Source organism: Sphingomonas sp. SUN039 (assembly GCF_024758725.1).
Classification (GTDB): Bacteria; Pseudomonadota; Alphaproteobacteria; order Sphingomonadales; family Sphingomonadaceae; genus Sphingomonas_O.
In genome coordinates this window covers 230001-345343 of record NZ_CP096972.1, presented here as the reverse complement: position 1 = coordinate 345343, position 115343 = coordinate 230001, and the positions used below count along the sequence as shown (strand labels likewise).

Genomic DNA, 115343 nt, shown 5'->3' with positions numbered 1-115343 from the left:
TGCCTTTTTATAGGTCGCCAGTTCAGCCCGGATGACGCGGCTGTCCTCGGCGGTCTCGGTCGGGTCGTAGCCGCCCGAGACATTGACCTCGATATCGGTGAACCCGCGCTTGTCGAGGTGCGCGCGCAGCTTCCGCGTCGCCTCCGCCCGCGTCTGGTTAGGGACGAGGCGGCAGTCGATTTTCGCGACAGCACGCGCGGGCAGCACGGTCTTGCCGCCCGGGCCGGTGTAGCCTGCGACAAGCCCTTCGATATTGACCGTCGGCTGCGACGCGAGGCGTTCGAGCGCTTGCTGGAACGGCAGATCGTCGATCCACACGGGCACGCCCATCGACGTCTTCATATCGGCCTCGTTCGACCGCTTCGCATTCTCCGCGATCAAGGCCTTTTCGCGCGCCGACAGGGGCCGGACATTCTCGAACCAGCCGTCGATGGCGGGCGTATTGCCGTCGGGCGTCACGAGCGTCTGCAACGCCTGTACCAGCCGCCACGACGGCGAATCGACCATCGCTTTATAGCTCGAATGCAGGTCTTTCGCGGGGCCGCGCTTCCACTTCGCCCCGCTCGCGATCAGTTCGAGTTCGATGATGCCCTTTGACCCCAGATTGACGTCGACGTTCCCTTGCTTGTCTTGCCAGGCGGCGGGGATGATGATGCCCTCGCACCGCTTCAGCGCAGCCAGCACGTCGGGCCGCGTCGCCGCATCGCTGAAATTGGGCGAGCCGATCTCCTCCTCCCCTTCCGCCAGCAGCACGAGGTTGACCGGCAGCTTTACCCCCGCCGCGCGGAACGCGTGCAGCGTCGCCAGGAACGTCGCCTCCGGCCCCTTCTGGTTGATCGCACCGCGCCCGACGATGGCTTTGCCCCAGCCGGGCTTGTCGACGATCCGCGCTTCCAAGGGGGGCGACGACCATTCGGCGGGGTCGAACTGCTTCACGTCGTACATGAAATAGATGCCCATCGTCCGCTTCGCGCCCGCATCGAGCGTCGCGAAAACCGCCGGATGCCCCTTGGTGGGCACGATCTCGGCCTTTTGAAATCCGGCGTCCTTGGCGAGCGCTGCCATATATTGCGCGCCCTTCAACATGTCGCGGTTCTCGGCGGCAATCGAGGGCAGCGATATCCATTCCTGGATGCGCTTGATCGCAGCGTCGTTGCCCGCGTCGACCGCTTTACGGAGCTTTGCCATATCGCCCGATTGCGCGAGCGTAAGCGAGGGCGCGGCGGCGAGCGACGCGCCGATGATGCCGTGGGTCAGAATGTCTCTACGGCTCGCATCGGTCATGACGGTCTCCCTGTTGCTCAAATCGATGCGGGTTCATCCCTCTTCGCATCGATCGCTGTCAACGCCGGGAACAGCCGTGCGCGAAACCGGTCCTTGGCTGGGATGAGGTCCACGATGGTGTAGCCGTCGAGCCGCGTCAGGAAGTCGCGCAAGGCAAGGTTGAGAGCCCCCTGCAAGCCGCACGCGCCAGCCGCCGGGCAGGTGTTGGTCGTGCGGTCGAAGCATTCGACGAATGTGCCCGTCGGCTCGAAGGCGCGGACGACTTCGCCCGCGTTGATGTCCTGCGCCTCGCGCGCGAGCAGCAACCCGCCGCCGCGCCCGCGCCGCGCCGTCACATAGCCGAGCGCCGCCAGCCGCTGCACGACCTTCATCAGGTGATGCCGCGAGATGCCATAGGCCGAGGCGATTTCGTCGACCGAGGCCTGCCGGTTTTCGGTGGCGAGAAACATGAGCGCGCGGAGCGCATAGTCGGTCTGGAGATTTAGCTGCATTAAAGTAGTATATTAGATGTTGCTTTGATCGGCAAGCGCGCTATAAGTGGCATATCAATTACCACTTAGCGAGTCGTTTCGATGTCCGAGACTGCCACTCACGCCGACCGTGCCCGCGCCGCCAAACGCGCCGAAGCCGATGCGCTCGGGATCGATGCCGGGTTCATCAACGCCCTCGTCGAGGGGTTTTATGCCCGCGTTCGTGCCGACGCCGTCCTTGCCCCGGTCTTTGCCAGCCGCGTCGATGACTGGACCCCACACCTCTTGCGGATGAAGCAATTCTGGGCCGCGGTCCTGCGTGGCGACGGGCAGTTCGAGGGCAGCCCGATGCGCCTCCACGCCGCGATCCCGCAGATCGAACGCCCGGAATTCCTCCGCTGGCTCGCCCTCTTCGACGAAACGCTCGGCGAGATCGAACGCGATCCCGCCGCCAGCACCCTCATTTCCGCCCGCGCCCGCATGATCGCCGACAGCCTGCTGACCGGCATCCGCATCCAGCGCGACAACCGCACCGACGTGTCTGCCATGAGGGGACTGAGCCATGTTTGAAGACCGTGCCGCAGCGTTCGATGTCGACCTGCCCGATTGCGTCGATGCAACCGCGCTTGCGATCCTCCACCCTGAACCGGCTGCGCCACGCCATGTGCAACCCGAAAGCGCCGACCTCAAAATGCCGCGCTGGATCTGGCGCACGATGCTCGGCTGTTACGGCGTGTTCTTTACCGGACTCCTGTTGGCGACGGGTCACGATCGCGGCGCGCTGTTCATGATCGCGATCAGCGTCGCCTATGCCGTCATGTATTTCGGCACGGCACGCATTCTGGTGCGGCAGAACCCAGCCGTAACGCCATCACCGTTCGCACGCGGCATCGGCCCGCTCCTGACCTGGACCGGGCCGATGGATACCACCACCGTCGCCGCACAGGTGCTGACCGTCCCTGCCTGCTTCGCGCTGTTCGGCGTCGCGCTGGTCGCAATCCGCGCATTCGCCTTCTGAGTTTGCGCACCCCAAACCGAAAGGAACTTATCATGACCGAGACACAGACCATGCTCCGCATCAACGGGATCGAAGCGATGGACGAAGCCGACCGCGCCGCAATCGGCGGGACCATCGGCCGCGCGCTGATGGCGTTTGCCAGCCGCAACGTCGCGCTGCTGCAGAGCGTCTATTCGGATGATGCCGACTGGGTGAACGCATTTGGCAGCGTCAAACGCGGCGGCGCTGAGATCGTTGAGTATCTCAGCGGCTTGTTCGCCGACAACAATTTCAACGACGGCGAGCCGGTCGCGCCGCCCGCACTAGCGCTGCGGCGGCTCGACCGCGACCATGCGGTGGTGTCGTGCCATTTGCAGGTGTCGGGCCAAGGTCTGGTCGGCGGTGGCAGCATCGCGCTACGCGACAATCGTTCGCTGCATGTCGTGTCACGTCAGGGCGACGGCGCGTGGCGGATCGTGTCGTCGATGTTCATGGATGCGCGGCAGGACGCGAGCTACGCCCGGCATAGTTGAGGCGCGGTGGTGGCGGGCGACGCGGCAAAGCCGCGTCGTCGGTCGTTAGTTTCGCAACGCCGTCCGGGCTTGGCGCATCGCGATTTAGCTTACACTAAATCGTCAGTGCGCCATCGCCTTGTTAATATCCTCGACCATCTTCTTCGCATCGGCCAGCAACATCATCGTCTGGTCCATGTAGAACACGTCGTTATCGACGCCCGCATAGCCCACACCGCCCATCGACCGCTTGATGAAGAACACCGATTTCGCCTTGTCGACGTCGAACACCGGCATGCCATAGATCGGCGACGATTTGTCGGTCTTTGCCGCCGGGTTCACGACGTCGTTCGCGCCGATGATGAACGCGACATCGGCCTGCGCGAATTCGCTGTTGATATCCTCCAGCTCGAACACCTCATCATAGGGGACGTTCGCTTCGGCAAGCAGCACGTTCATGTGCCCGGGCATGCGCCCTGCGACGGGATGGATCGCGTATTTGACGCTGACGCCTTCCTTCTTGAGCAAGTCGCCCATTTCGCGCAGCGCGTGCTGCGCCTGCGCGACCGCCATGCCGTAACCGGGCACGATGATGACGCTGTCGGCCTGCTTCATCATGTACGCCGCGTCCTCGGCACTGCCGCGCTTCCACGGGCGCTGTTCCTTGGCCTCGCCACCCGCACCGCCGCCGCTGTCGCCGCCGAAGCCGCCCGCGATGACGCTGATAAAGCTGCGGTTCATCGCCTTGCACATGATGTAGCTCAGGATCGCACCCGACGACCCGACCAGCGCGCCGGTGATGACCATCGCAGTGTTGTGCAAGGTGAAGCCCATCGCCGCCGCAGCCCAGCCCGAATAACTGTTGAGCATCGACACCACGACCGGCATGTCCGCCCCGCCGATGGGGATGATGAGCAGGAAACCGATCAGGAAGCTGAGCGCGACGATCGTCCAGAACACCCAGGGCGATTGATCGACAGTGAAATAGCCGACCAGTCCGAGGATCGCGGCGAGCGTCCCCAGATTGATGACATGGCGCCCCGGCAGCATGATCGGCTTGCCCGACATCTTGCCCGCGAGTTTCAGGAAGGCGATGACCGAACCGCTGAACGTGATCGCGCCGATGGCGACGCCGAGGCCCATTTCGATGCGGCTCTGGACGAGGATCGCGCCATCGGGGCCGGTGATGCCGAACGCCGCCGGATTGAGGAACGCCGCCGCCGCAACCAGCACCGCCGCCATGCCGACGAGCGAGTGGAACGCCGCCACGAGTTGCGGCATGTCGGTCATCTTGATGCGACGCGCCGTGACGATGCCGATGACTGCGCCGATAGCGATGGCGGCGAGGATTTGGCCCAGCGTAATGACATCCAGCAAAGGCGCTGGCTCGCATCCGTACTCCCCGGCGCGGGGCACACATTCTCCGGCGAGGTAAGGCACATGGGTGACCAGCGTCGTCACCACCGCAATCGCCATGCCGATCATACCATAGCGATTGCCCGCCTGGCTGGTCGACGGCGACGACAGCCCGCGTAGCGCGAGGATGAACAGGATGCCCGAGACCAGATAGGCGATCGAGACCCAAGCGGGGACCGCAACGTGTTCCACCCTAGCGGTCCTTCTTCTTGTACATCGCCAGCATCCGCGAGGTGACCGCGAACCCGCCGAAAATGTTGACGCTCGCCATCACCACCGCGAGCAACCCGAGCCATTTGCTCGACGCGCTCCCCGCCGCCGCCGCCGCGATCAGCGCGCCGACGATGATGACGCTCGAAATCGCATTGGTCACCGCCATCAACGGCGTGTGCAGCGCGGGTGTGACCGACCAGACGACATAATAGCCGACGAAACAGGCCATCACGAATATGGAAAGGATGCTGATGAAGTCCATTAGCGGCTCCTGCGCCCAAGCGCTTTGGCGAAATCGTCTATGAGATGACTCAGTCGAACAATATTCGACGAGGCATTTGCGCAGTCCGGCGGCGTAGTGACAACGATTGGGGGTGCGGCCCACAGGCTTTTTGCGGGCAATCGGCTCCAGTAAATGCTGTTCAGACGGGTTAGTCTCGCGCCTATGTCGCGTGTGCGCCGATCAAGATCCGGACGTCGACAGCCTTCAAGGCTGAATCCCGTGATGAAAGCATTCACATTATAGAACGCGTCATATGATGCTGGCTGTGCATCGACTGCCGGCGTCACAGCTGCAAGTAAGGCGACAATCGCTATCACCCCAACAACCGCTCGTTCACGACCTTGCCGCCCTGCGTCAGGCGGATCGCGTTGCCGATTTCTTCGTCGAGCACAGGCTTGCCCGCTTCCTTGTCCCAGAAGGCACTGAGGAAGTTGTAGAGGTTGCGACTGAACAGCGCGCTCGCGTCGGTCGCCAGCCGCGACGGCACGTTCTTGTGCCCGACGATCTTGACGCCGTGCACCTCGACGACCTGACCTGCCACCGCGCCCTCGACATTGCCGCCTGCCTCGACCGCGAGATCGACGATCACGCTGCCCGGCTTCATACTCGCGATCTGGGCATCCGAAATCAGGCGCGGCGCGGGCCGTCCGGGGATCAGCGCGGTGGTGATGACGATGTCCTGCTTGGCGATATGGCTCGACACGAGCGCCGCCTGTGCCGCCTTATACTCGTCCGACATTTCGGTGGCGTAACCGCCCGCACCTTCGCCTTCGATACCCTTCACGTCCTCGACGAAGATCGCCTTCGCACCGAGCGACTCGATCTGTTCCTTGGTCGCCGAGCGCACGTCGGTCGCCGAAACCTGCGCGCCCAGCCGCCGCGCGGTCGCAATCGCCTGTAGCCCCGCGACGCCGACGCCCATCACGAAGACGCGCGCGGCATTCACCGTGCCCGCCGCCGTCATCATCATCGGAAAGGCCTTACCGTATTCCGACGCGGCATCGAGCACTGCCTTGTAGCCGCTCAAATTCGACTGCGACGACAGGATGTCCATCGACTGCGCGCGGGTGATGCGCGGCATGAATTCCATCGCCAGCGCCTCGATGCCGAGCAGCGCATATTCGTCGACCCGTGCGCGCTCGCCGAAGGGATTGAGTCCCGCCGCCAGCCAGGCACCCTTTTTGACACCCTTGAGCGACGGCGGCGTCGGTCCCGCAACGCCGAGCAGGATGTCGGCGTCGTTCAGAACTTCTCCCCGCGACCCGACCGTCGCGCCCGCGTCTGCAAATGCGCCATCGGCGATGTTCGCGCCCGCGCCCGCGCCCGCCTCGACCGCCACCGTCGCGCCCAGCGCCACGAATTTCTTGACGGTTTCAGCGCTGGCAGCGACGCGGCGCTCGCCCTCGGCGGTTTCCTTGAGGACGCCGATTTTCATCAGGCGATGATTACCACAACGATGGCGGCGACGATGAACGAGACGATCGCGCCCCATTTGAACCAGCCGAGAAAGCCCTCGTACGAGGCGCGGTGGGCCGTGATGTCCATTGCCCCAGCTTCGCCGTTCGTCTCGCCGTGTCCGGCCATGTCCTACCCTCTTGATCGATGAATGCCCTCGCCCGTCCTTAGCCACGCGCCAAGGCGGGTCAAGGGTTTCACCCCAAGGTTCGGTCGGACCTTAAGCCCCCCTTTACTCCCGCGCGCTATGGGGATCGTTCAGGGCAAGAGTGGACAGCACGCAAACACGATGACGCCGAACGGGACCCGCATGTTGATGCTCGTCGATGCCGAGCCCGCGCAGGCGCGGCTGGTGTCGGCGCTTGCCGCGCGCGCGGGCTGGCGTACCATCGTCGCGCCCGAGGGCGAGGTTGCGATTGCGACGCTGGGCACCCGCGACGGCATGATGCTCGACGCGATCCTGATCGACGTGGGCGACGATATCGCCCCGATGATCGAGGAATTGCGCGCGCGCCGCCCCGCACTGCCCATCCTGATGCTGACCGCGAACAACAGCATCGATGTCGCGGTCACGGCGATGCGCGCAGGAGCTTCGGACTTCCTCGTCAAACCGATTGCACCCGAGCGTTTGCTCGCGGCACTCGAAGCCGCGATCCAGAACGGCACCGACGGCGGCGAATTGCGCCCGCTGACCGAAAAGATCGGCGCGGCCCTGGGCTTCGACGAGATCGTCGGCTCGGCGCCCAAATTCCGGGCCGCGCTCGCGATTGCGGCCAAGGCTGCGCGTGCGCGCGTGCCGATGCTGGTCGAGGGCGAAACCGGCGTCGGCAAGGCAGTGATTGCCGAGGCCATCCACGCGGCCTCTCCCCGCGCCAAACGCCCGCTGGTCGTCGTCAATTGCGGGTCGATGCCGGTCAACCAGATCGAGTCCGAACTTTTCGGCCATGAAAAAGGCGCGTTCGCGGGTGCGTTCACTAGCCAGATTGGCAAGCTGATCGACGCCGATGGTGGGACGCTGTTCCTCGACGAGGTCGGCGAGCTGCCGGTCGACGCCCAGGTCAAATTGCTCCGCGTCCTGCAATCGGGCGAAGTTATCGCGGCGGGCGCGCGCTACCCGCGCGAAGTCGATGTCCGCATTGTTGCCGCGACCAACCGCACTTTGCTCGACCGCGTCGCGGCCGGGCATTTCCGCGAAGACCTGTATTACCGGCTTGCGGCGGTCCAGCTAACGATTCCTCCCTTGCGCGAACGGCGCGGCGACGTCCCCGCGCTGGCCCGCCATTTGCTCAGCCGCATCGCGCGCCAGCCGGGTCTCCGTGATCTGGGCATTACCGACGAGGCGATGGCATTGCTCTCGGGCTATGTCTGGCCGGGCAATGTCCGCCAGCTCCACGACGTGCTGTTCCGCGCGGCGGTGCTTTGCGAGGGCGATGCGCTGACCGCCAGCGACTTCCCGCATATCGCCGCACAATCGCTCAGCACGCCGCAGCCCGGCGAACCCTCGGGCGCGGGCGTGGCGCTCTACCAGCCTGACGGCAATCTCCGCGCGCTCGATGCCATCGAGGCGGATGTGATCCGGCTGGCGATCGGGCACTACAGGGGGCGCATGACCGAAGTCGCACGGCGGCTGGGGATCGGGCGGTCCACGCTTTACCGCAAGCTGGCGGAACTGGGGATTCAGGACGCGGCGTAAAATCGCTCGTTCGGGCCTACAGAAGAGGCTTCGACAAGCTCAGCCAAGTCGGTTTGACGATCATTCTACACCCGACTTGGCTGAGCTTGTCGAAGCCCCTCCGTCACCCACTCAGCCCCTGATCGCGCATCCCCCGCCACACCCTTAGCGCCTGTACAGTTTCCGCCACATCGTGCACCCGCACGATCTGCGCGCCTTGTTCGGCAGCTTTAAGGGCGACGGCCAGACTCCCTGCCAGCCGCGCCTCGACCGGCGCTTCGCCTGCCAGCGCGCCGATGAAGCGTTTGCGGCTTGCCCCCACCAGCAGCGGACAGCCGAGGCCGTGAAACAGCGACAGGCCGTTGAGTAGCGCCAGGTTTTCCGCGACACCCTTTCCGAAGCCGATGCCGGGATCGACGATCAACCGGCTGCGCACGATACCGGCCGCTTCGAGCGCCAAGATGCGATCGGCCAGCCAGTCATAGGTTTCGATCAGCGGATCGCGGTACGCGCCCTCGTGCGTCTTGGTGTCGGGCCAGTGCATGATGACGACGGGACAGGTCGCCCCGGCCATCAGCGCCAGCGCCTGGGCGTCATGGCCCAGCGCCGACACGTCGTTCACCAGCGCCGCCCCTGCCGCCAACGCCGCGCTCATCACAGCGGCCTTGCGGGTGTCGATGCTGACCGCGACACCCGCGCGTGCCAGCCGCTCGATCACCGGCACGGTGCGCGCGATCTCGTCGCCTTCCCACACGTCCTTCGCGCCCGGTCGGGTCGACTCACCGCCGACGTCGACAAGGGCCGCCCCCGCCGCTGCCATCGCGACCCCTGCGCTTGCCGCCGCCTCGGCATCGCCCAGATGCTTGCCGCCATCTGAAAAGCTGTCGGGCGTCATGTTGAGAATCCCCATGACCTGGGGCTGGTCGAGACGGATCGTGCGCTCGCCAAGGACAAGCGGCGCACGCGGGCTGGTCAGGCGGGAAAGCGTTGCAGCGGCGGCTCCATCGCCCGCCACGACCGCGTCGATCTCGCCGACGGGCACCAGCCGCTTCGACACCCGCGCGCCGCCCTCGACCGTGATAGCTTCGAACGCCGAAAAGAACGACATCCCGCCCGCCAGCCGCATGAACTGGCCGTCGAATCCGACCGGTGAATCGATGAACGCGGTGGGCCGGAGGTAGAGAGCCATCGTCAGACCGTCTCGCGCGCGACGCGTTCGAACACGCCGCGCACTTCTGTAGCGCTGGCCGCCTGCACGGCACCTGCGCCGACCTGCGCCTCGCTCCACAGCCACGACCGCGCAGGGTCATCGCGCATCGCCCAGTCGGGGAACAGGCGCGCGGCGACCGCGCCCGAGCACAGCCGGTGAACCGCCAGATGCCGGTCGTCGCCGCTGATCCGCCCAAACGCCGCCTCGACCGCCGCCTCCGGCCCCTCAAGCAATTGCAGATAGATATCACGCCGCACGATCAGCGCCCCCGTGACACCGTCGCGCGGATTATTGCGGCGAGAGATCGACAGGATGCCATTGAGGATCCCGTCGTCGAAGCCGAACGGTTCGGACATGTAGATCAGCTGATGAATGGTCATGACATCCGATTAGGCGAGGACCAGCCGCGCCGATAGCCCGAATGCCGCTAAGCGCCGTCTACCAGCGCCCGGACGCGGAACTGGATGCGCTTCAGGTCGCGCACGGGCGCGCCTTTGCCCTCGTAGACCGATCCATATTCGATCGTGCCCAGCTCGCCCTCGGCGACCACAAGCATCGGCGACGATTTGCGGGCAACGCCGTTCGCCGCCGTAGTGACGATGTCGGAGCGGACCGCGATCTTGCCCGGTGCGGCCGGTGACGCCGTCAACGACATGTCGATCCGGCTGCCGTCCTTGCCATCGAATTTCATCCGCGCGGGTTCGCCCGCCGTGGTGACGAGACGCGGCGACGCGATCACTTCGCCACGGTCGCTGACGGTCATTTCGACGTTGTAGCGCGTTGGTGCCGCTTCGGGCCCCGATGACGTTGAGACGCCAAAGACCGCGAGGCCCAGAAACAGCGCAATGTTGGTGTTCAGCATTGTCGTTCTCCCGCTTAGGGTTCGGTACTCAACAAATAGGTCTGGCGCAGCGCGTCGATCGGCTTGATCTCGCCTGCGATTTCGGTGTGCCAGAAGGTCCAGCCATTGCACGACGGCGCGCCCTGTAATGCCGCGCCCAGCTTGTGGATCGTACCCGCGACCGTCCCGCACAGCAGCGACCCGTCGGCGCGCACCGTCGCGACCCAGCGCCGCCTGGTGTCGAACACCTCGCTCCCGGCGGCCAGCAATCCGGTTTCGACCAGCGTCCCGAACGCCACGCGCGTCGCCGCCGTCGGGGCCATCATCGTCGTCACCGCGCTCTCGTCGAGCGGCAGCGCCGCCGCGATCCGCTCGCGTGCTACATCGCAATACGTCGCGTCGCGCTCGATGCCGATGAACCGCCGTCCGAGCCGCTTGGCGACCGCGCCGGTCGTGCCAGTGCCGAAGAACGGGTCGAGCACCACGTCGCCCGGCTTGGTCGCGGCAAGCAGCACGCGATACAGCAGCGCCTCGGGCTTTTGCGTCGGGTGCGCTTTCGTCCCGTCGCGCTTGATGCGTTCGGGGCCGCCGCAGATCGGCAGGCTCCAGTCGCTGCGCATCTGCAATTCGTCGTTGAGCGTCTTCATCGCGCGATAGTTGAAGGTGTAGCGCGACTTTTCGCTCTTCGCCGCCCAGATCAGCGTTTCATGCGCGTTGGTGAAGCGCGTACCCTTGAAATTGGGCATCGGGTTGGCCTTGCGCCAGACGATATCGTTGAGGATCCAGTAGCCCTGATCCTGCACCTTCGCACCGACGCGGAAGATGTTGTGGTAGCTGCCGATCACCCACAGCGTGCCATCGGGCTTCAGGATGCGTCGCGCTTCGGCGAGCCAGGCAGCGGTGAAGGCATCGTAAGCGGCAAAGGTCTCGAACTTGTCCCAGTCGTTGTCGACCGCATCGACGCGGCCGCCCTCGGGCCGGAACAGGTCGCCGCCAAGCTGGAGATTATAGGGCGGATCGGCGAAGATCATGTCGACGCAGGCATCGGGCAGCGAGGCCATTGCCGCGATGCAGTCGTCCATCAGGATGCTGTCGAGCGGCAGCTCGGCGAGCGGTGCCGCAGCCTTCAGACGTGTCAGAACCCCCATCGATCACCCCCCGATTGGCGGCCATGAGTGAGTCCGCCCGAGTCCCGCGTCAAGCGCGAAGTTCACACAGAGTCTGAAGATCGACGTCTATCGCAAACGGAACGAAACGAGTCTGTGTCGATATGTAGCGACTCGCTTCACATCCGGACTCAACTAATGGGGGTGTGCCCATCAGGACTCAGCTGCAAAAAATATTTTGCGACGGGCGCGAAACTGCGGCGATGGAGCGGTGTCGGGCCATGTTCGGCGAGACCGCGCAGATGTTCGGGCGCGCCATAGCCCATGTTGGTGGCCCAGCCGTAATGCGGGTGCGCGACTGCCGCCGCGCGCATGATCCGGTCGCGGTGTTCCTTGGCGATGATGCTCGCTGCCGAGATGCACGGTTCGATCGCATCCCCGCCGACGATCGCGCGTGCCGTCCAGCGCCAGCCCGCGACGCGGCCCGCAGGCGTGAGGTTGCCATCCACCCGCACTTCGACAATGTCGTCGCAACAATTCAGCGCCGCGACCGCCCGTGTCATCGCCAGCATCGTCGCGCCGAAGATATTCAGCCGGTCGATCTCCTCCACGTCCGCGACACCCACGGCCCATCGACACCGCCGTTTGATCGCGGCTTCCAGTTCGGCCCGTCGTTTGACCGAAAGTTTCTTCGAATCATCGAGTCCCGCCGGACGCGGTTTGCACAGCACGACTGCCGCCGCGACCACCGGCCCCGCGAGCGGCCCTCGCCCTGCTTCATCGACGCCGACAATCATCTCACGCGCCAGGCGGATAAAGTCGGTTCTCGCCCGCTTTGTAGAGGATGATACGATTGCCGAAGGGGTCGCGCAGCGACGCTTCACGCCACAGCCAACTTTGATCGACAGGCTCGCTGTCGAAGTTAAAGCCCGCGCGCTTCAACTCTGCGACGCGGGCGTCGAGTCCGACGCACTCGAAATAGACCGTCGTCGGTCCGGGTGTCGCATCCGCCTCGACATGCAGCGACATCGTCGCCTCATTTGGTGCTTCAAAGCGGGCATAGCCATTATCCGGGCTATCGACGATCAGGCGTAATCCCAGCTTTTCGTAAAAGGCGACGGAAGCCGCATAGTCGCGCGCACCGACAGTAATCTGGTTGAGCGACATCAGGGGAATGGCATCCTCGTCGCGGAAATCGGTAACATTCTGGTGGCCAAGCGGTCCCGCGCCGCCTCCCAGCCCCGGCGCGGACAGGATAGCGAGGCGCACGAAGCGGATAGCGTGGCCGAAAGCCTCTTCAATCGACAGGCCCGCGCCCAGCCCGTAGGCGAGCGCACTGGCAAAGGTGCAGCCGGTACCGTGCGTGTCGTCGGTGTCGAAGCGCTTGGCTTCAAGTCGCGTGACCTCGCTGCCGTCAGGTGCGAGCAGCCGGTCGATAATCCACTTGCCGTCGGCGTGGCCGCCTTTTGCCACGACATGGCAGCCATGCCGTCCGATAGCTTCGGCCCCGCCCAGCGCCTCGGCCTCCGGAATATTAGGCGTCGTGACGGTGGCAAGCGCCATCAGTCGCCGGAACGCCATGATCGTCGCCGCATCGGCCAGCTTCGCCCCGCTGGTCGCGATCATGACCGGATCGAAGACGATGGGCAGATCGACATGTGCCAGCCGGTCGGCGACCGCATTGGCGGTCTCGGCGCTGCCGATCATCCCGATCTTGATTGCGTCAGCGCCGATATCGCTGAGCACGGCATCGATCTGCGCGATAACCATATCGGTCGGCACAGGGTGTACGGCCATAACGCCGAGCGTATTCTGCGCGGTGATCGCGGTAATGGCGGTCATCGCAAAACCGCCGAGCATCGTGACTGTCTTGATATCGGCCTGGATGCCCGCGCCGCCGCCGCTGTCCGACCCGGCGATAACAAGAATGCGGGGGGTCACCCCTTGAATTTCCGCACTGCCGATACCGGAAACTTGTCCAGCAGCGCCTTCGCCCGCGTCGGCCTGTCGAGCAATTCGCCGCCGCAATTCGGGCACCGCTCATCGAGCGCTTCGGCACAATCCGCGCAAAAGGTGCATTCGAACGAGCAAATGAATGCCCCACCTGCTGACGGCGGCAAATCGGTGCCGCAGCGTTCGCAATCGGGGCGCATCTCCAGCACTAGGCCGCGTCCTTCACCGTGTCGCAGATCATATCGACCAGCCGGTGCACCTGTGCCTCATCGTCCCCTTCGGCCATCACGCGGATGAGCGGTTCGGTGCCCGACGGACGGATGACCAGCCGTCCGCGCCCGACAAATTCGGCCTCGGCCTCGGCAATCGCGGCCTTTACGCGCGCGTCATCGAGCGGCTTGCCGCCCGAAAAGCGCACGTTTTTCAGTAACTGCGGCACTTTGTCGAACAGGTGGAGCAGTTCGCTGGCTGGCTTGCCTGTGGCGACCAGCTCGGCAAGGATTTGCAGCGCCGCAACAAGTCCGTCGCCGGTCGTGGCATAGTCCGACAGGATGATGTGCCCCGATTGCTCGCCGCCGACGTTGAACCCCTTGGTGCGCATCCGTTCAAGGACATAACGGTCGCCCACGCCCGTGCGTTCGAGCGTCAGCCCCTCGCTCGCCAGCCGCCGTTCGAGGCCGAGATTCGACATGACGGTGGCGACCAGCCCGCCCCCTGCCAGCATGCCGCTCCGCGCCCAGCTGGTCGCGATCAGCGCCATCAACTGGTCGCCATCAACAACCTGCCCCTTTTCATCGACGACGATCAGCCGGTCGGCGTCGCCGTCGAGCGCAATGCCGATATGCGCGCCGCTGGCAACCACGGTTTCCTGAAGCAGCGCCGGTGCGGTCGATCCGCATCCCTTGTTGATGTTCTTGCCGTCGGGCGCGACGCCTATCGCCACGATTTCTGCGCCTAGTTCCCACAGCGCGGACGGTGCCACCTGATACGCCGCCCCATTGGCGCAATCGATAACGATCTTCAGGCCGTCTAGGCGCAAGTGTTCGGGGAAAGTCGATTTGGCGGAATGAATATAGCGGCCCTTGGCGTCGTCAATCCGCCGAACCCGCCCGATTTCGGAAGCCGGTGCAAGGTCGACGTTGCCCTCGATCAGGGCTTCGATCTCGCCCTCGGCAGTATCCGACAGTTTATATCCGTCAGGCCCAAAGAGCTTGATACCGTTATCCTGAAACGCGTTATGGCTCGCCGAAATCATCACCCCAAGGTCCGCGCGAAGCGACTGCGTCAACATGCCGATGGCGGGCGTCGGCAGAGGGCCGACCAGCGTGACGTCCATGCCGACGCTTGTGAAACCCGCCTGCATCGCCGATTCGACCATATAGCCCGACAGCCGGGTGTCTTTGCCGATCACAACACGGTGACGATGGTCGCCGCGCAGGAAATAAGTGCCGGCCGCCTGTCCGACCTTCATTGCGATTTCGGGCGTCATCGGCGCGGTATTTGTCAGTCCGCGGATGCCGTCGGTGCCAAAGAATTTGCGTGCCATCTGTCCCCGCCGCGTCAAAAACTGTCATTGCCGCTTTGACAGCGGGTGCGTGCGGGTTAGCAACTGCCCATGTCCAACGCCACCCGCATCCTCATCGCGCTCGTTCTCGGCCTGGGGCTGGGGATCGGCTGGGCCGACCTGAACCCGACAATGGCAACGCAGGCCGCCGACTATGCGAACCCCATCGCGACGCTCTGGCTCAATGCACTCCGCATGACCGTGGTCCCGCTGGTGTTCGCGTTGCTGGTCGTCGGGATCGCACAAAGCGCCGATGCCGCGCGAGCCGGACGGCTGACAGCCCGGGCGATGATCTGGTTCGTCGCGATCCTTTGGATCACGACGATTGCTGCAGCACTGGCCGTTCCGGCCTTCCTCGACTTATGGCCGTTGTCGGCGGGCGCAGGAGAATCGCTGAAATCAGCGCTGACCGGCACGCCGCCGCCGGGACCGGTCGTGGGCATCGGCGAGTTCGTCCAGTCGCTGATCCCGTCGAACCCGATCGCGGCGGCGGCAAACGACGCCATTCTGCCGCTCGTCGTCTTCGCCGCCTTCTTCGCCTTTGCCACGCTGCGCCTGCCGCCCGAATCACGCGAGCGGATCGTGGGATTCATGTCGGCGGTGTCAGATGCGATGCTGGTCATCATCGGTTGGGTGCTGGCAGTCGCACCGGCAGGCGTGTTCCTGCTCGCCTTCATCGTCGGGGCCCGAACCGGTGCGGCGGCGGTCGGGGCCTTTTTGCACTATATGTTGACGGTCTCGGCGATGGGTTTCGCGGTGCTGGTGTCCGCCTATTTCGTCGCCGTCCTCGGCGCGCGGCTGTCGCTGGCGCGGTTCGCCAAGGCAGCATCAGGGCCGCAGGCGGTTGCGATCAGTACCCAGTCGTCGCTGGCTTCGCTGCCGGCGATGCTCGCGGCGAGCAAGGAACTCGGCGTGCGCGACGGCGTCGCCGATGTCGTGCTGCCGCTCGCGGTCGCGATTTTCCGCGCGACGAGCCCGTCGATGAACCTGGCGGTCGCGCTTTATGTCGCGCATTGGTACGGGATACCGGTCCCGCCGGCGGCGCTGGCGGCAGGGGTCGCGGTCTCCGCGATAACGACCATGGGGTCGGTCAGCCTGCCGGGGACGCTGACCTTCTTCCTCAACATCGCCCCGGTCGCGCTGGCGCTGGGCGTCCCGATCGAGCCGCTGGCGCTGCTCGTGGCAGTCGAAACGATACCCGATATTTTCCGGACCGTCGGCAATGTGACGATGGATGTCGCTGTTACCGCCGCCGTGGCGAGGCGTGTGGGCGAATCAGAACCAGCGCCAAATCCCGGCTGACATGTCTGCCCCGGCCAGCGGGTGCGCCCAAGTCGCGAGCAGCCACACGACCAGTCCGCCGCCGAGCGCGTGCATCCCCGGCGTTGCCGCACCCCAAGGAATGCGGCCCGAGATCTGCCCGCCGAACGGCCAATAGCTGGTGCGCGATTCCCAGTCCCGCCAGGCATCGCCCATCAGCGCCGCCTTTTTGTGGTCCTGCCCCGCCGCCCCGACAAGGGCCAGGAACGCGACGAACGCGCACAGCACGATCACGGGCGGGCGCGGGGCAATCAGGACATGCGACAGCGACCACAGCGCAAAGCTCCACATCATCGGGTGCCGCGTGATTGCGAACACGCCGCGTGCGGGTTGCGCCGCAAGCTCCTTGGCACCCGGTGCAGGCAGCGCCGGATTGCGGACGAACGAGCCGAGCAGAAGGATACTCGCGGCCAGCATCACGACCGTCGAGACAGCCCATAATCCATCGCCGACCGCCCACAACGGCTCGCCGACGGGGACGCTGCGGAACGCCACCACCGCTGCTCCGAGCGTCGCGAACGACACAAAGGTATAGAGCAGCTGAAAGCCCGCCGTCCCCAGCCGTACAACCAGCGGCGCGCGCAACGGATGCGACATCGCGAAATGCGTGCCCACGAACAGCGCGAGTGCGGTGATGAGTTGCGGCATGATGATCCCCCCGGTCAGCGGTCGTAGGCTTTGGGCAATGCGCCTTCCTGCGGTTTCAGATAGCGGTCGCGCAGCCGCGTCTGGCGGGTGGCGAGCGATTGTTCGACCCCGTCGATCCACAGCCGCTCGGGCGCGCTCGACACTTCGAGCGGGTCGCCCGACCAGATCACCACATCGCCGCGCCGCCCGGGACGCAGCGAGCCGATCTCGCCGCCGAGGCCCAGTGCCTCGGCAGGCTTCGACGTGATCGCGGCAAAGGCGCTTGCCCAGTCGAGACCGGTCGCGCCGGGGATTCTGGTCAGCGCAACCAGATTGCCGGCATATTGCGTCGTGCGGATCGGCATGCGCGGGTCGTCGTCGTCGATGGTGCCGATCGAGACTTGCACGCCTGCTGCTTTCATCCGCCCGATGTTCGATTGCGTGGCCGCCAGTTGTTCGAACCCGGCAGGCAGGTCGTTGAGCGCAGAGGCGATCACCGGAACGCCCGCCGCCGCGATGTCGCGCGCCACCGTCCAGCCCTCGGTCGCACCGACGAGGACGAGACGGAGTTTTGGGAATTCCGTGCGGAGCGCCAGAACCTTGAGAATGTCGGGTCCGCCCTCGACATGGACGACCAGCGGCATTCGCCCGTCGATGACCGGCAGCAATGCCTCGGCATCGCGGCGCTGGAGCATCGCGTCCTTACTCCGCCCGTCGTAACCGCCGGGATTGCGCGCATAGTCGCGCGCCTCCGCCAGCATGTTGCGGAACATCGCATGGCTTGCCGGGCGGCTGCCGCCCGCGATCCGCGCACCCGCTTCGCCGAACTCTATGAACTGGAACGCACGCGGACGCGTCACGTCGTTGGCGTTGCCCGACAGGTCGATCACCGCGCCTTGGCCTGCAAACATGCTGCCCGCCGCATCGGGCGCGACGACCGCGCGGGTGATGCCGTGCGACCGGTTGATCGCAATCGCGGGCACGCGGGCATTCAGCCCGTTGGCGACATCTAACGACGCGTTGAACACGGTATTGCGCGCCGCACCGTCGTTGGTCGGATCGACGGCATCGACCTCGACCAAGCCCAGCCGCGAAAACCCGGCGACGATTCCCGCCGCAACCCATTTGCCGGTTGCGTCGACGACGCGCGCGCCTGGTGGGACGGCCACCCCCGCACCCGCCGCAACGACCCGCCCGTCACGGACGACGACAGTGCCTGCAACAGGCGCCGAGCCGTCGCCGATGGCGACGGTGCCGCCGGTGATTGCGACCGTTTCGGCGTTCGCGCGATAGCCGATGAAGCCACCCATGACACCGCACATCATGCCGAACATGCCGAGGGGAGAGATGCGACGACGCGGGCTCATTTCGTGTCTCCCTCACCGGCCTGGCCCAGCTCGAAATCGCTCACCGGCCGCCGCTTCGGATCGTTGGCGTCGTACATCAGCGCACCGTCGATCCAGACGCGCTCGGGGCGGGTGTAAACGCTGAACGGATTGCCGTTCCACAGGACGACATCGGCCATCTTGCCGACCTTCAGGCTGCCCGTCCGGTCGCCGATCCCCATGGCCTTGGCCGGGTTCCAGCTGAGCCAGGTCCACGCGATTTCTTCGGGGATAACGATCCCCGCCCGTCGTCCGCTGGCGAGCGCCTTGGCCGCTTCCTGATTGAGCCGCTGGATCCCGTTGGCGTCGTCCGAATGGACGATCGCGCACGCCCCGGCGTTATGGACGAGCGGGATATTCTCCGGAATGGCGTCATAGGCCTCCATCTTGAAGCCCCACCAGTCGGCCCACATTGCCGAACAAATGCCGTTCGCTTTCAACAGATCGGCGATCTTGTAGCTTTCGACGGCGTGGTGGAACGCGGTGATCTTGTAGCCGAACTCCTTCGACAGATCGATCATCTGCGCCATTTCGTCGGCGCGGTAGCAATGGTTCTGGACGAGGATATCGCCCGCCAGCACGCCTGCAAGCGTGTCCATCGCGATGTCGCGCGTCACGTCGCCGCCCTTGTCGAGCTTCTTTTTATATTCCACCGCCTTGGCCCAGACACCGCGGTTGACCGCCATATTGCCCATGCGGGTCGCAGGCATCTGGCCCCGGCTGCCGTACACGCGCTTGGGGTTCTCGCCGCACGCCATTTTCAGGCCATAGGGCGCGCCGGGAAATTTCATGCCCTGCACGGTGCGGGCATAGACGTTCTTGAGCACGACCGAACGCCCGCCGAACAAATTTGCCGAACCGGGCAGGATCTGCAGCGACGTGATACCTCCGTTGACCAGCGCCCGGCTAAACCCCGGATCCTGCGGCCAGACGCTATGTTCGGCCCATACCTCGGGCCGCACCGGCCCCGTCGCCTCATTGCCGTCCGACAGCGCATCGACCTGCGGACTCGGATAGTCGCCGAGGTGCGAATGGATATCGATGATGCCCGGCGTTACATATTTGCCGGTGCCGTCGAACACCGCGATATCGGCCGGGATCGGGGTGTCGGGCCCGCCGATACTGGTGATCTTGCCGCCCGACATGAACACGACGCCGCGCTCTATCCGTCCGCCCTCGCCGTCGAGGATGGTCGCGCCGCGAATGGCGGTCGGGGCGGCGGGATAGGGTTTGTAGGTCGACGGATACGGGTCGGCGTTCCATTTGACGGCGGTCGTTGCCGGTTTGGTCGAGACGCTCGCCGGTTTCGGCGCGGGGGCTGCCGAACAGGCCGCAAGGGCGACAACAAGCGCGCTCGCGCCGATCCGTCGGTACATCAGGCCGCCTCCTCGTCCTTGAGCGTATCGAGGTGCATCCAGCGTTTCACGATCGGCGAGAGCAGCAGCACGCCGACACCGACGCCGATCGCGATCCAGCCGAACAAATTGTAGATGTCGAGCAGACCCTGCTTGGTCATCTCGCCACTTTCGCCGCCGGTCGCCTCGCCGATTTTTCCCGCGACGAAGTTGCCGACTGCGGTCATGTAAAACCATGCGCCCATGATGAGAGAGGCCAGATGCTTCGGCGCGAGCCGGTTCATCGCCGACAGGCCGACCGGCGACAGGCAAAGTTCGGCCGTGGTCGCGAACGCGTAGTAGAGGAACACGAACAGCACCGGCGTCATCGCCGCCACGCCAAAGGTCGATGCGCCCCAGACCAGCACGAGGTTGGCAATGCCCATCTGGAGGAGCGCCAAGCCGAATTTGGCGGGTGCAGATGGCTCCAAACCCTTGCGTCCAAGCCATTGCCAAAGCGCCGCGAAGAACGGCGCGAACAGGATAATGTAGATCGGGTTGATCGACTGGAAGATGCCTGCGGGCACATTGCCGCGCTCGACGAAGCGGTCGGTGAACAGGTTCATCGACCCGCCTGCTTGTTCGAACAAGCCCCAGAAAATCGGATTGAGCGAAATCAGGAACAAGATCGCGAACATGCGCTCGCGCGGTTCCTTGGGCAGCTTGAAGCTTTCGTAGAGGACATAGAGCAGCAACGCGACACCCGAGATGCCGAGCAGCGTCTGGATGATGCCCTGCGACTGGACCAGCGCCCAGATCACCGCGACCGCGCCGACGCCGATGGCATAAAGAGTCCACTCCTTCGACTTGGCCAGCGGTGCAGGTGCCTCGCCCGCACCCTTTAGGGCACCCTTGCCGAGCACGAACACGACGAGCCCGAGCACCATCCCGATACCCGCGAGACCAAAGCCATAGCCCCAGCCGATTGTCTGGCCGAGATAGGCGACAAGGATCGTACCGAGCGCCGCGCCCACGTTAATGCCCATGTAAAAAATCGTGTAGGCACCGTCGCGGCGGATGTCGGTCAGCTTGTAGAGTTGCCCGACCATCACCGAGATGTTGGCCTTCAGGAACCCGGAGCCAACGATAATGAAAGCAAGCGCGGCCCAGAAGACGTTGATCGTCGGGTCGTTCTGCCCGCCGACGCCCTCGACCGCCATCAGGCTGTGTCCGGCCGCGAGTAGGATACCGCCGAAAACCACGGCCCGGCGCTGCCCCAGATAGCGGTCGGCGAGATAGCCCCCGAGGACCGGTGTGATGTACACGAGCGCCGTGTAGGCACCATAAATCAGCGACGATTTCGAATCCGAGAACAGCCAGTGTTGCGTGAGATAGAAAATCAGGATCGCCCGCATGCCGTAATAGGAGAACCGCTCCCACATTTCGGCGAAGAACAGCATGTAGAGGCCCTTGGGGTGCCCGGCGAACTCCGGCTCGCGCTGGACCGCGATCTTGGCCCCCATGGCAAGGAAAACGCCGAGTACGACCACGGCGATGGCCGCGATCCAGTCGGACTCACTCCACAGCGACATGTTCTTCAAGATATCCGACCCCTTGGCTGACGTCCGGCGTTTGCGCGCCGAAGCGTAACATTGTTGCGCGTGAGACTAGCGCGCTTTCGGCGGCTGTGAAGCGTCTTCTTGCGGCGAAGGAACGAGCGGTGCGCCTGCGGCTTTTTGTGCACGTACTTCGGCCAGCGTCGCCGCGATCGCCGCCAGACGATTTTTCCACCCTGGGTGGGTTCCGTCCGAGAAGATGCCGTAATCGCTGCGTTTTTTCAGCGCTTCCCAGAACGGCATGACCGCACCGAGATCATATCCTGCCCGTCCAACCAGCCATACGCTTAGTCGATCGGCCTCGTACTCGGCCAGCTTCGACGGTGTCTTCAGCGCGGCGTGGCGCAGGATGTTGTGCGCGAGTTCGTGCGCCATAATCGCCGCCAGCGCGTCGTCGGTAGGCGCAAGCGACAGCATCCGCTCCGAAATCTGGACATAGCGCCCATCGGCCTGCGTCTTGTCGAGGCCGCCCTGCACGATCTGAAACCGCGAGCGGCAGCCCGCGACAACCGCCAGATCGATCGGCAGCGACGCGCCGCCGCGACGGATGTCGAGCGCGACCTTGGGTGCCGTTGCCCCCTCGATGGCGTCCTCGACCTGCGCCACGCGGTCGTAAGCGCCCGCGCGCGGCCTGGCCGCGACCGTCGCCCCGTCGACTGCCACCACGACATCGCCGATCCGTGCGGCCAGCCCCGCGCCCTCGACGACGCCGACAACCGTCGGCCCCTCGCCGAGCATCAGGGCCGAGCGCGCATCGTCGCGGGTCGCCGCCGAATATTGCGCCGCGTCCTGGATAACCAATCCCGCGGTGCTGAGATGCTGGCCGGGGCACATCGCCGCCGCCCCCTGCGCCAGCCGCGTCCCGACCGTCGCCACACGCATGTCCTGATCGGCAAGGGCGCGGATCGCCGCCTGCTGGGGCGTCAGAACAAGGGCAAGCGCGATCGCAAACACGATGTCGTCCTAGCCGCGCGCTTGCCGCTAGGCGAGGCCGCTGTTAGCCGCGCGCTCATGTTCAACGATATCTCATCGCCGCTCGCCCTTCTCCACACCCGACGTTCGGGCAAGCCGCGCGACATGATCGGTCCCGGCCCCGATGCGGACCAGCTCCACGCCATTCTGGCCGCGGCGATCCGGGTGCCCGATCATGGCAAGCTCGCGCCGTGGCGCTTCGTCATTGTCCGCGCGGACCAACGCGCGGCGCTCGCCGGATTGCTGACCGACGCCTATCGCGCGGAAAAACCCGAAGCCGGTCGCCTCGAGATCGAGGCGATGGAACAGTTCGCGCATCAGGCACCGTCGCTGGTCGTCGCCCTGTCTTCGCCGGTCGCGGGCAGCAAGATTCCCGTCTGGGAACAGGAACTGTCGGCCGGTGCGGCGATCATGAACCTGTTGAACGCCGCGCATGCGTCCGGCTTCGTCGGCGGCTGGCTTACCGGCTGGGCAGCCTATAGCGATGCCGTCCGCGATGCCTTCGGAACTGCAGACGAACGCATTGCCGGGTTTGTTTTCCTCGGCTCGCCATCGCGCGAAATGGAAGAACGTCCGCGTCCCGACTTTGAAACCGTCGTGCGCGAATGGACCAAATAGTCCATCACCCGATTAAATGCGTGACTCTGTAGCGATTGCGGTGTATTAGTGTCGCATGACAGCCGTGGAAAATACACCTGCCCCCGTCTACCTGCGCCTCCGCGGGCTGCTGGCAGGCTCGATCCTTGCGGGCGAGTATCGCGAAGGCGACCAGCTCCCCTCGGTCCGTGCCTTTGCCGCCGAGCACGGCGCTAATCCGCTGACCGTCGCCAAGGCGTACCAGACGTTGCAGGACGAGGGCTTTGTCGCGGTCCGTCGCGGCGTCGGCATGTTCGTCGCCGAGGGCGCAAGCGAGCGGCTGCGCGATCAGGAGCGCGAGGTTTTCCTGCGGCACACCTGGCCCAGTGTCCGCGCCCAGATCGACCGGCTCGGTCTCGATCCCCGCGAGCTGGTCGAAACGCACTTCGCCTAACCCAACATTCCAGCCTTGACCGTCACCGCCGGTTCATCGACAGCCGGTAATCGCGCGCCATGGCTCTGAAATCGCTCTTTTCCCGCAAGACGCCCCTGCCGCCGCCCCGCACCATCGCGGCGGGCGAACGCCTTTATGCGATCGGTGACATCCACGGGCGTCGTGACTGCCTCGACGAGTTGCTGCTTCGCATCGGCGAGGACGACCGCGAGCGTGGCCCGGCCAACACGACGCTGGTTCTGCTGGGCGATCTTGTCGACCGCGGCCCCGAATCGCGCGGCGTGATCGAGCGGCTGACGCAACTGTCCAAAGCGCGTCCCTGCATCTTTTTGATGGGCAACCATGAGGAGGTGTTCATCGACGCGTGGGAGGGCGACGAAGCGGCGGCGCGGCTTTTCCACCGCATCGGCGGGCGCGAGACGTTGCTGAGCTATGGTGTGAGCGCAGCCGATTACGACAGTGCCGATTTTACGCTGCTGGTGACCCTGCTCGCGACCCATGTGCCCGCCGACCATATCGCCTTCCTGCGCGGTTTTCGCGATACGTGGCGTTCGGGCGATTATCTGTTCGTCCATGCCGGGATCAAGCCGGGGACGCCCATCGAGGAACAGCGCCCTGCCGACATGCGCTGGATCCGCGACCGGTTCCTCGACGACCCGCGCGATCATGGGGTCATTGTCGTCCACGGCCATTCGATCACGGCGGGGATCGACGAACGCCCCAATCGCATCGGGATCGATACGGGTGCCTATGCCAGCGGGCGGCTGACCGCGATCGGGCTGGAAGGTAGCGAACGCTGGTTCCTGTCCACCTGAGGCGCGTTTACCCAAGCACAACGGAACTGCGCTAAGGCGTCTGCCTAAACGCGCAGGATTTCAGGATTTCATGGCCCCCAAGCACCAGACCAAAGTCGCCGTCCTCGGCCTCGGCTATATCGGCCTGCCCACCGCCGCCGTCGTGGCGCGGTCGGGCGCGTCGGTGCTGGGCATCGATATCCACCAGTCGGTCGTCGACACGGTCAATTCGGGCGGCGTTCATATCGAAGAGGTCGATCTCGACGCACTGGTTCAGGGCGTCGTCCAGTGCGGGCTGCTGCGTGCGTCCGTGACGCTGGAGGCCGCCGACGTCTTCATCATCGCCGTGCCGACGCCGTTCGACGACGATCACGCGCCCGATGTCCGTCACGTCCTGACCGCCGCGCGCGGCATCGCGCCAGTACTCAAAGCGGGCGATGTCGTGATCCTGGAGTCGACCTCGCCGGTCGGCACCACTGACCAGGTCCGCGATGCGTTGGAGGCCCTTCGCCCCGATCTGAAATTCCCCCACGCCGGGAACGGTGCGGCGGATGTCGCCATCGCCTATTGCCCCGAGCGCGTGCTGCCGGGTCGCATCCTCGTCGAGCTGATCGACAACGATCGCTGCATCGGCGGCATCACCCCACGTTGCGCGCGCAAGGCACTGGCGTTCTACCGGACGTTCGTGCGCGGCGCGTGCATCACGACGACGGCCAAGGTCGCCGAAATGGTCAAGCTCAGCGAAAATGCCTTCCGCGACGTCAATATCGCCTTTGCCAACGAGCTGAGCCTCGTCGCCGACAAAATGGGCATCGATGTGTGGGACGTGATCGCGCTCGCCAACCGGCATCCGCGCGTCAACATCCCGTCGCCCGGCCCCGGCGTCGGCGGGCACTGTATCGCGGTCGACCCGTGGTTCATCGTTCACTCAGCCCCCGAACTGACCCCGCTGATCCGTACCGCGCGCAACGTCAACGACGGCAAGACCGACCATGTCATCGCGCGCGCAGGCAAGCTGATCGAGGCGGAAGCAGGCCGGGTCGCGCTGCTCGGTCTCGCGTTCAAGGCAAACGTCGATGACTTCCGCGAGAGCCCGGCGATGAAGGTCGCCAAGGCGCTGGCGGCGAAGTTCGGCGACCGCATCGCCATTGTCGAGCCGCACATCGCCGAGCTGCCGGCTTCGCTCGCCGCAACCGGCGCAACGCTGATCGATATCGACACTGCGCTCGCCGAATGCGAAACGATGGTCGTGCTGGTCGACCACGACATCTTCAAATCCGTCCCCGCCGACGAGCGGGCGGGCAAGATCGTCTACGACACGCGGGGCATCTGGGGGGCCAATTGACCCGCGTTCTGGCGTATAGCGACGAAAGCATCGCCGAAGCCGCACGATTGATCGCCGCAGGGCAACCGGTCGCGGTGCCGACCGAGACAGTTTACGGCTTGGCAGGCGACGCAACGAGCGACGCATCAGTTGCGGCAATTTATGCCGCGAAGGGGCGACCGAGCTTCAATCCGCTGATCGTGCATGTCCGCGATCTGGCGCACGCAAGGACGCTGGCGGTGTTCGATGCCGACGCGGAGAAACTCGCTGCGGCGCATTGGCCGGGGCCGCTGACACTGGTTCTGCCCGTTCGCGGCGATGCCGGCCTTGCGAAGGCGGTGACAGCAGGCCTCCCGACCGTCGCAATCCGCGTCCCCGCCCATCGCGCCATGCAGTCGCTGCTCGCCGCGACCGGTAAGCCCCTCGCCGCCCCCAGCGCCAATGCCAGCGGCGGCATCAGCCCGACCCGTGCCGAACATGTGCTCCGTAGCCTCGGCGGGCGTATCCCGATGGCCATCGATGACGGCGCGACCTCGGGCGGGATCGAATCGACGATTGTTGCGGTCGGGGATGGACAGGTCCGCCTGCTCCGCCCTGGCCCCGTCGTCATCGACGACGCAGTTGCAAATTCCAAAGCCAAGATCGAAGCCCCCGGGCAACTCGCGGCCCATTACGCGCCTGCGAAACGGCTCCGCATCGATGCCCAGACCGCAAACGTCGACGAGTGGCATATCGGCTTCGGCTCCATCCCCGGCGATGCGACGCTTAGCGCCACCGGCAGTCTGAGCGAGGCAGCATCGCGCCTGTTCGACATGCTCCACCAGGCCGACACACAGCACCGCCCGCGCATCGCCATTGCGCCGGTCCCCGACACCGGCATAGGCATGGCGATCAACGACCGCCTGCGGCGCGCAGCGGTCGGTTCGGGGGGCCGCGCATGAACATCCTCGTCACCGGGGCTGCCGGATTTATCGGCCATGCCGTGACCAAGGCCCTGCGCGCGCGGGGCGATGCCGTGGTCGGCATCGACAATCTCAACGACTATTACCCCGTCGCGCTGAAGGAAGCGCGGCTTGCCGATCTCGACCGGCCGACCAACGCGCCGTTCGTGTTCCACAAGGTCGATTTTGCAGACGAGACGGCGCTCGAAACGGCGCTTGCGGGCGCGCAATTCGACCGCATCGTCCATCTCGGCGCGCAAGCCGGGGTACGCTACTCGCTCCAGAACCCGCGCGCCTATGTCCGCTCGAACCTGACCGGTCACCTCAACCTGCTCGAACTCGCCCGCGCCCGCGCCGTGCCGATGGTCTATGCCTCGTCCTCGTCGGTTTATGGCGGCAATGCCAAGATGCCGTTCAGCGTCGACGACCGCGTCGATCACCCCGTCTCGCTCTACGCCGCGACCAAGAAGGCCGACGAGTTGATGAGCGAAACCTACGCGCACCTCTACCGCGTGCCGCTGACGGGCCTGCGCTTCTTCACCGTCTATGGTCCGTGGGGGCGGCCCGACATGGCCCCCTGGCTGTTCACCGAGGCCGTGCTGAAGGGCGAGCCGATCAAGGTGTTCAATCACGGCAAGATGCAGCGCGACTTCACCTATATCGACGACATCGTGGCGGGGGTGCTGGCGTGCGTCGACAAGCCGCCGCTCGACGACGGCGCGGCCAAACCCGGCGGCAGCGTCGCGCCGCACGCGCTCTACAACATCGGCAACAATAGCCCTGAGGAACTGCTGCGCTTCATCGAGATCATCGAGCAGGCAACCGGCAAGACCGCGATCAAGGACTTCCAGCCGATGCAACCCGGCGACGTCCCCGCAACCTACGCCGACATCGACGCGATCGCCCGCGACATGGGCTATGCGCCAACGACCGGGCTGGAGGTGGGGCTGCCGAAGTTCGTCGAGTGGTTCAGTCGCTATTCGCGACAGATTTAGCGGCCGGACTGGACGGTGAAGCGGTACAATGGGCTGATGACCCCTTCCGGCCAGACATGACCCCGGCGGCAACGATCTGCCCCACTTCAGCGGAAAGGATGGCACGTCCGTCGGCGGTTAGATGCCCCTCATCCACAAAAAGCGCCATATCGCGCAGCGCCGTACAATCGATCAGGGCAACCTGGCCGGCATACGCCTGCACGACGCGGTCGAAATGCGGTTTGGCAGCCCGCGACGCTGGATCGAGAATAGGCGTCTGCGGCGTCACGACGATTGCGACATGGCCGCCGGTCAACCGCAACAGGCGATCGAGCGACCGGCGCATCGCGGATTCCTGCATCGCGCCTCCGTAGCGCGAGGCCGGGTAAAAGGGTCGTGACCGGGCAACCAGCCTGTCCCAGTCGGCCAGCAAATGCGACGGGGTGTGCTGGTAATTATAGGTATCGGGGGACTGCAATTCCCCTGCGTAACTTTCGTAGCGGTTGAGCGGGAGGGGCCCCAGCACGCGCTTGCGCGCATGCGACACGCTTACGCGCATTAGCAGGTTGAGCTGGCGGGCATTGGTGCGAAGCGGGAGCATGAGACCTGCAGCGATATGATGCCCTTTGCGCGTCAGCAGCGGACGAGAGGTCAGCGAGAGCACCCCTTCCCAATCGAGCAATGCCAGATATTCCTCGGCGGCGAGGTCCGGGCTGCCGTCGCGGAACATCGTCCAGGTGCTGAACGCGGCAATCGCACAGCGCGGATGTAGGCCATAACGCTCAAGAATCGTCGATTGAATATCGACAACCTCGTTGTTGCCGCCCGTCGTGGCCGCGTTCACGAATGCAGTGCCGGGCGCGTTGCGCGCGAGGATTGCCGGGTCGAAGCCCTCGCGACCGTTCGAGGCCCCCAGAACGACACAGGTGCTGGCGGGGTCACGTTTCAGATCGATAACGCTTCTGGCGAACCACTGACCCGGCACGAACTCGAACCGCGTCACATAGGTGCCAAGCAACTGCGACCCCGCGACGAAGCGGAGCGTTGCGGCAAAAGCCGCCATCGCTAAGAGCGCAACAACTAGCATCGTTGCGGCGCGTATTGCCTCGCTCAAACCCGCCCAGCGCATCAGAACGCGCCGTACACAAACGGGGTGCTCGCCGTTTGGGTCATGACGACGACCGCGCTCAGCATCGCCAAAATCCAGGCGATGCGGGCGACGATTCGAAGGGGAGTCGGCACGAACAGCTTCATCGTGCGGTCCCGACCATCTGCTGCATCGCGGTGAGGTGGAGCATGACGACAATCGTCGCCAGCACGTAAAAGGGTCCGATGATCCGCAGCCATATCCCGACGCCCGGGTGCCGTTCGAGTAACGCCACACCGACCGTATCGCGCACATATTTTTCGAGGGCCAGCAGACAGCCGAAAACGATACCCCAGACGAGGAATGGCAAGGTGAAGCGGTGCCACAGGCCGACAAAGGTGAATGCCACCATCAGGCTGACCCCGTTGACGACATATTCGCTGCCGCCCGAAAACCGGCGCATGAAGCTGAGCTGGATTGGCAGATACAGATGCCGTCGTATCCAGTTGCCCAGCGACATATGCCAGCGGCTCCAAAAGTCGGTCAGCGAGGTCGCAAGCAAGGGACGATCGAAATTGACCGGGGTGGGCACGCCCAGAAGCCGCCCGACGCCGAGCGCGATCAACGAATATCCAGCAAAATCCAAATAGATGTAAATGAACGATATTAAGGTATCGCCCAGACCTCCGCTCGGCCAGTCGCCGTTCACGCCAACGACAAACAGGCGAAGAAGCTCGGCAAGAACGAATTTCACGAACAGCCCTGTGACGATGGTCTGGACACCGCCGAGAAAGGCGCGCCAGTCGGGTGCCGACAAGGCCCCTCGCGCATCGACACCCAGATGGTCGCGATACACATTGACTGGCCCGGCAGGCATCATGAAGAACGGCGCGAGATAGCCGCTCAGCGCTAGGGGGTCGAGCAACGGAGCCCCGTCACGGACTGCCGAGATCGCGTCCCAAGCGCGAAGTGCGACATAAGAAAACGAGACCAACGCCAGCAATTTCGTCGATCTTGGCCAAGGAACCGTGGCACCGGCTGCGGTGAATTCGAACATCGCCTTCTGCCAGACGATGACGCAACCGACTGCTGCCGCACCAGCAACAAGCAGCACGGCACCGGCTGTGCGCCCGTCTTGCCTGCGGGCGGCAAAAAGGCAGAGCCACAACAGCGCGGCGAACCCCGCAATCGCCAGCGTTGCTGCAAGGCCGAGAAGCAGGAACAACGCGATTAGGTTGAGCAGGGCAAACCACGTCGATGGCGGCATCGGCGGGCGCAACCGGATCAGCACGAAGATGACGAACGCGCAGATCCAGAAACGGAACTCAAGTTGAAAAATCATGCGCTGGCCACCCGGCTCAAGGTCCGGTCATGCACAGGAATGGTCCGTCGCTCGCCCCGTAGAGAGAGAGTCCCTCGCGATGATGGAGGCCGACAGCCCCGCCGTTCGCCGCCTCGACATGCAGCGACAACAAACGACCCGCTGCCGCCGCCCGCGCGACCCGATAGAAATAGGACGACACTCCCCTGCCCCGGTACGCTGGCGCGATACCCATCCGCGCCATGTAGTAGCTATTATCCGGGACGCGCTCAATGCCAGCAGCGTGGCGCGCGCTAGCTTCCAGTATCTGCAATCCCGTATCCGCATCGACCCTCGACACGAGGTGGTAGAGACTGGCAACCTGCCGGGGCGGCAGCTCTTCGGCAGGATATCCGCAGAACACCCCGACGAGCACGTCATCGGCATCGATCAGGGCCACGCCATTGCCGAGCTCGGTCGTGGTTTCGGTCATTTCGGCGACGAGCGCCTCGATCAAATCGTCTCGGGCAAGGGCGAGCAGAGCATAATAGCCAGCAAGCGATTCGATGAGCAGGGGCGCGGCAACCAGCCGCTGTTCGAAGCTCAAGTCCTGAACGATGGTCGAGCGCGCTGTACCGAAATCGCTCAACCGATCTTGGCCCGCACCAATTCCGCCAGATCGCCGACGTTGCGAAAGCTGGAAACCTCGCTCGTGCGGAATTTCACGCCGAACTGCTTTTCTACTGCGAGGATTAGGCGAATATGGGTCAAACTATCCCATCCTTTGACATCGCCCGCCGTCATGCCGGGCGAAACCATCAGGTCTGGCATTTTTAGCTGCTGCCTGAACACAGTCGCTATGCCGGCATATATCTCGTCTTCGGTCACGCGCTGCCTCCTGTCGATAATTCTGGGGTCACGCCATCGGCAACGGCGCGTATGGCGGACGGCCACCCCTGTGGATCGGGTCCGTGTTGCGCGACCAGCGCAAAGGCGATGCGTTCGAACCCCGCGCCAAAACATCCGGTGCAAGCGAACTCGCCGTTGGCATCGCGAATATCGAGCGTTCGCCCGAAAAAATTTCCGTGCCGGTTGAACGACGCGATGGCCAGCGACTTGCCCCGATAGGGGATGTCGGCGCGCACTTCTTGCTTGAGTTCGAACGCCGCCTGATAAGCGGCCTGATCGCGGAACGTATCGACGAAGAACGGGTCGTTCGCCGTCTCCACGCTGTAGCTCAGATCGAGTTCTGCCAAGATCGGTGCGACAGCGGCACGAACATGCTCGAGCTGCGCGGCAACGAAGTCTTCATCGCCGACGAACATGATTTCGCGCATCGTGAAGTTCCACGCCCGCTCGAGCGCGTACATGTTGCTTGCTTCGAAGCGGAAACAATGCCCGTGCGCCGTGGCAACGAGGCCGGGTGCCTCGATCCGTTGATTTTCGAGCATAGCGTAAAGATGATGGCACACCGTCGGCGACAGCATGGCCGGGGCCCGCGCGAACACGGCAGGATCGGCATGGACACGGCCGTCGATGCAACAGGCGTCGGAACTGAAGCTCTGGATGTCATCTATGTCGGCGTTGAGGTGGGTTACGAAACTCAGCGAGTGCGGAAAGTTTTTGAAATACTGGACGCGTTCCAGATATGCGGGCGAGATCAGCGCCGGGAATCGATAGGTACGCGCGGACATCGCCGCCGCGACTTGCACCAAGCGATCATCGACATGGGCGATAACCGCGGAAAGTTGCGGCCCGAGCGAATAATAACCGTCACCTTCCCGAAACACCTCCCCCCGTGCAGCGAGCGCGGGCATCGGATCGTCGCGGAAGGCCGACCCGCCGGCGCGGACCTCCATAACTTCGATTTCGGGTTCGAACGCATCGGTCGTCATGTCGTGAACGAGCTTCAGGACACGGTTGGCAATCTGCTCACGGTCGGCGTCGGGAATGTCGGTCACGCTAAAGCTGACCGAAGCGCCGTCGGGCGCGAGCCTCGCCGATACATCGCGGCGATCGAGATAGGCGAGCTTTGCTGCGACGTCGCTCCGCAGAAAGCCAGGCACGGGCGCTGGCAACGCGACGTTGGAGCGGTCGGTCATAGCCGGCGGGTGATCGCGACGTTCATCCCGCGCGGCTTACCCGCAGACTTCACCGATGCAAGGGGCCAACGCCGCTGTCCAAGAGAGTTTGTGGCGGGCGATCCTTGCCGCTACGCCGTGACCCCGTCTTTCAGCCGCGCGGCATGCCGCTGGCGAAATTTCGCGAGTTTTGGTGCGACCACGATCTGGCAATAGGGGTTTGCGGCCCCTTCTCGTTCGAAATATTCCTGGTGATAGTCTTCGGCGACATACCAGTCGGACAGCGGCTCGACGGTGGTGACGACCGGGGTATTTCGTACAGCTTGCGCGCGGACGATAGCAGCGCGGGCTGCAGCTTCCTGCGCGGGCGAATGCGGAAAGATCGCCGATCGGTATTGCGTGCCGACATCATTGCCTTGCCGGTTGAGCTGCGTTGGGTCGTGAATCTCAAAGAAAATGTCGAGAATTTCGTCGTAGCTTACCACGTCGGAATCGAATGTTATGCGCACGGCCTCGGCATGGCCGGTCGCCCCGCCGCAGACCTCTTTGTAAGTCGGGTCAGGCACATGCCCGCCAATATATCCGCTCTCGACACTGTCGATCCCGGCAAGGCCATCGAACACTGCCTCGATGCACCAGAAACATCCTGCAGCAAGCGTCGTGGTTTCGGTACTCATTGCTGTAAATTCCTTTGTTTCATAATTGCCTGCCGCCGTCTTGCCGAGCTGGTCCGCCCCCGCCGAAAACGTCGCGCACATTGACTTGAGACCATCAGGCCTTATCCGGCACCCCCTGTAATACGACAAGCGCGGCTTCGGAAGCGCCAAGGGTTGGTGGTGCATAGTGATTGGTCGAACCAAGTCCGACAAACACCTTTCGTTGCGCTTTTGGTTCCTCGCAGCCTTTATCGTTTTTGTCTTCCTGATCGGCGGCGCGTCGCGCGCCGACAGCATCTACCTGTTGGTCCTGCGACCGGTCGCCATTCTGGTGTGCGGCGCTGCCATAATCGCGCTGCCCAAAGGTGCGCTGGGCAGTTACAAGACACTCGCCTGGCTTGGCGGCGCGATCATCGCTTTGCCCTTGTTGCAACTCATACCCCTGCCGCCCGGATTGGCTCATCTGCTTCCCGGGCACGGGCTCATCGCCGACATCGACAAGGCCGCAGGCATCGACGCGTGGCGATGTATCACGATGGTGCCCTCCGCGACCAGAAATGCCCTCTTTTCGCTCAGCGTACCCCTAGCCGCTTTTCTGCTGGGCATCTCTATCCCTCGTGAAGAGCAGCAGCGGATATTGCCGATTGTCCTTATTCTCGGCCTCGTGAGCGCGCTGATTGGGCTGCTGCAGGCGGTCGGGACATCGAGCAGTCCGTTGTATTTTCACGAACTTTCGAATGATGGCTCGGCGATAGGGCTGTTCGTCAACCGCAATCATCATGCCTATTTCCTCGCGGGCCTGTTCGTCATGATCGGTACTTTGGCTGCAGTCTACGCACGGACCCCGCAAGCGCAGTCGCTGTTCGGATGGATCGCCCTTGTGGTTGCCATTGCGATGATTCCGTTCATCCTCATCACGGGGTCGCGCTCCGGGCTGGCAGTGGCACTGGTCGGCATCTTGGCCGGAGGCGCTGCGTACCGGCTGGGCACACGATCAATACGTGTCGCGGTAAAAAAACGCTCCGGCATGAAGAGCTACCTAGCCTATGTCGGCGCCGCAGTCGCGGCGTGCGTCCTTGTCATGCTCTCGATTATGTTTTCGCGCGCTATGTCGATCGAGCGCCTTGCCGCGCCCGGCCAGCTCGACGATCTGCGCTTCTCGCTGTGGATGCCGACGCTCGAGGCAGCACGGAGCTATTTCCCGTTCGGCTCGGGAATGGGTTCCTTTGTCGAGGTGTACCAGATTCAAGAGGCGCACGACATGCTCGGCTTGAGCTATATCAACCATGCCCACAATGATTGGCTCGAAATGCTGATGACCGGCGGCTTGCTCGGCGGCGCGGTGCTAGCGGTCATCGTCGTGGCCTGGGCAATGGTTAGCGCCAAAGTGTGGCTGGGTCGTGGCGCGAATTCAACCGACGACATCTACGCAAGGCTGGGATCGACCGTGCTTTTGCTGTTCGCTATTGGCAGCTTCAGCGATTATCCGCTACGCACCCCATCGATCATGGTGCTGGCAGTGATGGCAGCACTTTGGATGAACGTACCGTTTCGATTGCCAGCGAAATCCCCGCTAGGGTCAGAAAAGTAATGGAAGTCGGTCGCGCAATCCGCTAGCGCCACCTCAAATTTCAAGGGTTTCTTCATGTCCTTCCGCTGGTGTTTGATTGTAGGCATCGCCTGCCTATCGGCGTGCGTCGGCCCGTCGAAACTGGGTTCGGCCGGTGGCGCGCGGGGCGGTGGGCAGGCCGCTGGACAGGTGCAGGTCGCGCCAACCAATGTGCTTCCGCCGCCCGAACGGAGCGATTTGTTCGGCCAGAACCGCCCTTATCTGATCGGTCCCTTCGACCAGCTGACGATTGACGTATTCGGAATCGAGGATCTGAGCCGCAAGCAAGTGCAAACCGACGCGGGCGGCAGAATTTCCTTTCCGCTCGCCGGCGTTGTCGAGGCAGCTGGCAAGACGCCGGGCGAGCTTGAGGATATCCTCGAAGAACGCCTACGCGGTCGGTTCGTCCGTGACCCCCAAGTGACCGTCAATCTGCGCGAGACGGTCAGCCAGGTAGTCACTGTCGATGGCGAGGTGCGCGAGCCCGGGCTCTATCCCGTCGTCGGCAAACTCACGCTTATGCGCGCCGTCGCGCGAGCCAAAGGTGTTTCCGAATTCGCTAAGCTCGATGATGTTGTCGTGTTTAGAACTGTCAAGGGCCAGCCGATGGCCGCGCTGTATAATTTGAAAGCCATCCGTCGCGGCAACTATGAAGATCCCGAGATCTTCGCCAATGATGTGGTCGTGGTCGGGGATTCAAGTGCACGTCGTCTGTTCAAGGACGCCCTGCAGGTTATTCCGGCCGTCGCGACCCCCCTCATCCTGCTGTTGAGAAACTGAGCTCGCCGCCGGACTCCCTCGAAAGAACGAAACGCAGATGCCAAACTCAGTACCGATCGAGATGATGAATTCGCCGGCTATGGCGCAACAGCGACCCGGCATAGCCCCGCCGATTCTGCTGCAATATTGGCAGGTGGCATTGCGGTGGAAATGGTTGATCGCTGGCATCGTCGCGGCATCGCTAGTCATAGGGCTGATCGCGACACTGCTCGCCACGCCCAAATATTCGGCTGCGGCTCGTATCGAGATAAGTCGCGAACAGAAGAACATCACGAAGGTCGAAGGCGTCGAGTCCGAAGGAGTCGGACGCGAGCTCGAATTCTACCAGACCCAATATTCACTGCTTTCGGACCGCTCGCTGGCCCAACGTGTATCGAAAACCTTGCGGCTCTCCTCGAACCGCGATTTTATGGCAGCGCACGGCGTGGACACGACGAACGAGTCCATGTTCTTCAACAAGAGCGATCGGGCGCTCTCGCCGGCCGAACGGGCGAACCGCGAAAAGCTCGCCGTCAATCTGCTTATCGGTAATATCTCGATCGTGCCCATTCGCGGGTCGAGTCTGATCGATATCGTCTATACCAGCGCGTCACCGAAGATCTCGGCGCAGATCGCCAATGTCTGGTCGCAACAATATATCCAGTCGAGCATGGACCGCCGGTTCGAGTCGACCGCTGATGCGCGCAGGTTCCTCGAAGGAAGGCTCGCCGAGCTCCGCGCCCGGCTCGAATCCTCGGAACGCGATCTGGTCAACTATGCGTCGCAAAAGGGCATCGTTGCGCTGGGAAAATCCGAAAGCGCCGATGGCAAGACGAAGGTCGAACGGACTCTTGTGTCGAGCGATCTCGAGGCGCTTAACGATGCTTTGGCCAAAGCGACAGCAGACCGGATCAACGCCGAAAGCCGTTCACGCGAAAATTCCGGCAACGGGGCGAATGCGGAGGCGTTGAGCAACGTCGCAATCTCGTCGCTGCGCCAAAAGCGCGCGGAAGTCGCATCGGAATATGCCAAGTTGATGGTTCAGTTCGAGCCGGGTTATCCTGCGGCACGTGCGTTAGCCGAACAGGTGCGCGCGCTAGACACCAGTATTGCGCGTGAGGTTTCGCGCGTTCAATCGACGCGGTCGAGCGAATATTCGGAAGCTGCAAAGCGTGAAGCTGGGCTCAGAGCACGGGTCGACGGACTGCGCGAGCAGATGGATGTCCAGCAGCGCGACAGCATTCAGTATAATATTTATCAGCGCGAAGCCGACACGAACCGCGAACTGTATGACGGTCTGCTCCAGCGCTACAAGGAAATCGGCGTCGCGGGTGTTGCGGCGAATAACATTTCCATCGTCAACGCCGCCGATGTGCCGGACTCGCCTTCATCCCCGAAACTGCCGGTCAACATGGCGTTGGCCCTGCTCGCAGGACTCGTCGTTGCGGGCGCTGCGACATTCGCGCTCGAGCAGATCGACGAGGGACTGCGCGATCCGGGCGACGTCAATCGCCTGTTGCACATCCCCTTGCTGGGCAGCGTGCCCGATGCGCCCGATGCCGACGTCATAGCGATGCTGAACGATGCGAAGTCGTCGCTGTCCGAAGCATATATTTCAATCCGTTCCAGCCTGGCGTTTTCGACCGATCACGGCGTGCCACGCTCGCTGATGATAACCAGTACCCGGCCTGCCGAAGGGAAGAGTACGACCAGTCTTGCGTTGGCAACGGTGCTTGGTCGCACGGGGAAAAATGTCCTGCTGATCGATGCCGACATGCGCTCCCCGTCGCTGCATAGCTTTGTCGAAGTCGGCAATGCGTCGGGCCTCAGCAACATCCTTGCGGGCGACAATGACTGGGCGAAGTATCTGAAGCCAACGAACTCGCGCGGTCTGCAGTTGCTTCCGGCCGGTCCGACCCCGCCGAGCGCTGCCGAATTGCTCAGCAGCGATCGCATGAAGATGCTGGTGACCCAGCTCCTCGGCCAGTTCGATCATGTCGTGATCGATTCGCCACCCGTGCTCGGCCTGGCCGACGCGCCGTTGCTCGCCCGCGCCGTCGAAGGCTGTGTTTTCATCATCGAGGTCGAAGGGGTCGCCGTCCGCGGGCTCAAGACGTCGATCGACCGACTGAGAGCGGTGCACGCCCAGATTGCCGGTGCCGTGCTGACCAAGCTCAAGGCGAACCACGCCGGTTACGGTTATGGCTATGGCTACGGCTATGGCTATGGCAGCACCGACCAATCGGCGTGAGTGCGCTTGCGGCAGGGCCCAGCCGGCACATTACACTGGGCTTCCGCGGACTCGTGGCGGTCCTCGCCGCGACCATGGCCTCGCTGTCGTTCGGTGATGCGCTTGCGACCATCGCCCTCGTCACTAATTCACGCGCGGGGTTGGGCATTTTGCCGTCGAATGGCTATGCGCTGGCCGCCAGCGCAAATAACAAAATCCTCGTTTCCACGGGCAAGCCCGATGCCAGTACCGCCGACCGATTGGCGCATGCGGCATTACGCAGCGACCCGGTAAATCCCGCCGCGCTGCGTGCTCTCGGGCTGGTTGCCGATTTGCGGGGGAACCCCGCCGGATCCAGACCCTTTTTCCAGCTGGCACAGCGAGCCACACGCAGGGACCTTGCCACCAACCTGTGGCATATCGAAGATGCCTCGCAATCGGGTAATCTGGCTGCGACGCTCTACCAATACGATATTGCGATCCGGACGACGAAAGAAGCGCACACACTGCTTTTTTCAACCCTGACCACCGCGTTGGAGGATGCCGAAATTCGCCAGGCGTTCGTGCCATATTTCCACAAGCCGCCGCCCTGGCTGCCGACGTTTCTCGATTTTGCGATTGACCAGAGCAAGGCAACATCGGTATTCGCCGATCTTGCCCAGCGCGCGGGCGGATTTCCCAAAGCACCGGAGTATCGCGGTCGGGAGGGTTTTCTGCTCGACCGGCTCGCCGTCGTGCGTGATTTCGACGCGGCGCGCACAGTCTATCGCCTGATTCCAAGGTCGGACCCGCAGACGCTGACGACGATTGAACTGACGCCGGCAAATCTGGACAAGAATCGCGCGCCGATAAGCTGGAAGTTTTTTGTCGATGCCGAAAAGGGCGCGGAGATCGAAAGCGAAGCCGACAGCGCAGGCGAAAATCGGCTCGTAATTTTCGCGCAGCCCAATGTCGGCGGGGTCGTGGGCCAAAAGCTGCTCTATGCGGCTGCCGGCCCGATCAAGGTCAGCGCAGTCGTGGAATTCGCCACGTCGGCCCTAGGTGGCTCGGTTACCTTCAATCTCAATTGCGAGGCGAAGACCGGGCAGACTGTCATTGCAGCGCAGTCCGTGCCGAGTACCGCCGTCGGACGGGTGAAGGCCGATTTTTCGGCCAATGTCACGGCGGCATGCCCCGTCCAGTCGGTCACCATTACGACCCGTGGTGGAAGCACGAGCGCAACCGAGGCAGTCATCTCAGGCCTCCGGCTCGCGCGTTTGCCACAGCGAAGTCTGTAACGGCCCGACGGCCAAGCGCCGCTCAGGACGAACGTGCAATCGGGCGTCCCGGATTCCCCACGATGGTGACTCCGTCCGGCACATCGGCGATCACGACCGCGCCCATTCCAATGGTCGCGCCCGCTCCGATCTTCAGCCGCGCATTGTGCCTGCCCTGCCTGATCATCGCTCCGGCGCCGATATAGGCACCGTCGCCGATCTCGATGTTGCCATTGCACCGGACGCCGGGTGCGAAGGTGACATAGTCGCCGATGACGCAGTCGTGCTCGACGATGCTGCCGATGTTGCAGTGGAAATGGTGGCCGATCCGGATGTTGCTGGTGACGACGACCCCGGGCGACAGTGCCGCGCCGACCCCGATCGACACATCGTCCATGATGACGACATTTGCCGCCCGCACCTCGAAAAAGTCGATCGACGCCGCTTCGCATTCGACAGCAAGCCGCCGCCTCACACCACCGTCGGCGACGGCCAAGACCATGCGTTTGGCCCGCGCCGGTCGCACACAAAAGTCGGCGAAGGACACGACCCGCTGTCCGTTGACGAACCGCCCCGCTTGCCCGTCGTCTACGAACACTAGTTCGACATTTTCAGACACAGCAAATTGATCGCGCACAAGCGGCATGAGTCCGCGACCGCAGCCGCCCGCACCATAAACGCCGATCAATTCTGCCATTTCAGCGGCTCCCCGCGTGTGTCGCCGCCCGTGGGAGGCCCCTATTGGGCGTCATACACGACATGAAAGGCCTCGGCGTGCGCGACGCCGATATACGCGCCCCGCCATGTGGCAAGTGCCTCGATCGCCGCCGCAGACCGCGGCGAATGACCGGCATGATGCTGCGATGCATAACAATTCCAGGCATCGGTCTTTTTGCCGATCGACTCCGAAACATCGACAAAGAGCGTAGGTGCAAAGGCGTTGACGACCGAATGTGGCAGCAAATGTGTTTCGGTCGGCGTTTCGTACATAGCCACCCGTTTTACCGAGTGCGACTGATAGGGTCTGGTGGCGACAAAACCGGCATAGGCCAGCGCCCCGTGGTCGCCGTGCAAATCGTGATAGTACGGCAGGTAGAGTTCGGTCGGCGCGACACGAGCGACCAGATCGGCCACACGCCGGTTGGTAATATGTGTAGGATGGCGATCGAGACCGACGGCAGGCAATTCATCGAACACGAGCTCATGAACGCCAAGCACCTTGCACGCGAGTGCTGCTTCCGCGCGGATACCGTCCCAAAGACTCGGCGGGCCGAGCACGTTCGGCTCGCTTCCATGCCCCGTCATGATAGCAACGGTCACCGCTCGACCTTCGGCAGAGAACCGTGCAATCGTTGCGCCCATTCCCAGCGTCTCGTCGTCGGCATGCGGCGCGATAACCAGAACCCGATTCAATTCGATCTCTCCCGAAAACGTGGCTGCCCTTTCAGGCGGGACTCGACGGGTTCCCCTCCTTCGCTGATGTCATATTCCACAAGGCAGAGCGAACTTCCATTGCCGCACCGGACGATCGGTGCGCCGGCTGCATAGTCGAATATCTGCCCGACCTGCGCGATCCACTCAGGCCGAGCGACGGGTTTGGCATCCCAGATGGTGACCTTTTTGCGACCCAGCCATGTAAAGGCGCCCGGATAGGGACGGCCGACTGCACGGATCAGCCGGTCGATAGAAAGCGCGTCATCATTCCAATTGATAAGGCCGTCTTCGGGCCGCCGCGCCGACAGATATGTCGCCGCACTTTCGTCTTGCACTGCGGCACTGACGTCGCCCTCAATCAACCTCGGCAATACCCTGTCCAGCATCTTCCTCAGCGCGAGCATGTGCAAGTCGAGCAGCTCGCCCAGTCGCACGCGTTCGTCCAGCTCGAACGTCTCCTGCGCGAGCAGCGCGCCTGCATCGGTGCCCTCATCGATCCAGAACAGGCTCCCCGCCGTCCGTTCGAGTTGCAGCAGGATGGTCCATGACAAGGCAGAGCGACCCCGCAGGCGCGGCAGCGGAGCCGGATGATAGCCCATCACGCCGCTGCGCGCGCACGCCTGAAACGTGGGACCGCAAAGGCGCGACCATCCGACCACGAAAATAAAGTCGGGATCGAGATCGCGTACGCGGGCGAGAATATCGGGCTGCTCGACGTTCAGGCTTTTGGCGACCTCGACACCATGCACAGCACCCCATGCACCCAGATCGACATAGTCCGAATGCATCGCAGAGCGGTCATCGGGCACGGTAATGATCAGCTTTGGCAGCCAGCCGGCCGCGCGCATCGCTTCGAGCAATATGGCGGTAGACTGCACCGCCCCGACAACAATTGCGGATCGGGTCATCGTGCGGTGTCCATCGCCATCAAGGCCAGCGCGCGCGAAATGAGCGCCTCGTCTCGTCGCTCACCATGGATGACCGTCATCAGCGTCTGCAAGACAATTCTGAGGTCGAAGGCCATCGACCGGTTCGCGATATAGTAGAGATCGACGGCGAGCTTCTCATGTTCGCTGAGCAATGTGTTGCCCGATATCTGCGAGAGCCCGGTCAATCCGGGCTTGACCGACAGTCGCCGCATGCCACCGGTAACATTTGCTTCCGACGTTTTCAAAAGGGGGCGCGGGCCAACCAGCGAAATGTCGCCCCGGACGATGTTGAACAGCGAGGGCAGCTCATCTACGCGATAACGCCGGATCAGGAATCCTACCGATGGCGTCCGATGGTCATCGGGAAGCAATTGGCCATTCGCGTCGCGCGCGTCGGTCATGCTGCGAAACTTCAGCAAGTTGATCGCCTTGCCGCCAAGGCCGCTCCGTGATTGCACGAAAAACAGCGGCATCCCCATCGTCGCCACGACGGCCAGAGCCACGGCGATCATGACCGGCGAAAGCGCGACAAAGCCTAGCACCCCAGCGACAAGATCGAAACCGCGCTTCAAATAGGAATGCGACTCATCCTTCATGCTGCACGACGTCGGGCGGTCGAGAACTGGGCGAACCCCAAGCTTACCGGCTCGCCGACGCAAATACTTGCGACACGACGGCGCAGCATTTGTCGACCTCGGCATCGGTCAGCGTGGGATGCGTGAGGAACATCAGGCTCGTCGCGCCAAGCTCGCGGGCGACTTCGAGCGGGCGCGCGGGGCGGAAGCCGGTGTCATCGAACGCCTTTTCGAGATAGACCTCCGAGCAGCTGCCCTGAAGCAGCGGAACACCCGCTGCGACGACCTCGGCAACGATCCGGTCGCGGCTCCACCCCGGCTGAAGGTTATCGGGGCGCACATAGGCGTACAGCCGGTAAAAGGCATGAGTTAGTCCGGCACGCGGCATCGGGACACGCACGGCCCCAGCAAACGGCTGCAGCGCATCGGCAATACGCACGGCAATGGCCGTGCGACGTGCGGTCCAATCCGTCATGCGGCGAAGCTGGATGCGGCCGATCGCCGCTTGCATCTCGAGCATGCGCCAGTTGGTCCCGACGCTTTCGTGCACCCAGCGAAAACCCGGCGGGTGGGTGCGTTCGTAGACCGCATCCCAGCTCTTGCCGTGATCCTTGTACGACCACATTTTGGCCCAGACGTCGGGATCGTTGCAGGTGACCATGCCCCCTTCCCCGCCCGTCGTCATGATCTTGTCCTGGCAGAACGACCATGCGCCGACATCGCCAATCGCGCCTACATGTGTGCCATCGACCGTTGCCCCATGGGCTTGCGCGCAATCCTCGATCACCTTGAGATCACGCACAGCGGCAAGCGCCATGATTGGCCCCATGTCGCACGGCCAGCCCGCCAGATGCACAGGCAGCACGGCCCGCGTGCAGTCGGACGTTACGGCGGCAATAGTGTCGGCCGTAATGTTGCCGCTGTCGGCATCGACATCGGCAAACACCGGTCGGGCGCCGGCGGTAATGACCGATGAAACCGATGCAATGAATGTCCGTGGCGTAACGATCACCTCGTCACCCGGTCCGATCCCCAATCCCTTGAGAGCAAGATCGAGCGCCAGCGTCCCGTTCGAAAGCGCGATGGCGTGATCCGTGCCCGTCCAAGCCGCGAATTCCGCCTCGAACACGCGACCTTCGTTGCCCGTCCAGTAATTGACCCGGTTCGATTGCAGGACGCCCGCCACTGCCTCCACTTCCTCTTCGGAAAAGCTCGGCCACGGCGCAAATGGGGTGTTCAACATAGTCCGGTAAAAGGCCTTGTCTTGCTCGGCGCTCCCCCAAGCCGAAATCTTGCACGGTGTCCAGTTACCTTTCTCCTTTTGCGCGCGCAATTCATTGCTATAGGCGGTCGCGTTGCGCGCCTGCGCCGCACTCAAAGAGATACGATGAAACCTGTTAAAGTGCTGACCGTGTTCGGAACGCGGCCGGAAGCCATAAAGATGGCCCCCGTGGTCCTCGCGCTTGCGGACGACCCTCGTTTCGAGGGGCGTCTCTGCGTGACCGGTCAACATGCGGCGATGCTCGATCAGGTCATGGATATTTTCGGGATGACCGCAGACGATGATCTGCAAATCATGCGTGAGGGCCAGGGGCTGACACACATAACCACGGCTGTGCTCGAAGGCATGGAGCGCGTCTTTGCCGATTGGCGGCCCGACTGGGTGTTGGTTCATGGCGACACGACGACATCGACCGCCGCAGCGCTGGCAGCATTTTATAGCCATATCCCGGTCGGGCATGTCGAAGCCGGACTTCGGACGCGAAACCTGAAATCGCCATGGCCTGAAGAGGCAAACCGTCAGATTACCGGTCGACTGGCCAGCCTGCATTTCGCGCCGACCGAGTTGTCGCGGCAGAATCTGGCCGAAGAGGCCGTCGCGCCTGAGGCAATCTTCGTGACCGGCAATACGGTGATCGATGCCCTGTTCATCGCGCAGTCCAAGCTCGAAAACGACACCCGGCTGAAGCGTGAAATCGAAGCTGGCCTGCCGCCGCTGGCGGCCGGTAAAAAGTTGATTCTTGTCACCGGTCACCGGCGCGAAAATCACGACGGCGGGATTGCGCGGGTCTGCCAGGCGCTGGCCATTCTCGCGCAACGCGGCGACGTCCAGATCGTTTATCCCGTTCACCTTAATCCAAAGGTTCGTGCGGCAGTCGATCCCATTCTGGCCGGCGTCGATGACGTGCATCTGATCGAACCCGTCCCCTATCTGACGTTCATATGGCTAATGACCCGCGCCCATTTGATCGTCACCGACTCCGGCGGCGTTCAGGAAGAAGCGCCAAGTCTGGGCAAGCCAGTTCTCGTTACCCGCGATACCACCGAGCGGCCCGAGGCCGTCGAAGCGGGCACTGTTTTGCTCACCGGCACGTCTTCCGCCGCGCTCATCGAACAGGCGACCCGCCTGCTCGACGATCCGCTAGCCTATCAGGCCATGGCAAAAGCCCATAACCCCTATGGCGACGGCCTTGCCACCAGACGCATTCTGGACGCTCTGGCCAACCAATCGATGCAAGAGGCACAGGTATGAAAAGCTTCCGCGATCCCGCTACAGTGACCGCTTCGATTTATGGTCTCGGCTATGTCGGGCTGCCCACGGCTGCGGTACTTGCCGACGCCGGGATCACGGTTATCGGTGTCGACGTTAACGAGGCCGCTGTCGCCAGCATCAACAACGGTCGGGCGCATATCGTTGAAACCAACCTGGACGAAGTACTCGGCCGCGTCGTCGAGCGCGGTAAGTTGCGCGCGACCATAGTGCCGGCACCGGCCGATGTGTTTCTCATCGCCGTCCCGACCCCGTTCAAGGGCGATAAGGAACCTGATCTGCGCTTTGTCGAATCCGCATCGCGGATGATCGCGGCGCAGCTGCAGCCCGGCAATCTTGTCATTCTGGAATCGACGTCCCCTGTGGGAACGACGGAGCAGATCTCGCGCTGGCTGGCCGAAGAGCGCGCCGATCTGGTATTCCCGCATCAGGACGGGAAGAATTGCTCGGTCCATATCGCTCATTGTCCCGAGCGTATCCTGCCAGGACGCGTGCTCCACGAAGTCGTGCATAACGACCGGATCGTTGGCGGCATGACAGCGCGGTGCAGCGAACTGGCGGTCGAATTCTACAGTCTGGCGGTCAAGGGAGCCTGCCACGTCACCAACGCCCGCACGGCCGAACTCTGCAAATTGTCAGAGAATGCGTTTCGCGATGTGAATATCGCTTTCGCCAATGAATTGTCGCTCATCTGCGACAAATTCGGGATCGATGTCTGGGAATTGATCGGGCTGACCAACAAACATCCCCGGGTCGAGATCCTGCGTCCCGGTGCCGGCGTTGGCGGCCATTGTATCGCGGTCGACCCCTGGTTCATCGTCGATATGGCACCCGGTCTGTCGCGGCTGATCGCCACCGCACGGCGTATCAACGATGCAAAGCCGCATTGGGTGGCCGACAAGATCCGCGAGGCGGCGCTGACCTGCGGCAAGCAGGAGCCGACCATTGCCTGCATGGGCCTCGCCTATAAACCCGACGTCGATGATTTCCGCGAAAGCCCCGCCGTCGAGGTGACGGCGCTGGCTGCGGCCATGGGCATCGGCCGGGTGATTGCCTGCGATCCGTTCGCCGAAGTTGCGCCGCCCGAACTTGGCCAGGCACAGGTCCCGCTTGTCGATCTCGCCGCAGCGCTGGAGGCCGATGTAATCGTCTTTCTGACGGCCCATACGGTCTTCAAGTCGATCGAGCCCGCCCAGTTGGCTGGCCGCGCCGTGATCGACCCCTGCGGATTGTTCGAGGGCCAATGAGCAAAATCGCCGCGCCGCTATGAAGTTGCTCTACTTTCATCAGCATTTCACCACCCCAGACGGGTCATGGGGGACCCGCTCGTACGAAATGGCCAAGGCACTCGTTGCAGCGGGACACGACGTCACCATGGTCTGCGGATCGGCGGCGCAGGGGCGAACCGGTCTCACCGGCCCGTTTCGCCGGGGGCGTCGCGAAGGCGATGTCGAAGGCATCCATATCGTCGAGCTCGAACTCCCCTACGCCAATAACGACGGGCTGCTCAAACGCTCGATCGCGTTCTTGCGCTTTGCCGCACGGGCTATGCAGATCGCGGTGACAAGGCGAGCCGACCTGGTATTCGCCACGACCACGCCGCTGACTGCCGCGCTTCCCGGTATCGCGGCGCGGTGGCTGAGAGGTCGCAGATTTGTCTTCGAGGTGCGCGACCTGTGGCCAGAAATTCCGCGTGAGATGGGTGTCATCCGTAATCCCGTGACACTGGCGATGCTCGGCGCGCTTGAATGGGTGGGCTACCGCTCGGCCAGCCACCTTATCGGCCTCGCGCCGGGAATTGTACGCGGGATCGCCCGCCTTGGCGTGCCGCCTGAGCGAATTACGCTCATCCCCAATGGCTGCGATATCCAGATGTTCAGCGATGGCGCGGCCGCTGTCCGTTCCGACGGTATCGCCGCCGATGATCTGCTGGCGGTATTCACCGGGACGCACGGCCCGGCAAACGGTCTCGACGCCGTGCTCGATGCTGCCGCAGTTCTCAAAGCGCGGGGCGAGCGGCGGGTAAAGCTGTTGCTGGTCGGCGACGGCAAGGACAAGGCATCGTTGGTGGCGCGGACTGCCGCCGAAAATCTGTGGAATATCGTCCGTTTTGCCGAACCGATGCCCAAGCGCGCCCTGCCGGGCCTTATGAAATGCAGCGATATCGGCATGCAGATACTGGCCGATGTTCCTGCCTTTTATGAGGGCACATCGCCGAACAAATTTTTCGATTATCTCGCCGCCGGTTTACCTATTTTGACAAACTACCCAGGGTGGGTCGCCGACCTCGTCAGCCAGTCGGGGGCCGGCATCGCGGTCAAGCCGCGCGACCCGGAAAGCTTTGCCGATGCGCTACAGGCGCTGCTCGCCGAAAAGGACCGGGGCACGCTTGTCGCGCGCAAGACTGCCAGCGCAGCACTTGGTGCCCGGGAGTTCGACCGTGCCCTCCTCGCGGCACGGTTCGTTGCGACCCTCGAACAGGCTGCTGGGCTCAGACGGTAACAGCGGCCCGGACGGCATCGATGACTCGGTCCTGATCGCTCTCGCTCAGATAGGGGTGCATCGGCAGGCTGAAGACGTTGAGCGCAAGCGTCTCGCTGTGCGCCAGCCCCTGGGGATCGCACGGAAAGTCCCGGTACGCGGTCTGCTGGTGGAGCGGGCGCGGATAATAGACCGCCGTTGGAACCGAAGCTGCCGAAAGCGAGGCCAGAACCGCCGCACGGTCCTGCCCGGCCGAACATGTCAGCGTGTATTGCGCCCAGACCGAACGGCAATCGTCCGGCACTTCGGGCGTCTGGATCACATTGTGCAACGCGGTGGTATAGCGTGCGGCGACCCGTTGACGGGCATCGATCTCGTCGGCGTAAATCGCCAGCTTTTCGAGCAGGATCGCGGCTTGGAGCGTGTCGAGACGCGAATTTATGCCGATGCGTTCGTTATCGTATTTGTGGCTGCCCTTCCCGTGAACCCGGTAGGATTCCATAAGGGCGCGCAATTCGTCGTTGCCCGTAAACACCGCTCCGCCATCGCCGTAACAGCCAAGCGGCTTGGCTGGAAAAAACGAGGTCGTGGCAATATCGCCGATCGAACCCGTAATCCGGCCGCGATAGGTCGCGCCGAACCCCTGGGCGCTGTCTGCCACGATCCACATCCCGCTCTCGCGCGCTATATCCGAGATGGCGTCATAGTCTGCGGGCAACCCGAACAGATCGACCGGAATAACCCCGGCGGGACGCAGACCCAGACTGCGCGCATAGACGATGGCACGCTTCAGGCTTTCGGCGTCCATGTTGAAGCTCGCCGGCGTCACATCGACAAAGACCGGGGTCGCACCGGTCATCGGCACGATCTCTGCGGTCGAGGCGAAAGTGAACGAGGGGCAGAACACCGCGTCGCCCGCCTTCGCGCCCAAGGCCATCAGCGCAAGTTGCAGCGCATCGGTGCCATTGGCGCACCCGAGCGCATGGCGGGCGCCGCAGAAACTGGCCAGCTCGCGTTCGAATTCGGCCACCTCGGGCCCCATGATGTACTTGCCGGCGTCGAGAACCGCGGCGAGACGCGCGTCGAGCCGGTCGCGGATACGGCGCTGTTGTGCGCCAAGATCGATAAATTCCATGATTATCCCCGAACCAGTGATTTGATGAAGTCGAGCCAGCGCGCATGCGGCACGGCAAAATTGCCGCTGACTTTTTCGCCTGCGGCGACGTCGCGGGTGACGATCGCGCCCATGGTGACATAGGCAGCGGCGCCGATGCTCAGCCCGTTGGCGACAACCGCGCCCGGCCCGAAATAGCACCCGTCAGCGACGGTCGCACGGCCCATGATGCGCGTGCCCGACGTGATCGTCACGCCCGTCCCGATCACGCAGTCGTGTGCAATATACACCTGCTTGTCGATCAGCGTTTCGGCACCGATGTCCGTAAAGCCGCCAAAGCTTGCGCGGTCGATCGTCGTCCCGGCTGCGACCGTGACATTGTCGGCAATCCGGACCCCGCCAGAGGCGCTGATGAGCCGCCGGGGCTGGGTCGCCGGCCGCGCGTCGAAGCCGCCTGCGCCAATGACGCAATGAGCACCAATCGTGCAGTTCTCCCCAACCAACGTGCGGGGTTCGATGCAAACATTGGGGCCGATCCGCGTTCCGGCACCGATCCTGATGTCGCGCGCGGTAATAATCGCGGTCGGATGAACATCGGCAGAGGGATGGATCTCGGTCGCGAACGACCGCCACTGGAGGTCCGTCAGCCCTGCCAGCTTGTCGTGGAGGTCCATCGCGACCGCCAAGGGGCGGGCAGAAACGGCAAGGCCGAGCCCAGCCGGTATCAGCTCGGCAATGACAGCGGGAACAAGCGCGCCCGCAATGCCCGGACACCCCAGCATTTCGTCGACATGCGCCGCTTTGGTCGCAAACACCAGCCGGGCATCGAGCCGCGACGGGATTTTCGCGACATAGGCTATGTCGCAATCGCGCACGACATCCATCGGTAGCCCCACCGCCAGCTCGGAAAGCTTGATCGTAGCGCCCGAAAACATTGCCTAGCGCGCCAGCGACCGCGCCAATTGCGCCTCGGCCTGCTCGAGTACGCGCAAGACCGCGAGCGCCTCGACCCCGTCGGTCTGCGGCGTCGTTCCGTTTGCGACACACGCGCCGAAATGGGCACATTCGGTCCGCAACGGTTCCCCGCGCTCAACCCGGACATAACGGGCGTCGGCCTTGACCGGCACCGGCGCACTGCCTGTGCGGTCGATCCCGTGATCGTACAGGCTCAGCTTGCGGTCCCAGTCCGGTTCGCTGTCGTCGAAGACGGCCATTGCGCGATCACCGACGACGACTAGTCGGTGTTCCTTGAACGGATGCAGCCATGACACCTGGACATGTCCGCGCAAGCCGTTCTCGAACGCCAGTTGGACGGTGCACCAATCGGCGATGCCCGGTGTCACAATTGCCGCACCTTGTGCGGCTACGGTGGCGACGGGGCTGTCCGTCAGCGCCAGGAGCATCGAAATGTCGTGCGGCGCAAATGACCACAGGACGTTCTCTTCGATCCTGAATTTGCCGAGGCTCATCCGGTTCGAATACACATAGCGCAGGGCACCCAGTTCGCCGCCGCGGACGAGTTCGCGGAGCGCGACGAACACGGGGTGATACTGAAGCAGATGCCCGACCATCAGCGGGACATTCGCTTGGCGGGCCGCGTCGACCACCGCCGCGCCGTCGTCGCTGGTCAGCGCGAGGGGCTTTTCGATCATGACTCCTTTTCCAGCCGCGATAGCCCGCAGCGCAAGCGACGCATGGGTCGGCGCGGGGGTTGCCAGACAGATTCCGCCGATCTCCGGGTCCGCCAGCACCTCGTCAAAGGTCAGGACGGGCACGCCATAGGTCGCCGCCATTTTTGCTGCGGTCTCGGGATCACCATCGACCACGGCACCGAGCAAACCGAGTTCGGCGAAGTTGCGGCACAGGTTCTTGCCCCAATAGCCGCAGCCGACCTGAGCGATTTTGGCCATGTCGATCAAGCCTTGACGATGTGGTCGGCAGTTTCGCGATAGCGGCCCCGCGCGTCGATCAGCAGCTGCGCATGCTGTTTGATCATGGCATAGTCGAAATCGCTGTGATCGGTGAGCAGCACCACCGCATCGTAACCGGCGACAGACTCGGGTGTGCAATCAACCGAAGCCAGGTCGAACTTGTGTTCGCGCATCTTTGGGAATAGCGGGACATAAGGGTCGTGGTAGCTGAGGTCGGCACCCCATTTGCGAAGAATTTCCATGACGAACACCGACGGACTTTCGCGCATGTCGTCGACGTTCGGCTTGTACGCGATGCCCAGAATCAGGATTCGCGCATCGCTGAGCGCCTTTTTGTGCGTGTTCAGTCCATAGACGATCTTGTCGACGACATATTGCGGCATGGCAGCGTTGACCTCGCCGGCTAGCTCGATGAACCGCGTATCGACACCGTATTCGCGCGCCTTCCATGTCAGGTAAAATGGATCGACCGGAATACAGTGCCCGCCGATGCCGGGGCCCGGATAATAGGCCGTAAAGCCGAACGGCTTGGTCTTCGCCGCGTCGATGATCTCGAAAATATCTAGGCCCATCCGGTCGGCAACGATTTTCAACTCGTTGACTAGGCCGATGTTCACGGACCGATGGATATTTTCAAGCAGCTTCACCATCTCGGCGGCCTGCGTCGAACTCACGGGAATGACGCGGTCGATGAAGCGCGAGTAGAGCGCGACACCCTGAGCCAGACACGAGGGCGTCGATCCCCCGACGACCTTGGGAATCGTGCGGGTCGTGAAGTCGGGATTGCCCGGATCTTCGCGCTCGGGCGAATACACCAGTGCAAAATCCTTGCCGGGAGTCAGGCCCGCGCGCTCCACATAAGGACGCAGGATTTCCTCGGTCGTGCCGGGCCAGGTCGTGCTTTCGAGCGATAGCAGCTGTCCGGCGCGCAGGTACGGTGCGACCATCTGCATGGTGCCCTCGACGAAACGCAGGTCGGGTTCGCGCGCCTTGCTGAGCGGCGTTGGCACACAAATGATGAGCGCGTCGCAATCGGCGGCTCTCGAGAAATCGGAGGTCGCCTCGAAACCCGACGCGCGCATTTTTTCGATTTCGCCGTGTCCTACATGCTTCAGTGGGCTTTGCCCTTGGTTCAGTTGCGCGACACGATCGAGATCCACATCGAAACCGATAACCCGCGCCCCTGTTTCGGCGACACGCAGCGCCAACGGGATGCCGACGTAGCCCAAGCCCAGTATGCCGACGCAATCCATATCGGTTGTCTTCTTCCCATTTGCTGATTGCCGCCACACGGCGACGCGGGGGCTTTACAGCTTTGAGCGCGAGATTAAAGGGACTTTACGAATGACGGCGGCCACAACCGCTCCATCGCGCACTGTTCTGATGGGATTCGCTCGCACTGCCGTTTCGGGGACCAGCGTCACTATCCTCCTTCGCCAACCTTCTTCGCCAAGGCCGCATTCTGCGGGTCGGCAACGCCATCGCCTACACCAAGGGAATCCGAATGACTGCGTATCAAGTCTGCTCGAACTGCGTGATGGATACGACCGACGAGAACATCAGTTTCGATGCGGACGGTGTCTGCGACCATTGTCATAATTTCCGCGATCACGTCGCGCCGAACTGGCATACCGACGAGCGGGGCGAAGCCGAGCTGATGGCGATCGCCGAAAAAATCCGCGCCGACGGCAAGGACCGCGAGTTCGACTGCATTCTCGGCATGAGCGGCGGCTTCGACAGCTCGTACATGTTGCATATCGCAGCGACGAAAATGAAGCTGCGTCCGTTGGTCTTTCATGTCGATGGTGGTTGGAATACGCAGGTCGCGGTCCACAACATCGAGTGCGTTGTCGAAAAGCTCGGCCTCGATCTGTATACCGAAGTCATCAACTGGGAAGAAATGAAGGACTTCCAGCTTGCATTTTTCAAGTCCGGCGTTCCGCATATCGATATCCCGCAGGATATGGCGTTCATTGCGACCCTTTATAAGTTCGCCGCTAAGCACAACATCAAATATATTCTGAACGGTACGAACTATTCAACGGAATGTGTGCGAAATCCACTGAACTGGATTTATTACGGTACGGATATGGCGCAGCTAAAGGACATTCAGAAAAAATTCGGAACTGTGCCGCTCAAGGACTACCCGATCAGCAGCATTTTGTATCACAAGCTGTATTTGCGATATATCCGACGAATTTCGGTCATCAAGCCCTTGAACCTGGGACCGTATATCAAGGCCGACGCCCAAGAACTGATGTCACGCGAATATGGCTGGACACCTTATCCACAGAAGCATTTCGAGTCACGGTTCACGCGATTTTACGAGGGCTATTGGCTGCCTGCCCGTTTTGGCTACGATACCCGTAAAATCCAGTTTTCCAGCCTGATCCTTACCGGACAGATGACCCGCGAGGCCGCTCTCGACGCGCTGTCGAGGCCTGCGATTCCGGTGGAAGAAATTCCGCACGAGCTCGACTTTATTGCGACAAAGCTCGGCATCACGACCGACGAGCTCATCGGGTATCGCGACATGCCACTCAAAAGCCATCGCGATTACAAATCGAACGAGTGGATGTTCAACCTCGGTGCCAAGGCGCTCAGGCTCCTCGGCGTCGAGCGATCAATCAAGCGATGATCACGATTCTCGACTATGGATCGGGAAATATTTCAGCGATCGTTCGGCTCGCCAAGCTGTCGAACGTGGAGACGCGCGTAGCAACTGGCCCCGCCGACCTCGCCGACGCCCGGCATATCCTGCTTCCAGGTGTCGGCGCGTTCGACCGGACGATGGAGGCGTTTGTTTCTTCAGGCTTGGCAGGGGCGTTGACGGCACGGCTCGAACACCCCGACGTGTGGTGCCTGGGCATCTGCGTGGGCATGCACGTTCTGGCGAACGGCAGCGACGAAGGCTCCAGAAGCGGTTTAGGACTGATACCTGGACACGTCCGGCGGTTTCGCGACGAAGACATCGCCGAAAAACCCCGCATTCCCCACATGGGCTGGAACACTCTGGAAACCGTGCGCCCGCATCGCTTGCTGGAAGGGCTGGATGCCGCACAGGGTTTCTACTTTCTACACGGCTATCGTTACGCCTGCGACACCGACAACGACGTCATCGCCACTTCGACACATGGCAAAGCATTCCACTCGGTCATCGGGCGGGGCCGTGTGCTCGGCGTTCAGTTCCATCCCGAAAAGAGCCATGACAATGGTGTCCGGCTCATCGGCAATTTCCTGGCCCTATAGATTATGCTGCGCTCCCGGATAATTCCTTGTCTGCTCGTGCATAAAAAGGGACTGGTGAAGACTGTTAAGTTCACCGACTCAAAATATGTCGGCGACCCGATAAATGCTGTCCGGATCTTCAACGAAAAGCAGGTCGACGAGCTTGCGGTGTTCGATATCGACGCAACCGTCGAGGGCCGCGAACCCGACTATGGCATGATCAAGAACTTGGCCGACGAATGCCGGATGCCGTTATGTTATGGAGGGGGAGTCACTTCTGCCCAGCAGGCTGCCAAAATCGTCTCCCTTGGTGTGGAAAAGGTTGCCATCAGCGCGGCTGCCGTGGCGCGTCCGGCGCTGATCGCCGAAATGGCCGACGCAATTGGTCGGCAAAGCGTCGCGGTCGTCATCGACGTTCAGAAGGGCGGATTGTTGAGGTCGAATGCAGTTGTCACGCACAACGCTTCGCGCCGCACGAAGCTGGACCCCGTCGATTTCGCAGCCGAAGCCGAACGGCTTGGCGCGGGCGAAGTCGTGGTCAATTCGGTTGATCGTGACGGCACGATGAGCGGGTACGATCTCGATCTGGCACAGCGCATCCGCAACGCCATTAGCGGCCCGTTGACGATCCTCGGTGGCGCCGGGAGTCCTGCCGACATGCGCGCGCTGCTCGACAGGATAGGCACCGCCGGCGCCGCGGCGGGAAGCCTGTTCGTTTTCAAGGGGCAGTACAAGGCCGTCTTGATCAGCTACGCACGTCCCGATTGACCGTTCGGACAGGTCGGACAGTCAGCATGGCGAACTTCCCAAAGGAAAATAACTTCGACCTGATCCGGCTTGTCGCCGCGACACAGGTCGTCATTGTTCACGCCCAGGAACATTTCGGCTTGCGCTTTCCGCAGCACGATCTGGTCATGCGTCTCATCGAATCGCTTCCGGGCGTACCGGTATTCTTCGTGGTGAGCGGGTTCCTGATTTCTGCATCATATCTCCGCAACCCCGTGATCGGGACTTTTGCCCGCAATCGAATTTTGAGAATATACCCCGGCCTCTGGGCATGTTTGGCTGTGTCGGCTGTGCTCGTCCTGCTGAGCGGTTATCTGGCTGGGCGCGACGTCGCGCCGCTCGAATATGCCGCTTGGTTGACGGCGCAATCCACCTTCTTCCAATTCTATAATCCCGATTTCCTGCGTGGATATGGGGTCGGGTCGCTCAACGGAAGTCTCTGGACCATCCCCGTCGAACTACAGTTTTACGCGCTGACGCCGCTGCTCGTCGCCTGCCTGTTCCGCCATCGTTTCGCGTTCTGGGCACTATTTATGACCTCGATCGCGATAAATGCCGTGCATGGGCAAGGTTTCGATATGCTGCTGCTGGGCGACAGGGCGCACAAGCTGGTTGCCGTCTCGTTCTTGCCTTGGATCTACATGTTTCTGGCGGGGCTGCTCGCGAGCGTCTATTGGAGCAGGGTTTCGCAGCTGTTCGTGGGCAAAGCGGTATACTGGTTCACCGCGTTCTTCTTCGTCACTGCAATCGGTCTTTTTGCCGATATCGGCAATCACGGCAATCGCATCGCTCTCCCCTGGGCGCTGCTCATTGCCGGGACGACGCTCTCCGCAGCATTCGCGCACCCCCATCTCGCCAAGCGCTTCTTGCGCGGAAACGACATATCCTACGGCCTGTATATTTTTCACATGCCGATCTTCAACTATGTGATTGCTATCGGGCTCGCCGGTTCGGGCGTTGTTGTTTTCGGTGCCTTGGCGGCCGTGCCGCTCGCCGCCTGTCTTTCGTGGAAGCTGATCGAAGCTCCGGCCTTGCGGCGTAAGCCGTCCAGCCTGGCCTCGCAGGTGCCCCCCCTAGACTCATCTCGTTCGAACCCGGTCGCATAGCTATGAAAATTCTCATGTTATGCGAATTTTTCGATCCGAAACTGGAGTTTCAGGAAAACCAGCTTGTAAAATACTATCGCAAGGCCGGACACGAAGTCCGTCTGCTGACGTCGCAATACACCAATGTATTCGACTATTACGCGTCAGCGCCGCTCGCGAAAGCACCGGCATCTGAGTTCGAAATGCACGGCGCGAAGATTTATCGCCTGCCGTACCGGTTCAACTTGTTGAACCGGATCAGGCCGTATCGGGGCGTGGCAGATCAATTAGACGCGTTCGCACCTGACCTCATCTACCTGCACGATATCATCCCAAATACGGGGGAAATTGCCCGCTATCTACGGCGTCATCCGGCCTGCCGGGCGATCATCGACATCCACATGGACTATTCGAACTCAGGAAAAGGATTTGTCGCACTGCGCGTGCTGCACGGCACGATCCGGAGATGGTATTTCAATCGGATCAGGCAACATCTCGACGGCATTTTTCCGATCGTGCCGACCGGCTTCGATTTCATGCGCGAGGTCTACGGCGTTCCCGACGCCGATATGACACTTCTGCCGCTCGGTGCCGACATCGACCTGATAGATGAAGTTCAGCGCACGGTCGATCGAACCGCTCTGCGCGCCCGTTATGGCATTCCGCCACAGAGTCCCGTCATCGTTACGGGCGGCAAGATCACGCCGCGCAAGCGCCTCGAATGGTTGATCGAGGCGATTGACTGCACAGCACTGGATGATGTTCACGTCATTGTCCTCGGACAAATCCCGGAATCCGAACCAGCCTATGGCAAGCTGATCGCATCGCTTTCCCAACGTGTCGCGGGCCGCTTGCATTTTGTAGGCTGGCAGGAACCTGCGGGCGTTTATGCCCATATGGCTATCGCCGATCTGGCGGTCTTCCCGTCCAGCCAATCGATTATGTGGCAACAGTCGATTGCCTCGGGTTTGCCGTTGATCGTGGGCGATACGGGCGGACAGGATGCCAGCTATCTCAATGCCAACGACAATGTCATCGTCATGTCAGGCGAAAGCCTCGACAGCGCGGGCATACGGCAGAGCGTCTCGACCCTCCTCGCCGACAGCGGAAAGCTACGTGCAATGGCCGACGGTGCCCGGAAAACAGGTCGGGAAATGCTCGACTGGACGCGGCTGATCGACACCACATTGACCTGTCTGCAGCCAGGTCAGGCGCTGCCCCGAAACAATCGGGCAATGAGAAGCCAGTAGATCAGATAGCCGATCGCCTGCGTGGCGGTAATCCAGAGGACGAATGTCAGGAAGTCGGGCTTGAACGCCAAGGCAGCGACGACCAACCCGCCAACGGTTGCGAGCGAATAGAAATCGTAAATGAGCTTGAGTTCCTGCCGCTGAAACAGGGCGATGACACGGCTGTTCAGGTTTACGACGATCAGCAACACGACCCATGGCAAAATGGCGACGCTGACCTGCGCGAATAGACGCATCTTCTCCCCAAGCGCGTACACAATCACCGGTTCGAGAATGACCAGCGCGACGCCATAGCCTATGACGCCGAGCGCCAGCGCCAGCGCCGACGACTTCATGAACATCGATCTCACCACCATGATGTTTCCGGCGCGCAGCAAGGCGGAATAACGGGACTGGAGAACTTCGGTCATTGCCAGCGCCAGCTGACCTGCTGGTGCAGCCATGGCACGGAAAGCCAACCCGAAACTGCCCGCAGCACCCAACCCGAAGAACTGGGTGACAAGATAGATGGGCGCGTTGGCACTGAATGTGTCGAGGAGTGTCGATGGCCCCTCGATCAGCGGAAATTTCCAGTTGCGACGCATGACCGCACGCAAGCGTTGCGGCTGGATGGTCTGGGCGAGCCACGAGATGCGGGGGCGCAGGATCAATGCCGCAACCGCAACGCAAACGAGTTCGGCAAGCAGAAACGAAGCCGCCTGCCAGGCAACAGGCAGCACCCCATTCGCAATTGCCGCGATCGCTGCGCCGCGGAACACCAACGTCAGGATGCCACGACCATAGGTCGCCCGGACGATGGGCTGCAACTCGCCGGAACGGATTGCCATGTAACGCCCTGCTTGCCCCGCCGCGGTAGCAAGCATGATGCCGAAAATTGCAGCAAGCGAAATTGGTGACAGCGCAGCGAGCGAAAACAGGTTGATCGATCGCGCAGCCAGAATGACCAACAGGGCAATCAGGCTCATCAGCGTCGTGCTCGCAAATGCCAGAAGAAGCAGTACGCTGCATTCCCCGGTCGTTCGCGCCGACGGTATCGCAGAATCGAAGCGCAGGGCACAGAAGGTCGCAAAGGGGGCGGCGATCGCAAGACCTAGCAAGAATTTCCCCAATTCGTCCGGGGCCGCCAGAACGCCGAGCGCGAGCATCGACAGCAACTGCGCAGCCAGCGACACGATATTTGCGGAGCCCAGGCCGATGAACGTGCGCGCGAAGCTGCCCCCGCTCATTGGCTCGGGCGGTTGTAGCGATTGAACAGGACGAAATTTGCAGTCGGCCACATCAGGTCGAAGTTTTTCGTATCGCCGGTATTTTCTGCCGCCGCCAGCGCAGCTTCGAGCTTGCCGGGCACGACGACGCCGGGAGCTGGCCCCTCGTCCCCGATGCTACCGACAAGTTTGCGAACCGCAGTCGCCCAATTCCGGTTGTCGGGCGCGAAAGCCACCTTGTCACGGCGGTCCAGAATTGCATCGGGCACGATGCCGCGCATTGCCTCGCGGAACACATATTTGGTCACGGCTTGATCGCTAATAAGAAACCGGTCCGGAAACGACAGGCAAAGCCGGGCAAGGTGCGGCGTCAGGAAAGGAACTCTGCTCTCGACCGAGTGCGACATGGAGTTGCGGTCGTCATAGCGCAGGAGCGCCGCCAGTGAATGGCGGATCGATGCCTTCATTGTCGTCTTGAGACCGTCGCGCGGTGCAATCCCGCGATACACGTCGACCGCGCTGAAGCGTTCATTCGAACCGGCATCGGGAAAACGCGCCCATGTCGCGTTTTTAGCCAGATACCGGGCCGCCGCAGGTTCACGGATCCACGAAGGCAGCGCACCGCGACCCAGCCATTTACCGACCGTCGCCCAGTCCATGCTGAATTGCCGCCGCATCGCAGACGTGAGCGCGGCGGCGTGCAAAACTTTTCCCCTCCGCATATATCCGGCCAAAAGCGGGGTGAAATATTGCGCATAACCAGCGAGTAACTCGTCTGCTCCCTGGCCATTCAGTATAACCTTTACCCCTTTCGCGGCCACGGCCCGATAGACCTCGTTCTGTGCGAAAATGCTGAGGCTGCCGAACGGCTCGCCCTGGTGTTTGATGACGAAAGGCAGATGGGCATCGACCGTTGAGGGCGATGGCTGGATGAAGGTGGCATCGGCACCGACTTGATCGATGATCATTTGCGCCCAGCGCAACTCGGAAAGAGCTGCATCGTCGGGTACATAGGTAAAGGTCTGTATCTTCTGCCTGCCAAGCAGGTGAGCGCAGCACGCTACCGCGCTCGAATCGATGCCACCGGACAGCGAAAAGCCGATCGCGGCGTCCGAACGCATGTGCCTGTCGACCGAACCGATAAAGGCATCGCGCAGCGCCTGTGTCGCATCCGCGAAGCTCCAGTCTTGCTCCTCGATGCTTTCGAGGTCGAAGAAGACATGGCGCGCGGTTTCATCCAGCGTATCGAGATCGACCGTGGAACACACGCCCGCTTCCACCCGCTCAATGCCATAGACAATCGTTTCGCTGCTGCCCTCGTCGCTTCCCCACCGCAGCACATGAGCCAAGCGATCCGGTACGTATTTGATCTCGTTCAACCGTTCGATCAGCGGCCCGATCTCGGAGCAGAACAGCAGCTCGTCAGGGAGGGCCACCCGGTACAAGGGCTTGATCCCGAAATGGTCGCGGCAATAATGGATGCGGTTGAATTCGCGATCAACCAATACGAAGGCAAACATTCCCTCGAGCCGCTGCAACACATCGACACCCCACTGCCGCCAGGCGGTAAGCAGTACCTCCGTATCGCCGGTAGTCCGAAACACGTGGCCAAGAGCTACGAGCTCGGCACGAAGTTCGACGAAATTGTAAATCTCGCCGTTATAACTCAGCAGATATCGACCATCGTCCGAACGAAATGGCTGGTCCGCCGCGTGCGACAAATCGATGATCGATAGACGCAGATGCCCAAGCTGATGCTGGCTATCGGCAAAGGCCGAAACTGTCAGGTCGACAAGGGCACTGCCCGGTGACCACCCAATGGCACCTTGCGCGTCAGGACCGCGGTGGCGAAGCCGTGCAAGTGTCTCGCGCATGTCGAACGGCCGTGCCCGGGGCGTGCCGAAGCGAGCGATAATGCCGCACATAAGCTAACGCCGCCGGGCGCACGGGCAATGTGCGCGACCGGATTCTTGCGATGGTTTGTCACTGGTCATAGCATCGGCTGTCCGTAGCGGTGTGAGACCGAGAAAGACGCTGACCCGGCTTGCGAGACGACGCCATCGGCGTCGCGCTCGGGCCTGAGCACGAGTGCCAATATGATCATGAAAATGGATCCATAGGTCAAAAAAGACGAAAGCGTATCGGACGATGAAAACAACACCGTGGCAAAATAATTACACAACCCGGCAGATACAGTCACATAGCCGATCTTGCTCCCGATAACGTCGGCAAACTTCATCAATATGCCGACAATTAACGTGTAAAAAATCATCCCGGCGAATCGGGCATGGCCGTATCCAGCCCCGATAAATCCTGTATTTGCTGTATTGTAGTTGCTCAATCGTTCGTAAAAATTTGAGTCGCTATAATAATTCATGATGACGCGAGATCCATGCATCCCGTAGGGGTTGTTTAGAAATCCGAACGTCAATCTTGAATCCGACCAGTTCATCGTCTGGCTGACAGAAAAGAAGTCATGATAAAGAAAATTCGCATAAGCAGGCACGAAGAACATGCGCCTTATCGTGATCACACCTAGGTTTTCCGAACCGAGAAAAACGAATGCGGCGATTCCGAGCAAGCAAACTATCGCCAGACCCCCAATAAACAACGACTGTCCAAAATCATATCTCAGAGCAAGGAAAGCTGAAATAACAAAAATCGGCATCAAAATATGACTGCGATGCGACGCCAGACCGAAAACCAGCAACATCGCAACTAGCAACAATGCAAGCATTCCGTATTTACGGTAGTGTACCGTCATGGCTATCGATAACGGAACGAAGAACCCTGTTAAATTTGTCAGTAGATACTCAAGTGCGGAGTTCCTCGACTCGATTGCAGCTTCGCGGAACTGGTAGACGTCTGAAAAGTCGAAATTGAGATAGCGAAGATTGCCGAGCAAAATCGACGCGCCGATAAAAACCCCAAGCCCGCCGATCGCTGCATAGACAACCGTTATCGGGGCCAGCCGTGCAGACAGGCTGGACCCGACCCCCTTGAAGGGTAACCGGACAATGATCGCCAGCAGCGCATAGCATGTCACCGTCATGAGCAAATAAGGCGTGGCAGCGCCCCTGTAGCTGTACAGCGCGATCATCGGCAAAACGGGAAATGCGGCTAGCAAAACCATAAAAAAACGGGACGGCAGACGGGCGGATAGCGATGCGATAAACGCGACGCCAGTGGCACATAACAGGGCAATCAGCGGATAAAGAGCAGTGTCCGCGCCCGCCAGCCAGTTTCGTTCGAGAAAGTCCTGCGAATAAAGCGGCAACATAAAATAGTGCAGGCTGAGCACCAGCACTGCATAAAACATCAGCAACGAGAAAAAGAGCACGGCCCTCTTCTCGGGTCGGGGCGGCGCAGATATCGATTCGGACATAACGTACCGGTCCTGAACGCGCCTCAATAGACTGACCGACGCACTGAATGCGGTCCCCTTAGCCCATCTGCCTGCCCTGTCCAATGCGTTTAGAGCCAGCGGCTTTTAACGGCAGCCCCGCTGGACCGGTCACGGCAAGCTGGCTAGGGGGCTGCCATGAAGCAAATCATCCAAGACCTCTCGTCGGGCGGCACGCGCGCTATCGACGTTGCCCGTCCGGGCGCAAGTCGCGGCACACTCGTGATCGACTCCGCCGTGTCGCTGATCTCGGTCGGCACCGAGAAAATGCTTGTCGAATTTGGCAATGCCAGCCTGATTGGCAAAGTACGCCAGCAGCCCGAACGCGTTGCCGAGGTTCTTGCCAAAATCAAAACCGATGGTCTGATAACAACCGTCGATGCCGTCCGGTCCAAACTGGCTCAGCCGATTCCGCTCGGCTATGCCAATGTCGGCGTCGTTGCGGAGCTTGGATCAGGCGTAGCCGGTATGAAAGTCGGCGATCGCGTCGTTTCCAACGGCAGCCACGCCGAAACGGTTCGGGTCGCCGCCAATCTGGTGGCGCGCATTCCTGACGAAGTTTCCGATGAGGCTGCGGCATTTACGGTTGTGGCAAGCATCGGGCTTCAGGGTGTTCGCCTGATTGCACCGACACTGGGAGAGAGCGTTGCCGTTGTCGGCATTGGCTTGATCGGATTGCTCACTGTCCAGATTTTGCTGGCCAATGGCTGCCGCGTACTGGCAATCGATTTCGACGAAGCGAAGCTGGCGCTCGCGCGTAAATGGGGAGCGGCCACCTGCAACCCCGGGACCGGTGAAGATCCCGTCGCGGTCGGCCTCGCCTTTTCGGGCGGCGCAGGCATGGACGCGGTTCTCATCACGGCATCTACGGCGTCGAACGAACCCATTCGGCAGGCCGCACAGATGAGCCGGAAGCGGGGACGGATCGTCCTCGTCGGTGTCATCGGGCTCGAACTGAGCCGCGCCGACTTCTACGAAAAGGAACTCAGTTTTCAGGTAAGCTGTTCCTATGGCCCGGGACGCTACGACCCCGATTACGAACAGCGCGGCAACGACTATCCGATCGGCTTTGTGCGCTGGACCGAACAGCGCAATTTTGAAGCGATCCTGGCGTTGATGGCGCAAGGAAAGATCGATGTCAGCGACCTGATCTCGCACCGGTTCGCCATAGAAGTGGCGCCCGCTGCCTATGATGTGATCACTTCGAGTAACGGTGCCCTTGGCGTCCTGCTCACTTACGGCAGCCCGGTGGCAGCTCGGTCGGCGCGCAGTATCGCTTATGCGGCACCCCGTGCAGTCGCCGGACCCGTGCTCGGTGTTATCGGTGCCGGGAACTATGCGACCCGCATCCTCATTCCCGCGTTCAAGGCCGCCGGCGCAACTTTCGGGCCGATCGTGACATCCGCCGGACTGTCAGGGAGCATCGCCGCCGAAAAATTCGGCTTTGCAACCAGCACGACCGACACCGACGCGGTACTTAACGATCCTGCGGTGACGGCAATTGCGATTGCAACCCGCCATGACAGCCACGCCGGCCTTGTTGCCGCTGCCCTGGCTGCCGGGAAAGATGTTTTTTGCGAAAAGCCGCTCGCTATCGACCGTGACGGCCTCGACAAGGTCCGCGCGGCCCTCGACGGCGGACCTCATGCCTCCGGCAATCGCCTGATGGTCGGGTTCAACCGCCGCTGGGCGCCCATGATTCGCAAGGTCAAGGCGCTGCTCACCGCCGAATCGGCAGCAAAATCCTTCGTCATGACCGTCAATGCTGGCGTCATTCCGGCTGCCCACTGGACTCAGGATCACGACAGCGGCGGCGGTCGCATCGTCGGTGAGGCTTGCCACTTCGTCGATCTGCTCCGCTTTCTGGCGGGTGCGCCCATTACCAACGTCACAGCGCGCGCGATGGGTACGGGCACGGCAATGCGCGACGGCGAAGACAAGGCATTCATCATCCTCGATTTCGCCGATGGCTCGCACGGCGTCATCAATTATCTGGGCAACGGGTCGGCGAGTTTTCCCAAGGAACGGCTCGAAGTCTTTTGCGCTGGCAAGATCCTGCAAATGGACAATTACCGCAGGCTGACTGGCTTCGGCTGGTCCGGCTTCCGCAAAATGACGTCCATGAAGCAGGATAAGGGTCAAGCCGCCTGTGCGGCGACATTCTGGAACAGCATCATTGGCGGACACCCGAGCCCGATCCCGCTCGAAGAAATCCTCGAAGTGAGCGCGCGGACGATCGAAGCGGTGGAACAAATCCGGGCGGCATGACCCGGGCAATGATTATGCTCCGCACGCTTGCGCGGCTTGGGCCGGGCAGTTTGATCGATGTCGCCCTATACCGGGGCGGGCTGAAGTTGGGCGTGCACCCGGTTTTCAGAGCGCGTCCGGTACCCGATGCCGCGACGGGGGACTTCTTCGGCGAAGTGCCGCAGCTGAACGACCTGCCTCCCACTTCGGTATGGTCGGATCGCCCATGGGCATTCGGCCGGCCCGCCGGTCCGGCGAGCACGACGCCACCCGACTGGCACCACAATGTTGCCACGGGAACGGCCTGGCCCGGCGTCGGGATGCGCTGGGACAAGGTACCGACGTTCGTCAGCGGCGGTTCCGACATCAAAACAGTGTGGGAAGCATCGCGATTCGACTGGGTGCTGTCGTTGGCACAATCTGCGGCGAACGGCGATACGACAGCGCTCCACCGGCTCAACGACTGGCTGGACGATTGGGTGGCCAAGAACCCACCCTACACAGGACCGAATTGGGTTTGCGGCCAAGAAGCCTCCATTCGCGTCACTCATTTGCTGGCGGCGACGGTCCTTTTGGGAACCGTGACGCCATCGCCACGCCTTCTTGCCCTGTTGTTGACCCACCTCAGGCGCATCCGCCCGACGGTCGCCTACGCACGCGGCCAGCAAAACAATCATGCCACGTCGGAAGGCATGGCGTTATTCATGGGCGGCAGCTCGATCGCCCTGCACGCGACGACCACCGCACTTCGACGCGAAGGCAATAGCCACGCCCGTGCAGGTCGGCGGTTGCTTGAAGACCGCGTCGATGCGTTGATTTTCGAAGACGGGGGCTTTGCCCAATATTCGGTCGTTTACCACCGGCTGATGCTCGACAGTCTCAGCCTGACTGAACTGTGGCGGCAACGCCTGCAGCTCGACCGATTCACAGACCGCTTTTACCGCAAGTCCCGGCGCGCCATGCGCTGGCTGGCCGGAATGGTTGCGCCCGAAAGCGGCGATGTCCCCAATCTCGGCTCGAACGATGGTGCCTGGCTCCTGCCGATCGGTTCCGGTACCTATCGCGATTTCCGCCCCAGCGTCGCGCTGGCAGCACGCATGTTCGACGTCGACGCCGTCGACCCTTACGTCGGGTCGAGCCGGACATTGCTGGAATGGCTTGGCGCGGCCAGCGCGGATTGCCCTCCGACCACCCCGCTAAAAAACCCCAGCAAAGCCCCGCCGACAGCGGTGCGGCTGCTCGATGACAGCGGGATCGCCATCATCGATAACGGCAGCGTCCGCGCATATATGCGCCTCCCGGGCTATCGGTTTCGCCCGCATCAGGCCGACGCATTGCACCTCGATGTCTGGAACGGCGACGACAATAGTCTGACAGACGCCGGGACGTTTAGCTACGCTGGCGAGAATTGGGACTATTTTCCGTCGACCGCCGCGCACAATACAGTGACGTTTGACGACCGCGATCAGATGCCGCGGCTGGGACGGTTCCTTTACGGAGAGTGGCTCGCGCGCCACGACTTCGCGCTCGATGACCGGTCCGTCCAGTGCGGTTACCGCGACTGGAAGGGCTGTGTGCACGTCCGGCGCATCGACTGCCACGCCGACGGCTTTCTCGTGACCGACCGGATCGAAGGGCAGTTTGCCCGCGCCGTGCTCCGCTGGCGCTTCGGTGCTACGGCGCGCCTCACCGCCACGGGCGCGGAAAACGACCGTGTCGCGATCATCGTCGACACCGGCTCGCTCCCCCTTCGCTCGGCATTGGCGGTGCGCCCTGTCGCCCCCTATTACGGATCGACCCAGGACTCGACGGTCCTGGAGATCGAAGTCGACCGGCCGGTCACGCTGACCACCAGGATTGTCGTGCGCTGACCCGGTGTCAGAGCCCGAACGCGATCCCCACCCTGCCGCCGGTCGAGCCCCGCTGCGACGAGCCGGCGATCCCGGCATTGATGTAGATCTTTGGCGCAATCCGTCCGATGATGCCGCCAGCAAAACCCTGTTCGCCGCGATAGGTCGACAGGTTGAAGTTGATGCTGACATTGCTGTCGGGCACCACCATCATCCCGCCCATCGCCATCGACGCCGCGATGCCGCCGTTCGCCTGATCGAGACCGCGCCCCAGCGCCGCAATCTGCGTCGTGTGCGTGGCGACGGTATCGTCGATGACCGCCTGTTGCGTCTTCAGCTCCGCCATCGCCGTATTCTCGGCTTGCTTGAGCACGGCGGCGGCGGACGACGAGATGGCCCCGCGCCCCAACGTCCCGTTGGCATCGACAGTGACGACGAACTCGGTGCCCGTCTGTGCCGCGTCCGACGCGTTCATGTCACCGATGCGGACCGAGGTGCCGGTTGCGCCCAAAGTCACCTGATTGACCGCTGTCGTCTGCGCGCTCGCCCCGACCGCCGTCGATCCGGCAAAGCTCGCCACGGCGGCAGACCCCAGCGCGGTCGCACTGGCTGCCGTTGCGTTCGATGCCGCACCGACAGCGGTCGCGAGCGTCTGGCTGGCTGTGGCCTGACCCCCGATCGCGGTCGATTGAACCCCGCCCGCCGTGGAGAGCGCCCCGACGGCGCTGCCCAGCACACCACCCGCGACCGCTTCGCCACCGATCGCGGTCGACAGGTTCACGGTCGCCTGAGCCAGACGCCCGATGGCGGTCGAGCGGTCGCCATAGGATTGCGCGCCCGATCCGATCGCGCTCGCATTTGTGTTGTTGGCCACCGCACCCCCGCCGAATGCCAGACTGTTGGTCGCCGACGCCACCGACGCCGCGCCTGCCGCGAACGAGAGATTGCCCGAGGCATTGGCGCTCTGCCCCACCGATGTCGCCTGCACACCTGTTGCCCGCGCGGCCTGCCCCAGCGCGGTCGCCGAAAGCTGGTTCGCTACCGCGTCCGCGCCCAGGGCAACGGTATCCTGCCCCGACGCTATCGCGCCTTCCGCCCCGGCATCGCCACCATCTCCACCGATGGCGATACCGCGAAGGCCGGTCGCCTGCGCCGCCGTACCCATCGCGATGCTGCTGCCGCCGTTGGCGGTGGTTTCGATGCTCGACGGGCTGAATCCGACGCCGGCAACGGCACCCGACGATCCACCGATGGCGATGTTACCATGCGTCTGGGTCGCGCTGACCGTTGTGACGTAGGAGCCGATGGCAATGCCCGCGTTGCCTGCAGCGGTGGCATAGGTACCGTTGGCTGTGCTGAAGCTGCCCGTGGCGACGCTGGTCGTGCCGGTCGCGGTGCTTTGGTTGCCGCTGGCAACGCTATTGTAGCCAGCAGCAGTGCCGAAACTCGCGCTAGCTGTGCTTTGGTAGCCGGACGCGGTGCTGTATGCGCCGCTAGCTCGACTATATCCGCCGATTGCTGTAGCATAATTGTCGGCGGCAAGCGCGTCTGCACCGAGGGCGATGCTCTCCTGACCGCTGGCAATCGCGCCGAGCAAGTTGCTGTCGCCGACGGGGACGCCGTTGACACTGCTGTTGGTGTCGTTCCCATCCCCACCGATGGCGATGCTGCGCAGGCCGGTCGCAGTTGCCGCCGTACCTATGCCGACACTGTTACCGCCGTTCGCGGTCGTCGAGCGGTTGGCCGCGCCGAAGCCGGTGCCGTTCACTGCACCCGTCGATCCGCCGATGGCGACGTTGCCGTGGGTCTGTGTCGCCGCTTCGGTCGTTGCGTAAACGCCGAGCGCGACACTACCCCTGCCTGCCGCAGTCGTGTAGTTTCCGTTCGCCGTGCTAAAGGCACCGGTCGCTCGGCTGGTCGTGCCGTAAGCTGCTGCCGAGTCACCGCTGGCGATGCTCTGATATCCGCTCGCTACGGCGAATTGGTTGTTCGCCAGACTACCCGCGCCGATGGCCGTGCTATCGATGCCGGAAGCTGTCGCATCGACACCGATAGCGATGCTTTCCGAGTTGCTGGCAACGGCACCCAGGGTATTGGCATCGCCGCCGTCCGAACCGATGGCAATGCCCTGAGCGCCGGTCGCCTGCGTGCCGGTGCCGATGGCGATGCTGTTACCACCGTTGGCCGTCGTCGGCGTTCCGCCGAAACCTCCGGCAACCACACCCGACGCCGTGCCGATGGCGATATTGCCGTGCGTTTGTGTTCCCGCAACCGTCGTCGCGCCATTCCCGAACGCAATCGCGCCATTGCCTGCCGCTGTGCTGCTCGCGCCGATGACCTGGCTACCATAGCCGCTTGCGTTTGCATTCGAGCCGATGGCGATTGCAGCCTGCCCTCCGGCGGTGGCATTCTGCCCGCACGCCAGCCGGTCGTCGGCATCGGCGGAGTTTGCACCATTGTCGTTGTCGGTCGTCGCATCCGCTACACCGTTGTTGTTGCGGTCGAGCAGGCAGTCCTCGGCAAGCGCGGGCGTGGCCGCGAGCAGGCCGAGCGTGGCGACACCGGCATAGAGTGCGGCGCGGGCAGTTTTGGTCAGTGCTTTGGTCATATGTGCCCCCAGTTCGCAGTTGCGCTCCCCCGAACGGCCGGCTGGCGCAGGATGCTTTGCACAGAACATAATCAGACGGCCTCACCGGGGTCGCTGCCCATTTGGGCAGGGTGCCCTTCCACCCGCGCGCTTTTGGAATTACGCTACGTTGACAAGAGGTTGTTCGGGAAACGGACGTGGCAGGCGATTTCGAGAGCGTATTAGGTGGCCTGTACGAAGCCGCCGTCGTGCGCGAGCTGTGGCCGCAAGCGTTGCAGCGGTTTGCCGAACTCAACAACAGCCGTGGCGCATTGCTCACGCGCGGCGACCGCAATCACGAGGGACTTTTGTGCTCGCCGGGTCTGAATTCGACAGTCGCGCAGTTTTTCGAGCAGGACTGGCATTATCGCGACCTGCGGACCGAGCGCTGCCTACCGCTGGTCGGCATCGGCTTTATTGCCGACCAGCACATCATATCGTCCGACGAGCGCGCCACGTCGGCCTATTATGACGGCTTCGCCCGGTCGGCCGGCGTCCCTTGGTTCACCTCTGCAGGGATCGTCCGCGCCGATGGCGTCTGCCTTGCCATGTCACTGCAGCGGTCCGAGGCCGAGGGATCGTTCACCCGCACCGAGATCGCGCGGCTCAACCGGATGCACGGGCGGTTGTGCGAGGTGCTGGCGCTTGGATACCGCATGAGCGCGGAACGGGACAGCGCGATGCTGCGCGGCCTCGAACTAGTCGACCGCGCGGCGTTCCTGCTCGACCGTCGCGGTTCGGTTCAGGACATGAACACAGCGGCGGCAGAGCTACTCGACGACGTCGTCACCGTGCGCGACCGCCAATTGCAGGCTGTCGATCCCTGTGGCCGTACCGTGTTCTCGGACTGGATCCAGCGATCCTTGCCCCCCGGCGATCCGACTGGCGAGCGGCGGGTTATTCGGCTGCGCGATCTCGATAGCCGCCCTTGGCTCGCACAGGCGATGCCGATTGCCGGAAAGGCCAATGATGTCTTTGCCACCGGGGCCGTTATCGTGATCCTGTCGCCCGCGCATGCGGCCTGCGGGCCGACGCGCGAGATGCTGGCCGCGGCTTTCGGACTGACACCTACCGAGGCGCGCGTTGCCGAGCAAATTGCCGGTGGTGCCAGCGTCGACGAGGCTGCCGTTACGCTGTCGATGACCCGCAACGCGGTACGGTTCCACCTGAAGTCGATCCTGCCCAAAGCGGACACCCCGCGCCAGTCGACCTTTGTTGCAGCTGCTGCGGCGCTCGTAGCGCGCTGAACCTCGGCTCCGGAATCTGGCGCAATGGTGGAACAATACGACAGGTATTAAGTCGGCGCGGTTATCTCTTGCGCGGAGGTCTCTGCGGCGGCGGCGGTTGCGCGGGACCGCCCGGTTGCTGCGTCGCGATCTGCATGGGGCCGATCGACACGCCGAACAGCCGCCATCGACCTTGAACATATTGATAGAGCAGGTCGAACCCTATCGCGGTCGGGCGCAGGCCAAAGCTGCCCTGTACCTGCAACAGATCGGCCTGAACCATGCGCGGCGCACCGCGATAGGTCGGCGCGAGCAGCATTGTATTCGAAAGATCGACGTCGCTACTTCGAAGGCTGGCAAAAATCTGCGTCAGCCGCGCCGGATCGTTAGACATCTGAAACCCGGGGGCAGCCAGATCGCGCAGCACGGAATAATTGCCCGACCGGTTCGCGTGATCGACGGCGGCCATCGTCGACCAGACCATCTTGGCGATTTCGAGTTCGCCCGGCACGGGTGCCGCAGCCACCCGCAAGGGCGCTTGCTGCGCCGACACCGGGAGCGCCATTGCTCCAAGCAGTGTAGCAAACAGGCAACGGCATAGAAGCTTCATGCTGCCAACCTATGCCGGTCGGGCCGACGCCACAACCCGCGCGCAGTCAATTCCGTCGTCAAACAATCCGTAACGCCCGCGCGCCTTAAGCAGCCGACTGCTCTAGGTGAACCCAATCGACCAGCGCCTCGTCGGGCGCGAATTCGGGAACGAGACGCTGCAACAGGTCGCGGACCCGAGTCACATCATGCTTGTCGACAGCCGCGCGAAGGTCATCGAGATGTGCTTGCAGCGTTGTCCAGGGCAAGAACTGTTCGTGGGCCTTCATGATGCGGGGATGGTTGGTCGGCTCAGGATTTTCACCGATGAGGAGCTCTTCATACAGCTTCTCGCCGGGTCGCAGCCCGACGACCGCGATCTCGATATCGCCGTCGGGGGTATCGGCGTCGCGCACCGTCAGGCCCGAAAGCTCGATCATCCGGCGCGCGAGATCGGCAATCCGCAGCGGCTCGCCCATGTCGAGGACGAACACTTCACCGCTCTGCGCCATGGCACCGGCCTGGATGACCAGCTGTGCGGCCTCCGGGATTGTCATGAAATAACGGATGACGTCGACATGGGTAACCGTGACCGGCCCGCCGCGACTGATCTGGTCACGGAACAGCGGTACGACCGATCCGCTCGACCCTAGGACATTGCCGAAGCGGACCATTGAAAAGCGCGTGTCCGTGCCCGTTGTTGCCAGTGCTTGCAGCACCATTTCGGCAAGGCGCTTGCTTGCGCCCATCGCATTGGTCGGGCGTACTGCCTTGTCCGTGCTGATCAGCACGAAGTCGCTGACACCGCAGTCCGCCGCGACCCGGGCCATAACGAGCGTGCCGAACACGTTGTTTTCGACCCCTTGGGCAGGATTATGCTCGACGAGCGGAACATGTTTGTAGGCTGCCGCATGGTAAATCGTGTGTGGTCGCCAAGTGTTGATGATCGTGGCCATCCGTCCCTCATCGAGCACAGACCCGAGCAAGGGCACGATGCGCGGGACCGGCCCCTCGTGATGCTTCAACCGTTCGGTGAGTTCGCGGTGCAGCGTGTACAAGGCAAATTCGCTGCGCTCGACAAGCAGAAGGAGTTCGGGAGCGAGCTTGACAATTTGTCGGCACAGTTCGCTACCGATCGAGCCCCCAGCGCCGGTGACCAGCACACGCTTGCCGGCAATATTGCGCCCAAGCAGTATATGGTTCGGCGTCACGGCGTCGCGACCCAGCAAATCCTCGATATCGAGGGCGCGCAGGTCGTTTACGGTCACGCGGCCATGCGCGAGATCCATGATGCCCGGCAGTGTCCTTACCGCTGCAGAAGTGCCACGGATGAGCGACAGAATCTCGTTGCGACGCGCGCGGCTGGCGGAGGGGACAGCGAGCAGGATATCGGTCACGGCAAGCCGGTCGATCAGACTGGGCAAACCCGTCGAGGGATAAATCGGTTTGCCGTTCAGCACGCTGCGCTGCAACGTGTCATCGTCATCGACAAATCCGGCAAGGGTGAACTCCTCACTGCTGGCCAGCGCCGCTGCCAATTGGCGGCCGGCCGAACCCGCCCCGTAGATCAGGACGCGGCGACGTTCGCCCCGAGGCAGCAGGGCGTGGATTCCCCCACCCAGCCAGACCCGGACGAACGCCCGCGACGCGCCGACTGCCAGAAACAGCAAGATCGGCTGAATAATGCCAATCGTGCGCGGGACATTGGGGACGCCGAAGATCGTGATGATCGACGCGTAGATAAGCCCATAGGCAACCCCGGCGCGGGCGACTGCCACCAGCGCAGGCCAGCCCGAATAGCGGAAGATCACCCTGTAGAGGCCAAGGCTCGCAAAGATGGGAACCGCGAGCGCGACCGATACGACGACCGAAATCCACTGGGTTCCTTGCGGCCAAATCCAGACACCGACGCGCAGGTAAAAGGCTACGGCAATGGTCGCGACGCACAGCACCGCATCCATCGTTACGGCGAGCAGCCGCTTTACGGTGCGCGACCGGCCCAGCAACCACTTGGCGAAGGAATCGATCATCTGGCGCCTTACCCTTTATTCAGCGCGCACCCGATAGGGGCCACCCGGTTGTGTCGGCGTTCGCCTAGCAGGTCGGCCTCAAGCCGCCAATTCCTCGTCCGTCAAAGCGTAAAGGCCTGCAGCACCGCAACACGCCGATGATTCATGGCTGATCGCCTCGGCGACGATATGATCGAAGAAAAATCGCGCAGTTGCAATTTTGGCATTCAAGAATGCGGGGTCGCCCTCACCGACCGCAAAGCGCGCGACCGCCACATCATGCTGGCGTGCGAGCAGGCTTGCTGCCGTTGCGACCGCCATCATCTTCAACAGCGCAGCGCTCCCTGCCAACCGGTCGTCACTGTCGTGCGCCTGCATCCACCCGACGACGCGCTCGACGGCATCCGCCAACGCCAATAACGTAGGTACGTTTGCCCCGTCAGCGCGGATATCGACCAGCAGTTCTGCAATCGCCGACCCGCCGTCGAGCGCCAGTTTGCGACCGACGAGGTCGGCGGCCTGAATGCCGTTCGTGCCTTCGTAGATCGGGGCGATCCGGATATCGCGATAATGCTGGGCGGCTCCGGTTTCCTCGACAAAGCCCATGCCGCCGTGAACCTGTATGCCCAACGATGCGACTTCACAGCCGACATCTGTTCCCCAGGATTTGGCGAGCGGTGTCAGTATCTCGACGCGCCGTCGTGCATTTTCGTCGCCCGCCTTGGCCCGGTCGACATCGCCCGCCGCAGCGTAAATCAGTGCGCGCGCTCCCTGCGTCAGCGCCTTCATCCGCATCAACATTCTGCGAACGTCGGGATGTTCGATGATCGGCTTGCCCTGCACCCGGTCGCGGGCATAGGCGATCGCTGCCTGTGTCGCCCGCTCGCCGATTTGCACGCCTTGCAGCCCGACGTTGAGGCGGGCGTTGTTCATCATCGTGAACATCGCGCGCATGCCGCCCATCTCCGGACCGATGAGCCATCCCCGACAGTCGCCGCCATCGCCAAAGGCCATCGTGCATGTCGGGGACGCATTGATACCCAGCTTGTGCTCGATCGAAACGCAACGAACATCATTGGCAATGGTGAAATTTCCGTCCGTGTCGGGCCGGAATTTGGGAACAAGGAAGAGCGATATCCCCTTGGTCCCGCGCGGCGCGTCGGGCGTGCGCGCTAGGACGAGGTGAACGATGTTCTCCGTCAGGTCATGGTCGCCAAAGGTAATGTAGATTTTGCTTCCATTTATCAGCCAGCTGCCGTCTGACGCAGGCGTCGCCGACGTACGCAATGCGCCGACATCGGAACCCGCCTGTGGTTCGGTCAGATTCATCGTTCCTGTCCACTCGCCGCTGACCAGCTTCGGCAGATACGCGCGCTTTTGCTCGTCCGATCCGTGCGTCTGGATCGCCTCGATCGCCCCGACTGTCAGCATCGGACAAAGCGCGAATGCCATATTGGCGCTGCCTAGATCTTCGAGCACGACAGTCGCCAGAGCGAACGGCAAAGCTTGGCCGCCCGCTTCTTCAGGACCGTCGAGCGATCCCCAGCCCCCTTCGACATAGGCTTGATAGGCTTCCCGAAACCCCGGGGGCGTAACTACCCGGCCAGCTGCCCACTTCGCACCGACGACGTCGCCGATGCGATTTAGCGGCGCAAAATATCCAGCTGCAAATTGTCCCGCGCCAGCAACAACTGCATCGACAAGGTCGGACTCAACGCCAAGGGCGCCCATCCCAGTGACCGTTTCGAGGACGAACCGTTGTTCATTGACGGGAGCAACATAGTTCATTCGGTTTCTGCCTTCGTTCAGGGGGCCATCTGCGTCTTGCTGGCCGGTGACCTGGCCGTGACAATCCAGATTCTCGCACCGAATTTCGGCAAATTCACCGGCGATATCAACTTCTCAAAAAGCACTCCCGTTTTCAGGGCTTGGCAGAGTAGAAAACCGGCGAAACTGGTCCTCTAACGAAGATACAATTCAGTAGCTTGGCACGGACACCAGGCAAAAAAAAGGGGCGGCCGAAGCTGCCCCTTTTCATAACTGAGCCGAAATTTAACGGCTGACAGCCGACTTGCCGCTGTCCGCAGCGATGATGATGCCGACGATCACGGCCACACCAGCGAGCAGTCCAATAATCAGCCCGCTTCCGCCAGTGCCCTTGTTGCCCTTGGCAACAGGCGCAGCCGAACGGGCCGAGACGACCGACAGCTTCGAAGCGGCCGGAGCAGCCGAAGCGAGGGTCGGAACGGCAACAAGCGACAAGGCCATCACGGCTGACGTCACGATTTTAGAAACGCTCATTTGGTACAACTCCCTTTAAATTTCCGAATCTCAAAGCGACGTATGGCAGCATATTGCGGCGCACACAACCCCCTAACACACGAACCGAACGATCCTTTCGGAACCCTCAGACCAGTGCGACCCGACCCATGGCTATTTACTGTTAAACATATATGACCCAAGAGTAAAGTACTGTCGGGATCGGCGAAAGCCCCGAATAGACAAACGATTACAACGGTGAACAAGGTTAACCCGCGACCCCGTTGGTGGAACGCGCCGCATCAAGCGGCGCGAATCGGCGATTCGGCAGGCCTCGCCCCTTGCGGGGCGGGGCAAAACGCCCCATCCGCGCGACGGAATGCAGGAAAGCAGAATGCAGCTGATCAATCCCGAAAATGCTGCACCGCATTTCGCCCGAAACGATTCCGGACAGGATGATTTCGGCCTGCCGGGATGGGCCTATCATGACCAGGATGCGCTTGAAGCGGAACGGCGGCGCATCTTCCTGAAATCATGGCAACTCGTCTGCCACGTCAGCGACATTCCCGAATCGGGCGACTGGCAATCGTTGCTCGTCATGGGGGAATCGATTGTCGCGATTCGCGGCGACGACGGCCGGGTCCGCGCCTTTGCCAATGTCTGCCGCCATCGCGGCGCGCGAATCGTCGATGGGCACAGCGGCTGCGCGAGAAAGCTGGTCTGCCCATACCACGCCTGGGTCTACGAACTCGACGGACGGCTGTCGGGTTTGCCGATGCGCGGCGATTACCCTGCGCTCGCCCCCCAAGAGCACAGCCTCGTCGAATATACGGTCGAAATATGGCGCGGCTTCGTCTTCGCTGCTGTCGAGCGCCCCCCGGTCAGCGTCGCCGAAATGATGGCCCCGCACGAGGAGGAGATCGCCCCCTACCGGCTGGAGGACATGCGCGCGATCGGGCGCGTTACCACCCGCCCCCGCCCTGCCAACTGGAAGAACATCAGCGACAATTATTCGGACGGCCTGCACATCCCGGTGGCGCATCCGGGGCTGAAACGGTTGTTCGGCGCGAAAAATTACGGCGTACAGGCGGGCGAATGGGTCGACCGGCTCGGCGGGCCGCTGGTCGAGGCGCCCGACGAAAGCCCCTCGGAGCGGACCTATCGCCAGTTGCTGCCGCATGTCGATCACCTGCCTGCCGACCGCCAGCGGGTGTGGTTCTATTACAAGCTCTGGCCCAACACCGCGTTCGACATCTATCCTGACCAGATGGATTTCATGCAGCTCCTGCCGGTGGGCCCCAACGAAACGATGATTCGCGAAATCGCCTATGCCATCCCCGACAGCCGCCGCGAGATGCGCGCCGCGCGCTACCTCAACTGGCGGATCAACCGGCAGGTCTCGTTCGAGGATTCGAACCTGGTCGAGCGCGTTCAGGCGGGCATGGCGTCGGCCAGCTTCGGGCAAGGACCACTTGGCAAGAGCGAAGTGTGCCTGCGCCGGTTTGCCAAGCGGATGCGGTCCATCGTACCGGAAATGCTGGAGGCGCAACCGCCTGCGCCGGGCTGGGGAAGACTTTGACCAAGCATTATGATGCCGTGATTATCGGCGGCGGACACAACGGCCTTGTCTGCGCTTTTTACCTTGCCCGCGCGGGGATGAAGGTTCGCGTCCTCGAACGTCGCGATATCATCGGCGGGGCGTGCGTCACGGAAGAATTCCATCCCGGCTTCCGCAATTCGACCGCGAGTTATACGGTCAGCCTGCTGCGGCCCAAGGTCATTGCCGACATGCGCCTGCACGACCGTGGGTGGCGGATTGTCGAGCGCACGATCAGCAACTTCTTCCCTTTCGAAAACGACTATCTGAAGCTCGGCGGCGGCACCGCGCGCACGCAGGCCGAGTTCGCCCGCTTTTCGCAGAAGGACGCCAACACCTTTCCTGCTTATGAGGAAGCGCTCGAGCGCGTCGCCGAAGTGCTTCGCGACTTCTCGTTGAAAACCCCGCCGAACGCAGGCGGCGGTGTCCGCGCGCTGCTCGCCGCCGCCGCGCAAGGGCGCAGCGTCGCGGGCCTCGATATCGAGGCGCAGCGCGACGTGCTCGACCTGTTCGTCAAATCCGCGCGCGACTTCCTCGACGGCTGGTACGAGAGCGACGCGGTGAAGGCAGCCTTCGGTTTCGACGCGGTCGTCGGCAACTATGCGTCGCCGGACACCCCGGGCAGCGCCTATGTCTTGCTTCACCACGTCTTCGGCGAGATCAACGGCAAGAAGGGGATGTGGGGCCATAGCGTCGGCGGGATGGGCGCGATCACGCAATATATGGCCGAAGCCTGCGTCGAAGCTGGGGTCGAGATCAGCCTCGAAGCGCCGGTCGCCAGGGTGCTGGTGGACGGCAAGCGGGTCGCGGGTGTCATGCTCGAATCGGGCGAGGAAATCGCGGCGAAGATCGTCGCAGCCAACGTCGGACCCGGTCTGCTCTACCAGCAACTGGTCGATGCCAGCGACCAGCCGCCCGCGTTCAAGCGCCGCATCGACCAGTGGAAGACGGGTTCGGGTACGTTCCGCATGAACGTTGCTCTGTCCCAACTGCCTGACTTCAGCGTCCTACCGGGCAAGGACCGCGCCGAGCACCATACCTGCGGCATCATCATCGCGCCCAGCCTCGACTATATGGACCGCGCCTACACCGATGCTCGCGAGTTCGGCTGGTCGAAGGCCCCGATTGTCGAAATGAAATTGCCCACGACGGTCGATGACAGCCTTGCCCCGCCCGGACAGCACATCGCCAGCCTGTTCTGCCAGCAGTTCCAGCCACGGCTGACCGACGGGCGAAGCTGGGACGATGTCCGCGATAAAGTCGCCGACCATATTATCGACACGGTCACGCATCATGCGCCGAATTTCAAGGCGAGCGTCATCGCGCGGCAGATCCATTCGCCGATGGACCTCGAACGCAAATTCGGCCTGATCGGCGGCGATATTTTCCACGGCCACATGTCGCTCGACCAGCTCTATTCGGCGCGCCCGATGCTGGGGCATGGCGATTATCGCGGGCCGATTGCAGGACTCTATATGTGCGGGTCGGGCACCCACCCCGGCGGCGGCGTCACAGGCGCGCCCGGCCATAATGCCGCGCACGAAATCCTGAAGGACCGCAGCCTGTTTGGCCGACTGCTCGCACTGCGGTAGCCGCTGACAAAACCGGTACGCGACGTTTGAAGCCAACAGGGCAAATCCGGCTTTCGGCGACCGGATGACATCGCGGCTTGCCCGGTCGCGCGAAATCCACGAAAAACATCAGGGAAATGTCTATACTCGCCAGCACACTCCTGTTGATCTCGGTCTATATCGGCGAACATTTTCTGCTGGTCGGCCTCTATGGTCGTAAGTCCTCGCTCCAGCGCCTGATCCGGCCGAATGCCAGCGCCAAGGCCGATCTGCCGTTCGTATTGCTCTATGAGGTCGGATTCCGGTGGCTAGGTCATTGGCCAAAGCTGATTTGTGGCCCCGGCATTCTCTATCTTGGCGTGGGTTGGGCACTCGGCTGGCTCGAATTTGCCGGGCCGGCACAGTCGATTTTGCCAACGGACCCTTGGCTCCTCGCAATTCCCGTACTCTTGGCGCTCGATTTTCCGCTCTATGTGACCCATGTCGCGATGCACCGCGTCCCCTTTTTGTGGCGTTTCCACGCCGTGCATCACGCCGCAACCGAAATGACCATCGCCAATGGCAGTCGTGTCGCCTTGGCAGAATATTTCTTTGGCGAGCTTGCGATCCTGCTGTTCATGACGCTGATCTTTGGCGCAGTGCGACCGGAAATCATTCTGCCCATCCTGATCGTTCGCAATGCGATCGACATGCTGCAGCATAGCGATCTGCCATGGCACTTCGGGCCGGGCGGGTATGTCGTGGCCAGCCCCGGCTTCCACCGGATGCACCACAGCTCGCGCCCGGAAGACAGGAATGCAAATTACGCGAATATCTTCGCCATCTGGGACCATTTGTTCGGCACCGTTGCCCCTAGATATCGGTCGGCTCCCTTATCGGCGAGTGATTGCCCGCTGGGCCTCAACGACCCTGCATCTGCTGCCCATTACAACCGGATCGTGGGACCGCTCCTGTGCACTCTGCCTGCCGACTTCCTCGAGGCTTGGTGCCAAGGGGGAGGAAAGCATAGCCGCGCGACATCCCCGTTTCTGTCGCAATGAAGCGGTTGCCCGCCCCTGACAACGAACTGACAAGGCGCGGGTTGCTTGGCATTATCGCGGCAACGCTTCCCGGCTTTGCGTCGGCGGCGACCCCAACCGTCGAGCGGATGCTGACCAGCTTTTTCCAGACCGGGAATGATCCTGCATTGAGCGACTGTAGCGAAGCCCTGATGGCGGCTTGGCGCTGGTCTGCGGAAACCGGCGGCAGCGTTCGGATTGCAGGGCGCTATCGGCTGGAGCAGACCGCACATCTGGCCGACAGCGGCGGTCGCTTCATTTTCGACAATGCCCGGATCGACGTTTTTGAACCCCGCCTTTCGGGAAAGCTGTCGAACGGCGTTACGGGTGCCATTGGCATCCTTTGCACCGGGACAAGTGCCAAAATACTCGGACATCTGGCGCTCCATGGACGCGGTGTGCCGGGGCGAACCGTCATGGCCGGCATTGTCTTCGATGGCGCCGACAGGGCCGAGGTCGGCAAACACACCGTGGCGAACATGGCTGCAGGTCGGATGGTGCTGTGGTGTCGCGACGCGGCATTCGGCGATGTCGAGGCCACCGACATGTGCGGCAGGCAGGCCTTTGGGACCGGCACTGCGGGTAGCGCCGAAGTGATCGTAGGATGCACCGATTGCCGCTTCGGGAACGTGAACTCTGTCCGCAACTACAAGCCCGTCCGCTATCTGTCGGTCGCGGTACCCGCCAAGGGTCCGCGACGCGACAATGTCAGATGCACATTCGGGACCACGTCCGGCACGGCCGCTCCCGGTTCGCCGGAAAGTATCGTGTTGGCCGTTCGGTCGGGCGTCGGCTGCCGGTTTGGCGACGTCACCGGCTCGGGCTTCAGCCAAGGCGTCGCGTTCATCACCTACAAGGGCGACGAGGGATTTACCGTCCGCGATAATCAGGTCAGCAAGATTAACGTGCAGGACGGGCGCACGGCGGCATCGGTCGATGCAGCCCTGGCGCTGGACCGCGAGACGGGTGCCCCGGCCATCGGGCGTCAGACCATCGGCAGCGTGACCACCCGGCGGGGCGGCTATTACGGCATATTCGCCAATGACGGCGAGATCGTCCTCGGCGATGCGACAATCGAGAACTCGGTTCGGGCGGTTCAATTGCGGAATTGCCGGGTCGCGTTCGGGACGATCACCGTATCCGGACGATATGTCTCGGCCTTCGGCTATGGCACTGGCGTTCGCGGCACCATCGACCGGCTGGTTATCGAGGGCGGCGCGACGGTCCCGTTGGCGAATGGCGCGCAAAACCTGCCGGGCGAGCGAACCTCTGGCTTGCGATTCAAAACAATTGCGTATCGCCGGCTTTCAACCGGCCAGCCGCTCGCGCTCGTCTTCGCCGACACCGAAAACAGTTCCACCGATGTCGTCGTCGACAGGGTCGAGGGCGCGGCAAGCAAGGGCACGACATATTTCCGGCGCCAGCCCGTGCGGACAAAGCCGTAGGGGCGGGCAGAACCGCCATACACCTGAACCGCTGAAAACAATGTCCGCTGGCGGCGTGCACCCCCAGCGGACATGGATCGGCCTGAAACCGGCGAGCGTCGGTCAGTTCTGCGGAATAGTGCCGCTGAACGATCCGTTCGAGCCATTACCCATCAGGCTGTTTTGACCGAAGCTCACGATCGTCGCGCCGCTGCTCAGGATGCCGTTGGTATTTCCCGAGATCAGCGAGTTCGCGATGCGAATCTGTGCCAAAGGCCCGGTCGCCAGCAGGCCGTTCACGATATTTCCGCTGATCGACGAGTCGGTGATGTTGACGCTCGCACCCGGCGTTCCGGCGGGGCCGGTGACCGACACGCCATTACGGCTGCCGGAAAAGGCCCCGCGGACAACGACGATATTGCTCGATGAGCCGGTTAACCCGGTCGTGTCGACTTCGAGTCCAGAGCCCGCGTTCCCCACAAGGCGGACGTCTTCGAGGTGAACATTGGCCGCCCCGGTTCCGGTTGGCTTGATCAAGATGCCTGCGCCCGTCGTGCCACTACCGCTGTACACGACCGTCAGGTTGACAGCATAGAGCCGCGCCGACGTGACCGGCGCGAAGGAAATACCGTTACCGCTGCCCTGATTGTTGATCAGTACATTTTCGACGGTCAGCGAGTTTCCGGAGATGAAGCGGATGCCGTTGAGGCCCTGCGTGGTGCCGGCGCCGTCGATGCTGAGACCACGGAGGGCCACTTCCGCCGTTCCCGGCGTCCCGGATGCCGAGTCGTTGATGATGAAGCCATTGATGCCGCCGGAATTGAGCGAACTTCCGAAGGTGCCGGTGCAGTCGACCGTTATCGACTTCGTGATCGTCAGCGTGCCATAGCCGCCGGGATCGAGGCAATTGATCTCGCCGCCCGACGCTGTCTTCGAAATTGCCCCGGCAAAGGTCTTGCACGGCGCGGTGCGACTGCACGGGTTGACGTCGTCACCGACGCCGGACACCCAAGTACGCGTGGCCTGACCGTAAGCCGCCGTCCCGACGCATGCGGTAAGTGCGGCAAACGCCATCGCCAGCGTCGACCAAATCCGATTCCTAGCCATTCTTCACCCTTCCAATTGGATATGAAGCGCCCCTTCAGGCGTCTGGGTGCGAGCCCGTGTGCGCCGTTTCCGAAGCGTAACATAGCGGGGCGTGGCTAAGGCTGTCCAGAGCCAGCGGCAGCCCCAGAACAGTACATATTTTGAATTGTTGGTGGCAGCTACGGCAGGAAGTCCGCATGGACCCCTGCCGTAACCAAAACCCTATTCTTGCGGTTCGACCGGAGCCTGGAATGTGCCGTCGGTGGTGTTCGCGTCGTTACGGTTGTTTCCGTAGGTGAACACAATGCCGCCGCCGGTTTGGGAGACCCCAACGCCGTTGCTCGTGATGGTAGAATTTCCGACACGGGCGCGGGCGGCAGCCCCGTTGACCACGATGCCCGTTCCCGAATTATTCGCGACCAAGACGCCATTGATCATCAATACGGCCGCCGTTGTGCCGGCCGGGGTGAGCACACTGATGCCGGTCCCATTTCCGGTGCTCGAAGAGCCGTCGATCGACATGTTGACTCCGGCCGCAGCGGTATTGCCGGTTGTATCGACCCTGATGCCGATATTGGCATTGTTCTGAACATCGACATTGCGCAGGACGATGCGGCCGGTTCCCGAAGCGCCAGTAGGCTGGATAAGGATTCCGCCCCCGGTTGCGCCGCTGCCGTTGTTGGCAATCGTCGTCTTGACCACGGTCAGCTGTGTGGCGCCGCTCGGCTGGAACGAAATGCCCACGCCGCTGGCTGCCCGAAAACCGTGAATCTGGCTGTTCTGGATGTGCACCGATCCTCCGGCGATGATCCTGATCCCGTTGCTCGCCGTGCCCGCGCCGTGGATATCGAGGCCGCTGAGGAACACCGCGTCCGTAGCAGCTGCATTGACCACGATGCCGCTGACGCCCGCACCGGCGGCGAGAATGCCGCCCTCGGTCGTATCGCAGGCGATCGTAAGCGCCTTAGTGATTGTTACCGACCCGAAACCTCCCGGATCGAGACAGTTGATTTCGCCGCTGGCTGCAGTTTTGGAGATCGCGCCGGCAAAGGTCTTGCACGGGGCCGTCCGGCTGCATGGGTTGAGGTCATCGCCGACGCCGGACACCCAGGTTCGAGTCGCCTGCCCGTAAGCCGCCGTGCCCATTGTCGCGGCGATCGCTGCGATCGCCATGAAAAGTTTCGTTATTTTTCGATTTTTAGCCATTTCGGTACCCTTCCCTGTGGAGAGGAACGCATACTCAAGCACCACTGGCATAGCCCGTTTCGACCCGTTGCGGAACCGAAACCTCGTCAGGCTGGAGCGGCATTATCGACGCGAAAAAATCGCCGTTCGCCGACCCGCCAGACCGTGTCCCGGTCCTCGCACTTGGCAAGGGTAGCACGAGCGCGCAGTATCCCGATGGCAACGAATCAGGGGGCGGCAGCCGTTGGCGGGACTTTCGATCAGATTATTGAGGAAGGCGGGGAGCACGATCTGCGCCACGCTCTGGTCCACGGCTGCCTTTGCCCAATCGTCGCTGGCAGATCCCGCCGGGTCCGGAGTGGTCGTCTCGGCAGTGCGCTGGCTTCAGGGCACCCTGCTTGGCACCGTCGCGACCGTTGTCGCGGTGATCGCGGTTGCCTCGGTCGGCCTGCTTATGCTCACCGGGCGGATCAACTGGCGCTATGGCGCAACCGTGATCATCGGCTGCTTCATTCTGTTCGGTGCCGCGAGCATTGTCGCCGGAATCCAATCGACCGCCGGTCTCGGAAACTAGCGCCATGAACGGCATCGAGCGGGACACATTGTTCGTCGCGCTGACGCGGCCCCAAATGTTCGCCGGGGTCACTTATTCCTATTTCATCGCGAACATGGTGATCGCGACCGAGCTGTTCCTGATCTTCGGCTCGATCTGGGCGCTGGTCGTGGCCTTGATCATCCACGGCGTCGGTGTGCTGCTCTGCCTGCGCGAGCCGCGCTTCTTCGACCTGTGGATTACCCGCGTCAGCCGGACGCCGCGCATCCGCAACCATGCGATCTGGCGATGCAACTCCTACCGGCCCTGAGCGCCGACCGACGTACTGTCGCCCGCGAGCGTCCCGCCGGTCACCACCTTCCCTTCGCGCGCCATGTCGACGACCACACGATCGAAACGCGCGACGGCATGCTCATGCAGAGTATTCATCTGCGCGGCCTGCTGTTCGAGACGGCTGATACCGACGAGCTCAATTACCGCAAGCGGTTGCGCGACGCGATGCTGCAAGCAATCGGTTCGTCGCGCTTCGCCCTTTATCATCACATCGTCCGGCGACGGGTCGAGCCGAGCATGGCGGCGGATCATCAGGACGATTTCTCGCACCGCCTCGACGCTGCCTGGCGCGGGCGGCTTTCGGGCAAGCGGCTCTACGTCAACGAGCTTTTCCTGACGTTGATGCGGCGACCGGCACGAACCGCCGGCGGCGGCCTCGACCGCCTCCGTGCGATGCTCGTGCGACAGACCGACGACGCGGCCGCTGCGGCGGCATATGAATTACGCCAGCTCGACGCGGCGCGCGACGCGCTGATCGCGGCGCTCGGCAATTACGGGCCGCGTTTGCTCGGCGTTTATGAAACTGCGCAGGGAATTTGCTCGGAGCCGCTCGAACTCCTGTCTTCGCTTTACAATGGCGAACTCCGCCCGGTCCTGATGCCGACGCAGGATCTTGGTGCCTACCTCCCCTATCGCCGGGTCAGCTTTGGTCAGGAAACGGTCGAGCTCGGCGCAGCGGGAGCAAGTCCGCGCAGCTTTATCGGGATGGTGTCGATCAAGGACTATCCGGGGCAGACCGCGCCCGGCATGCTCGACGAGCTTTTGCGGCTTCCGTACGAGATGGTCGTTTCGCAAAGTTTCGCCTTTGTCGACAGGCAGGCGGCGCTGGGCCGGATGAATCTGGCGCTGCGGCGGATGCGCTCGGCCGAGGACGAGGCGCTGAGCTTGCGGGCCGACCTTTCTACCGCCAAGGATGAGGTCGCTGCGGGGCGCGCGGGCTTCGGCGAGCATCACATGACGATCGCGATCCGCGCCGACACGCCGGGCGGCGTCGACGACGGGGTGGCCGAAGCGCAGGCGGGCCTTGCCGATCTCGGTATCATCGCAGTGCGCGAGGAAATGGCGCTCGAACCCGCTTTCTGGGCGCAATTCCCAGGAAACTTCAAATATATCGCACGACGTGGCCTCGTCTCGACCGGCAACTTTGCCAGCCTCGCCTCGGGGCATAATTTTCCGCTCGGCCAGGCTGCGGGCAATCATTGGGGCGAAGCCGTAACCCTGCTCGAAACCACAGCCGCCGGACCCTATTATTTCAACTTTCATCAGGGCGATCTCGGCAATTTCACGATTATCGGCCCGTCGGGTTCGGGCAAGACGGTCGTGCTCAATTTCCTCCTTGCCCAAGCGCGCAAGTTCAAGCCGCGCATCGTCTTTTTCGACAAGGATCGCGGCGCAGAACTCTTCATCCGCGCTATCGGCGGACGCTACGATCTGCTTCGGCCGGGCCAACCCTCGGGCCTCAACCCGCTCCAGCTCGACGACAATGCCGTCAACCGCCAGTTCTTGATCGACTGGCTCGGCCTGCTCGCGGGTGGGACCGATGTCGATGAAGCGGTGCGGATCAAGGACGCGGTCGCGGCCAATTTCGAACAGCCCGCTGGCCATCGCCGTTTGCGTCATCTCGCCGAATTGCTACGCGGCGGGCAGCGGCCGCACGGGGCCGACCTCTGGTCGCGGCTTGCGCCCTGGTGGGGCGAGGGGGAGCGCGCTTGGCTCTTCGACAACGAGGCCGACCTGACCGACCTTGCCGCGCCGACTGTCGGGTTCGATATGACCGCGATCCTCGACGATCCCGCGCTGCGGACGCCGGCGATGATGTACCTTTTCCACCGGGTCGAGGAGCGGCTCGACGGTTCGGCCGCGATCATCGTCGTCGATGAAGGCTGGAAGGCACTGGACGACGACGTTTTTGTCCGCCGGATCAAGGATTGGGAAAAGACGATCCGTAAAAGGAATGGCATCGTCGGTTTTGCCACCCAAAGCGCGCAGGACGCGCTTGAAAGCCGCATTGCGAGCGCCATCATCGAGCAGGCGGCGACGCAAATCTTCATGGCAAATCCAAAGGCGCGCGCCGCCGATTACATCGACGGTTTCGGCCTGACGACGCACGAGTACGAACTGATCCGCACGCTGCCCGACAGCGCGCACTGCTTTCTGATCAAACATGGTTCCGACAGCGTCGTTGCCCGGCTCAATCTGACCGGCGAGCGTGACATTTTGACCATTTTGTCCGGGCGCGAGCGCACCGTCCGGCTGCTCGACGATATCCGGGCGACGACGGGCGACGATCCGGCTGACTGGTTGCCGCGCCTGCTGGAGGTCGCATAATGGACCCCGTGCCGTGCACTGCACCGTCGATCGACCAGGGGCTGCTGGGAGGCCTGCTCGACTATCTCGATTGCCAGACGATTGCACTCGGCGGCGGCGGCTATCAGGCGCTGGCCGCGCCCGGCTCGAGCGTTTCACTCGCGCTCACAGGGCTGCTTACCTTGTTCGTGGCGTTGCTCGGCTATCGTATGCTGTTCGGTCAGACGCCGGGCGTGCGCGACGGGTTTCTGTCGATCATCAAGATCGGCATCGTGCTCGCTCTGGCGGCGAGTTGGCCCGCGTATCAGACGCTCGTCTACGATGTCGTGCTGAAGGCGCCTGCCGAACTGGCAACCGAGATCGGCGCGCCGGCCGCGCTTCCCGGCGTCAGCGGCGGGTTAGTCCAGCGCCTCGACGGGCTGGATCAGGCTTTCCTCACGCTGGCCGTGATCGAGCAGACCATTCCCGCCTCAGCCGTGGTGGCGGGACCGGGTGTTCCGCCGCCCACGCTTTTCGACGGCTGGGGGCTGGCCGGCGCGCGGCTCGCTTATCTGACCGGAACTGCGGCAGCGCTGGCGGCGGCGCGGCTCGTCGCCGGTCTGCTGCTTGCGCTCGGGCCGCTGTTCATTGGCTTTCTGCTCTTCGACGGCACGCGCGGGTTGTTCGAAGGCTGGGTGCGCGGGCTTGCCGGGGCAGCGCTCGGCGCGCTGGGTACGAGCATCGCGCTGGGTGTCGAGCTGGCTTTCTTGGAGCCACGCCTTGCCGAGCTTATCGTACGGCGCGGTGCGGGCGAGGCCATCCCCGGTGCGGCGGTCGAGTTGCTCATGATCGCGCTGGTCTTTGCTCTGGTTCTGGCCGCTATCCTTGCCGCCAGCGTCCGGCTGGCGCTCGGGTTTCGCCTGCCGTGGTGGCGCGCCCAATCGCTGCGTGAAATATCGACCGCCGCGCTGGAGGAACGCCGTTTCCTGCCCCAATCGATCGAGCGCACCGCCGCTGCAGATCGGGACCGACCGCGCGCCGCCGCCGTCGCGGACGCCGTTGCCGCCAACCAGCGTCGCGAAAGTGAGGTCGCACAAGCCGTGGTCGGCGCGAGCGGCCCCGGCGGCGCGCCGCGCCGACGGGTTGCAGTCGCTGCATCGGATAGTAGTACACCTTTCGCGCCGCCGGTACCGCTCGGGCAGAGTTTTCGCCGCAGGACTTCGGGCCGCGTCTCCGCCGCGTCGGGCAGAAGGGATGCCGCATGAACAAGCAGAGCCGCGAGTCGCTCGATGCCTATTATTTCGAGGCGGACAGCTGGGCGAACGATCGGCGCGACGCGCTGCTCTCGTCGCGAAAGGTAGCGTGGCTGGTCGCGGCGGCAGCCGTGGTCGTTGCCACACTCGAAGCTTTTGCGCTGCTGCTGCTGACGCCGCTGAAGACCGTCGAACCCTATACCCTGCTCGTCGACCGCAACACGGGCTTCGTTCAGGCGCTCGCTCCGCTCGATCCGCAGCGTATTTCGGGGGACAAGGCGCTGACGCAAAGCTTCCTCGTCCAATATGTCATCGGGCGCGAGGGATATGACGCCAATTCGATTCAGGATCGGTACCGCCGCGTCGCCCTGTGGTCGAACGAAGGGGCGCGGAGCTCCTATGTCGCCGCGATGCAGGCCTCCAGTCCGGACAGTCCGCTCGTCCGCTATCCGCGATCGACCGTTATCGAAACTCTGGTCAAAAGCGTCTCGCCCTTGTCGGACAATGTCGCGATGGTGCGCTTCGAGACGCGTCGGCGCGATGCGGGCGGCCAGGCACAGCCGCCGCAGGCCTGGGTTGCGACGATCCGCTACCGCTTCTCGGGCGAGCCGATGCGGCTCGAAGACCGGATGATTAATCCGCTCGGCTTTCAGGTGCTGCGCTACCGCCGCGACGCCGAAGCGCTGCCCGTCGAAGCCGCGCCAACCGCCCTGCCGGAGCCGGTCGTGATCCGGCGCGCACGCACCCCCGCCCCGCCCCGCGCACAACCACAGCGGCCGCCGCAGCCCCCGGTCGAACTGTGAAAGCTTGGTGGCTCTTGCTGCTAGTGGGGCTGTCCACGCCGCTCGCCGCGCAGGTTCCGCCGCCTGTCAGTGGCGATCCGCGCCTGCTAACCGTCGACTATGCGCTCGATCAGGTGTTCCGGGTGCAGGCAGCGACGGGCTATCAGGTCACAATCGAGCTGAACGCCGACGAACGTGTCGAGAGCGTTGGTGTGGGCGACGCCGGGGCCTGGCAGGTCACAGCGAATCGACGGGGCGACCACCTTTTCGTCAAGCCACTGCTGGGCGGTGTCGCAACCAACATGACGGTCGTGACCAACGTGCGGACCTATGCCTTCGACCTTTTGCCGGGCAATGTCGGGGACATGCCCTATATCTACCGGTTCCGTTATCCGGGCGATGGCAAGGTTGCCGATAGCGAAGTCGAACAAGCACCGCTCGCCGAAGGGCGATACCGGTTGAGCGGCGCACGTGCGGTCAGGCCGAGCCGGATCAGCGACGACGGCCGCCGCACCTACATCGAATGGCCGGGCGAAGCCGCGCTGCCCGCCGTTTATGCGGTCAATGCGCGCGGACAGGAAGAGCTGGTCAACGGCAACATGCGCGACGGCCTTTACGTCATCGACAGTGTCGTGCCCCGCCTGGTCTTTCGCATCGATGCTGCGCTTGCGCGCGCGACCCGCATCGGCGGCAACGGCCTGCGCTAATGGCGATAAGGGGTCCGACCGGCGATCCGCGCATCGAGATCGACCCGCCGGCTGAGGCTGGCGTGCGCCCGGTCGTCGCCCTCCCCCGTCCGGGCGTATCTACGGTCGCGATGATCGGCGGCGCCGTGCTCGCCGGCCTGCTCCTTTTCACTATCCTCGATGCGCGTCGCCGCGATGCGGCTGCACCCGCTGTGCGTCCGCGCGCCAGCGAGATGCAGACGGGCACCGCGCCGCCACCTCCCCTGTTCATTCCCGCCGAACGGCCGGTCGTGATCGTCGAAGACGTACAGCCCGCTCCCGCCCCGCCCCCGCCCCGCCAGCCGCCAGCACCGCGCATCGTCTATGTACCGCAGCCAGTTCCGTCGCCATCTCCGGTCATCCAGAACGTGGATACGGTTCCGCAACGCAGCGCAGCCAGTGGCCCCGTACTCGTCGTCGACACAAGCGCCCCCGCCCCGACCGCCGTTGCAGGCCAGGGCGCTGCCGCCAGCTCCTCCCCGGGGACGACCAGCGGCACTGCCCGTGCCCGCTCCGGCATGTTCGCGAACAACGCCACGACGGTGCCGCAAGGCACGATCATCCAGGCAGTGCTGGAAACGGCCCTCGATTCGACCCGGCCGGGTTTTGCCCGTGCAATCGTCTCGCGCGACGTGCGTGGCTTCGATGGCACGCGCGTGCTGATCCCGCGCGGAAGCCGACTCGTCGGCGAATATCGTAGCGATGCTGCCCCCGGGCAGCGCCGCGCACTCGTGAACTGGGTCCGGCTGATCCGACCGGACGGCGTTACAATTGCGATCGGTTCGCCGGCCGCCGACCCGCTCGGTCGCGGCGGCATCCGCGCCCGGGTCGACACGCATTTCTTCGAACGGTTCGCGGGCGCGATACTGCAGTCATCGTTCGATATCGGCATTGCACTTGCAACGCGCAACAGCGGCGTGGGCAGTACGATCGTCCTGCTGCCAGGTGCCGTGCAGGGCGTTGCCGACCAAGCAACCCAGATCATCCCACCGCAACAGATCACCAACACACTCAGCGTCCGCCAGGGCACCAGCATCTCGATTTTCGCGGCCCGCGACCTCGACTTCACTGGCACCGAGCAGCAACGATGACTGGCCCCGCGCTGGCCGAGGGCGTTTACCTCAGGGCCTTTCTCGCGCCGCTCGCCGACGTGCTCGACCGCAGCGACGTCACCGACATCTACATCAACCGCCCGGGCGAGCTTTGGATCGAAACGTCGGAGGGCGCGATCGAGCTGCAGCAAGCCCCCCTGCTGTCCGAAGCAACGCTTGCGCGGCTAGCACGCCAGATCGCCGCACTCTCGCACCAAGGGATCAGCCGCGAGCATCCCTTGCTCTCGGCCACACTTCCAGACGGCGCGCGCGTCCAGCTTGTCGCTCCACCGGCGACGCGCGGTCCGCTTGCGGTGGCCATACGCAAGCATCTGGCCCGCGACATGACTCTCACCGACTATGCGGAGGCTGGCGCTTTTGCCGCTACGCGGAGCGGCGAAGCGCCCGAACGGGCCGAGACGACGCGGCGGATCAATGCGATGCTTGCCGAGCGGAACATCGCGGGCGCACTCGCCGAAGCCGTCAAGGCGCGGCGCAACATCCTGATCGCTGGCGGTACATCGACGGGCAAAACGACGTTTCTGAACGCGCTGATTCGTGAAATTCCGATTGAGGAGCGGCTCGTCCTCATCGAGGACACGCCCGAGTTGCAGGTCTCCCAGCCCAATCACGTCGGGCTACTCGCGGCCCGCGGCGAGTTGGGCGAAGCACGGGTTTCAGCGACCGATCTGGTCGCTGCCTCGCTGCGCCTGCGCCCCAACCGCATCCTGCTCGGTGAATTGCGCGGCGACGAGGCCTATGCCTTTCTGCGCGCCATCAACTCGGGCCATCCCGGCTCGATGACGACCGTCCACGCCGACAGCGCGGAACGCGCGGTCGAACAGATCGTGCTGCTTGTCCTCCAGGGCGGGTCGCGCCTGAATCGCGACGATGTCCGTTACTATGTCAACAGCACCATCGACCTCTTCGTCCAGCTGGAGCGCGTCGACGGTCGGCGGCGGGTAACTGAGGTACGCATGGCCTCGTCCGGTCGCGACGGCCTCGTTTCATGAAGGGACGCGAAGTGTGCGAAGCCAGCGCGCGTCAGCAATCTGCGGCGCTTGCGGTTGTCGAACAAGAGATGCGACGGTCTCACGCCCGTGGCGTCGGCTCTGAACGCGCCAAAGCGACAAAAATGACCAACCGCGCATTCTCCAACGAGCTTCAGCTGCTGCTTGCATGCTGCCGATGGCCCCCCGAACCGGAAGCGGTACGGGCAGCCGCCGACACTGGCGTGGACTGGATCATCTTCCTCGACCTTTTGCGTCGCCATGGCGTCGTTGCCCTTGCCAGCCATGCAATATGGAAGGCGAACGTCGAAACTTCCGCCGCGCACGTGTCTGTTTTTCGGAAGTCGGTCGAATTGCAGGTTCAACATTCGCTAAATATGGCGCGCGAAACCGCCCGTTTGGCACAAAGCTTCGCCGAGGCGGGGATTACCTGCCGGTTTTTCAAGGGACCGACCTTAGCACGCCTCGCCTATTCGGATTTCGGGCTGAAGCGATCAGCAGATATCGATGTGCTGATCGCGCCCGCCGCACTGGAGCGAGCCTGCGATCGGCTGAGAGGCGCAGGGTTTATCCCCGCGATGATACGCAATTTGGACCCCGCATCTTTCGACCGATATCTGCGGCTGGCCAAAGAAGTGGCATTTGTAGATTCGCAAGGAATCGTGGTGGAGCTTCATCTGCGCATCTCCGACAACAAGGAAATGTTGCAGACCATGAACGCCGATTCCGAACCGCAGCACGTCAGCATCGGATCGGTCTCGGTTCCCACTTTCAACGATCGGCTGTTGTATCCGTATCTTTGCTATCATGGTGCCGTTCACGGTTGGAGCCGTCTCAAATGGCTGGTCGATCTCAATGCGTTTCTCGAGGGACGCGATGTCGCGATGTTGCACGAGAGCGCGGTAGCGCAAGGCGTCGAAAGCGCATCGCTGGTCGCGCTTTCACTATGCCAGAGCCTGCTTGGCCGGGACTTGGCAGTAACACCGCAGCTTTCCCTGCTTCAACGCGTGCAACGCCGGATATCATTGGCTGCGATCCAGCACCCCTTGGGTGGCAGTGAAGTGACATCCGTTCCGATGGCAACGGCATTGCGGATATGCGGCGCAACCATCGGCGGGAATTTTTCAAGTGCGAAAGCCAGCCTTATAGGAGCGTGGAGCCAACCCCAGCTGCGCGCGCGATACGCAGACGGCCATGGGTGGCGTTTTCATCTTTTTCGTATTCCGATATTCCTCTGGGCCTTACCGCGCAGATTGCGGGCGGTCTCTGTCGACCGGTCGACCTAAACCGGCTCTTCGATCTGGGCCGGCCGCAACCAGTACAGCGGAATAGCGGTCAGCATCAGCGCAATGCTGAGCAGCAACGCCTCGGTCCCCGAACCCCAGAGCACCCAGGCCGCAAAGACCAGCCCGACCGCCGCGAACGGCCGCGCGATCCCGAGCGCCAGCGCGGCGGCGCACGCCCCGACATAGAGCCACACCGTTGCCGCCGTAGTCAGCTGCAGCATGAACGTCAGCACGCCAGTGAGGCCCGGAATGGCCCCCGACAGCACCAGCGCGCTGGCAAAGGCGCTCGACAACAGGATCGCAACCGTCGGTACATCACGGTCGCTCGTCCGGCCCAGAAACGGGGGCATCAAACCGCTGCGCGCCATGCCAAGCGGCACTTCGCCCTGCATCAGCGTCCAGCCATTGAGGCAGCCGATGGCCGCAATCGATGCGAATGCGGCAATGGCGAGCCCCGCGCCGCGTCCCCAGAACTGCTCGACGAACAAGGCAATCGGCGCGTCCGACCCGGCAACGAGTGCGGCCGGCAGCGCAAAGACGACACCGTTCCCGATGGCAACATAGAGCAGCCCCGTCAGCGCGGTCCCGTAAAGCGTGGCGCGCAGCACGTTACGCGCCGGATCGCGGACCCGTTCCGCCGCCAGCGATGCCGCCTCGAACCCGACGAGCGGAAAGAAGCACAGGGTCAGCACCGTCGTCAGCTTCGTCGCATCGAACGGGGCATGGGGATGCGCGGAGAACCGCGCGGCGTCCGTAAACGTCAGCCCGAGCAGGATGAGCACCACCGCAAACAGCGGCAACAGTTTAAGCAAGGTCGTGACGACCTGAAACCGGCCCGCGCCCTTCGCGCCGCCGAGGTTGAGCGCCGTCAGCGCCCAGATCAGCGTCGTCGCCCCAAGTGCCGTGGCCAGCGGCGTCGCGGTCAGCGCGGGAACAAACGTCGCGCCATAGCGGACAGCGGTCAGTGCGATGATGGCATTGGCCGAACAGATGCCGACCCAATAGCTCCAGCCCACAAGTACGCCGGGCAGCGGCCCCAACGCTTCGCCGACGATGACAACTGCCCCCGAAGCCGCCGGACGGGCAGTGGCCAGCTGGGAAAGGACAAAGGCGAGCAGCATCGCGCCGGGGATTGCAACGGACCACCCCGCAACCCCGGTCCAGCCATAGGGTGCAAGCTGCGCGGGCATCACGAAGACACCTGCCCCGATCATCCCGCCGACGACAAGCGCGGCGGCAGTCCAGACGCCGAACGGGCGGCCTTCAGCCGAGCCGGGAGCGGGAGAGGTTTCGCTCCCGCTCACCCGGTTAGAACTTCGCGCCGACCTTCAACCCGATCGTTCGCGGCGTCACATAGGTTGCATAGACCCGCGTACAGACGCTGCACCGGACGCCGCGCGTGATCTGCGCGCGGGCATCCCAGACATTCTCGGCAAAGATTTCCGCCGTGAACATGCCGAAATCTGCCCCCAGCCGCAGGTCGCCGGTGGTAAAAGCCGGCAAGCGTCCCAGGGTCGCGATATCGCCCGCCCGCAGCGCCGGATTCGCCCCGCTCTGGTGGTTGATCAGGCCCTGGATGAACGGCTTCACCGCGCCCATGCCGAAAGTGTACCGCGCATTGCCGCTGATCTTGAACTGCGGCGTGATCGGCAGACGCGTCCCGACCGGCACAGCAAGGCCCGCAACGGTCGAAGTGGTCTTTGCGTCGGTGTAGGCAGCCGCCGCCGACAGGCTCAGGCCCGTGACCGGTGTCCAGTTAACGTCGGTCTCGATCCCCTTGATCTCGGCATTGGGACCGTTCTGGATTTGCGTCAGGCTGTTTTGCCCGAGGAACGCGAACTGAAACCCGTTCCATTTCTGCAGATAGACCGCGCCGTTCCAGCGCAACTTGCCGCCCGCCAGCGTCGTCTTCCACCCGAGCTCGTAGTTGGTCAGGAAGTCCGCGCCGTACGGCGCAAGTCCCGGACGCCGGTTGATGCCGCCGGGCCGGAAGCCACGCGACCAGGTGCCATAGAACAACAGGTCGCTGTTGGGCTTCCACGTCAGGTTGACGCGGTGGGTAAAGCCCTGCCCTGTCGATCTGGCGGGCAGCACCGTCGTCGTCAGCGCGCCCGATGCCGAAAGAATTTGCGTGCCGACGTTGGGGCACGGACCGCCCGGCACGGTGGCCGGCACCAGCGCACCCGCTGCATCACGGAAACAGCGCCCGACGCCGGCCCCGGCACCGACAGCGTTCGGCGAGCCGAAACCATTGAACCCGGCCAATGTATTGTCGAAGATATAGGCGCGCCCGCCCGCCGTAATCGTCAAATTCGGCGTGATGTCGAAGCTCGCCTCGCCGAACATCGCATAGTCGCGGTCGATGCGGTTCTGCAGCGTCAGCCAGAGCGTGCCCGGCAGACCGTTGACCGACCGGTTCGCAGCCAGACCCGGCACCTGATAGTCCTGCCGGATCAAGTGCGTCTGGCGTTGGTAGAACAGCCCCGCGACGACGCGGAAACGGTCTTCCTGCGGCGAGGCGACGCGGAATTCCTGGCTCAGCTTGGTGAAGGCGTCGTCACCGATGATGCGCTGGCGCGAATCGATCGTCTGGCCGGCTGCGTTGAAGAAATACTGATAGCCCGCGACGCCGCCCGCCCCGGCATAGAGCGCATCATAGGCCTCGGCATAATCGGTATAGTCGGATTCGGCGTGCGATTTGCGGTCGAGATAGGCACCCGCATAGGTCAGGTCCCAGTTGCCGAGTTTGCCCTGAATCGTCAGCGCGCCCTGGATGAAGCGGTCGCGGCTGAGTTCGGGCTGGAAACTCTGCACCTGCAGGTCGCCCAGCGACTGGTCGGCGCTGAAGCGGCCCTTGGTGCGCGACTCCTGCGCGATGACCGTGGTGTCGACTGTCCAATTGTCGTCGAGATCGACCTTGAGCGCTGCACGGCCGCCATAGAGGTCCTGCGTATTGATGTCGCTCTTGACCTGTCCGGCATTGGTTACGGTGCCGGTATAGCCGGGGGCAAGCACAGTCCCCGCCGGAATGATGAAGCGCCGCGTTCCCGCGATGCTATCGATGTAACCGGCATCTTTCTGGTACCAGCCGACGAGGCGGAGCGCTGCAGTCGCGCCGAGCGGCACATTGATCATGCCCTCGAGCTTGCCGCCGATGCCGCCCTTGGACACGGTGTTGAGTTCGCCATCGACGCGCCCCTCGAACCCTGCCGACGAAGGCTTGTTGGTGATGATGCGGATCGTGCCCGCTTCGGACGAGGCACCGTACAGCGTGCCTTGCGGTCCCGACAGGCTCTCGATGCGGGCGATGTCGTAGATGTGAATGTCGAGCGCGCCGTCGATCGTCGTCACCGGCTGTTCGTCGAGATAGATACCGACCGAGGGCAGCGGACCCGAGTGGTTGCCGTCGCCGCCCGACGCGATGCCGCGCATATAGACCTGCGTCGCGCCCGGAGTTCCCGCCTGGAACGTCACGCTGGGCAGCAGCGCGGCATATTCGTTGAAGTTAGAGATATTGAGCTGGTCGAGCTTTTTCGTCCCGATCGCCTGGATGCTGATCGGCACATTCTGGAGGCTTTCCTCGCGCTTCTGCGCGGTGACGATGATCTCGTCGCTGTCGTTGGCCGGTGCCGGCGTCTGGGCAAATGCCGGTGCGCCCGCCAGCACGGTGGTGGCGAGCAGCAGCGAAGAAATGGTGCGACGGATTGTCATAAAGACCCCCTGTTGTTTGGCGGCAAAGTCCAACGGGGCCGGAACGAAATCAATCGTAATATGCAATCGATGACATCTTGCGTCGCAACAGTGACACTATTGCCACTGTGCGGGTGCCGTCGGGTATGACGTCAAGACGTCGCCGAGCGCCGCTTCGAGCGGGCCGAGCCAGGATGCGAAGCCCTGCCACCCCTCCACCCCGTCGCGGAAAATCGGACGGCGCACCTGCTCGGACGACGGCGTCCGCACCGCGCGTTCGGTTTCGTGAAAGCGCAGGCAGGCGTCCTCCCACGGCAGGCCGCATGCCGCGATCAGAGCGCGGATTTCGGCCTCGCTGCTGTCGACCATCTGCTCATAGAGCACCCGGTGCACACGCCCCGGCAGGACGCGGTCGATATGCGCCATCAGCCGGACGTAATCCGCATAATACCGCCCCATGTCGTCGAGCGCATAGCTGAACGCCTGCCCGCGCGCGAAATGCTGTTTGAAGTTGGAAAAACAGCAGCTCATCGGATGCCGCCGCGCATCGACGATCACCGCATTCGGCAAGATGAGATGGATAAAGGGGACATGCGCCCAGTTGTTGGGCAGCTTGTCGATAAAATACGGCTTGTCGGTGCGGCGCTGAATCGCAGCGCGCTTCAGATAATCCTCGCCCAAACCGCGCAACGCGTCCGCCGACAGGTCGGCCAGCCGCTCGGGATAATCGCCGGTCCGCGCCAGCGCCGGGATATCGGGCAGCTCCGATGTCCCCTCGACCAGCGAATGGCTCGACAATATCTGTTCGACCAGAGTCGATCCCGCGCGCGGCATCCCCAGCACGAAAATCGGCGCGCGGTCGGGGCAGCCCTGCCCTGCCTTGGCGGCGAACAGTTGCGGCGTCGCGATAGCAATGCTGCGGTCGACAAACCGGCTATTTTCTTGGGCGCTATAGGGTTGGGTCTCTCGGCGTAGCGCGTTGGCCGCGTCATAATGGGCGAAGGCGGACGCATGGTCTTTCGCGTCCTCGAACGCCTTGCCGAGCGCGAAATCGAGGTGGAAACGGTCCTCGTCCGATAGCCCGTCCTGCGCCAGCGCCGCCTGCATCGCCGCGATATCTTCCGTGCCGAACCGCACCGTCTTCAGATTGGCCAGACTCCACCATACTTCGCCGAGCGTCGGTGCGATGCCGATGGCGCGCCGGTATGCCGCCACGCCGTCGTCGAGCCGCCCGACGGTTTTCAGCATATGGCCATAGCTCATCCAGACCTTGGGCTGGTCGGGTGCCGCTTTCAGCACTTCGTCATAGAGCTCGATGGCCTCGTCGAACCCGCCGATCTTGCCAAGCGCCGCCGCTTTCAGATTCGAATGGCCGATATTCTCGGGATCCTCGACCATGACCCGGTCGAGCTCGGCAATCGCCTCGGCAGGCTTGTTCTGCTTGTAAAGGCAGGTCGCAAGGTTGGCGCGCGCCGCACCGAATGCCGGACGCAGTTCGAGCGCGCGGCGCAGCAGGTTCTCGGCGTCCCTGTATCTCCCGATCCGTCCCGCCAGTTCGGCGAGCATGCGGATGGCATAGACGTCGAACGGATCGGCCTTCAGGTGTGCGCGCAGCAGCGGCTCGGCTTCCGACAGCCGGTTGTCGTGCAGCGCCAGCGCCGCCTGCATCAGTCGCGGATCGCGCAGGCCGGTGATCGTTTCGGCAGTCATCGGGACGCTTTAGACGGCAGGCACCGGTTCCCGCCAGCGCAACGATGCGCGTCCGCCGAAGGCCAGCCGATTGACGAGCAGCGCCGCCGCAATCGAGCTGAACAAGGTCACGACCATGAAATCGATATAGTGCATCGTGACGACTCCCTCGGGCTGGAGCACGAAAGTGTAGAGACCGTAGAGTATCACGCCCCATATGACGCCAACGATTGCCGCGCGGCTCTCGACGCCCTTGAACAATAGCCCGACCGCGAACGCCGACAATATGGGCATCGACGATAGCCCGTTGAGCTGTTGGAGCAGGTTGATGATGCTCTTGGCGTTTTCGAACACCGGCACGAGCGCAATGCTGGTCGCGGTCAGCACCGCCGACGTGACTGCCGCCAGTCGCCAGTGGTTCGCCACCGGGGCGACGTATTTGTCGTGGAAATCGACCGCATACAGCCCGACAGCCGCGTTGAGCACGGCGCTGGTATGCGCGATCACGGCGGCGGCGATCATGGCCGCAAACGCACCCGACATCCACGGTGGCAGGACTTCGCCGACCAGCCGTCCATAGGCCGCATCGTCGATATCGCCGAACAGCTTGTAGGCGACGACGCCCGGTACGGCGACGATGGCGGGAATGAAGCAGATGCGGACCAGTGCCGCCGCCAGCACACCCTTCCGCGCCTCGCGCAAACTGGGCGCGGCCATCGCTTTTTGCGTGATCGGCTGGTTGGTCGACCAGTAATAGATCTGGATAAAGATCATGCCGGTGAACAGCGTGTGGAACGGGATCGGCGAGTCTGCCGCGCCGATCATGGTCAGTCGTTCGGCAGGGACGCCGCTCGTCAAATCCCAGCCGACCGCCCTCAGCGCCAGCACGACGATCAGCACGGCGGTGGCCATGACGCCCACGCCCGCATAGGTTTCCATCACCGCAACCGCGCGCAGGCCGCCCGTAATCGTATAGGCCGCCGCGACGACCCCCAGGATCGCCGCGAACACGATAATCGGCACGTCCGTCCCGAAGAGCGTCCTAAGGAACAGCGCGCCCGAATAGAGCCCGGCGGGTAGATAGATCAGGATCATGCCGAACAGGAACAGCGCCGACACCAAGGTGCGGATGCCACCACCGCCATAGCGCTTTTCGAGCAGTTCGGTGACCGTTGTCACCTGCGCCCGGTAGTAGATCGGTAGGAAAACAAAGGAGAGGATCAGAAGCCCCACGAACCCGGCAAGCTCCCACCACGCCAGCAGCAGCATCTGGTTGCCGTTCATCCCCACCAGCTGGTCGGTCGACAGGTTGGTCAGCGTGATCGCGCCCGCGACGAACGGCCAGGTCAGCCCGCCCCCGGCGAGGAACACATCTTTGGACGACCCGTCCCCGCTGCGCGATGCCCGCCGCACCGTCGCCCAGGTCGCAAGGCCGATCAGGAACGTGATGAGCAGGCAGACCCCGATCTGCACCGCACCGCCCGATGCGTTCGATATTCCCATCACTGCGCCCTTCCCCTGTTTTCGGCGCAGCGTAACGGGTCGGGGCAGTCTGGCAATGGCCCGCCCCGGGGTTACGTTGGCAATGAAAGCGGTTGTCCGGTTTTTGCTACATCGTTAGATTGAGTGGCGGCCCGGTTCGTGATTTCGCTGGAGGACCAAAGCCGTCGCCGGGCAGGGAGGCAGAGCAGGACCATGGCGGCACTCAACGACCAGATTGCACGCGACGGCTATGCCGAGGTGCTCGTCGTGCTCAAGCCCGAACGGCGGCTGGGCAAGGGGGCGAAGGGCGCGAAGCTCGACCTCAGCGGTACCCGCGACATCCAGGCGGAGGCGGCCAGGGAGTGCATGCCCCATTTCAACCGCTTCGGGCAAAGCCGTGAAGTGATGATCGCGCGCGAGATGCGCCAGCAGCAAAAATCGATGCCGCGCGCGGTGATGGCGAGCGCCCCGGGCGATGGCGGAGATACGGCGGAAGCCGAGCCCCCTGCCCCGCGCGCCCGCGCCGCGCGCTATTTCCCGAACCTCGGCGTGATGATCGGCACGGTCGATGCGAAGGGGCTGCAAGCGCTGGCGCAGAGTTCGACCAAGGTCGCTACGGTTGCCGCAATCTCGGATGCCGAACTGATCCGTCCGCAAATGAGCGCGGCGCTGGCATCCGATCCCCCGACGGGGATTTCCTGGGGCATCAGGGCGCTCAAGGCCGACAAGCTGTGGGACCAGGGACTGACCGGCGATGGTGTGCTGGTCGGCCATATCGATACCGGGGTCGATGCGTCGCACCCCGCACTCGACGGTGCGGTCGATGCCTTTGCCGAGTTCGACCGGCTGGGCGAACAGGTGGTCGGCGCAACCGCCAGGGACAGCGGGCGGCACGGCACGCATACCGCCGGCCTCATAGCGGGTCGGACCCATAGCGGGTCGAGCTTCGGCGTCGCCCCCGGCGCGACACTGGCCAGCGCGATGGTGATCGAAGGGGGCAAGACCGCCACACGCTTGCTGGGCGGCCTCGACTGGTGCGTCGGACAGGGGATCAAGGTCGCCAATATCTCGCTCGGCTTCCGGGGGTTCGACCCGCAGTTCCAGGACATCATCCGCATCCTACGCGAACGCGACATCCTGCCGGTGGTCGCGGTCGGCAACGAGGGACCGCTGACCAGCCGTTCGCCGGGCAATTATCGCCAGTCGCTCAGTGTCGGCGCGCTCGACGAGTTCGACCAGATCTGGATCGATTCGTCGAGCATCCGGTTCCCCGCGCCCAATGGCTATATGAAGCCCGACATCCTCGGCCCCGGTGCGGAAGTCTGGTCGAGCATCCCGGGCGGCGGGATGCTGTCGCTGTCGGGCACATCGATGGCGACACCGCATATTTCAGGGCTGGCAGCGCTGTTGTGGCAGCACCGCCCCGACGCCACCGTCGCCGCCATCGAACGCGCGATCTTCAAGTCGGCGAAGCGCCCGCCGTCGATCGCGTCGAACCGGGGAAACCGCGGCTTGCCCGACGCGGTCGCCGCGTTGAACCTGCTTCCCTGACGGCATATATACCAGCCATGCCCAGCCGCATCGATCCGAAACTCAGCAAGGCGATCCGCAAGAACCTTCCTGACGACGCGAAGGTCCATGCAGCCTTTACGCTGCGCAACGGCAGCGACGGGACCCGGCTGACGCCGGAGACCACCGACCAGGTGGTCCGCGAGATCGTCGAGCGCGCGTCGAAGGAGACGGACACGGCGGCGGAAGGGCTGGTCGTGTTCAAGAACCTCCAGTCGTTTGCCATCGAGGCGCCGGCCAGTCTGGTCGAGAAGCTGACGGGCGACGATGCCATCGGGACCGCCGCGCTCGGCAGCTGATCCGCATCTTCCCTGCGATACCGGCAAGGCAATACCGGCAAACGGGGCGCGGGCCATTGCCACCTGCGGACGCCGCGATAAGGCGGAATGCGGAATTCGCAGGGAGCAACCATGCCGAACGTCATCGATCAACTCGAAGCGCGCCGGAGTGCGGCACGGCTGGGCGGCGGACAAAAGCGCATCGACGCGCAGCACGCCAAGGGCCGCCTGACCGCACGCGAGCGGCTGCACGTCCTGCTCGACGAAGGGTCGTTCGAGGAACTCGACATGTATGTCGAGCACAACTGCGTCGATTTCGGCATGCAGGAGACCGTCATTCCCGGCGACGGCGTCGTCACCGGCAGCGGCACGATCAACGGGCGGCTGGTGTTCGTCTTCTCGCAGGACTTCACTGTGTTCGGCGGCTCCCTCTCGGAACGCCACGCGCAGAAAATCTGCAAGGTGATGGACATGGCGATGAAGGTCGGCGCGCCGGTCATTGGCCTCAACGACAGCGGCGGCGCGCGCATTCAGGAGGGCGTGGCCAGCCTCGGCGGCTATGCCGAAGTCTTCCAGCGCAATGTGCTGGCGTCGGGCGTCGTGCCGCAATTGAGCCTTATCATGGGGCCATGTGCGGGCGGTGCGGTCTATTCGCCGGCAATGACCGACTTCATCTTCATGGTGAAGGATAGCTCGTACATGTTTGTCACCGGCCCCGATGTGGTGAAGACCGTCACGAATGAAGTGGTCTCGCAGGAGGAACTCGGGGGTGCCGTGACGCATACCACGAAGTCGGGGGTCGCCGATGTGGCCTTCGACAACGATATCGAGGCGCTGCTCGCGGCCCGCGACTTCGTGGACTTTTTGCCCGAGAACAACCGGTCGCCGGTGCCCGAGCGGCCCACGGCGGACGATTGGGACCGGATCGAGCCCAGTCTCGACACGATCATCCCCGACAGCGCCAACCAGCCGTACGACATGCACGAAGTCATCCGGAAGACGGTGGACGAAGGCGACTTTTTCGAGCTGCAACCGGCGCATGCGGGCAACATCCTAATCGGCTTTGCGCGGATCGAGGGGCGCACGGTGGGCGTCGTCGCGAACCAGCCGATGGTGCTGGCCGGTTGCCTCGACATCAATTCGTCGAAAAAGGCCGCGCGGTTCGTGCGGTTCTGCGATGCGTTCGACATTCCGATCGTGACCTTCGTCGATGTGCCGGGCTTCCTGCCGGGCGTCGCACAGGAGCATAGCGGCATCATCAAGCACGGCGCGAAACTGCTGTTCGCCTATGCCGAGGCCACCGTGCCGAAGATCACTGTGATCACGCGCAAGGCCTATGGCGGCGCGTACGACGTGATGGCGTCGAAGCACCTGCGCGGAGACTTGAACTACGCCTGGCCGACGGCGGAAATCGCGGTGATGGGCGCGAAGGGCGCGGTCGAGATCATCTTTCGTGGCAAGACGCCCGAAGAGATCGCCGAGCGGACGGCGGAATACGAAGCGCGCTTCGCCAACCCCTTCGTCGCGGCGAGCAAGGGCTTCATCGACGAGGTCATCATGCCGCACTCGACCCGGCGTCGGGTGGCGCTGGGGCTACGGAAATTGCGGAACAAGACGCTGGAGAATCCTTGGAAGAAGCATGATAATATTCCGCTTTAGCCTTGCTTTGGCGTCAGCGCTCCTTCCGCTCGCGTCGTGCGGGCGAGAAGCGACATGGCAAGAGCAGTATTCTGGACCATGGACTGAACCGAGCGGAGACGTTGCGGCCGTGCTTGGACAAAAAGGCGCGAAGGGCTGCGGAGAGTTTTGGCAGAAGGCTAACAGACTGCACAAAGGGGAATACGCGGTGGCCTGCAAGCGGATGCCGGATGGTTCTGGTCGAGCAGATTGGGTAGGGTATGTTGTCTGGACCGCTACTGGCGAAATGCTCGGTCCCGACCTTACCGCAGTCCATCTAAAGTTTGGCGGACCGCCAAAACCCGACCCGCGCTAGCATCGCGCGCTGGCGCAACGGTTGCAGCGCTCCACACTACGCATTATAATCACATTATAAGGAGTGCCGCGATGCAGACCGAACGTGTGACTTTCCTCGCTTCCCCGGACGTTAAGCGTGCGATTACCGCGCGCGCAACCAACCGCGGGCTGTCGCTAGGGGAATATGTCAGACAAAAAGCGATGGATGACGACGATCTTTCGCCAGAGGATGAGGCGGAACTTGCAGCGCTCGTTGCTGAAGCCAATGCTGCCATTCCAAAGATGCAGGCATCGCTGGAGCGCATGATCGTGCGATTGGAAGAATCGAATCGCAAGAACGACGAGTTTCTTCGCAAAATGGGCGTTCGCTGATGGGGTTCATCAGCGACGCGGCGGGGGCGCTGAAGAACGTCGTCTTGATGCAGTCCAATATCGAACGGTTGGAGCGAGCGATTGAGCGTCAGGATCGGGACATTGCCGGACTACGCGACGTAATCTCAACAATGAGCGACAAAATGGCAGCTATGAACGAACGCATCGTTCGCATGGAAACCAAGTTCGAAATCTACGAGGCGCAGGCCGCACAACGGCGGCTGGAACAATGAACCTCGGCCGCCTCAACCATATCGGTGTTGCAACGCCCTCCATCTCAGACGCCATCGCCTTCTGGCGTGACGTCATGGGTGCGACGAAAATCCACGCACCGTTCGATCTGCCCGCGCAGGGCGTGAAGGTGTGCTTCGTCGACACGCCATCCGGCCCGCAGATCGAGTTGATCGAACCGCTCGGCGCGGACTCGCCGATCCACGGCTTCCTCGCGAAGAACCCTGCGGGCGGGCAGCATCACCTTTGCTTCGAAGTGCCCGACATCCATACCGCGCGCGACGAATTCATCGCAATGGGCAAGAAAGTGCTCGGCGAGCCGCGCATCGGCGCGCACGGGACGCTCATCTTTTTCGTGCATCCCAAGGACATGGGCGGGATGCTGACAGAGATCATGGAAACGCCGAAAGGCCACTAGACTTACGTTAACGTAAAGCGCAGGGTTGCGGGCAACAGGGAGGCCCGCTTGACCTACGAAACGATCCTGACCGCCCGTGACGGCGATGTCCTGACCATCACGCTCAACCGTCCCGACCGGCTGAATGCCGCGACGCCCGAAATGTTCGAAGAGATCGGGCATGCGGTCGACCATCTCGACGGCGCGCGCGCGGTGCTGATCCACGGCGAGGGGCGCGGTTTCTGTTCGGGGGCCGATCTGGCGGCGCGTGGGGAACGTCCGTTGACCGGCGGCGAAGGTGCCTATGCGGCGCTGACCGGCAGCTTTAACCCGACGATGCTGAAACTCTCGCGCTTGCCCGTCCCCATCGTCACGGCGGTCAACGGCCCGGCAGCAGGCATCGGGTGCAGTCTCGCGCTTGCGGCGGATTTCTGCATCGCTGGCGAGAGCGCCTATTTCCTGCAAGCCTTCGTCAATATCGGGCTGGTTCCCGATGGCGGCGCGAGCTGGATGCTGGCGCGCCTGATCGGCAAGGCGCGCGCGACCGAAATGATGCTGCTCGGCGAACGCATCCACGGACCGAAAGCCGCCGAATGGGGGCTGGTTCACAAATCGGTCGCCGACGATGCGGTGCTGGGCGAGGCGCGCACGCTCGCGGCGCGGCTGGCGGCGGGGCCGACGATGGCCATCGGCTTGATGCGGCAGGGTCTCGCCGAGGCGCTCGACGGCGACTATGCGGCGGCACTCCAGCGCGAGGCGGAGAACCAGCGTCAGGCGGGCAACAGCGCCGACGCGATAGAGGGCGCGGCGTCCTTTCTTATGAAGCGGAAAGCTGTATTCCGGGGCGCATGACCGACCGTCACGATTGGGAAGCCCTCGCCGCCAAGGAGGTGAAGGGCAAATCGCTCGACTGGGCAACGCCCGAGGGCTTCACGATCAAACCGCTCTATACGGCGGAGGATAGCGCCGATCCCGGCCTGCCCGGATTTGCGCCGTTCACGCGCGGCGTTCGCGCGTCGATGTACGCGGGCCGCCCTTGGACGATCCGGCAATATGCGGGGTTCTCTACCGCCGAAGAGTCGAACGCGTTCTACCGCCGCAACCTCGCCGCCGGGCAGAAGGGGTTGAGCGTCGCCTTCGATCTCGCGACGCACCGCGGCTACGACAGCGACCACCCGCGCGTCGTTGGCGATGTCGGCAAGGCGGGCGTGGCCATCGACAGCGTCGAGGACATGAAGATCCTGTTCGACGGCATTCCGCTCGACAAGATGTCGGTCAGCATGACGATGAACGGCGCGGTGATCCCGATCCTCGCGTTTTTTATCGTCGCGGGCGAGGAACAGGGCGTGCCGCTCGCCCGGCTCGACGGGACCATCCAGAACGACATCCTGAAGGAGTTCATGGTCCGCAACACGTACATCTACCCGCCCGAGCCATCGATGCGGATCGTGTCGGACATCATCGCCTACACATCGGCCAACATGCCGAAATTCAACAGCATTTCGATCAGCGGCTATCACATGCACGAGGCCGGGGCGACGGCGGTGCAGGAGCTCGCCTTCACGATTGCCGACGGCAAGGAATATGTCGTGCGAGCCATCGAAAGCGGCCTCGACATCGACGCGTTCGCGGGGCGGCTCAGCTTCTTCTTCGGCATCGGCATGAACTTTTTCATGGAGGTCGCCAAACTCCGCGCCGCGCGCACCCTGTGGCACCGCGTGATGGACGGACTCGGGGCGAAGGACGAGCGCAGCAAGATGCTCCGCACGCATTGCCAGACGTCGGGGGTCTCGCTGCAGGAGAGCGACCCCTACAACAACGTCATCCGCACGACCGTCGAGGCGATGGCAGCAGTGCTCGGCGGCACGCAATCGCTGCACACCAACGCGCTTGATGAGGCGATTGCGCTCCCCACCGAATTCAGCGCCCGCATTGCGCGCAACACGCAGATCGTGCTGGCCGAGGAAAGCGGGATCACCAAAGTCGTCGATCCGCTCGGTGGGTCGTATTATGTCGAGGCGCTGACCAGCGAACTGGTCGATCAGGCGTGGAAGATTATCGGCGAAGTCGACGAACTCGGCGGCATGACCAAGGCAGTCGCTAGCGGCATGCCCAAGCGGCTGATCGAGGAAGCCGCCGCCGCACGGCAGGCCCGCGTCGACAAGGGCGAGGACGTCATCGTCGGGGTCAACAAATACCGGCCGGAGAATGCCGAGCCGATCGATTTCCTCGACGTGGACAATGTGAAGGTTCGCGAGGGGCAGGTTGCGCGGCTAAAGAGGACGAAGGCGGCGCGGGACGAGGCGGCATGTCAGGCGGCATTGGCGGCGCTGACCGAGGGGGCTCGCTACAATCCTCCCCTAAGCGCAGACTTAGGGGAGGAGGACCGCCCGAAGGGTGGTGGAGGGGCGGACCCTGTCCCCACTGGCACCAACCCTGCGACGAGTGCGCTCGCCCCTCCACCGCCTTCGGCGGTCCCCCTCCCCGAGCAAGCTCGAGGAGGATTTAAGAACAACCTCCTCGCCCTTGCCGTCACTGCCGCCCGCGCGCGCGCCACGCTGGGCGAGATCTCCGACGCGATGGAACTTGTGTTCGGTCGCTACGCCACCACCCCCGAGCCGGTGCGCGGCATTTACGGCAGCGCGCATGAGTTCGACGCCGCCTGGGCGCGCGTCACAGAAGGGGTCGAGGCCACCGGCCGTCGTCTGGGCCACAAGCCCCGCGTACTGATCGCCAAAATGGGTCAGGACGGGCATGACCGCGGCGCGAACGTCGTCGCCAGCGCCTTTGCCGACATGGGGTTCGATACGATCAGCGGCCCCTTGTTCCAGACGCCCGAGGAAACGCTGGCGCTCGCGCTCGAACGCAATGTCGACGCCATCGGCGCGTCGAGTCTGGCGGCAGGACACAAGACGCTGATCCCTGAGCTCATCCGCCTGCTCCGCGAAGCCGGCCGCAGCGACATCAAGGTGTTCGCCGGCGGCGTCATCCCGCCGCAGGATTACCAGTTCCTCCGCGACGCGGGCGTGGTCGGCATCTACGGCCCCGGTAGCAATATCGTCGAATGCGCGGCGGACGTGCTGCGGCTGCTTGGGCATAACATGCCGCCCGAGGGACTGAGCGAGGCGGCGGAATGAACATCAGATTTGCTCTTTGTCTGGCTCTTTCACTCTCACTATCAACACCTTCAATTGCGTGCGGACCATATCGCAGTCTTCCACGAAGCCATTTTAAGGCGCGTAGCGATATGATCGTGACGGGAAAACTTCGGTATGAATGGTTGATCACTGGCACGAGCGATGACGAAAATCGTACACTGCTCGGAACAATCGAGCCGAAGAAGGTGAAAAAAGGTTCGGTTCAAGGATCGCTGCGCGTTAATCAGCAACTCGGCGGTCTCTCTTGCTCGAATTGGGGCTGGTACCCGGACTGGAAGAACTTGAAAGGTGTACGCGAAGGAACTTTTTTCCTCTCGTTGATGGACGATGGCACCTACTTCATCGCGCGTTATGAGGGCTGAATGTTCACCAAAATCCTGATCGCCAACCGGGGCGAGATCGCCTGCCGGGTCATTCGCACGGCCAAGAAAATGGGCATCGCGACGGTCGCGGTTTACTCCGACGCGGACGCGCGCAGTCCGCATGTCCTGATGGCCGACGAGGCTGTGCACATCGGGCCGTCGCCCGCCGCCGAGAGTTATCTGGTCGCCGACAAGATCATCGCCGCGTGCAAGGCAACCGGCGCGCAGGCGGTGCATCCGGGCTACGGCTTCCTGTCGGAACGCACCTCGTTCGCCCAGGCGCTCGCCGATAACGATATCGCCTTCATCGGGCCGCCGATCGGCGCCATTGCCGCGATGGGCGACAAGATCGAGTCGAAGAAGCTGGCGCTGAAAGCAGGCGTCAATGTCGTCCCCGGCTTCGTCGGCGAGATCGACAGCACCGAACACGCCGTCGAGATCGCCAACGGCATCGGCTATCCGGTAATGATGAAGGCGTCGGCCGGCGGCGGCGGCAAGGGGATGCGGCTCGCGTATAGCGAGGCCGACGTCCGCGAGGGGTTCGAGGCGACCAAGCGCGAAGGGCTGGCCAGCTTCGGCGACGACCGCGTGTTCATCGAGAAATTCATCCTCAATCCCCGCCACATCGAAATCCAGATCCTCGGCGACCAGCACGGCAACATCCTCTACCTCAACGAGCGCGAGTGCAGCATCCAGCGCCGCCACCAGAAGGTGGTCGAGGAAGCGCCCTCGCCCTTCGTCACGCCTAAGATGCGGCAGGCGATGGGCGAGCAATGCGTCGCACTGGCCCGTGCGGTCGGTTATTATAGCGCGGGCACGGTCGAGCTGATCGTGTCGGGCGCGGACCCGACGGGGGAGAGCTTCTACTTCCTCGAAATGAACACCCGGCTTCAGGTCGAACACCCCGTCACCGAATGCATCACGGGCATCGATCTGGTCGAACAGATGATCCGCGTCGCGGCGGGCGAGCCGCTCGGCATGACGCAGGCGGATGTGAAGCTCGACGGCTGGGCGGTCGAAAACCGTGTCTATGCCGAGGATCCGTATCGCGGGTTTCTGCCCTCGACCGGAAGGTTGGTTCGGTACAATCCGCCTGCGACCGGCTTGGATCGGGGACTGTCCCCGCTTGGGGACTGTCCCCTGCCCGACACGGGGGACAGTCCCCAAGTGGGGACAGTCCCCGGCACTTCGCTCGTCCGCGTGGACGACGGTGTCACCGAAGGCGGCGAGGTCAGCCGCTTCTACGACCCGATGATCGCCAAGCTGATCACCTGGGCACCCACGCGTCTGGAGGCGATCGACAAGCAGATCGCGGCACTCGACAGTTTCGAGATCGAGGGCGTCGGCCACAATATCGATTTCGTCAGCGCGATCATGCAGCACCCGCGTTTCCGCAGCGGTGAGATCACAACGGGCTTCATCGCCGAGGAGTATCCGGAAGGGTTCCACGGCGCGCCCGCCTCCCCCGAACTGCTCCGCGCACTTGCCGCCATCGCCGCCTTTGCCGCGACCGCCGAGGCCGACCGCGCGCGACGAGTGGACGGACAGCTCGGCAAACGGCTGCAACCGCCCGCTGACTGGCAGGTCCATGTCGGCGGCGCGAACCACGATGTCTCGATCAGCACGGACGGCATCGTCGTCGATGGCGAAGACCTCGACATCGAACTCGAATATACGCCCGGCGACCGGATCGTGGAGGCCGTGCTCGATGACGCGCCGCTCGCGGTCCGCATCTTGCGTACCCGCGCCGGGTTCAAGCTCACCACGCGCGGCGCTTCGCACATCGCCCGCGTCCTCCCCGCCCATGTCGCGCCGCTCAGCGCACACATGATCGAGAAAATCCCGCCCGACCTTTCGCGCTTCCTGCTGTCGCCCATGCCCGGCCTGCTCACCGCGCTCCACGTCGGCGCCGGCGACAAGGTCGAGGCCGGACAACCGCTGGCAGTGATCGAGGCGATGAAGATGGAAAACATCCTGCGCGCCGGCAAAACCGGCACGGTCAAGAGCATCAGCGCCGCCCAGGGCGACAGCCTGAGCGTCGATCAGGTCATCCTCGAACTCGACTGATCGCTTTTCCGCTTCCTCTTTGTGTATTGCCGCAGTAATACAGCGACACGAGAGAGGGTGCCGCGATGAGTTTCCGCAATATTTCCGCATGGGCGATCCGCAATCCGGTGGCGCCCATCGTGCTGTTCATCGCGCTGACGCTCGCCGGAATCATGGCCTTCATGCAGATGAAGGTGAACAATAATCCCGACGTCAGTTTCCCTGCCGCGCAGGTTCAGGTCACGCAGCCGGGAGCCGCACCGACCGAGCTCGAGACGCAGGTCACGCAAAAGGTCGAGGCTGCGCTTCGCGGCATCAACGGCGTCGAGGATATCTCGTCCTACATCCAGGAAGGGACGTCGAACACGACGGTCCAGTTCGCCATCGGCACGCCGGTCGACCGCGCGGTCAACGATGTCCGTGACGCGATTGCCAATATCCGCAGCGACCTGCCCGACGGCATCCTCGAGCCGCAGGTCAACCGGCTGGATATCGACGGCGGCCCGATTGCCTATTTCTCTGCCGAGGCGACCGACATGACGCTGGAACAGCTCAGCTGGTTCGTCGACAACACCGTCGCCAAACGGCTGGTCACGGTGTCGGGCATGGCCAATATCCAGCGTTCGGGCGGGGTGAAACGCGAAATCCGCGTTGTGCTCGACCCCGCGCGGATGCAGGCGCAGGGCGTCACCGCGTCGCAGGTCAATGCACAGCTCCGCGCGACCAACCTGAACGCGGCCGGGGGCCGCGCCGAGATTGCAGGGTCCGAACAGTCCGTCCGCGTGCTCGGCAACGCCGCCAGCGCCTTTGCGCTTGGGGAGAAACTGATCTCGGTCGGCGGGCGGTCGGTCAAACTGACCGACATCGCGACCGTGCGCGACAGCTATGCCGAACAGCGCAACATCTCGAAAATGAACGGCAAGCAGGTGCTGAGCTTTGCCATGGCCAAGTCGAAGGGCGCGTCCGATGTGACCGTCTATGACGAGGGCGTGAAACTGCTCCGCGCGATGGAAAAGGAGAACCCGAAGGTCAAATTCCGCCAGTTGTTCACGACCGTCGACTATACGCGCAGCCAGTATCACTCGGCCATCGACGCGATGTGGGAAGGGGCGATCCTTGCCGTCCTCGTCGTCTTCGTCTTCCTGCGCGACTGGCGCGCGACGCTCATCTCCGCCATCGCGATCCCGCTGTCTGCGGTCCCGGCGTTCTGGTTCATGGACCTGATGGGCTTCACCCTGAACGGGGTCAGCCTGATCGCGCTCAGCCTTGTAGCCGGTGTGCTGGTCGACGATGCCATCGTCGAGATCGAAAACATCGTCCGTCACATGCGGATGGGCAAGACCGCCTATCAGGCGTCGATCGATGCCGCCGACGAAATCGGGCTCGCGGTGCTGGCGACCACGATGGCGATTGTCGCGGTGTTCCTGCCGGTCGGATTGATGCCCGGCATGTCAGGGCAATTCTTCAAACAGTTCGGCATGACCATCGTCGCGGCCGTCCTCATCAGCCTTGCCGTCGCGCGTCTCATCACGCCGATGGTCGCGGCCTATTTCCTGAAGTCTCACGGGACCGCCTCGCACGGCGAAGGGCCGCTGATGGACCGCTATATGGGCCTGTTGCACTGGTCGCTCGACACGCGGCGCGCCAAGGAATTGCGCGCAGCCGGGCGTCGCTGGCGGGGACGCTTCGCCGACCATCGCATCTGGGTGATGGGCCTCGGCGCACTGGCGTTCGGACTGACCATTCTCGCGTTCGGCACATTGCAGTTCACCGGAAACCCGCCGCTCAACAATGATTACAGCTCGGTCCGTATCCAGCTGCCGCCCGGTGCCACGGTTGCACAAACCGAAGCGGTGACCGACCATGTTACCCGCCTGCTCGACGCTGCGCCGGAAGTGGAGGCCGCGTTCGGCGACATCAATGTCGGCGACGCCAATGTCTACATCACCCTCAAGAAGGAGCGCAAAAAGACCAGCATCGAGTTCGAACGCGAGTTCGCGCCGAAACTGCGGGCCATCCCCGATGCCCGCGTGACGTTCCAGAGCCAGAACGGCGGTCTCGGCCGCGACGTCACCGTCATGCTCGCGGGTTCCGATCCTGCCGTCGTCACCGCCACCGCGCAAAAACTGGTCGACGAGATGCGCGAGCTGAAGCAGCTGCGCGCGCCGCGGATCGAGGGCGATATGCAGCGCCCCGAAATTACCATCAAACCGCGCGCCGCGATTGCCGCCGAAATGGGGGTCACCGCCGCCGCGCTCAGCCAGACGATCCGCATCGCCACACAGGGCGACATCGACCAGAATGCGGCCAAATTCTCGCTGTCCGACCGCCAGATCCCGATCCGCGTGATGATCGATGCCGCAGACCGGACGCGCATCTCGACCATCGAGAACCTGCCCGTGCCCACGCTGAGCGGCGGCAGCGTGCCGTTGAAGCTCGTCGCCGACATCGCATTCGGCGAGGGACCTTCGGTGCTGCGCCGGTTCAACCAGAACCGCCGCGTCGCAATCGGGGCCGACTTCGCCCCCGGCGTGGTGACCGCCGCCAAGGAGATCGACGCGCTACCCACAATGAAGAACCTGCCATCGGGGGTGCAGCGCGTGTCGTTCGGCGACGACAAGTTCCTCAAGGAAATCCTGAACAACTTCATCGTCGCGGTCGCGTCGGGCGTGCTGCTGGTGTTCGCGGTGCTGGTGCTGCTCTACAAACGGGTGCTGCCACCGTTCGTGAACATGGGGTCGCTGCTGCTCGCCCCGCTCGGCGGTGCGCTGGCGCTCCACCTGACGAGCAACCCCATATCGATGCCGGTGCTGATCGGCCTGCTGATGCTGCTCGGCATCGTCGCCAAGAACTCGATCCTGCTCGTCGATTTCGCACTGGAGGAGATCGGCAAGGGCGTGCCGACCTATGACGCCATTGTCGATGCCGGGCACAAGCGCGCACAGCCCATCGTCATGACGACGGTCGCCATGGTCGCAGGCATGTTGCCCATCGCGCTCAGCTTCAGCGGCGACGGCAGCTGGCGCGCACCGATGGGCATCGTCGTGATCGGCGGGCTGATCCTGTCGACAATCCTGACGCTGGTGATCGTCCCCGCCCTGTTCAGCCTGGCCGTAGGCGTCGAGGCACGGATCGCGCCGTGGCTGAGCCGCACGCTGACCAATGGCGGCGCGGACGGCAAAGCGGGCGGTGCGGGCTCGGTGCAACCGGCGGAGTAACTACCCCAACCGCCCCCCATGCCACCTCAAATGATCGGCCATGAAGGTCGAGATGAAATAATAGCTGTGGTCGTAACCCGGCTGCATCCGCAGGGTCAGCGGGATGGCTGCTGCCGCGCAGGCGGCCTCCAGTAGCTCGGGGCGGAGTTGGTCGGTCAGGAAATTGTCGGCGGCACCCTGATCGACGAGCAGGTCGGGGAGGCGGGCGCCGTCCTCGATCAATGACACCGCATCGTAGTTTCGCCACGCGGCGCGGTCTTCGCCGAGATAACCGCCCAGCGCCTTTTGGCCCCACGGCACTTGGGCAGGCGCGACAATGGGGGCGAAGGCGCTCACGCTCTGGAAGCGCCCGGGATTGCGGAGCGCAACGGTCAGTGCGCCGTGGCCGCCCATCGAATGGCCGGTGATGCCTTGGCGGGCCATATCGACGGGGAAATTGGCGGCGATCAGTGCGGGGAGTTCTTCCTCGATATAGGACCGCATTATGAAATGCGGCGACCACGGTTCCTGCGTCGCATCGACGTAGAACCCCGCGCCCTGCCCCATGTCATAGGCGTCGTCGTTGGCGACACCTTCTCCGCGCGGAGACGTATCCGGCGCGACGAAGATCAGGCCGAGTTCGGCGCACGCGGCACGATACTCGCCCTTCTCCGTGACATTGGCATGGGTGCAGGTCAGGCCCGACAGATACCAGACGACCGGGAGCCGCGCGCCGGGGGCGTGATCGGGGACGAAGACCGAAAAGGTCATCGGCGTGCCGGTGCTGGCGGCGGCGTGGCGGTATACGCCCTGCACGCCGCCGTGACTGCGGACTTCGCTGATCGTCTCGATCGTCACGCTGCCAGATTGTGCAGCGCGCAGAGCTTGTTGCCGTCGGGATCGCGCAAATAGGCGAGATACAGCTTCATGCCGCCGCCTTCGCGCACGCCCGGCGGATCCTCGATGGCAGTGCCGCCGCTGGCGACGCCCGCCGCCTGCCAGGCGTCGGCCTGTTCCGGCGTCATCGCAAAGCCGATGGTGCAGCCGTTGCCGTGCGTCGCCGGTTTGCCATCGATGGGCGGCGTCACAAGGAACATCGCGCCATTGTGCGCGTAGATCAGGCGACCCTTGGCATCCTTCATTCCGGCACGACCGCCCATCGCCGCGAATGTCGCGTCGTAGAAGGTTTTCGACCGGTCGATGTCGTTGCTGCCGACCATCATGTGGCTGTACATTCGCGCTCTCCTTTGAGTGATTTAGTAAACGACGACGCTGCGGATACTCTCGCCCGCGTGCATCAGGTCGAAGCCCTTGTTGATCTCGTCGAGGGTCAGCGTGTGGGTGATCATCGGGTCGATCTCGATCTTGCCGTTCATATACCAGTCGACGATCTTGGGCACATCGGTCCGGCCCTTCGCCCCGCCGAACGCGGTGCCGCGCCAGTTGCGGCCAGTGACGAGCTGGAACGGCCGCGTGCTGATTTCCTTGCCCGCCTCGGCCACGCCGATGATGATGCTGGTGCCCCAGCCGCGGTGGCAGCATTCGAGCGCCTGACGCATGACCGTCGTGTTGCCAGTGCAGTCGAAGCTATAGTCCGCGCCGCCGTCGGTCAGCGCGACGAGGTGCGCGACGATATCGGCCACATCCTTCGGGTTGACGAAATGGGTCATCCCGAACTTGCGGCCCCATTCCTCGCGGTCGGGGTTGATGTCGACGCCGATAATCATGTTGGCGCCCGCCATCCGCGCGCCCTGCAACACGTTGAGGCCGATGCCGCCGAGACCGAAGATGACAACATTGTCGCCCGGCGCGACTTTGGCCGTGTTGACGACGGCGCCGACGCCCGTGGTCACGCCGCAGCCGATGTAGCAACTCGTCTTGAACGGCGCATCGGTGCGGATTTTGGCGACGGCGATTTCGGGCAGGACCGTGAAATTACTGAACGTCGAGCAGCCCATATAATGGAAGATCGGCTGCCCCTTGTAGCTGAAACGGCTCGTGCTGTCGGGCATCAGCCCCTTGCCCTGAGTGGCGCGGATCGCGGTGCACAGGTTGGTCTTGCCGGAAAGGCACGATTTACATTGGCGGCATTCGGGGGTGTAGAGCGGGATGACGTGATCGCCCGGCGCGACGCTGGTGACGCCAGGGCCGACCTCGCGCACCACGCCCGCGCCTTCATGGCCGAGGATGCTCGGGAAGATGCCCTCGCTGTCCAACCCGTCGAGCGTGTAGGCGTCGGTGTGGCAGATGCCCGTCGCCATGATCTCGACCAGCACTTCGCCCGCACGCGGTCCGTCGAGATCGACCTCGACGATTTCAAGCGGCTGTTTGGCTTCGAAGGCTACGGCAGCGCGGGTCTTCATCGGTATCTCCCAATCGTCTCGCCCGCCTAATCCGGGCGGTCGTGTGACGCAATCGGTGATGGGGGCCGCCGTCGTGCAGCCCGCCGTTCACGGAACGCTTTCGCGCTGAAACGATTTATGTCGGACCTGAAGGAGGGTAAAATGACCGACACCGTTACCAAGCCACGCGCGGGTTCATTCGCGTCCAAGGCTGAAAAGTCCGGCATCGCATCGTCCGTATCACGCTTTGCGCTGGGTGCCGTCGGCGGCCAGATCGACCGTGTGTCGTCGATCCTGACCGGCGCTGCCGATTCGATCGACGAGATTCTGGGCGGTAATAATTCGCCTCTTCCCGACTCGGCAAAGGGCGTCGTGACGACGACTTCCGGCAAGCTGCGCGAGCTTGCGGATCGTGCGACCGAGGAAGAAGCGCTCCAGCTGATCGAAGGGCTGCAGCGCAGTGCTGCGCGTCATCCGGCGGTCACCGCGGGTGTCGGGGCCGCCCTCGGCGCGGCGCTCGGTCTGGCACTTGCCCGGCTGGGTCCGAAGCCGGATCGCCCGGCGCGTACAGTGAAACCTGCCACGACCTGAAACGATCGACAACGATAGGAGGATATCATGGCGACAACTACGGAAACCACGGCGGCCAAGGCCGCAACGCCGAAGCGAACTGCGCGCAAGCCCGCAGCAGCCAAATCTGCCACGCCGCGTCGTGCCGCGCGCCCGAAGTCGGCACCGGCGCGAAAACCCTCTGCGGCGAAAGCCTTGCAGAATGTACCGCAGTGGTTGACGGTCGGCGCGTCGATCACCGGCGTAGCAGTGGCGATCGGTGCGACGCTGTTTGCCACGCGCAACGAATGGCTGCCGCGTGCGCGCAAGTTCGGCGACTGGGTCGAAAAGTCCGTCGGCGATCAGCTCGACAATCTCGACACCGTCAAATCGACCGCCATCGAGGCGGTCAAGGCGCGGACGGGCAAGCGGAACGAGCCTTCCGCTCCCGTTGCGGCGGCATCGTTCGAACCCTCGGGTGCGGACGCGCATGCGGTGATGAACTAAAGAATGCTAATGGCGGGCCGGGATACGATCCCCGGCCCACTATTTTTCGACCGGACAACGCAAAAAGGCCCCGGAATCCGGGGCCTTTTTGTAGGTCGTATCGAAGAGCGCGCTGTCTGGTTGCGGGAGCAGGATTTGAACCTGCGACCTTCAGGTTATGAGCCTGACGAGCTACCGGGCTGCTCCATCCCGCGTCACCTGACGCGCAGAGAGCGCACTATTCTTCAACATTGGAATGGGTTCGATATAAACACCCTCATGCACATGCGCGCCTGCTACAAAGCCTGGCGACGTCCTACTCTTCCGACGCTTAAGCGGCAGTACCATCGGCGCTGACTGGTTTCACGGCCGAGTTCGAGATGGGATCGGGTGGGTCACAGACGCTATGGCCACCAAGCTATGAAGCAGGCGCGAATATGCATTCTGGGTGTTCCTAAAATCGACGACGTGCACTTTTGTAGTCAAAGACCAATTATAAGGCGTCTGATTGATTATCCTCATCAATCGCCAACCTAACCTTGCGGCCAGAGCTGTCGTTGATGGTGGGACTCTCAAGCATGAACAGAGCAATTAGGACCAGTTAGCTCCACGCGTTACCGCGCTTCCACACCTGGCCTATCAACGTGGTGGTCTTCCACGGCTCGATGAAATCTTATCTCGAGGGAGGCTTCCCGCTTAGATGCTTTCAGCGGTTATCCCGTCCATACATAGCTACCCTGCTGCACGACTGGCGTCATGACAGGTCCACCAGAGGTATGTTCAACCCGGTCCTCTCGTACTAGGGTCAACTCCTCTCAAATTTCGACGCCCACGGCAGATAGGGACCAAACTGTCTCGCGACGTTCTGAACCCAGCTCACGTACCACTTTAATTGGCGAACAGCCAAACCCTTGGGACCTGCTCCAGCCCCAGGATGTGATGAGCCGACATCGAGGTGCCAAACAACCCCGTCGATATGAGCTCTTGGGGGTTATCAGCCTGTTATCCCCGGCGTACCTTTTATCCGTTGAGCGATGGCCCTTCCACGAGGGACCACCGGATCACTATGACCGACTTTCGTCTCTGCTCGACTTGTCAGTCTCGCAGTCAGGCGGGCTTATGCCATTGCACTCTAACAGTCGGTTTCCAACCGACCTGAGCCCACCATCGCGCGCCTCCGTTACTCTTTAGGAGGCGACCGCCCCAGTCAAACTACCCGCCACAGAGGGTCCC

General features: G+C 63.1%; 106 protein-coding genes, 1 tRNA gene and 2 rRNA genes (2 of these 109 cut by a window edge). 53 read left to right on the top strand and 56 right to left on the bottom strand.

The annotated features are described in order from the left end of the window. Together M0209_RS01710 and M0209_RS01705 are read right to left on the bottom strand one after the other, a co-directional pair. Window positions 1–1284, bottom strand: partial view of a M20/M25/M40 family metallo-hydrolase gene (locus tag M0209_RS01710; protein ID WP_258886462.1) — the 5' portion only. Its footprint begins 231 nt before the window's first position; 1284 of the gene's 1515 nt are visible here — the first part of the coding sequence; it begins with the start codon at window positions 1282–1284; its stop codon lies beyond the left edge, outside the window. 17 nt (window positions 1285–1301) lie between these two features. After that, window positions 1302–1775, bottom strand: a complete 474-nt coding sequence (locus tag M0209_RS01705; protein ID WP_258886461.1) for an Rrf2 family transcriptional regulator — start codon at window positions 1773–1775, stop codon at window positions 1302–1304. Between the two features lie 81 nt (window positions 1776–1856). Here M0209_RS01705 and M0209_RS01700 point away from each other — a divergent pair, with 81 nt between their 5' ends. Genes M0209_RS01700 through M0209_RS01690 form a run of 3 tightly spaced genes read left to right on the top strand, consistent with a single transcriptional unit; the run spans window position 1857 to window position 3284 of the window. Continuing rightward, window positions 1857–2324 carry a group III truncated hemoglobin gene (locus tag M0209_RS01700; RefSeq protein WP_258886460.1) on the top strand — a complete coding sequence of 156 codons (468 nt, stop codon included), beginning with the start codon at window positions 1857–1859 and terminating at the stop codon, window positions 2322–2324. Continuing rightward, window positions 2317–2772 (top strand): hypothetical protein, encoded by a 456-nt coding sequence (locus tag M0209_RS01695; protein ID WP_258886459.1) that lies wholly within the window; start codon window positions 2317–2319, stop codon window positions 2770–2772. Before M0209_RS01700 ends, M0209_RS01695 begins: the two co-directional genes overlap by 8 nt. 32 nt (window positions 2773–2804) lie before the next feature. Next, entirely contained in the window at window positions 2805–3284 is a 480-nt protein-coding gene (locus M0209_RS01690; protein WP_258886458.1) for a DUF4440 domain-containing protein, read from the top strand. Window positions 3285–3386: 102 nt separating this feature from the next. On the opposite strand, the gene M0209_RS01685 is transcribed toward M0209_RS01690, so the two are convergent. The 4 genes from M0209_RS01685 to M0209_RS01670 all read right to left on the bottom strand — a co-directional run bounded on the left by M0209_RS01685 (window position 3387) and on the right by M0209_RS01670 (window position 6759). Beyond that, on the bottom strand, window positions 3387–4871 hold the full coding sequence (locus M0209_RS01685) for an NAD(P)(+) transhydrogenase (Re/Si-specific) subunit beta (RefSeq protein ID WP_258886457.1): 1485 nt from the start codon (window positions 4869–4871) through the stop codon (window positions 3387–3389). A 1-nt stretch (window position 4872) separates the two neighbouring features. After that, entirely contained in the window at window positions 4873–5154 is a 282-nt protein-coding gene (locus M0209_RS01680) for an NAD(P) transhydrogenase subunit alpha (protein WP_258886456.1), read from the bottom strand. Between the two features lie 334 nt (window positions 5155–5488). Further along, entirely contained in the window at window positions 5489–6610 is a 1122-nt protein-coding gene (locus M0209_RS01675) for an NAD(P) transhydrogenase subunit alpha (protein WP_258886455.1), read from the bottom strand. Next, a complete protein-coding gene (locus tag M0209_RS01670) occupies window positions 6610–6759 on the bottom strand; it encodes an aa3-type cytochrome c oxidase subunit IV (protein WP_258886454.1) in 150 nt (49 codons plus the stop codon). The genes M0209_RS01675 and M0209_RS01670 overlap by 1 nt, the downstream gene beginning before the upstream one ends. A gap of 160 nt (window positions 6760–6919) precedes the next feature. On the opposite strand from M0209_RS01670, the gene M0209_RS01665 reads away from it, so the two are divergent. Continuing rightward, entirely contained in the window at window positions 6920–8323 is a 1404-nt protein-coding gene (locus M0209_RS01665; protein WP_258886453.1) for a sigma-54 dependent transcriptional regulator, read from the top strand. 103 nt (window positions 8324–8426) lie between these two features. Here M0209_RS01665 and folP read toward each other — a convergent pair whose 3' ends face one another. The 8 genes from folP to glmM form a co-directional block, all read right to left on the bottom strand. Further along, on the bottom strand, window positions 8427–9491 hold the full coding sequence (gene folP, locus M0209_RS01660; RefSeq protein WP_258886452.1) for a dihydropteroate synthase: 1065 nt from the start codon (window positions 9489–9491) through the stop codon (window positions 8427–8429). A gap of 2 nt (window positions 9492–9493) precedes the next feature. Next, window positions 9494–9892, bottom strand: coding sequence for a BLUF domain-containing protein (locus tag M0209_RS01655; protein ID WP_258886451.1), 399 nt, complete (start codon window positions 9890–9892; stop codon window positions 9494–9496). Between the two features lie 47 nt (window positions 9893–9939). Next, entirely contained in the window at window positions 9940–10374 is a 435-nt protein-coding gene (locus tag M0209_RS01650; RefSeq protein ID WP_258886450.1) for a hypothetical protein, read from the bottom strand. Between the two features lie 14 nt (window positions 10375–10388). Beyond that, a complete protein-coding gene (locus M0209_RS01645) occupies window positions 10389–11501 on the bottom strand; it encodes a site-specific DNA-methyltransferase (RefSeq protein ID WP_258886449.1) in 1113 nt (370 codons plus the stop codon). Window positions 11502–11650: 149 nt separating this feature from the next. Next, window positions 11651–12256 (bottom strand): ribonuclease HII, encoded by a 606-nt coding sequence (locus M0209_RS01640; RefSeq protein ID WP_258886448.1) that lies wholly within the window; start codon window positions 12254–12256, stop codon window positions 11651–11653. Window position 12257: 1 nt separating this feature from the next. After that, on the bottom strand, window positions 12258–13400 hold the full coding sequence (gene thiD, locus M0209_RS01635) for a bifunctional hydroxymethylpyrimidine kinase/phosphomethylpyrimidine kinase (RefSeq protein ID WP_258886447.1): 1143 nt from the start codon (window positions 13398–13400) through the stop codon (window positions 12258–12260). Next, complete coding sequence (locus tag M0209_RS01630) at window positions 13397–13621, bottom strand: DUF1272 domain-containing protein (protein WP_258886446.1); 225 nt, start codon at window positions 13619–13621, stop codon at window positions 13397–13399. Before M0209_RS01630 ends, thiD begins: the two co-directional genes overlap by 4 nt. After that, window positions 13621–14958, bottom strand: coding sequence for a phosphoglucosamine mutase (glmM, locus tag M0209_RS01625; RefSeq protein ID WP_258886445.1), 1338 nt, complete (start codon window positions 14956–14958; stop codon window positions 13621–13623). The genes M0209_RS01630 and glmM overlap by 1 nt, the downstream gene beginning before the upstream one ends. A gap of 69 nt (window positions 14959–15027) precedes the next feature. Between glmM and M0209_RS01620 the strand changes: the two genes are divergently transcribed. Then, window positions 15028–16278 (top strand): dicarboxylate/amino acid:cation symporter, encoded by a 1251-nt coding sequence (locus M0209_RS01620; RefSeq protein ID WP_258886441.1) that lies wholly within the window; start codon window positions 15028–15030, stop codon window positions 16276–16278. On the opposite strand, the gene M0209_RS01615 is transcribed toward M0209_RS01620, so the two are convergent. The 5 genes from M0209_RS01615 to M0209_RS01595 all read right to left on the bottom strand — a co-directional run bounded on the left by M0209_RS01615 (window position 16252) and on the right by M0209_RS01595 (window position 22212). Further along, complete coding sequence (locus tag M0209_RS01615) at window positions 16252–16944, bottom strand: NnrU family protein (RefSeq protein ID WP_258886440.1); 693 nt, start codon at window positions 16942–16944, stop codon at window positions 16252–16254. The genes M0209_RS01620 and M0209_RS01615 overlap by 27 nt on opposite strands. 14 nt (window positions 16945–16958) lie before the next feature. Continuing rightward, a complete protein-coding gene (locus M0209_RS01610; protein ID WP_258889536.1) occupies window positions 16959–18248 on the bottom strand; it encodes an amidohydrolase family protein in 1290 nt (429 codons plus the stop codon). A 38-nt stretch (window positions 18249–18286) separates the two neighbouring features. Further along, a complete protein-coding gene (locus tag M0209_RS01605; RefSeq protein ID WP_258886439.1) occupies window positions 18287–19684 on the bottom strand; it encodes an amidohydrolase in 1398 nt (465 codons plus the stop codon). Next, window positions 19684–21243, bottom strand: coding sequence for a peptide MFS transporter (locus M0209_RS01600; RefSeq protein WP_258886435.1), 1560 nt, complete (start codon window positions 21241–21243; stop codon window positions 19684–19686). Before M0209_RS01600 ends, M0209_RS01605 begins: the two co-directional genes overlap by 1 nt. A gap of 66 nt (window positions 21244–21309) precedes the next feature. Then, the gene (locus M0209_RS01595; protein ID WP_258886434.1) at window positions 21310–22212 is read right to left on the bottom strand and encodes a M48 family metalloprotease; all 903 of its coding nucleotides are present in this window, start codon (window positions 22210–22212) and stop codon (window positions 21310–21312) included. Window positions 22213–22269: 57 nt separating this feature from the next. Here M0209_RS01595 and M0209_RS01590 point away from each other — a divergent pair, with 57 nt between their 5' ends. The 6 genes from M0209_RS01590 to M0209_RS01565 all read left to right on the top strand — a co-directional run bounded on the left by M0209_RS01590 (window position 22270) and on the right by M0209_RS01565 (window position 27314). Next, window positions 22270–22848 carry a nitroreductase gene (locus M0209_RS01590; RefSeq protein WP_258886428.1) on the top strand — a complete coding sequence of 193 codons (579 nt, stop codon included), beginning with the start codon at window positions 22270–22272 and terminating at the stop codon, window positions 22846–22848. Between the two features lie 55 nt (window positions 22849–22903). Then, window positions 22904–23260: a GntR family transcriptional regulator gene (locus M0209_RS01585; protein ID WP_258886427.1), complete on the top strand. Its 357-nt coding sequence runs from the start codon at window positions 22904–22906 to the stop codon at window positions 23258–23260. A 59-nt stretch (window positions 23261–23319) separates the two neighbouring features. After that, window positions 23320–24075: a metallophosphoesterase family protein gene (locus M0209_RS01580; RefSeq protein WP_258886421.1), complete on the top strand. Its 756-nt coding sequence runs from the start codon at window positions 23320–23322 to the stop codon at window positions 24073–24075. A 70-nt stretch (window positions 24076–24145) separates the two neighbouring features. Then, on the top strand, window positions 24146–25399 hold the full coding sequence (gene wecC / locus M0209_RS01575) for a UDP-N-acetyl-D-mannosamine dehydrogenase (protein WP_258886420.1): 1254 nt from the start codon (window positions 24146–24148) through the stop codon (window positions 25397–25399). Continuing rightward, window positions 25396–26319, top strand: a complete 924-nt coding sequence (locus M0209_RS01570) for an L-threonylcarbamoyladenylate synthase (RefSeq protein ID WP_258886417.1) — start codon at window positions 25396–25398, stop codon at window positions 26317–26319. The genes wecC (M0209_RS01575) and M0209_RS01570 overlap by 4 nt, the downstream gene beginning before the upstream one ends. Then, entirely contained in the window at window positions 26316–27314 is a 999-nt protein-coding gene (locus M0209_RS01565) for an SDR family NAD(P)-dependent oxidoreductase (RefSeq protein WP_258886414.1), read from the top strand. Before M0209_RS01570 ends, M0209_RS01565 begins: the two co-directional genes overlap by 4 nt. Here the strand turns inward: M0209_RS01565 and M0209_RS01560 are convergent. From M0209_RS01560 to msrA, 7 genes are all read right to left on the bottom strand, one after another. Then, window positions 27289–28356, bottom strand: a complete 1068-nt coding sequence (locus tag M0209_RS01560) for a hypothetical protein (protein ID WP_258886413.1) — start codon at window positions 28354–28356, stop codon at window positions 27289–27291. The genes M0209_RS01565 and M0209_RS01560 overlap by 26 nt on opposite strands. A gap of 65 nt (window positions 28357–28421) precedes the next feature. Beyond that, window positions 28422–28547, bottom strand: a complete 126-nt coding sequence (locus M0209_RS01555; protein ID WP_258886412.1) for a hypothetical protein — start codon at window positions 28545–28547, stop codon at window positions 28422–28424. Further along, window positions 28544–29722, bottom strand: a complete 1179-nt coding sequence (locus M0209_RS01550) for an MBOAT family O-acyltransferase (RefSeq protein WP_258886411.1) — start codon at window positions 29720–29722, stop codon at window positions 28544–28546. Before M0209_RS01550 ends, M0209_RS01555 begins: the two co-directional genes overlap by 4 nt. 16 nt (window positions 29723–29738) lie before the next feature. Continuing rightward, on the bottom strand, window positions 29739–30329 hold the full coding sequence (locus M0209_RS01545) for a GNAT family N-acetyltransferase (protein ID WP_258886410.1): 591 nt from the start codon (window positions 30327–30329) through the stop codon (window positions 29739–29741). Continuing rightward, the gene (locus tag M0209_RS01540; protein ID WP_258886409.1) at window positions 30326–30568 is read right to left on the bottom strand and encodes an acyl carrier protein; all 243 of its coding nucleotides are present in this window, start codon (window positions 30566–30568) and stop codon (window positions 30326–30328) included. The genes M0209_RS01545 and M0209_RS01540 overlap by 4 nt, the downstream gene beginning before the upstream one ends. Then, window positions 30565–31782: a hypothetical protein gene (locus M0209_RS01535; protein ID WP_258886408.1), complete on the bottom strand. Its 1218-nt coding sequence runs from the start codon at window positions 31780–31782 to the stop codon at window positions 30565–30567. The genes M0209_RS01540 and M0209_RS01535 overlap by 4 nt, the downstream gene beginning before the upstream one ends. A 110-nt stretch (window positions 31783–31892) precedes the next feature. Beyond that, the gene (gene msrA, locus M0209_RS01530) at window positions 31893–32438 is read right to left on the bottom strand and encodes a peptide-methionine (S)-S-oxide reductase MsrA (protein WP_258886407.1); all 546 of its coding nucleotides are present in this window, start codon (window positions 32436–32438) and stop codon (window positions 31893–31895) included. A 166-nt stretch (window positions 32439–32604) separates the two neighbouring features. On the opposite strand from msrA, the gene M0209_RS01525 reads away from it, so the two are divergent. From M0209_RS01525 to M0209_RS01510, 4 genes are read left to right on the top strand one after another with little or no spacing between them, the layout of a single operon-like run. Next, the gene (locus tag M0209_RS01525; protein WP_258886406.1) at window positions 32605–34008 is read left to right on the top strand and encodes an O-antigen ligase; all 1404 of its coding nucleotides are present in this window, start codon (window positions 32605–32607) and stop codon (window positions 34006–34008) included. Window positions 34009–34062: 54 nt separating this feature from the next. Beyond that, entirely contained in the window at window positions 34063–34806 is a 744-nt protein-coding gene (locus M0209_RS01520; protein WP_258886405.1) for a polysaccharide biosynthesis/export family protein, read from the top strand. 37 nt (window positions 34807–34843) lie between these two features. Next, on the top strand, window positions 34844–37036 hold the full coding sequence (locus M0209_RS01515) for a polysaccharide biosynthesis tyrosine autokinase (protein ID WP_258886404.1): 2193 nt from the start codon (window positions 34844–34846) through the stop codon (window positions 37034–37036). 53 nt (window positions 37037–37089) lie between these two features. Beyond that, the gene (locus tag M0209_RS01510; protein WP_258886403.1) at window positions 37090–38292 is read left to right on the top strand and encodes a M48 family metallopeptidase; all 1203 of its coding nucleotides are present in this window, start codon (window positions 37090–37092) and stop codon (window positions 38290–38292) included. A 22-nt stretch (window positions 38293–38314) separates the two neighbouring features. On the opposite strand, the gene M0209_RS01505 is transcribed toward M0209_RS01510, so the two are convergent. Genes M0209_RS01505 through M0209_RS01485 form a run of 5 tightly spaced genes read right to left on the bottom strand, consistent with a single transcriptional unit; the run spans window position 38315 to window position 42452 of the window. Continuing rightward, a complete protein-coding gene (locus M0209_RS01505; RefSeq protein WP_258886402.1) occupies window positions 38315–38968 on the bottom strand; it encodes an acetyltransferase in 654 nt (217 codons plus the stop codon). Between the two features lie 41 nt (window positions 38969–39009). Next, entirely contained in the window at window positions 39010–39684 is a 675-nt protein-coding gene (locus M0209_RS01500; protein WP_258886401.1) for a PIG-L deacetylase family protein, read from the bottom strand. Then, window positions 39681–40565 (bottom strand): methionyl-tRNA formyltransferase, encoded by an 885-nt coding sequence (locus tag M0209_RS01495; protein ID WP_258886400.1) that lies wholly within the window; start codon window positions 40563–40565, stop codon window positions 39681–39683. The genes M0209_RS01500 and M0209_RS01495 overlap by 4 nt, the downstream gene beginning before the upstream one ends. 44 nt (window positions 40566–40609) lie before the next feature. After that, window positions 40610–41230 carry a sugar transferase gene (locus M0209_RS01490; RefSeq protein ID WP_258886399.1) on the bottom strand — a complete coding sequence of 207 codons (621 nt, stop codon included), beginning with the start codon at window positions 41228–41230 and terminating at the stop codon, window positions 40610–40612. 43 nt (window positions 41231–41273) lie between these two features. After that, window positions 41274–42452 (bottom strand): DegT/DnrJ/EryC1/StrS aminotransferase family protein, encoded by a 1179-nt coding sequence (locus M0209_RS01485; protein ID WP_258886398.1) that lies wholly within the window; start codon window positions 42450–42452, stop codon window positions 41274–41276. A gap of 159 nt (window positions 42453–42611) precedes the next feature. Between M0209_RS01485 and wecB the strand changes: the two genes are divergently transcribed. From wecB to M0209_RS01470, 3 genes are read left to right on the top strand one after another with little or no spacing between them, the layout of a single operon-like run. Next, window positions 42612–43742 (top strand): non-hydrolyzing UDP-N-acetylglucosamine 2-epimerase, encoded by a 1131-nt coding sequence (gene wecB, locus M0209_RS01480; RefSeq protein ID WP_309547045.1) that lies wholly within the window; start codon window positions 42612–42614, stop codon window positions 43740–43742. After that, window positions 43739–45007: a UDP-N-acetyl-D-mannosamine dehydrogenase gene (wecC, locus tag M0209_RS01475; protein WP_258886397.1), complete on the top strand. Its 1269-nt coding sequence runs from the start codon at window positions 43739–43741 to the stop codon at window positions 45005–45007. The genes wecB and wecC (M0209_RS01475) overlap by 4 nt, the downstream gene beginning before the upstream one ends. Window positions 45008–45026: 19 nt before the next feature. After that, complete coding sequence (locus tag M0209_RS01470) at window positions 45027–46262, top strand: glycosyltransferase family 4 protein (RefSeq protein WP_258886396.1); 1236 nt, start codon at window positions 45027–45029, stop codon at window positions 46260–46262. Here the strand turns inward: M0209_RS01470 and M0209_RS01465 are convergent. Genes M0209_RS01465 through M0209_RS01450 form a run of 4 tightly spaced genes read right to left on the bottom strand, consistent with a single transcriptional unit; the run spans window position 46252 to window position 50539 of the window. After that, entirely contained in the window at window positions 46252–47376 is a 1125-nt protein-coding gene (locus M0209_RS01465) for a DegT/DnrJ/EryC1/StrS aminotransferase family protein (RefSeq protein ID WP_258886395.1), read from the bottom strand. The genes M0209_RS01470 and M0209_RS01465 overlap by 11 nt on opposite strands. Before the next feature lie 2 nt (window positions 47377–47378). Beyond that, complete coding sequence (locus M0209_RS01460; protein WP_258886394.1) at window positions 47379–48290, bottom strand: DapH/DapD/GlmU-related protein; 912 nt, start codon at window positions 48288–48290, stop codon at window positions 47379–47381. 3 nt (window positions 48291–48293) lie between these two features. Further along, the gene (locus M0209_RS01455; RefSeq protein WP_258886393.1) at window positions 48294–49265 is read right to left on the bottom strand and encodes a Gfo/Idh/MocA family protein; all 972 of its coding nucleotides are present in this window, start codon (window positions 49263–49265) and stop codon (window positions 48294–48296) included. A 5-nt stretch (window positions 49266–49270) separates the two neighbouring features. Beyond that, window positions 49271–50539 (bottom strand): nucleotide sugar dehydrogenase, encoded by a 1269-nt coding sequence (locus tag M0209_RS01450; RefSeq protein WP_258886392.1) that lies wholly within the window; start codon window positions 50537–50539, stop codon window positions 49271–49273. Between the two features lie 251 nt (window positions 50540–50790). Between M0209_RS01450 and M0209_RS01445 the strand changes: the two genes are divergently transcribed. Genes M0209_RS01445 through M0209_RS01425 form a run of 5 tightly spaced genes read left to right on the top strand, consistent with a single transcriptional unit; the run spans window position 50791 to window position 55635 of the window. Next, window positions 50791–51924: an N-acetyl sugar amidotransferase gene (locus M0209_RS01445; RefSeq protein WP_258886391.1), complete on the top strand. Its 1134-nt coding sequence runs from the start codon at window positions 50791–50793 to the stop codon at window positions 51922–51924. Next, on the top strand, window positions 51921–52535 hold the full coding sequence (gene hisH / locus M0209_RS01440) for an imidazole glycerol phosphate synthase subunit HisH (RefSeq protein ID WP_258886390.1): 615 nt from the start codon (window positions 51921–51923) through the stop codon (window positions 52533–52535). Before M0209_RS01445 ends, hisH begins: the two co-directional genes overlap by 4 nt. Before the next feature lie 3 nt (window positions 52536–52538). Next, entirely contained in the window at window positions 52539–53282 is a 744-nt protein-coding gene (locus tag M0209_RS01435) for an AglZ/HisF2 family acetamidino modification protein (protein ID WP_258886389.1), read from the top strand. 26 nt (window positions 53283–53308) lie between these two features. Next, window positions 53309–54406, top strand: a complete 1098-nt coding sequence (locus tag M0209_RS01430) for an acyltransferase (protein ID WP_258886388.1) — start codon at window positions 53309–53311, stop codon at window positions 54404–54406. A 2-nt stretch (window positions 54407–54408) separates the two neighbouring features. Beyond that, window positions 54409–55635 carry a glycosyltransferase family 4 protein gene (locus tag M0209_RS01425; RefSeq protein ID WP_258886387.1) on the top strand — a complete coding sequence of 409 codons (1227 nt, stop codon included), beginning with the start codon at window positions 54409–54411 and terminating at the stop codon, window positions 55633–55635. Here the strand turns inward: M0209_RS01425 and M0209_RS01420 are convergent. The 3 genes from M0209_RS01420 to M0209_RS01410 form a co-directional block, all read right to left on the bottom strand. Continuing rightward, window positions 55593–56861 carry a lipopolysaccharide biosynthesis protein gene (locus tag M0209_RS01420; protein WP_258886386.1) on the bottom strand — a complete coding sequence of 423 codons (1269 nt, stop codon included), beginning with the start codon at window positions 56859–56861 and terminating at the stop codon, window positions 55593–55595. The two genes, M0209_RS01425 and M0209_RS01420, sit on opposite strands and share 43 nt — an antisense overlap. Then, window positions 56858–58765, bottom strand: a complete 1908-nt coding sequence (gene asnB / locus M0209_RS01415; RefSeq protein ID WP_258886385.1) for an asparagine synthase (glutamine-hydrolyzing) — start codon at window positions 58763–58765, stop codon at window positions 56858–56860. Before asnB ends, M0209_RS01420 begins: the two co-directional genes overlap by 4 nt. Before the next feature lie 65 nt (window positions 58766–58830). Continuing rightward, window positions 58831–60180 (bottom strand): hypothetical protein, encoded by a 1350-nt coding sequence (locus tag M0209_RS01410; RefSeq protein WP_258886384.1) that lies wholly within the window; start codon window positions 60178–60180, stop codon window positions 58831–58833. 201 nt (window positions 60181–60381) lie between these two features. On the opposite strand from M0209_RS01410, the gene M0209_RS01405 reads away from it, so the two are divergent. Together M0209_RS01405 and M0209_RS01400 are read left to right on the top strand one after the other, a co-directional pair. Further along, window positions 60382–62511 carry a bi-domain-containing oxidoreductase gene (locus tag M0209_RS01405; protein ID WP_258886383.1) on the top strand — a complete coding sequence of 710 codons (2130 nt, stop codon included), beginning with the start codon at window positions 60382–60384 and terminating at the stop codon, window positions 62509–62511. An 8-nt stretch (window positions 62512–62519) separates the two neighbouring features. Continuing rightward, entirely contained in the window at window positions 62520–64361 is a 1842-nt protein-coding gene (locus tag M0209_RS01400; protein WP_258886382.1) for a heparinase II/III-family protein, read from the top strand. 7 nt (window positions 64362–64368) lie between these two features. Here M0209_RS01400 and M0209_RS01395 read toward each other — a convergent pair whose 3' ends face one another. Continuing rightward, window positions 64369–66948 (bottom strand): YadA-like family protein, encoded by a 2580-nt coding sequence (locus M0209_RS01395; RefSeq protein WP_258886381.1) that lies wholly within the window; start codon window positions 66946–66948, stop codon window positions 64369–64371. A 176-nt stretch (window positions 66949–67124) separates the two neighbouring features. On the opposite strand from M0209_RS01395, the gene M0209_RS01390 reads away from it, so the two are divergent. After that, entirely contained in the window at window positions 67125–68213 is a 1089-nt protein-coding gene (locus M0209_RS01390) for a hypothetical protein (protein ID WP_258886380.1), read from the top strand. 61 nt (window positions 68214–68274) lie between these two features. On the opposite strand, the gene M0209_RS01385 is transcribed toward M0209_RS01390, so the two are convergent. From M0209_RS01385 to M0209_RS01375, 3 genes are all read right to left on the bottom strand, one after another. Next, complete coding sequence (locus M0209_RS01385) at window positions 68275–68757, bottom strand: hypothetical protein (protein ID WP_258886379.1); 483 nt, start codon at window positions 68755–68757, stop codon at window positions 68275–68277. A gap of 130 nt (window positions 68758–68887) precedes the next feature. Further along, window positions 68888–70810 (bottom strand): nucleoside-diphosphate sugar epimerase/dehydratase, encoded by a 1923-nt coding sequence (locus M0209_RS01380; protein ID WP_258886378.1) that lies wholly within the window; start codon window positions 70808–70810, stop codon window positions 68888–68890. Between the two features lie 78 nt (window positions 70811–70888). Continuing rightward, window positions 70889–72577 carry an acyl-CoA dehydrogenase gene (locus M0209_RS01375; protein ID WP_258886377.1) on the bottom strand — a complete coding sequence of 563 codons (1689 nt, stop codon included), beginning with the start codon at window positions 72575–72577 and terminating at the stop codon, window positions 70889–70891. On the opposite strand from M0209_RS01375, the gene M0209_RS01370 reads away from it, so the two are divergent. Further along, entirely contained in the window at window positions 72461–72754 is a 294-nt protein-coding gene (locus tag M0209_RS01370) for a hypothetical protein (RefSeq protein ID WP_258889701.1), read from the top strand. The two genes, M0209_RS01375 and M0209_RS01370, sit on opposite strands and share 117 nt — an antisense overlap. Window positions 72755–72841: 87 nt before the next feature. On the opposite strand, the gene M0209_RS01365 is transcribed toward M0209_RS01370, so the two are convergent. Further along, entirely contained in the window at window positions 72842–73090 is a 249-nt protein-coding gene (locus tag M0209_RS01365; RefSeq protein WP_258886376.1) for a hypothetical protein, read from the bottom strand. Between the two features lie 352 nt (window positions 73091–73442). Here M0209_RS01365 and M0209_RS01360 point away from each other — a divergent pair, with 352 nt between their 5' ends. The 4 genes from M0209_RS01360 (at window position 73443) to M0209_RS01345 (ending at window position 78719) form a co-directional block, all read left to right on the top strand. Beyond that, window positions 73443–74627 (top strand): aromatic ring-hydroxylating dioxygenase subunit alpha, encoded by a 1185-nt coding sequence (locus M0209_RS01360; protein WP_258886375.1) that lies wholly within the window; start codon window positions 73443–73445, stop codon window positions 74625–74627. Then, window positions 74624–76237, top strand: a complete 1614-nt coding sequence (locus tag M0209_RS01355) for an NAD(P)/FAD-dependent oxidoreductase (RefSeq protein ID WP_258886374.1) — start codon at window positions 74624–74626, stop codon at window positions 76235–76237. Before M0209_RS01360 ends, M0209_RS01355 begins: the two co-directional genes overlap by 4 nt. Window positions 76238–76353: 116 nt before the next feature. Beyond that, window positions 76354–77256 carry a sterol desaturase family protein gene (locus M0209_RS01350; protein ID WP_258886373.1) on the top strand — a complete coding sequence of 301 codons (903 nt, stop codon included), beginning with the start codon at window positions 76354–76356 and terminating at the stop codon, window positions 77254–77256. Between the two features lie 41 nt (window positions 77257–77297). Then, the gene (locus M0209_RS01345) at window positions 77298–78719 is read left to right on the top strand and encodes a hypothetical protein (protein WP_258886372.1); all 1422 of its coding nucleotides are present in this window, start codon (window positions 77298–77300) and stop codon (window positions 78717–78719) included. Between the two features lie 102 nt (window positions 78720–78821). Here the strand turns inward: M0209_RS01345 and M0209_RS01340 are convergent, their stop codons facing one another. Both M0209_RS01340 and M0209_RS01335 read right to left on the bottom strand, forming a co-directional pair. Beyond that, complete coding sequence (locus M0209_RS01340) at window positions 78822–79805, bottom strand: hypothetical protein (protein WP_258886371.1); 984 nt, start codon at window positions 79803–79805, stop codon at window positions 78822–78824. A 201-nt stretch (window positions 79806–80006) separates the two neighbouring features. Continuing rightward, window positions 80007–81041 (bottom strand): right-handed parallel beta-helix repeat-containing protein, encoded by a 1035-nt coding sequence (locus tag M0209_RS01335; RefSeq protein ID WP_258886370.1) that lies wholly within the window; start codon window positions 81039–81041, stop codon window positions 80007–80009. 196 nt (window positions 81042–81237) lie between these two features. On the opposite strand from M0209_RS01335, the gene M0209_RS01330 reads away from it, so the two are divergent. Together M0209_RS01330 and M0209_RS01325 are read left to right on the top strand one after the other, a co-directional pair. Beyond that, window positions 81238–81543 carry a TrbC/VirB2 family protein gene (locus M0209_RS01330; RefSeq protein ID WP_258889534.1) on the top strand — a complete coding sequence of 102 codons (306 nt, stop codon included), beginning with the start codon at window positions 81238–81240 and terminating at the stop codon, window positions 81541–81543. Between the two features lie 4 nt (window positions 81544–81547). Beyond that, window positions 81548–81832, top strand: coding sequence for a type IV secretion system protein VirB3 (locus M0209_RS01325; RefSeq protein WP_258886369.1), 285 nt, complete (start codon window positions 81548–81550; stop codon window positions 81830–81832). Here the strand turns inward: M0209_RS01325 and M0209_RS01320 are convergent. Further along, window positions 81820–81951: a hypothetical protein gene (locus tag M0209_RS01320; protein ID WP_258889700.1), complete on the bottom strand. Its 132-nt coding sequence runs from the start codon at window positions 81949–81951 to the stop codon at window positions 81820–81822. The two genes, M0209_RS01325 and M0209_RS01320, sit on opposite strands and share 13 nt — an antisense overlap. On the opposite strand from M0209_RS01320, the gene M0209_RS01315 reads away from it, so the two are divergent. The 7 genes from M0209_RS01315 to M0209_RS01285 are packed head-to-tail and all read left to right on the top strand — an operon-like array spanning window position 81913 to window position 90288. After that, window positions 81913–84183, top strand: coding sequence for a VirB4 family type IV secretion/conjugal transfer ATPase (locus M0209_RS01315; protein ID WP_258889533.1), 2271 nt, complete (start codon window positions 81913–81915; stop codon window positions 84181–84183). The two genes, M0209_RS01320 and M0209_RS01315, sit on opposite strands and share 39 nt — an antisense overlap. An 8-nt stretch (window positions 84184–84191) precedes the next feature. Continuing rightward, window positions 84192–85406 carry a type IV secretion system protein gene (locus M0209_RS01310; protein ID WP_258886368.1) on the top strand — a complete coding sequence of 405 codons (1215 nt, stop codon included), beginning with the start codon at window positions 84192–84194 and terminating at the stop codon, window positions 85404–85406. Continuing rightward, entirely contained in the window at window positions 85403–86197 is a 795-nt protein-coding gene (locus tag M0209_RS01305) for a virB8 family protein (RefSeq protein ID WP_258886367.1), read from the top strand. Before M0209_RS01310 ends, M0209_RS01305 begins: the two co-directional genes overlap by 4 nt. A 23-nt stretch (window positions 86198–86220) precedes the next feature. Beyond that, on the top strand, window positions 86221–86883 hold the full coding sequence (locus tag M0209_RS01300; RefSeq protein WP_258886366.1) for a TrbG/VirB9 family P-type conjugative transfer protein: 663 nt from the start codon (window positions 86221–86223) through the stop codon (window positions 86881–86883). After that, a complete protein-coding gene (locus tag M0209_RS01295; protein WP_258886365.1) occupies window positions 86883–87992 on the top strand; it encodes a TrbI/VirB10 family protein in 1110 nt (369 codons plus the stop codon). The genes M0209_RS01300 and M0209_RS01295 overlap by 1 nt, the downstream gene beginning before the upstream one ends. Further along, window positions 87989–89005: a P-type DNA transfer ATPase VirB11 gene (gene virB11, locus M0209_RS01290; protein ID WP_258886364.1), complete on the top strand. Its 1017-nt coding sequence runs from the start codon at window positions 87989–87991 to the stop codon at window positions 89003–89005. The genes M0209_RS01295 and virB11 overlap by 4 nt, the downstream gene beginning before the upstream one ends. Beyond that, window positions 89002–90288 (top strand): nucleotidyltransferase family protein, encoded by a 1287-nt coding sequence (locus M0209_RS01285; protein ID WP_258886363.1) that lies wholly within the window; start codon window positions 89002–89004, stop codon window positions 90286–90288. Before virB11 ends, M0209_RS01285 begins: the two co-directional genes overlap by 4 nt. Here M0209_RS01285 and M0209_RS01280 read toward each other — a convergent pair. The 4 genes from M0209_RS01280 to M0209_RS01265 form a co-directional block, all read right to left on the bottom strand. Further along, complete coding sequence (locus tag M0209_RS01280) at window positions 90285–91592, bottom strand: APC family permease (protein ID WP_258886362.1); 1308 nt, start codon at window positions 91590–91592, stop codon at window positions 90285–90287. The two genes, M0209_RS01285 and M0209_RS01280, sit on opposite strands and share 4 nt — an antisense overlap. 4 nt (window positions 91593–91596) lie before the next feature. Further along, on the bottom strand, window positions 91597–93999 hold the full coding sequence (locus M0209_RS01275) for a TonB-dependent receptor (protein ID WP_258886361.1): 2403 nt from the start codon (window positions 93997–93999) through the stop codon (window positions 91597–91599). Between the two features lie 96 nt (window positions 94000–94095). Then, window positions 94096–95688, bottom strand: a complete 1593-nt coding sequence (locus M0209_RS01270) for a sulfotransferase (RefSeq protein WP_258886360.1) — start codon at window positions 95686–95688, stop codon at window positions 94096–94098. Between the two features lie 9 nt (window positions 95689–95697). Further along, entirely contained in the window at window positions 95698–97170 is a 1473-nt protein-coding gene (locus M0209_RS01265) for a sodium:solute symporter family transporter (RefSeq protein WP_258886359.1), read from the bottom strand. 192 nt (window positions 97171–97362) lie between these two features. Here M0209_RS01265 and M0209_RS01260 point away from each other — a divergent pair, with 192 nt between their 5' ends. The 11 genes from M0209_RS01260 to M0209_RS01210 all read left to right on the top strand — a co-directional run bounded on the left by M0209_RS01260 (window position 97363) and on the right by M0209_RS01210 (window position 110754). Next, on the top strand, window positions 97363–98700 hold the full coding sequence (locus M0209_RS01260) for a S8 family serine peptidase (protein ID WP_258886358.1): 1338 nt from the start codon (window positions 97363–97365) through the stop codon (window positions 98698–98700). Window positions 98701–98717: 17 nt separating this feature from the next. Continuing rightward, the gene (locus M0209_RS01255) at window positions 98718–99017 is read left to right on the top strand and encodes a hypothetical protein (protein ID WP_258886357.1); all 300 of its coding nucleotides are present in this window, start codon (window positions 98718–98720) and stop codon (window positions 99015–99017) included. Window positions 99018–99128: 111 nt separating this feature from the next. Next, window positions 99129–100655, top strand: a complete 1527-nt coding sequence (locus M0209_RS01250) for an acyl-CoA carboxylase subunit beta (RefSeq protein WP_258886356.1) — start codon at window positions 99129–99131, stop codon at window positions 100653–100655. Window positions 100656–101060: 405 nt separating this feature from the next. Continuing rightward, entirely contained in the window at window positions 101061–101342 is a 282-nt protein-coding gene (locus M0209_RS01245; protein WP_258886355.1) for a plasmid mobilization protein, read from the top strand. Then, the gene (locus M0209_RS01240) at window positions 101342–101575 is read left to right on the top strand and encodes a hypothetical protein (RefSeq protein ID WP_258886354.1); all 234 of its coding nucleotides are present in this window, start codon (window positions 101342–101344) and stop codon (window positions 101573–101575) included. The genes M0209_RS01245 and M0209_RS01240 overlap by 1 nt, the downstream gene beginning before the upstream one ends. Then, on the top strand, window positions 101572–101991 hold the full coding sequence (mce, locus tag M0209_RS01235; RefSeq protein ID WP_258886353.1) for a methylmalonyl-CoA epimerase: 420 nt from the start codon (window positions 101572–101574) through the stop codon (window positions 101989–101991). The genes M0209_RS01240 and mce overlap by 4 nt, the downstream gene beginning before the upstream one ends. A 48-nt stretch (window positions 101992–102039) precedes the next feature. Then, window positions 102040–102822 carry an enoyl-CoA hydratase-related protein gene (locus M0209_RS01230; RefSeq protein WP_258886352.1) on the top strand — a complete coding sequence of 261 codons (783 nt, stop codon included), beginning with the start codon at window positions 102040–102042 and terminating at the stop codon, window positions 102820–102822. Beyond that, window positions 102819–105107 (top strand): methylmalonyl-CoA mutase, encoded by a 2289-nt coding sequence (gene scpA, locus M0209_RS01225; protein ID WP_258886351.1) that lies wholly within the window; start codon window positions 102819–102821, stop codon window positions 105105–105107. Before M0209_RS01230 ends, scpA begins: the two co-directional genes overlap by 4 nt. Before the next feature lie 110 nt (window positions 105108–105217). Next, window positions 105218–105490 (top strand): hypothetical protein, encoded by a 273-nt coding sequence (locus tag M0209_RS01220; RefSeq protein WP_258886350.1) that lies wholly within the window; start codon window positions 105218–105220, stop codon window positions 105488–105490. Beyond that, window positions 105491–107557: an acetyl/propionyl/methylcrotonyl-CoA carboxylase subunit alpha gene (locus M0209_RS01215; protein WP_258886349.1), complete on the top strand. Its 2067-nt coding sequence runs from the start codon at window positions 105491–105493 to the stop codon at window positions 107555–107557. It begins immediately after the preceding gene. A 65-nt stretch (window positions 107558–107622) separates the two neighbouring features. Continuing rightward, window positions 107623–110754, top strand: a complete 3132-nt coding sequence (locus M0209_RS01210; RefSeq protein ID WP_258886348.1) for an efflux RND transporter permease subunit — start codon at window positions 107623–107625, stop codon at window positions 110752–110754. On the opposite strand, the gene fghA is transcribed toward M0209_RS01210, so the two are convergent. Genes fghA through M0209_RS01195 form a run of 3 tightly spaced genes read right to left on the bottom strand, consistent with a single transcriptional unit; the run spans window position 110755 to window position 113096 of the window. Next, complete coding sequence (fghA, locus tag M0209_RS01205; protein WP_408988166.1) at window positions 110755–111591, bottom strand: S-formylglutathione hydrolase; 837 nt, start codon at window positions 111589–111591, stop codon at window positions 110755–110757. Further along, complete coding sequence (locus tag M0209_RS01200; RefSeq protein ID WP_258886347.1) at window positions 111588–111968, bottom strand: VOC family protein; 381 nt, start codon at window positions 111966–111968, stop codon at window positions 111588–111590. The genes fghA and M0209_RS01200 overlap by 4 nt, the downstream gene beginning before the upstream one ends. A gap of 21 nt (window positions 111969–111989) precedes the next feature. Beyond that, the gene (locus tag M0209_RS01195) at window positions 111990–113096 is read right to left on the bottom strand and encodes an S-(hydroxymethyl)glutathione dehydrogenase/class III alcohol dehydrogenase (RefSeq protein WP_258886346.1); all 1107 of its coding nucleotides are present in this window, start codon (window positions 113094–113096) and stop codon (window positions 111990–111992) included. 141 nt (window positions 113097–113237) lie between these two features. On the opposite strand from M0209_RS01195, the gene M0209_RS01190 reads away from it, so the two are divergent. Further along, window positions 113238–113666: a hypothetical protein gene (locus M0209_RS01190; protein ID WP_258886345.1), complete on the top strand. Its 429-nt coding sequence runs from the start codon at window positions 113238–113240 to the stop codon at window positions 113664–113666. Between the two features lie 27 nt (window positions 113667–113693). Then, on the top strand, window positions 113694–114131 hold the full coding sequence (locus tag M0209_RS01185) for a hypothetical protein (protein ID WP_258886344.1): 438 nt from the start codon (window positions 113694–113696) through the stop codon (window positions 114129–114131). A gap of 117 nt (window positions 114132–114248) precedes the next feature. Here M0209_RS01185 and M0209_RS01180 read toward each other — a convergent pair. The 3 genes from M0209_RS01180 to M0209_RS01170 all read right to left on the bottom strand — a co-directional run. Continuing rightward, window positions 114249–114325 (bottom strand) — tRNA-Met (locus M0209_RS01180). An 88-nt stretch (window positions 114326–114413) separates the two neighbouring features. Continuing rightward, window positions 114414–114528: ribosomal RNA gene (gene rrf / locus M0209_RS01175) — 5S ribosomal RNA — on the bottom strand. A gap of 153 nt (window positions 114529–114681) precedes the next feature. Further along, a 23S ribosomal RNA gene (locus M0209_RS01170) occupies window positions 114682–115343 on the bottom strand; it runs 2144 nt beyond the window's last position.

Excerpts from the sequence above, each read along its gene's own strand:
- M0209_RS01615 (WP_258886440.1), bottom strand. The coding sequence starts at position 16,944 with ATGCCGCAACTCATCACCGCACTCGCGCTGTTCGTGGGCACGCATTTC.
- M0209_RS01695 (WP_258886459.1), top strand. The coding sequence starts at position 2,317 with ATGTTTGAAGACCGTGCCGCAGCGTTCGATGTCGACCTGCCCGATTGC.
- M0209_RS01220 (WP_258886350.1), top strand. The coding sequence starts at position 105,218 with ATGATCGTGACGGGAAAACTTCGGTATGAATGGTTGATCACTGGCACG.
- M0209_RS01385 (WP_258886379.1), bottom strand. The coding sequence starts at position 68,757 with ATGGCGCTCCCGGTGTCGGCGCAGCAAGCGCCCTTGCGGGTGGCTGCG.
- M0209_RS01485 (WP_258886398.1), bottom strand. The coding sequence starts at position 42,452 with ATGTTGAACACCCCATTTGCGCCGTGGCCGAGCTTTTCCGAAGAGGAA.
- M0209_RS01215 (WP_258886349.1), top strand. The coding sequence starts at position 105,491 with ATGTTCACCAAAATCCTGATCGCCAACCGGGGCGAGATCGCCTGCCGG.
- scpA (WP_258886351.1), top strand. The coding sequence starts at position 102,819 with ATGACCGACCGTCACGATTGGGAAGCCCTCGCCGCCAAGGAGGTGAAG.
- M0209_RS01335 (WP_258886370.1), bottom strand. The coding sequence starts at position 81,041 with ATGCCAGTGGTGCTTGAGTATGCGTTCCTCTCCACAGGGAAGGGTACC.
- M0209_RS01270 (WP_258886360.1), bottom strand. The coding sequence starts at position 95,688 with ATGACTGCCGAAACGATCACCGGCCTGCGCGATCCGCGACTGATGCAG.
- M0209_RS01250 (WP_258886356.1), top strand. The coding sequence starts at position 99,129 with ATGCCGAACGTCATCGATCAACTCGAAGCGCGCCGGAGTGCGGCACGG.
- M0209_RS01350 (WP_258886373.1), top strand. The coding sequence starts at position 76,354 with ATGTCTATACTCGCCAGCACACTCCTGTTGATCTCGGTCTATATCGGC.
- M0209_RS01690 (WP_258886458.1), top strand. The coding sequence starts at position 2,805 with ATGACCGAGACACAGACCATGCTCCGCATCAACGGGATCGAAGCGATG.
- M0209_RS01305 (WP_258886367.1), top strand. The coding sequence starts at position 85,403 with ATGAACAAGCAGAGCCGCGAGTCGCTCGATGCCTATTATTTCGAGGCG.
- M0209_RS01655 (WP_258886451.1), bottom strand. The coding sequence starts at position 9,892 with ATGACCATTCATCAGCTGATCTACATGTCCGAACCGTTCGGCTTCGAC.
- M0209_RS01395 (WP_258886381.1), bottom strand. The coding sequence starts at position 66,948 with ATGACCAAAGCACTGACCAAAACTGCCCGCGCCGCACTCTATGCCGGT.
- msrA (WP_258886407.1), bottom strand. The coding sequence starts at position 32,438 with ATGAGTACCGAAACCACGACGCTTGCTGCAGGATGTTTCTGGTGCATC.
- M0209_RS01465 (WP_258886395.1), bottom strand. The coding sequence starts at position 47,376 with ATGGAATTTATCGATCTTGGCGCACAACAGCGCCGTATCCGCGACCGG.
- M0209_RS01260 (WP_258886358.1), top strand. The coding sequence starts at position 97,363 with ATGGCGGCACTCAACGACCAGATTGCACGCGACGGCTATGCCGAGGTG.
- M0209_RS01375 (WP_258886377.1), bottom strand. The coding sequence starts at position 72,577 with ATGAACTATGTTGCTCCCGTCAATGAACAACGGTTCGTCCTCGAAACG.
- M0209_RS01325 (WP_258886369.1), top strand. The coding sequence starts at position 81,548 with ATGAACGGCATCGAGCGGGACACATTGTTCGTCGCGCTGACGCGGCCC.
- M0209_RS01405 (WP_258886383.1), top strand. The coding sequence starts at position 60,382 with ATGAAGCAAATCATCCAAGACCTCTCGTCGGGCGGCACGCGCGCTATC.
- M0209_RS01365 (WP_258886376.1), bottom strand. The coding sequence starts at position 73,090 with ATGAGCGTTTCTAAAATCGTGACGTCAGCCGTGATGGCCTTGTCGCTT.
- mce (WP_258886353.1), top strand. The coding sequence starts at position 101,572 with ATGAACCTCGGCCGCCTCAACCATATCGGTGTTGCAACGCCCTCCATC.
- M0209_RS01380 (WP_258886378.1), bottom strand. The coding sequence starts at position 70,810 with ATGATCGATTCCTTCGCCAAGTGGTTGCTGGGCCGGTCGCGCACCGTA.
- M0209_RS01560 (WP_258886413.1), bottom strand. The coding sequence starts at position 28,356 with ATGGCGGCTTTTGCCGCAACGCTCCGCTTCGTCGCGGGGTCGCAGTTG.
- M0209_RS01275 (WP_258886361.1), bottom strand. The coding sequence starts at position 93,999 with ATGACAATCCGTCGCACCATTTCTTCGCTGCTGCTCGCCACCACCGTG.
- M0209_RS01455 (WP_258886393.1), bottom strand. The coding sequence starts at position 49,265 with ATGGCCAAAATCGCTCAGGTCGGCTGCGGCTATTGGGGCAAGAACCTG.
- M0209_RS01585 (WP_258886427.1), top strand. The coding sequence starts at position 22,904 with ATGACAGCCGTGGAAAATACACCTGCCCCCGTCTACCTGCGCCTCCGC.
- M0209_RS01265 (WP_258886359.1), bottom strand. The coding sequence starts at position 97,170 with ATGGGAATATCGAACGCATCGGGCGGTGCGGTGCAGATCGGGGTCTGC.
- M0209_RS01490 (WP_258886399.1), bottom strand. The coding sequence starts at position 41,230 with ATGAAGGATGAGTCGCATTCCTATTTGAAGCGCGGTTTCGATCTTGTC.
- hisH (WP_258886390.1), top strand. The coding sequence starts at position 51,921 with ATGATCACGATTCTCGACTATGGATCGGGAAATATTTCAGCGATCGTT.
- M0209_RS01210 (WP_258886348.1), top strand. The coding sequence starts at position 107,623 with ATGAGTTTCCGCAATATTTCCGCATGGGCGATCCGCAATCCGGTGGCG.
- M0209_RS01420 (WP_258886386.1), bottom strand. The coding sequence starts at position 56,861 with ATGAGCGGGGGCAGCTTCGCGCGCACGTTCATCGGCCTGGGCTCCGCA.
- folP (WP_258886452.1), bottom strand. The coding sequence starts at position 9,491 with ATGGCTCTCTACCTCCGGCCCACCGCGTTCATCGATTCACCGGTCGGA.
- M0209_RS01470 (WP_258886396.1), top strand. The coding sequence starts at position 45,027 with ATGAAGTTGCTCTACTTTCATCAGCATTTCACCACCCCAGACGGGTCA.
- M0209_RS01590 (WP_258886428.1), top strand. The coding sequence starts at position 22,270 with ATGTTCAACGATATCTCATCGCCGCTCGCCCTTCTCCACACCCGACGT.
- M0209_RS01255 (WP_258886357.1), top strand. The coding sequence starts at position 98,718 with ATGCCCAGCCGCATCGATCCGAAACTCAGCAAGGCGATCCGCAAGAAC.
- M0209_RS01430 (WP_258886388.1), top strand. The coding sequence starts at position 53,309 with ATGGCGAACTTCCCAAAGGAAAATAACTTCGACCTGATCCGGCTTGTC.
- M0209_RS01670 (WP_258886454.1), bottom strand. The coding sequence starts at position 6,759 with ATGGCCGGACACGGCGAGACGAACGGCGAAGCTGGGGCAATGGACATC.
- M0209_RS01700 (WP_258886460.1), top strand. The coding sequence starts at position 1,857 with ATGTCCGAGACTGCCACTCACGCCGACCGTGCCCGCGCCGCCAAACGC.
- M0209_RS01425 (WP_258886387.1), top strand. The coding sequence starts at position 54,409 with ATGAAAATTCTCATGTTATGCGAATTTTTCGATCCGAAACTGGAGTTT.
- M0209_RS01580 (WP_258886421.1), top strand. The coding sequence starts at position 23,320 with ATGGCTCTGAAATCGCTCTTTTCCCGCAAGACGCCCCTGCCGCCGCCC.
- M0209_RS01520 (WP_258886405.1), top strand. The coding sequence starts at position 34,063 with ATGTCCTTCCGCTGGTGTTTGATTGTAGGCATCGCCTGCCTATCGGCG.
- M0209_RS01445 (WP_258886391.1), top strand. The coding sequence starts at position 50,791 with ATGACTGCGTATCAAGTCTGCTCGAACTGCGTGATGGATACGACCGAC.
- M0209_RS01515 (WP_258886404.1), top strand. The coding sequence starts at position 34,844 with ATGCCAAACTCAGTACCGATCGAGATGATGAATTCGCCGGCTATGGCG.
- M0209_RS01195 (WP_258886346.1), bottom strand. The coding sequence starts at position 113,096 with ATGAAGACCCGCGCTGCCGTAGCCTTCGAAGCCAAACAGCCGCTTGAA.
- M0209_RS01640 (WP_258886448.1), bottom strand. The coding sequence starts at position 12,256 with ATGATTGTCGGCGTCGATGAAGCAGGGCGAGGGCCGCTCGCGGGGCCG.
- M0209_RS01535 (WP_258886408.1), bottom strand. The coding sequence starts at position 31,782 with ATGACCGACCGCTCCAACGTCGCGTTGCCAGCGCCCGTGCCTGGCTTT.
- M0209_RS01340 (WP_258886371.1), bottom strand. The coding sequence starts at position 79,805 with ATGGCTAGGAATCGGATTTGGTCGACGCTGGCGATGGCGTTTGCCGCA.
- M0209_RS01680 (WP_258886456.1), bottom strand. The coding sequence starts at position 5,154 with ATGGACTTCATCAGCATCCTTTCCATATTCGTGATGGCCTGTTTCGTC.
- M0209_RS01460 (WP_258886394.1), bottom strand. The coding sequence starts at position 48,290 with ATGTTTTCGGGCGCTACGATCAAGCTTTCCGAGCTGGCGGTGGGGCTA.
- glmM (WP_258886445.1), bottom strand. The coding sequence starts at position 14,958 with ATGGCACGCAAATTCTTTGGCACCGACGGCATCCGCGGACTGACAAAT.
- M0209_RS01645 (WP_258886449.1), bottom strand. The coding sequence starts at position 11,501 with ATGGGGGTTCTGACACGTCTGAAGGCTGCGGCACCGCTCGCCGAGCTG.
- M0209_RS01505 (WP_258886402.1), bottom strand. The coding sequence starts at position 38,968 with ATGGCAGAATTGATCGGCGTTTATGGTGCGGGCGGCTGCGGTCGCGGA.
- wecC (WP_258886397.1), top strand. The coding sequence starts at position 43,739 with ATGAAAAGCTTCCGCGATCCCGCTACAGTGACCGCTTCGATTTATGGT.
- M0209_RS01200 (WP_258886347.1), bottom strand. The coding sequence starts at position 111,968 with ATGTACAGCCACATGATGGTCGGCAGCAACGACATCGACCGGTCGAAA.
- virB11 (WP_258886364.1), top strand. The coding sequence starts at position 87,989 with ATGACTGGCCCCGCGCTGGCCGAGGGCGTTTACCTCAGGGCCTTTCTC.
- M0209_RS01240 (WP_258886354.1), top strand. The coding sequence starts at position 101,342 with ATGGGGTTCATCAGCGACGCGGCGGGGGCGCTGAAGAACGTCGTCTTG.
- M0209_RS01610 (WP_258889536.1), bottom strand. The coding sequence starts at position 18,248 with ATGATGTGCGGTGTCATGGGTGGCTTCATCGGCTATCGCGCGAACGCC.
- M0209_RS01185 (WP_258886344.1), top strand. The coding sequence starts at position 113,694 with ATGGCGACAACTACGGAAACCACGGCGGCCAAGGCCGCAACGCCGAAG.
- M0209_RS01285 (WP_258886363.1), top strand. The coding sequence starts at position 89,002 with ATGAAGGGACGCGAAGTGTGCGAAGCCAGCGCGCGTCAGCAATCTGCG.
- M0209_RS01320 (WP_258889700.1), bottom strand. The coding sequence starts at position 81,951 with ATGAATACTCTGCATGAGCATGCCGTCGCGCGTTTCGATCGTGTGGTC.
- M0209_RS01435 (WP_258886389.1), top strand. The coding sequence starts at position 52,539 with ATGCTGCGCTCCCGGATAATTCCTTGTCTGCTCGTGCATAAAAAGGGA.
- M0209_RS01400 (WP_258886382.1), top strand. The coding sequence starts at position 62,520 with ATGATTATGCTCCGCACGCTTGCGCGGCTTGGGCCGGGCAGTTTGATC.
- M0209_RS01555 (WP_258886412.1), bottom strand. The coding sequence starts at position 28,547 with ATGAAGCTGTTCGTGCCGACTCCCCTTCGAATCGTCGCCCGCATCGCC.
- M0209_RS01450 (WP_258886392.1), bottom strand. The coding sequence starts at position 50,539 with ATGGATTGCGTCGGCATACTGGGCTTGGGCTACGTCGGCATCCCGTTG.
- M0209_RS01190 (WP_258886345.1), top strand. The coding sequence starts at position 113,238 with ATGACCGACACCGTTACCAAGCCACGCGCGGGTTCATTCGCGTCCAAG.
- M0209_RS01245 (WP_258886355.1), top strand. The coding sequence starts at position 101,061 with ATGCAGACCGAACGTGTGACTTTCCTCGCTTCCCCGGACGTTAAGCGT.
- M0209_RS01675 (WP_258886455.1), bottom strand. The coding sequence starts at position 6,610 with ATGAAAATCGGCGTCCTCAAGGAAACCGCCGAGGGCGAGCGCCGCGTC.
- wecC (WP_258886420.1), top strand. The coding sequence starts at position 24,146 with ATGGCCCCCAAGCACCAGACCAAAGTCGCCGTCCTCGGCCTCGGCTAT.
- M0209_RS01620 (WP_258886441.1), top strand. The coding sequence starts at position 15,028 with ATGTCCAACGCCACCCGCATCCTCATCGCGCTCGTTCTCGGCCTGGGG.
- M0209_RS01650 (WP_258886450.1), bottom strand. The coding sequence starts at position 10,374 with ATGCTGAACACCAACATTGCGCTGTTTCTGGGCCTCGCGGTCTTTGGC.
- M0209_RS01550 (WP_258886411.1), bottom strand. The coding sequence starts at position 29,722 with ATGATTTTTCAACTTGAGTTCCGTTTCTGGATCTGCGCGTTCGTCATC.
- M0209_RS01705 (WP_258886461.1), bottom strand. The coding sequence starts at position 1,775 with ATGCAGCTAAATCTCCAGACCGACTATGCGCTCCGCGCGCTCATGTTT.
- M0209_RS01665 (WP_258886453.1), top strand. The coding sequence starts at position 6,920 with ATGACGCCGAACGGGACCCGCATGTTGATGCTCGTCGATGCCGAGCCC.
- asnB (WP_258886385.1), bottom strand. The coding sequence starts at position 58,765 with ATGTGCGGCATTATCGCTCGCTTCGGCACGCCCCGGGCACGGCCGTTC.
- M0209_RS01295 (WP_258886365.1), top strand. The coding sequence starts at position 86,883 with ATGGCGATAAGGGGTCCGACCGGCGATCCGCGCATCGAGATCGACCCG.
- M0209_RS01565 (WP_258886414.1), top strand. The coding sequence starts at position 26,316 with ATGAACATCCTCGTCACCGGGGCTGCCGGATTTATCGGCCATGCCGTG.
- M0209_RS01605 (WP_258886439.1), bottom strand. The coding sequence starts at position 19,684 with ATGTACCGACGGATCGGCGCGAGCGCGCTTGTTGTCGCCCTTGCGGCC.
- M0209_RS01360 (WP_258886375.1), top strand. The coding sequence starts at position 73,443 with ATGCAGCTGATCAATCCCGAAAATGCTGCACCGCATTTCGCCCGAAAC.